The sequence below is a fragment of the Mesorhizobium kowhaii genome (assembly GCF_042431665.1).
Lineage (GTDB): Bacteria > Pseudomonadota > Alphaproteobacteria > Rhizobiales > Rhizobiaceae > Mesorhizobium > Mesorhizobium kowhaii.
Window position 1 is genome coordinate 453,376 of sequence record NZ_JBHLYT010000053.1, and the last position, 115,343, is coordinate 568,718.

Genomic DNA, 115,343 nt, shown 5'->3' on the forward strand with positions numbered 1-115,343 from the left:
GTCTGGAAGAAGCTCATTACGATCGAGGTCGCCAGCGGCAGCACGGCAAAGACCAGATAGACGGCCAGAGCCGGCAGCACGAACAGCAACAGGTTTCTGTGGGCGGCAGCTGGAGATATCAACTCAAGACCTCATGTTCACGCCGGCATGGATGTGCCGGCGTGCCCGAAGGCTTCGCGCATGCCTCCCCGGTTGGCAAGGCATGCACAATGCGTTCCCGGATTACTTCTTCTGCGGCCCGTACCAGGAGGCGAGCCCGGTCTGAAGCTCGGTGGCAACCTGCTGCGGCGTGACGTCCGACTTGGTGAACATCACCTGCAGCAGGCGCCAGGTCTCGTCGTCGAGCGGCGGCGTGCCGGCGCTCAAACGATCCAGCGCCAGCCGCGGTGTCAGCTCAGCACCTTTCTTCAGATCGGCGAAATCCTGCGCCAGCTTGTTCTTGTAGGTGACCGGCTTGCTGCTCATGGCAAAGAAGCCAGGCGCGGCATTGACGTAGAGTTCCTGGAATTCAGGCCCGGCAACCCAGTCGAGGAAGGTCTTGGCGGCTTCCTTGTGCGCGCTCTTGGCGTTGATGCCGATGCCCATGTCCGGCATCTCCTGCAGGAAGCGCTGGTCGCCGGCCTTCGGCACCGGAGGACCGAACACGCCGACATTGAGGCCGGTCGAGGTCGCCTGGTTGATGTCCCATGAACCGTCGGGGAGGATCGCCGCCTTGCCGAGCGTGAACAGCTGCGTCATGTCGGCATAGTTCAGGCTCTCCTGTCCGGAGGGCAGGAACGGCTTCCAGGCTTCGAACGCGGCGATGGCATCGACGAATTCGGGGTCGGTCAGCTTCTTCTTGCCGTCGATCAGGCCGAGCCGGCCCTCCTCGCCTTTCCAATAGGCGGGGCCGATGCTGTAGAGACCATTATAGGCGAGTTGCCAGGATTCGGCCGAGCCGTAAGCCAGCGGCGTGTAGCGGCCGTCCTTCTTGATCGCCTGCAGGACATCGATGAACTCGGCGCTGGTGGTCGGCACCTTCAACCCCAGTTCCTTGAAGATGTCGGCGTTGTAGTAGAAGCCGGCGAGCACGGCGGCGACAGGCAGACAGTAGGCCTTGTCATCGGCGCCCGACCACGCCGCGCGGGACGTCTTATCGAAGTTTTCCAGGCCCGGCAGCCCTTCCAGGGGCTCGAAATAGCCGCGCTTGATCCATTCGCGGTTCACGTCGAAGGGGCGGCAGGTGATCAGGTCGCCGCCAGCGCCGCCTTCGATCTGCGACTGGACGGCGGCGTTGTATTCATTGGTGTTGATCGGCGCGAACTCGACCTTGATGTCGGGATGCTTGGCCTCGAAGGCGGGCAGGATGGTGTCCTGCCAGACCGCGATGTCCTCGGTGCGCCAGCTGTTCAAGGTGATGGTGACGGGGTCTGCAAACGCGGCGCCTACGCCGCCTGAAAACATCACGCCAAGCGTCGCCGCCAGCGGGATCGATACACGTATGGAACGCATTTTCCTGCTCTCCCTCAAGATGGTGCCTCGTGTGGATTCACGATTTTGCACTGTTGCTTGGGACCATACCTACTGATACATGTTGTGACAAGTGGTATTGTGTTGTCTTTTCCTGTTGAATGGCCTCGTGTCCCGACCGGGCATGGCAAACAGACAGGCACAAGGTCTGGATTTGGGAGGACTTGATGATTGGAGTTGGAATTCTGGGCGCGGGCTTCATTGCCGAGACCTATGCGGACTCGCTGCTCGACGTACGCAACGCCGAACTCGTGGCCTGCTCCTCGCGCAGCTTCGAGCGCGCGGAAGCCTTCGCCAAGAAGTGGGGCCCAAAGGTCACTGCCCACAGGGATATCGATGCCCTATGCGCCGATCCGGCTGTCGAGCTGGTGGTGATCGCGCTGCCCAACGAGATCCATCTCGAAGCTGTCAGGATCGCAGCCAGGCACGGCAAGGCCGTCATCTGCACCAAGCCGCTGGCGCGCACTGGCAAGGAAGCGCAGGAAATCCTCGATATCGTCCAGCGTGCCGGCATATGGCACGGCTATGCCGAATGCGCCGTGTTTTCCCCCAACATTGCCAAGGCCCACCAGATGATACGGGCGGGTGGCATCGGCAATCTTCTCACCATGCGCGCCCGGGAAGCGCATTCGGGGCCGCATGCGCCGCATTTCTGGAACGCCGAGCTCGCCGGCGGCGGCGCCTTGCTCGACATGGGCTGCCACACCGTCGAAAGCGCCCGCCATTTCTTCGGCAAGGACAATCTGATCACCGAGGTGATGGCGTGGGGCGCAACGCTGGTCCATGGCGACAAGACGACCGGAGAAGACACGGCGATCGCGTTGCTGAAATTCACCGGCGGCCAGCTCGCGACGATCGAATCGTCGTGGATCGAGAAAGGCGGCATGCAGCTTCGCCACGAACTGGTCGGCTCCGCCGGCCGCATCGTCACCGACACGTCCGTCGGTCCTGTCTGGGGCTTTATCGAAAAACCCGTGGGCTACCTCGTCGAAAAGGCGGATTCCGAGACCGGCTGGGTCTATCCGGTGCCCGAGGAGACCCGGGCCTACGGTTTTTCACAACAGATGCGGCATTTTGTGGAACACTTCGCGGCGGGGACAACGCCACTGGAAACCTTCGAGGACGGCGTCATCGTCAACCAGGTAATTGACGCCTGTTACCGTTCGATGCGAACGGGCGTCTGGGAAAAGATCAGGGCGGATGGATAACTGAGATGGAGGGCTCGCCACTGCAGTCGGACGGACCCGAACCGCTCTGGCGGCAAGCGGCCGATGCGATCCTGCAGGAGATCGCCGCCGGCAAGCTTGCCTCGGGCGCGCGGCTGCCGGCCGAGCGCGATCTGTTCACGCGCATGTCGATCAGCAGGGTGACCTTGCGGAGGGCCTTGCAGAGCCTTGTCGAGGAGGGTGTGCTGACGCCTTCGCATGGGCGCGGCTGGTATGTTTCGGCCAAGGTACCGAAGGAGTTTCCCAACACGCTGGAATCCTTCAGCGAGACCGCCAGGCGTCTCGGCCTGACACCCTCCTCCGACGTGTTGCGCGCCGAGGAAGCGCCTGCCTCGCTGGACGAGGCCGAGGAGCTTTCGATCGCGCCCGGCGCGACGCTGTTTCACCTGGAGAGGATCCGGCGCCTCGACCAGGTTCCGGTCGCAGTCGACACCTCGTTTTTTGCCCTCGCCCTCGTCCCCGATCTCAGCCGTGTCGACTTCCGCACCGCGTCGCTGTTCGGCCTGCTGATCGATGCCGGCGTTGATCTTGCGCGCGCCGAAACCACGATCGAGGCGCGCGGCGCCGACCCTATACTGGCGCGCCACCTCGACATCGACGTCGGCAAATCCACCCTTGTGATGCGTCAGCTCATCGTCGATGCGGCCGGCCGGCCGCTGCTCTCCTCAACGATCCGATATGCCGGCGACCGCTATCGCCTTCGCACGTCGTTTTCGCGGACAGGCAGGTCCGCAGGCCGCAGTCCCGGCTAGCCCAAGACTTTTCCGAGACCATAATCGTCGATGCCGGCGCAGTTCACGCCAGCCACTCTTTCACCGCCGGGCGAGCAAGAACCGCGCGCATCCGGTCGTCGGCGTCAGCAACAGCCAGCGCCATCGGGGCGCGGGTCGGGCCGCAGTCGACACCGATGACGCGGAACGCCGCCTTCATGCCCGGCAGCACGCCGGTTTCCAGCAGCACCTCGACGAAGTCCTGCGACACCATCTGCAGCGCCTTCGCCCGCTCCAGGTCGCCGGCGCGGATCGCCTGGTCCACCGCCACGTACAATCTGCCGAGCAGATTGTACGTGGTGCCGATACCGCCATCGGTGCCGAGCATGCCGGCGGCTGCATAGATCTCGTCGAAGCCGTAATAGAACAGCTTTTGCGGCTGCCGCTTGCGCAGCATTGAGTACTTGAACAGGTCGGTGGAGGTGTATTTGATGCCGACGACATTGCCGAGATCGAGCAGCCGGACCAGCAAGCCGAGCGGCAATGGCCGGCCGGTGCGCAAGGGGATCTCGTAGACAATCAGCGGCAATTCCGTGGCTGCGGCAAGCGCCTGGTAGTAGCCAAAAACCTCCTCGTCGGAGAACGGATAGGAATGCGGCGGCAGCGCCGACAGCGCGTGATAGCCGAGCTTTTGCGCCTGCCGCGCCAGGCGGATGGAATCGCGCAGGTTCGGCATGCCGACATGGGCGATCAGCCTGGTGCCGGTGCTTGCCGCGCCGGCGAAGACCACCTCTTGCTGAGCCAGCAACTCGTCCACCGTCAGCAGGCCGGATTCGCCGCTGCTACCGCCGACATAAAGCCCGGCCAGACCCTGGCGCAGGACATAGTCGTTGATGTTGCGCTGGCGCTGCGGATCGAATTCGCCCGCGTCGCTCAGTCCGGTCATCAGGGCGGCATACATGCCCGCCAATTCCTTGGTCATTTAGGGATCCTCAGTTCAGAGATTCATGATGTGGCTTCGCCGGCGTGATGACATGCGACGAGATGCTGCCCGGAGACGGGCGAGCCGAAATCGCGCACCTGCGGCTCCACCTTGGTGCAGATCTCGCTCGCCTTCGGGCAGCGCGGATGAAAATGGCAGCCGGGCGGCGGCTTCGACGGATCGGGCACCGCGCCACCCAGCACGATGCGCCGGCGTGTTCCGCCAGCCTTGGGATCGGGCACCGGGATCGCCGACAGCAGCGCGCGCGTATAGGGATGCAGCGGGCTGCCGAACACCGCCGCGGTGGTGCCTATCTCGACAATCCGGCCCAGATACATCACCGCGACGCGGTCGCTGAGATAGCGGATCATCGACAGATCGTGGCCGATGAACAGATAGGTCAGCCCGAGGCGCGCCTTGAGGTCGTCGAGCAGGTTGACGATCTGCGCCTGGATGGAGACGTCGAGCGCCGAGATCGGCTCGTCTGCAATGATGAATTTCGGATTGGCTGCCAGCGCGCGGGCGATGCCGACGCGCTGGCGCTGGCCGCCGGAGAGCTCGAACGGGTAGCGGTTGCGCAGCGCTTCCCGCAAGCCGACCAGCGCCAGCAATTCGCTGACGCGGGCGTCACGCGTCGCGCGCGTGCCGATCTTCTGGGCGCGCAGCCCCTCGCCGATGATGCGGCCGACGGTCATGCGCGGGTTGAGCGAGCCGAACGGGTTCTGGAACACCATCTGCATGTCGCGCTGGCGCTGCTTGAGCTGTTCGCCTGTTGCCCCGGCATAGTCCCTGCCCTCGAACAGGATGCTGCCGGCGCTCGGACGCTCGAGGCCGAGCACGGCGCGGCCGGTCGTCGACTTGCCGCAACCGCTTTCACCGACCAGCGCCAGCGTCTCGCCGCGCAGCACCTCGAAGCTCACCCCGTCAACGGCGTGCACCGCGCCGACCTGCCGCCTGAGCACACCGCGCCGGATCGGGAAATGCACCTTGAGATCGGAAACGACGAGCAGCGGTTCTTGCTTTGGCGCGGCAGCCCGCGTGATGCCTGGTGGTGCCGCCGGAGGCCGCGGCAAATGCTCCACCTGCCGCCAGCGCCAGCACGCGGTGGTGTGGCCGGCGCCGACCGTTTCCAGCGGCGGCTTTGCCTCGCGACAGCGCGCCTCGGCATAGCCGCAGCGTGGCGCGAAGGCGCAGAAGGTCGGCGCCAGGGTGACATTGGGCGGCGCCCCCTTGATCGGCACCAGCCTGGTGTTTGCCGCGGTCAGCGACGGAATCGAGTTCAACAGGCCAATCGTATAGGGGTGCGTCGTCGCCGAAAACAGCTCATCGACCGGCGCGCATTCGGCGATCGATCCGGCATACATCACCGCGACGCGATCGACGAAGCCGGCAACCAGGCTGAGGTCATGGCTGATCCAGATGATCGCCATGCCAAGCTGTTTTTGCAGGCGTGCGACCAGCTCGACGATCTGCGCCTGGATGGTGACGTCGAGCGCCGTCGTCGGCTCATCGGCGATCAGGATCGACGGCTTGCAGACCAGCGCCATGGCGATGCCGATGCGCTGCAATTGCCCGCCGGAGAACTGGTGCGGAAAGGCGCGCATGCGCTGCGGCGCGTTGGCGATGCCGACGAGGTCGAGCATGTCGAGCGCCTGGCGTTCGGCTTGCGGCTGGCTCAGGCCTTGATGTTCGCACAGCGCCTCGGTCAGTTGCAGGCCGACAGTCAGCACCGGGTTCAGCGACGACATCGGATCCTGGAAGATCATCGCAATGTCGCGGCCGCGGATATGGCGCAATTCGCTGTCGGGCACGGCCAGAAGATCGCGGCCGCGATAGAGCGCACGGCCGGCGGTGACGCGGCCGGGCGGCTTGCGGATCAGCCCCATCAGCGTCTGCACGGTGACCGACTTGCCGGAGCCGCTTTCGCCGACAATGGCCAGCGACTCGCCTTCGGCAAGCTGGAAGGAGACATCGTTGACGGCATAGACGGAGCGGCCTTTTGGGCCGAACTCGACGCTCAACCCTTGCACGTCGAGTACGGGTCCCTGCCCCGGCGCTGCTGTTGGCTTGCGACCGGCGAGCACATCGAGACCGGTCATTTCGCACCCCCGCCCATGATGTGCTGCGGGTCGAGCGCGTCGCGCAGGCCGTCGCCGACGAAATTGATGCTGAGCACGGCCATCGCGATCATGGCGCCGGGCGGGATCCACATCCAGGGCTGGCTCTCCAGGATCGACAGCGTGCGCGCATCGCGCAGCATGTTGCCCCAGCTGGCCGCCGGCGCCTGCGCGCCGAGGCCGAGGAAGGAAAGCGACGCCTCGAGCAGGATCACGGTCGCGACGTCGAGCGTGATCGCCACCAGGATGGGGCTCAGCACATTGGGCAGGATATGCTCGAGGATGATGACCGAGGGCGAGGTGCCGAGCGAGCGCGCGGCAAGCACGAATTCCTGGTTGCGCAGCGCCAGGATCTCGCCGCGCGTCAGCCGGGCGATCGACGGCCAGCTGAGCAGGCCGATGACCACCATGGTGTTGAAGATGCTGGGTCCGACCACGGCGACGAAAGCGATGATGATCACCAGGCGCGGAAAGGTCAGCACCATGTCGATCAGACCCATCAGCAGCAGGTCGACCTTGCCGCCGAAATAGCCCGCTACACAGCCAACGAAGATGCCTATTGCCGCCGAGATCGCCACGGCGACGAAGCCCACAGTTAGCGAGATGCGGCCGCCATAGAGGATGCGGGCAAAGATGTCGCGGCCGGTGCCGTCGGTTCCCAGCCAATGGACGCCGCCTGGCGGCTGGTTGCGGCCGCGCAGGTCGATGTCGTTGGGGCCGTAATGCGCGATCAATGGTGCCAGCACGCAGGCGAGCACGATGATGGTGAGCATGACCAGCCCGAGCGTCGCCAGACGGTGGTTGAGGAAACGGCGTGCCGCCTCGCCCCACAGGCCGCGCGAGGCGCCGGCGGCAATCGTCACATCGGCGGCGGTGATGTCAGTCATAGTTCACCCGCGGGTCGAGCACGCTGTAGGCAAGGTCGGTCGCAAGGTTCGCCAGCATGACGATGATGGCGGTGATCAGCACATAGCCCATGATGACGGGGCTATCCCGGTTCACCACCGCGTCGATGAACATCAGGCCGATGCCCGGCCACTGGAAAATCGTCTCGATCACCACCGAGCCGCCGAACAACGTCGGCAGAGCCAGGCCGAAGACGGTGACCAGCGGGATCAGCGCGTTGCGCAGGCCGTGGCGCAGCGTGATCGTGCTGGGACGCAGGCCTTTGGCCTTGGCGGTGCGCATATAGTCCTGGTTCAGCACGTCGAGCATGCCGGCGCGGGCATAGCGCATGAAGATCGCGGCGCGGAACAGAGCGAGTGCGGCGGCAGGCAGGATCAGATGCCTGAGATTGTCGAGGAGCGAGAAACTGTCGCCGGCCGTCGAAATGCCAGACGACGGCAGCCAGCGCAGCTCCAGCGCAAAGACGTAGACGAGCAGCAGCCCCATGAAAAAATCCGGAATCGACACGCCGACAAAGCCGCCAAGCGTCAGCGAATAGTCGGTCAGCCGGTATTGCCTGAGCGCCGAGATCACGCCGAGCGTGGTGCCGATGATGAAGGCGACGAGCAGCGCCACACCCATCAGCTCCAGGGTCATCGGCAGGCGCTCGCCGATGATGTCGCCGACGCTGCGGCCATTGACGAAGGAGCGGCCGAGATTGCCGTGCAGGATCTGGCCGATCCAGTTGAGGTACTGGATGTAGAGCGGCTGGTCGAGGCCGAGCTCGCCGCGCCGCATCGCGATCAGTGCTTCGCTCGACGGCGCCTCCGCCGTGATCATCGCCAGCACGGCATCGCCAGGCATAGCGTGAGCGATGGCGAAGACGATCACGGTGACGCCAAACAACACCGGAATGCTGAGCAGCAGTTTTCGCAGGAGATAGCTTAGCATCGGCTTCTCCTATGGCTGAAGAAGGCTCTTGAGGCGGTGGATCATGAGGCTCCGGCGGAGCCCCATGATCGGTGAATGAGGTTTTTTCGAACGGCTATTTGGCCACTTCCCACTTCTCGACTTCGTTGTAGACCGGGTGGTTGAAGATCACGAGCGGCTGCTCCTTGAAGTGCTGCGCGAGGCCGACGATGCGGTTGTTGAAAGCCAGCGGCCGCACCTCGTTCCACAGCCAGGCCTTGGGCAACTCCTTGTTGAGGATGCGCGAGGCCTCCTGATAGCTCTCGGCGCGCACGGCGCGGTCGGCCGATTCCAGCCCCTTGTTGAAGAGTTCGTCGACCTTGGGATTGCAATAACCCATGCTGAGAGGCTTTGCGCCGCAAACGACGACCGGCGAGCCGAGCGATGGATCGAGCCCCATGCCATTGGCGAAAAAGCCCATCTGGAAGCTGCCGTCGGCATAGGTCTGGTTGATTGCCGCCGGATCGAGCAGGCGCGGCTGGATGTTGACGCCGACAGCGGCCAGATAGCTCTGGATGGCAGTGACGGTGTCGACGTTCATCTGGTCGGAATAATAGTAGATGAAATCGACCGGCTGGCTGCCATCCCAGCCCGCTTCGGAAAGCAATTGCTTGGCCTTGTCGGGATTGTAGTCGTAGGGCTCGAGGTCGTTGGCGCGCGCCCAATCCTGCGGGAACAGCGTGTTCGACAATTCGCCGGCACCTTGCTTGATCGTCTCGATGATGGCTTTGCGATCGATGGCATAGAGCATCGCCTGGCGCACCCGCACGTCGGCGAAGCGCTTGTTCTCCAGGTTGAACTGCAGGTAGGTCGGCAGGCCGGCGGAGAATTTCGGCAGTACCGTCAGATAGTCGAGTTTCTGCAGGCGGGCGAGCTCTGAGATCGGCACGCCGCCGCCCTCATAGGACATGGCGTCGACCTCCTGCGTTTCGAGTGCCGCGATGATCGGCGGCACGTCCTTGTAGATCTGGTAGATGATGCGGTCGAGTTTCGGCGCGCCGAGGAAATAGTCGGGATTGCGGTCGACCTCGACATACTGGTCGCTCTCGTATTTCTTCCAGATGAACGGGCCGGTGCCGACGCGGTTGACCCAGAAGGCATTGCCCTTGATATCGCCGGGCGCGACCTTGCCCAGAATGTGTTCGGGAAAGATGCTGATGGCGATAAGCTGCAACTGCACCCAGAGCGGTTTGGCGCTGTCGAGCTCGACCTGAACGGTCATGTCGTCAAGCGCCTTGACCCCGGCAAGCGAGGCGGCCGAGCCATCCTGGAACGCCTTGTATCCGGCCACCGCCGAGAGCTTCTGCGACCACGGCGAGTTGACCTTCGGATTGGCGTAGAGGTTGAGGCTGAACACCACGTCCTTGGCGGTGAACGGGGTGCCGTCATGCCATTTGACGCCATGGCGCAGGCTGAAGACATAGGTCTTGCCGCCGTCCGGCGTCTTCCAACTTTCGGCCAGCATCGGCTGCACGCCGTCGCCAGTCCACTTGATATGAACCAGTCCCTGCAGCACGGTCTCGTCGAGCCTATGGCCACACGTAGTGTGCAGCGTGCCCATCTCGATGCAGCCGGTGCGCAAGGCCGAGCGGAACGTGCCGCCATCCGCGGCCTTGGCGAGGCCTGCGGCAAACATCAGCGCCAGAACAGGCACAAGGCTCATCAACAGTCTTCTCATGGAATTCTCCTCCCGTTGCTTTCCGCCGGCCGAAATCGGGACAATGCCCCTGCTCCAGGCCGATTTCCGCGCCAGGCCCTCGCCTGTCGCGCCGACCGCCGCGCCGTCAGTCGGCGGCGGCCTCATCCAACCCTTCGGTCTCGCAAGTCCTCGCTTGCGGCGACTGGTCTAATAGCTTAAAAGGTAGACCATGCACAATATGCCGGTTCGAAAAAAATTGTCCGACGAAGTCCGCCTCCGCCTGGAGGAGATGATCCGGGACGAGGTTTATCCGGTCGGCGCCTCGCTGCCGTCCGAACGCGACCTGATGTCGATGTTCGATGTCGGCCGCCCTTCAGTGCGCGAAGCGCTGTTTGCGCTGGAGAAGATGGGCCTGGTGCGCATCAACAGCGGCGAGCGGCCGAAGGTGACGCGGCCAACGCCGCGCAACATGCTGGAGCAGCTGACGGGCACGGCACATCTGCTGATGGACCAACCCGACGGCATCGGCCATTTCGAGCAGTTGCGGCTGTTTCTCGAAGTCTCGATCGCGCGCCATGCCGCCGAGGTGGCGACGCGCGCGCAGGTTGACGCGCTTGCCGCGGCGCTGGCGGAGAACGAACGCGCCATTCCCCGCGCCCGCGCCTTCGCCGTCACCGACGTCGCGTTTCACCGCGTGCTGACCGCAATCCCCGGCAACCCGATCTTCCTCGCCGCGCACGAAGCGCTGGTGGAGTGGCTGATCAACCAGCGCATCCACATGGCCAACACCGAGGTCGAAAACCGCAGGAGTTTTGCTGGCCACCAAAGCGTGTTCGAAGCCATCGAGCGGCACGATCCGGAAGCGGCCGGGCGAGCGATGCGCGAGCATCTCGAAAACGCCCGCCGCAAGTTCAATTCGGGCCTGGCAAAACCGGACTAACCGCGTCCGCCCAGGCATGCTTGTCAACAACGGCGGCGCGAGAACACCGCAACGCGTGAAATACTCGCAGCCGGGTGGAAATCCCGATAACACCCGGTACTATCTTTAAAAAATATCGAAATCGGGAGGCTGCCGGTGCAGACCAAGAAGATCATCAATGACGGCAACCGTGCCGTCGACGAGATGCTGGAAGGCATCCTGGCCGCGCATCCCCGCTATCTCAAAAGCCTGGACGGCAGTCCACGCTCGATCATCGCCCGCGACGGACCGCGCCAAGGCAAGGTCGGCCTCGTCATTGGCGGCGGCTCGGGCCACGAGCCGAGCTTTCTTGGCTTCGTCGGCAAGGGGCTGGCCGATGCGGCGGCCATCGGCAACGTCTTCGCCTCGCCGCCGCCCGATCCGATCCTCGAATGCGCCAAGGCGGTCAGCGGCGGCGCCGGCGTTCTGTTCATGTATGGCAACTATGCCGGCGACGTGATGAATTTCGACATGGCCGCCGAGATGGCGGCGATGGACGAAATCGAGGTGCGCGCGGTGCTGAGCACCGACGACGTCGCCTCGGCACCGCGTGACCAGCGGCACAAGCGGCGCGGCGTCGCCGGCAATTTCTTCATCTTCAAGGCGGCCGGTGCCGCCTGCGACCGGATGCTGTCCTTCGACGAATGCGAGCGTATCGCTGGCAAGGCCAACGACCACACCTTCACCATGGGCGTGGCGCTGTCGCCCTGTTCGCTGCCGCAGACCCGCCGGCCGAATTTCGAGATCGGGCCGGACGAGATGGAGATCGGCATGGGCATCCACGGCGAACCCGGCACCGTGCGCGGAAAGCTGAAAACAGCCGACGAAATCACCGACGAGATGCTGGACAAGATCCTCGACGAGATGGCGCCGGCGCGCGGCGACAAGGTCGCCGTGCTCGTCAATTCGCTGGGCTCGACGCCGCTGATGGAACTCTACATCATGAACCGGCGAGTGAAGCAGAGGCTTGATGACATCGGCGTATCCATTCACGCGACCTGGGTCGGCAATTATTGCACCTCGCTCGAAATGGCCGGGGCCTCGATCACTTTGCATCGGCTGGACGGGGAGTTGCAGACTATGCTGGACCACCCCTGCAACTGCGCCATGTTTCGCGCCGGGTAGACCTTCAGCGGCAAGGGACAAAGACATGACGACAATCGACACTGCCCGCCTTGCCAGCATGTTCGCGGCCATCGCAGGCGCCATGTCCGCCGACAGGGACCGGCTGTGCGCGCTTGACGGTATCATCGGCGACGCCGACCACGGCATTGCGATGGAGCGGGGATTTTCCGCGGCACGCGATGCGGTGGCGGCGCTGGACACCGGGGCCACCAATCCGACCACCTTGCTGAACACGGCGGCAAAATCGTTCCTGAATGCCGTCGGCGCCTCCTCGGGTCCGCTCTATGCCACCGCGTTCATGCGCGGCGCGGCAGCCGTCAAGGGCAAGGCAACGCTCGACGACGCCGACGCAGTCGCAATGTTCCAGGCCATAGCCAAGGGCATTCAGGATCGCGGCAAGGCCGAGCCTGGCGAAAAGACAATGATGGATGCATGGGCGCCGGCAGCGCAGGCGGCGGGCGAGGCGCTGGCCTCCGGCAAGGGTCTGGCGGGCAGTCTCGAGGCAGCAGTGCAGGCGGCAAAGGCAGGCGCGGAAGCGACCAAGGCGATGATCGCCACCAAGGGCCGGGCCTCCCGCCTCGGCGAACGCTCGCTTGGCCATATGGATCCAGGCGCCGCGTCCGCCGTAACCATGATCGAGGCGATGCGGGTCGCCTTGACCGACTAGGTCAACTGCGATCCCCTCGTGTCTTCAGCGCTTGCTGTCGAGCTTGTCGATGGCCTGGACGTTTGCGGCGGAGGGGCCGTTCGGATCGAACTCCGAGGCCAGCCACGCGTCGGCGATCGATTTCGCCAGTTCGGGACCGATGACGCGGGCGCCCATGGTGATGATCTGGGCGTTGTTGGACTTGGCGGCCCGCTCGGCGGAATAGGTATCGTGGGTCAATGCGGCGCGAATGCCCGGGACTTTGTTGGCGGATATGCTGACGCCAATGCCGGTGCCGCAGAACAGGATGGCCCGGTCGTAGCTGCCGTCCAGAATTTCGTGGCCGACCTTGGCGGCGATATCGGCGTAGTATCCGGCCTGGCTAAGATCAACGACCTGCAGCTCCGGCTTCGTGGCGAGATGCTTGGCGATGACGTCGAGCAGCGGCTTGCCGGCGCTGTCAGCTCCGAGTGCGATTTTCATGCAATGAACTCCTTTGCTTCGTGTCTTAGAGCTTGTTTTGACGCAATTCCCTAGTGAAAGCGCTACGCGCTTTTCCCTGGAAAACCGTTTCACACTTTTCCTGGAATTGCTCTGACGGTCAGCGCCCGATGGCGGCCGACGCCTTTTTCAGGATGTCGATATAGCCTCCCGCTTGCCACGCCGAGCGGCCGATGAATAGGCCGTCGACATGCGGCTGGCCGATCAGCTCGGCCGCGTTGCCGGGATTGACACTGCCGCCGTAAAGCACAGGCGGCGCGTTCGGCAACCGGCTTGCAGCCACCTGCTTGATCAGCGCCTGCTGCGTGTCGGCATAGTCGGCGCTGGCCGGAATGCCCTTCTCGCCGATCGCCCATACAGGTTCGTAGGCAAAGAGGATTTCTGCCGACAGCTCGGCGTCCTTCAGACCTTGCAGCGCACCGAGAACCTGGGCGGTCAACACCGCATCGGCGCGTCCGTCTTCACGCTCGGCCAGCGTCTCTCCAACGCAGATCAGCGGCACGAAACCGTGCCTGACCGCTGCGGCCGTCTTCAATCCAACAGTCACATCCGTTTCGCCGAAATGCTCGCGGCGCTCGCTATGGCCGAGTTCGATCAGGTCGAGCCCGCAATCCCTGAGCATCACCGGCGAAACCTCCCCCGTCCAGGCACCGGCGTCCGCCCAATGCATGTTCTGGGCGCCGACTTTCACGCGGGTCGCAGCCAGCGCCGCCTTGACCTCGCGCACGGCGGTGAACGGCGGAATGACGAAAGGTTGTATCGCCTGATCGAAACCAGGCACGAATGCCGCCAGTGCATCGGCAAACTCCAGCGCCTCCGCCAGCGTCTTGTTCATCTTCCAGCTCGTGCCGACCCAATATGGGGTCATTCTTTTTCTCCTTCGATACTTTTCCGGCCGACGTCGGCGCCGGCTTTTAGGCGACGTATTCGTTCACGCCCGAGGCTTGAGACTATCGCGGCCGCTGTCGATGTAAGGCGCCCAGAAATCCACCGACTCGCGGATCATCTCGATAACCTGATGATCGACCGGTTCCCTCTCCCTGAAGGAAAGTTCAAGGCAAATTTCGTTGTCGGTTCCGCCGCCCTGCCGCACCGTGTCGAGCAACTTCTGCGGAATTATGCGGCCGTCCTTGTTGTAGGCAGCCGTGAACGGCCAGTGCCCGCCCTTGTTCATCGAAGACTGCTTGATGTGGATGATCGGCGATTGCAATGGAAACGCTTTCGCCCAGGCATAAGGATCGGTATCGGCAGGATTTGGCGAAGTGACGTCGCCATGGTCGATATCCACCATCATCTTCATCGGGATCGGCAGCTTCGCCGCATCGATGGCGCCCTGCAGCGTGACGCAGCTTTCGATCGTGTGGCCAAATTCCCGGCCCACCGACATCGGCTCCCAGAACAGATATGTCAGGCCCGCCGCCTTGGCGTGTTCGGCGACCTCGCGCCAGCATTCAAGCGCGATGTCGAGAAGCACTGCCCGCCGCTGCGGATCGTCATAATCCTTGTAGGTAAATATGGCGAACTGCGTGCCCATGCTTGGTGCACCGAGTTCGGCGGAAATGTCGGCGAAGGTCTTGAACCAGTCGACATAGTAGCGCCGGACATCCGGGTCCGGATGGCCGAAATGATTGAGCCGGCCATAGGGTCCGGTCATCCCGGAGGTGATCCTGACACCGGTCCGCGAAAGCGCGCTGTTGAACTGACGCAGGAATTTGGCGATCGTCGCCGCCGGCCAGCCCGGATTGACGAATTCGTGCGTCAGCTGCACGTCGCGGATGCCGATGCCATAGGCAATCGCGTCGATCAGGTCGTCGGGATCGGCGAAGCGATTGACCAGCGGATTGGTGTTGAGGGAAAGCGTGAAGGCCATCAGTCTGCCACCGCCATGATGTTGCCGAACCAGTCCTCGAATGTTTTCCGCTCGGCCGCATTGATATGCAGGCCATGTTTGGTACGACGTTCCAGGATATCGGCTGATGTGCCGGCCCATTCGGTCTCGACCAGGAACTTTGCCTCCCGTTCATAAAAATCGGGGCCGAAGCGGCGGCCGAGATCCGCCTCGCTTTGTGTGCCGGCGAGCAATTGTCTGGCACGGCTTCCATAGCTTCGAGCGTAGTGTTTCACCAGCGACGGGCTGAGCCACGGAAACTCGGTATGCAAGTCGCTCAGGAACTGTTCGAAATCTGCGTTCGGCAGGTCGCCCCCCGGCAAGGGAATCTTGGCCGTCCAGGCCTTCCCCATTGTCGGAAAGAACGGCTGGATTTTTTCCAGCGCATGTTCGGACAGCTTGCGGAAGGTGGTGATCTTGCCGCCGAATACCGAAAGCAGCGGTGCGCCGCCGCTCGGGGCGTCGAGTTCGAAAATATAGTCGCGCGTCACCGCGCTTGGATTGTCGGCATTGTCGTCATAGAGCGGGCGCACGCCGGAGAAGCTGTAGACCACGTCCTGCGGCGTCAGCTGTCGCTTGAAATAGCGATTGACCACCTTGATCAGATAGTCGACTTCGCTTGGCTCAGCAGCCACTTCCTCAGGCCTGCCTTCATAGGGAATGTCGGTCGTGCCGATCAGCGCCAGATCGTTCTCGTAGGGGTTGACGAAGATCACCCGCTTGTCGCTGTTCTGGATGAGATAGGCCTGCCGTCCCTCCCAGAATTTGGGCACGACGATATGGCTGCCCTTTACAAGCCGAACATTGCGGGTGGAATTCTGACCGGCGACGCGGCTTACGATGTCATTGACCCACGGCCCTGCCGCATTGACCAGCGCCCGCGCGCGGACTTTCGTCACCGCGCCTGAGCGGCCATCCTGCATGTCGATCGACCACAGGCCGTCTTCGCGGCGCGCCGCGACACAAGCGGTGCGCGTGAGCACCCTGGCGCCGCGCTGCCTGGCGTCCAGGGCGTTGAGCAGCACCAGGCGCGCATCGTCGACCCAGCAGTCGGAATATTCGAAACCGCGCTTGAATTCGTCCTTGATCGGCGCCCCTTCCGGCGCTGTTCTCAGATCAAGCGTCCTCGTTCCCGGCAGCCGTTTGCGGCCGCCAAGGTGATCGTAGAGAAACAGCCCGAGCCGGACCAGCCATGCAGGCCTGTCTTCGGGACTGTGCGGAAGAACGAAGCGCATCGGCCAGATAATATGCGGCGCCGCCTCGAGCAGAACCTCGCGCTCGATCAGCGCTTCGCGAACCAGCCGAAACTCGTAGTATTCCAGATAGCGCAGACCGCCATGCACCAGCTTGCCGGAGCGCGAGCTGGTGCCCTGCGCGAGATCATCCTTTTCGCACAGGATGACGGACAGCCCGCGACCTGCCGCGTCACGCGCTATGCCGGCCCCATTGACGCCGCCGCCAATCACGAAGAGATCGACGACATCTGTTCTATTGCTCAAGATTTTGCTCCTGTGCGGTGCGCCATGCCCTTCCACACCGGCCGAAGTGCCTGGTGCGCCGCAACGAAGGAAGGGAAGAGCGCATCGTAGGTTTGCGATAGCGCTTCGTCATAGGCATCGCAGTCGCCGAGAAGCGGCGTCACCCATTCGGCAGCGCAGTCGTCCATGGAGCGATAGACGCCGAGGCCGACCGCGGCCATCATCGCAGCACCGGCAGCACCTGCTTCCTGGCGGCTGCTCGTTCGCACTTGCGCCCGGGTCGCCGCTGCGATGATGCGGCGCAGAGACGGGCTGCGCGCAGCCCCCCCCGACAGCCGGATCTCGCTCGGCACCGTGCCCATCGCCTGGTAGCAATCGCGGGCTGCGAAGGCCAATCCCTCAAGAACGGCGCGTGCCAGATCGCCAAACCCGTGCTTGACGGAAAGGCCGATGAAGCCTGCGCGCGCATCAGGATCGACGAACGGTCCGCGTTCGCCGGCGAGTGATATATAGGGCTGGTAAACCAGCGATCCCGGCTCCGACCCCTCCACCCAGACGTCGAGCGCTTTCAGCAATTCGTCACGCGAGAGTTCGGCGCCGCCGGCGCTGAGCACATCGCGCGCAAGGCCAAGCAGCCAGTCTATGTTGAGCGTCGCCGCCATATTGGATTGCAATTGTGCAAAGGCACCCGGAATAGGCATGGCGATCGTGTAGCCGGACCCATCGTCGTTGAGCACGACATCGCCGGGCGTGCGGGCGAAGCGCGTGTGTATGCCGGTCGAGCCGATGACCGTGCAGCCGACATTGCCTGAGGGATCATAGAGGCCGGCTCCGAGAGCTGTCATGACCATATCCACGTAGCCCAGGACCACCGGCGTACCGTCGAGCAGGCCGGTCTCTCCTGCCGCCGATCGCGATAGCGGATGATGGTCGGTGGTGCCTTCAAGCATCGGAGGCAACAGGCGGCGATGCTTCGTCAGATCCAGGATGTCGAAGACTTCGTCGGAATAGCTGCGCGAGCGAAAATCGCCGAAGGTGAAGGTTCCTTCTGACGGATCGGTGGCGCGTTCGCCCGTCATCTTGAAGTAGAGCCAATCCTTGCAATGCAGCGCGGTCGCCGCCTGCTTCAGCATGTCCGGATTGTTCTTTTTCATAAAGGCAAGCTGGGCGCCCTGCTGGCAGGAATTGAGCCCCGTGCCGGTCAGTTCAAACCGCGTGCGATCGCGGGGATCGGCGCGCATCTCGTCCACCAGATGTCCGGCGCGGGCGTCGAGCCACAGCCAGGCGCGCGAGACAGGCAAGCCGTCGCCATCGATCAACCAGGTTCCGTCGCCCTGCCCGGTGATGGCAACCGCCGCGGTTCGTTGCGCGAGGTTGGGAATTTTGGTCGCCAGGTCGCGAACCGTCAGTGCCATGTCGCGCCAGGTCTGATCGAGGTCCTGCTCGGCGCCGCCACCTTCCAGCGTGACGAAGCTGTTGGTCACCGACGTCATGGCGAGCTGCCGACCGGACAGATCGAAAGCGACCGATTTGATCACCGACGTTCCCGCGTCGATCCCGATCAGCAGATCTTTCATGCCGCAAATTCCGGTTGGTTACGAAGGCAGTTCACAAGGACAGTCTTGCTGTCTCAGCCGTAGAAGAGGCAGGGAGTGTCCGCAAGGACACCCCCTGTGCAGGTTTCATTCCGACAGCACGAAGGGTGCGGTGTACTTGTCGACATTGTCCTTGGTGATGAGAAGGCAATCAAACAGCTGCTTCTCGGTCGCAGCACCTGTGGCGCCCGACTTGATGAACGAGTCCGCCTGCTGCACGGCCTTGGCCGAGAAGATGGCCACTGGCTGAAGCACGGTGTACTGCAGTTCACCGGACTTGATCGCCGCAACCGCGTCCGGAGAGCCGTCGAAGCCGCCGACCTTGATGCCGGCAAGCTTGCCGGCTTCCTTCAGCGCCGCAACCGCGCCGAGCGCCATTTCGTCATTGCCGCTGATCACGGCGATGATGTCGGGATTGGCCTGCAGCATGCTCTGCATCTTGTCGTGGCCCTGGGTACGATCCCAGTTGGCGACCTGCGAGGCAGCCTTTTCGAGATCCGGATATTGGCTGAGCACAGTCGCGTAACCGTTCGAGCGCGTGGCGGCATTGTTGTCAGACGGGGCGCCGAGCAGTTCGACATATTTGCCCTTTTCACCGACTGCCTGCACCCATTGCTGGGCACCCAGAGCGGCACCCTGGGCATTGTTGGAAACGAGCTGTCCCTTGGCGAGGCCTTCCTGGTTGATCTCGGCGTTGACGAGGAAAACCGGGATGTTGGCGGCAATCGCCTTCTTCACCGCGCCGACGGAGCCGTCGGCGTTGGCCGGATCAAGGATGATCGCCACGGACTTGTTGGTGATGGCGGTGTCGATCAGGTTGCTTTCCGTGTTGGTGTCGCCCTTGTGGGCGGCGACGTTGGCCGTATAGCCGAGCTTCTCGGCTTCGGCCTTGGCAACGTTGCCCTCGGTCAGCCAGTAGGGGTTGGCCGGATCGTTGACGATGATCGAGATCAGGCCTGCGGCCGACGCGGCGGCCGTAAACCCGACGACCATCGCGGCGGCAAGCAGACTTTTCAGCATTGTTTTCATGTACATTCCTCCAATGATTTACGCGGTATTGCTGCCAGTCACCTGGCAGTCTTCCCTTGGGCAGGATTGGCCGGCTCGGCCTTCCCCCGTTGCTGAGAAGTCGGTTGGCCACCTGTCGAGCTTGGGAGCTTGCTGCGGCGGCGATACTGAACGGCATTGAGAAGCACGGCGAGCACGATGACCGCGCCGGTGAACACAGTCTGCCAGTAGGATGAGATGCCTATGATCACCAGACCGTCGGAAAGGAAGCCGATGACGAAGGCGCCGAGCAGGGTTCCGCGGATGTTGCCGCGCCCGCCGGTCAGTGCCGCGCCGCCAATGACGACAGCCGCGATGGCCGTCAATTCGTAGGTGGTGCCGGCGGTCGGCCCCGCCGAGGTCAGTTGCGAGGACAGGATCAGGCCGGCAATGGCGGCACAGATGCCTGACAGCACATAGACGGAAACCTGCACCGTCTTGACCGGAACGCCGGACAGTTCGGCCGCGCGCTCGTTGCCGCCTGATGCGTAAAGCCAACGCCCGAAAGCGGTGCGGTTCAAGACGATGCTGCCGATGAGCGCGATAACCGCCAGAACCACCACGCCGGTCGGCACGCCGAACAGGCGGTTGAAGCCAAGCGCATCGAATCCGGTGTTTCCCAGCTCCGGTTTGCCGCCGAGATTGTTGTAGGTCAGGCCGTTGGTCATCAGCAGCGCCAGGCCGCGCGCCATGTACATGACGCCCAGCGTGGCCACGAAGGCCGGAACCTTGAAGCGCGCGATGAGCACGCCGTTGATCAGCCCGACGCCGGCGCCCAGCATGCAGGCAATCACCGCGACCACCCAGACCGGCGGGTAGAGAACGACGCCCAGCCAGGTCAGCGTCACGCCTTGCATCAGGAACCCGGCAACGACGCCGGCAAGCCCGAGCGTCGACCCCACAGACAGATCGATGCCGCCATTGAGGATGACGAGCAGCATGCCGACCGCGAGAATTCCGAAGATGGCGACATGCGAGGCCATGGTCAGGAAATTCGCCACCGAGAGGTAGTAGGGCGACAGGATCGAGAAGACGACGATGATGACGATAAGGGCAAAGAAAGCCCGACCCTCGAGCAGCAGCTTGGCGAGATCGAAGCCTTCGCCGCGCGCGCTTGGACTGGACTGTTTTCTGGCCTGGCTGACGTCGGTCATGATCGGGGCTCCGAAATTCCTGGTGATCAGGCGACCACGGCTTCGCCGGAGGCGGCCATGATCTGCTCTTTGGTGGCGTTGGCGCCGAATTCTGCTGAAATCCTGCCCCGGCGCATCACGACGATCCGGTGCGCGATGCTGAGGCACTCGTTGACCTCCGAGGTCGAGAAGATGACCGCCAGACCCTGCGCGGCGCGTTCACTCAGCAAGCGGAAGACCTCGGCCTTGGCGCCGACATCGATGCCGCGGCTCGGCTCGTCGAGGAGGATGACTTTGGGGTTGGTCGTCAGCATCTTGCCGATGACGACCTTCTGCTGATTGCCGCCCGACAGCGATCCGATCATGGCATTGCCGCCCGCGGTCTTGACGGTCACCTTGCGGATCGAGTCTTCGACCAGCTCTCGCTCCCTGGAGCGGGACAGAAACAGCCCTTTTGCAAACGCCTCGATGCTGGCAAGCGAAAGATTGCGGCCGACGGTCATCGTCTGCACCAGCCCGTCGCGCTGGCGGTCCTCGGGGACGAGCACAAGGCCTTTGGCGATGCGCTGGGCAATGCTCAGTCTCGAGACGTCCTCGCCCTCCAGAAGCGCCCGGCCGCCCGCCATCGGCATCCGTCCGGCGACGGCTTCCAGCAATTCCGTGCGCCCGGCGCCCATCAGCCCATAGATGCAGACGATCTCGCCCGCCCTGACATCCAGCGACAGGTGATCGACGACGGAATAGCCTGAACCCGAAGCGTCTATGACGCTGACATCCTCGATCGACAGGGCCACCTCGCCGAACTCATGGCCGGTCGGCGGCGAGCCGAGATCGAAGTTTTCGCCCACCATGTTGCGGACGATCCACTCGAGATCGATGTCCCTGGCTTCGGCCGTTGCCGTTATCGCGCCGTCGCGCAGGACAACGGCGTAGTCGGTGATCTGCAGCGCCTCTTCGAGGTGATGCGAAATGTAGACGATGGAGACGCCGCGGCTGGTCAGGTCGCGGATAACCTTGAACAGCACCTCCACTTCCGTTGCGCTGAGCGCCGAGGTCGGTTCGTCCATGATGAGGATGCGCGAGTCGACCGACAGCGCCCGCGCGATCTCGACGATCTGCTGCTGCCCGAGGCGCAAATCCTCGACCAGCGTCATCGGGTCGATGTCTTCTTCGAGATCGGCCATCAGCGCGCGCGCCTGGCGCGACTCCTCGGCGAAGTCGAGGCCAGTCCTGGTGCGCAGCTCACGGCCCATGAAGATGTTGTCGCGAACGCTGAGATTCGGCGCCAGGCTGAGTTCCTGGTGAATGATCGAGATGCCGCGATCGCGCGCGTCCGAGGACGAGGAAAAACTGACAAAATTGCCGTCGAGCACGATGTCGCCGGATGTCGGCGTGACGACACCGGACAGGATCTTCATCAGCGTCGACTTGCCGGCGCCATTCTCGCCAAAAAGCGTAGTAACCTTGCCGCGATGGACGTCGAAATTGACGCCCTTGAGCGCATGAACGCCACCATACGACATGACGATGTTGCGCGCCGAAAGCACGGCGTCGCCAGTCGCGGGCGCGGTCTCGGCAGCCGGTTTCATTGCACCTCCAGCCTCACCGGAGTGACGAGCCAGCTCTTCGGATTGACCAGCTTGAACGCGCCCACCACCGATATGGTCTTGCCGGTCAGGGCGCTGGTATCGACCTTTGCCAGGACTTCCTTCTTCATCTCGTTGTTCAGCGCCGAGCCGGCGTCCTGGTATTCGATCTGATTGGTGAACTGGCCAAATGTGATCTTGCCGGTGGCGTCGCGCAGCTCCGTGCCGTTGATCGCCGGCCCCGTCTGCACGCGAACCTGCAACGTATCCGGCACGCCCTCGACGGCAATCTTATAGATGCCCGATTTTCCCTCGCCGACGACGCCATTGAACTTGACCGAGATGACCGGTCCGACGCCCGCAGGCATGCCGTATTCCTTCTCGGCAGTTGTCCTGTCCTTGGCGATCGCCGTCGCCACTGTCACCGCGTCGGCGGCGCGTGCTTCGACATCGGCCTGCACCTTGGGAAACTCCGACTTGCCATAGTCGGCCGCGGAAAAGACGGCACTGCGAACGTCGCCCGCGGATCCGATCTTGATGACCTTGGTGTCGAGCGCCATGGCGCCGAGCAGAACCAGGGCCGCGGCGGCAGCGATGGTCCGCCGCAGGCCAGGCGAGGCCTGACGGGTTGGCGCCGTGGTGGCCTTCGCGCTCATGACGCAATCGCCAGCAAAGCGGATTTGCCGTTGTCACGCATTCGACGATCCTCCGTTCACATGGTGCTTCGCCACGCCGGGCGCTCCATTGGATTGGCTCTGTTCGACAAGGGCACGGGCGGTGCATTCATCGGTGATCAGGCCGCTCAGGTAACGGCTTTCGAGCACCGCTTTGATCGCCCGCACTTTCACCTTGCCGCCGGCGACGGCGACGATCCTGCGGCCTTTCAATTGGTCGCGCGGGAGCGCCAGGATTCGTTCCGACAGCGCTGTTTCCACCGGATGCCCGTTGTCGTCGAAGAAGTGGGCGAGTAGCTCGCCGACGCCGCCATCGCGTTTGACCTCGTCGATTTCGGAATGCTCGATCATGCCGGTTGCAACCAGCGAGGCTTCCCGCTCGGCGGTACCAATGCCGACGAACATCAGGTCGGACCGGCTTGCAAGAGCGAAGACGTCACTGATGCCGCGCTGGCCAAGCAGCACCTCGCGGTCCTCCGTCGTGTTGGCGACGAAAGGCACCGGCATCACATAGGCCTGCGCGCCGGTCCGCTCGGCCAGCCGATGCATGACGTCGTGCGGGTTGGCCGCAAACTTTCGCGTCACGCCACCGAGCAGCGAGACGAAACGGATATGGGGGGCTGCGGTGCGCGTCAGATATTCGACGCTTGCGGCCAGGGTGCGGCCATGGCCGACGCCGATCAGCATGTCTTCGCCACGATCGATCTCGCGCTTCAGAAACTGCGCGCCGGCGATGCCCAGCCCCCTCAGCGGCAGGTCCTCCTGATCCAGATCCGGAACCACCTCGCAATAGTCGAGCCCGTATGCGGCGGTCAGGCGCTGCTCCAACTCCACACACTCGGCGACGTCGCCGTCGATGAAGACCCTGACCAGACCTTCCTGGTTGGCCTTGGTGATGAGCCGGTGCGCCTTGAGGCTGGTCAGGCCAAGCCGCTTGGCCACCTGGGCCTGCGTGAGACCGCCGGCATAGTGAAGCCAGGCCGCGCGCGTGGCGAGACTCGACTCGTGGTCGCGGTTAGCGGTTCCGCCGGATTTCAAGCCATCTCCTCCCTGAGATGATATTATTATCTTTGTGTGCAAAAATTTTCACATCCCTGCATCGCTGTCAATCCCTCCGCGGATTGGCCTCAAGCCGCGACGGGGGAATTCACAGGCCTCGCCCTCCCCGATCCCCGCCAGCCGGCGTATCGGCAGTCAGCCTCAGCCTATTAGGAGGTCAGCATGTTAGTTGATCATATGGTGATGTTAATTTAACGTCAATCGATGTTATTTAGTGCCACCGCCGGCGGCAACACAAAGGTCATCGCCGCCGAATTATCCATTAAGCATCTGTTTTTAATCACATATATCCGATGGGATAAAAATCCCAATCCGGCTGTGAGTTGGAACGTTTTTGCGGATGCGACGCAGCCATGGGCAAACCGATCGGATTGCCTCAAGAAAGGGCAGTGGCCCTGTCGATGGCGCGATCAGTCCAGCCGCATCAGGTTCCTGCCTTCAAGCTCCACAACAGCGGCTTCGACTTCCTGCGCAATACGCTTGGCGCTCCAGCCCAGTGCCCGCCCGGCGATCGCGGCAATCTCCTGCAGGTCCCGGCATGTCAGGGTACCGCCTATGGCCAGGGTGCTGCGACGCATGACGATGTCGGCCAGGTGTTCGACGAATTCGTTGCGGACGATGTAGTCGATCTCCGATTTGCTGTAGCCGTCGGAGTCCGGCAGATGGCCCACGCCATCCAGCCCGTGCCTGGCTATCTCCAGGGCTTTGGTCCCGTAGCGCGACAGCAATTGGTCGAGGCGTCGTTCCTCGATGCCTGTTTGCGACCGCGCCCGAGCCAGCCAGTCCGTGCGCGCCGCCGCATTGGCTGGGAAGTCCTTGCCGCCGCCGATCGGCATGGATTGCGTCGTTACCTTGCGGCTGCGTTGCAGACGGCCGAGTATCGCGTCAGCGACTTCCTCGGCAAAGCCGCGGAATGTCGTCCATTTGCCGCCGACCAGCGAAATGACCGCGAAGGGCCTGTCACGGTCCGGCTCGGCGACCGGGGCAGAATGATCGCGACTGATCAGGCCCGGCAGCGATGCATCCGACGCCGGCAGCGGCCTGATGCCGCTATAGGCATAGACGATCTGGTCGCGTTCGAACGCCATGCCCGGCAGCAGCGTCCGCACACTCTCGAGCAGATACTCGACTTCGTCGGGTTCGCAGCGGACCTCGTCGGGGTTGTCGGCCTTGATGTCGGTGGAGCCGACCAGCGCCAGGCCGAGATAGTCGTAGACAAGGCAGATGCGGCCGTCATCGGCCTCGAAATAAAGCATCCGCCCGGCCAGGCTTTTTACCAGTTCGTCATGCTGCAGTAGGATGTGCGAGCCCTTGGTGCCGCCGATCATCTTCGACGGTGCACCCAGCAAGGCGTTGACATCGTCGATCCAGGGGCCGGCGGCATTGACCACCAGTTTTGGCCGCACCGAAAATGCGCCGCCGTTTTCCGGCTGGAAGGTCAGGACGCCATCGGCTGAAGTCACCAGCGTCGTGTAGTTCGCGCTGGCGGAGGCTGCATTTGCCTGCAACCCATCGAGGATCAACTCGAGCACCAGCCTTTCAGGATGGCTTACTTTGGCATCGTAATAGGTGCCGGTGGCGACGATCGAAGGGTTGAGCGCCGGCATCTCGCCCAGCGCCTGCCGCCGTCCGACCATGCGGTGGCGCGGCATGACCTGGTTTCGCGAGCCATAGAAATCGTAGATCATCAGGCCGATCTTGATCAGGATGGCGCCGCGGCTGCGCGGCGCGCTGGTCGAGCCGAACAGCGTTCGCAGCGCCGCCAGCATGCCCTTGCTCCAGGAAAAGATCGGGATGACGGTTGGCAGCGGGCTGACATAGTGCGGCGCGTTTTTCAAAAGCAGGTTGCGTTCGAGTGTCGACTGCGCCACCAGCCCGAACTCGCCGGTTTCGAGATATTTCAGGCCGCCATGGATGAGCCGCGACGGCGCGGCACTGGTGCCCGAGCCGAAATCCGCCTTGTCGACGATCAGGCAGCTGACGCCTTGCGCGCACAGGTCGCGAAACAGGCCCGCTCCGTTAATGCCGGCGCCAAGAATAACGACGTCGACCTCGCCGGTCCCGGCCATGGCGGCGAGACGCCCGGTGGGGTTTTTCGCGCCTGCTGCGTTGTGTGGACTCATTGTGCCGTCGTCTCGACGACGCGCAGCTTCACGCCAGCCCGTTCGAGGCTCTGTGCCTGTGCATCGCCCAGGCCCTCGGTCGTCAGCACGGCATCGAAACTGGTCAGATCGTCGAAGACATGCAGTGCGATCCGGTCGAACTTGGCATGGTCGACCAGCAGGATGCGTTTCACCGATGCGGCCATCATCGCCTGCTTGACCCGCACGACGTTGGGATCCTGGATGAAGGCCGTGGTCCCGGTGATGGCTGAAGCCGAACAGATCAGAACATTGGCGCGAAGCTGCGCCACAGCGTTCTCGCAGACGATGCCGATATAGGCATTGTAGGTGCCGTGGTACTTGCCACCAAGACAGATGAAGTCGATGTCGTCGACATTGGTCAGCAGCGAAGCCGTCGCCACGCTGTTGGTGATGACGGTCAGCGGCTTGACGTCGAGCAGCAGCGTGGCGACGGCGTTTGCCGTCGATGAATCGTCCAGCATGACTACCTGTCCGGCTTCGACATAATCCAGTGCCGCCCGCGCCAGGGTATCTTTCTCGGCTCTGTTGACCGTCATCCGGTAACGAAAGGCACTTTCGTAGAGGCCGGAAGGCTGAACCGTCACCGCACCGTGCAGCTTGCGCAGCACGCCCTGCTGCGCCAGCCGGTCGATGTGCCGGTGGATGGTCATGCGCGATACGCCGAAATGCTCGACCAGATCGTCGATGCGCACCTGGCCGAGCTTGATCACATACTCGGCGATCTCTTCGCGTCGTTCGTCGGCCTTGATCATGCAGTCCCCCTGGTGTCTGGCCGTGCCAGTCTTTCGATCTCCGGCCATTGCGGCTTCAGCTGCTCGGCGATGCGGCAGTAGAGGGAAAACCGCTCGCTGAACACCGCACTGGAGGCAGGCACGGGTTGATACTGGCGCGCCGTCATGCCGACCTGCCCGGCACCCTGTTGCGGCGTCGCGAAGATGCCGACCGCGGCACCGGCGCAAAGGGCAGCACCCAAGGCGGCGGCCTCATCGGTCGAGGTGATGGTAACCGGAGCGTTCAGCACGTCGGCGAACATCTGGACAAAAGCCGGATTGCGCGAACCACCACCGGTCAGGCGTATCTCGCGGACGGCGAAGCCCTCACGCAAGGCTTCGACATGGGTGCGATGATTGAAAACAATGCCTTCCAGAACCGCCTTCAGCATGTCGCCGCGATTGTGCCAGCCGTGAAGACCAACAAAACTGCCGCTGGCAACGTCGCCATAGGGAGAGCCGAACAGATAGGGATGAAACAGGATGGTCGAAGGCCTCTTCAGCGCCGCGTCGATCTCTGCTGCCAGCAGTTCGTGGATGGAGCCGCCATCCGCGTTCGTCCTGTCCTGCTCCGAGCGGCAGAAATTGTCGAGAAACCAGTCGTAGTTTGCGGTCGAGGCCGGCGATATCGACATGTTGTTCCAGCGGCCTGCATCGATGGCGTTGCGACAGAACCAACGCTGGTCGACGCGCGGTTGCGAAGAGACGACTTCATTGATGGAATAGGTGCCGGCGACGATGCTGAGCACGCCCTCCTCATGGCCGCCCATGCCAAGCGCCGAGGCGGTCACGTCGTGCAGGCCGCACGCGACCGGCGTTCCCTTGCGAAGGCCAGTCATTTCGGCTGCATCGGCGGTGACGTGACCGACGATGTCGGCCGAATGCGCCACCGGCGGCAGCGCGTCGAAAAGGTCGCCCAATCCGAAGAGGCGCATCGCTTCCGGCGCGTAGGCCTGCGTGCGGAAATCCGTGAACGACGTGCTCGCCTCCGTGCGGTCGGTGCCGATCGTGCCGGTCAGGCAAAAGCGAAGCCAGTCCTTGCAGGCCAGCACGTGGCCGATGCGACCATAGCGATCCGGATCGTTCTGCTTTAGCCAGGCAAGCAGCGCCGACGGCGCCGAGACATGCGGCGCCTGGCCCGTGCACGCGAGCGCTTCGTCGAAGACCAGATCCGCCGACCATCTTTCGACGATCTCACCGGCGCGGCTGTCGAGCGACAGGATCCCGGGCCCTAGCGGACGACGATCCTTGTCGAGCAGATAGAGACCGTCGCCATGCGCGGTGGCCGCCACCGCCCTGATGTCGTCCGCCGGCCGGCCACAGAGCGCGATCGCTTCCTTGATTGCATCGGCGGTCGATTGCCAGAGGCCTGCCATGTCGCGCTCCACCCAGCGCGCATGGGGCATCGACTGCGGCACCCGCCGACGCGCCACCGACAACTGCGTGCCATCGGCATCGAAGATCACCGCCTTGGTAACCGTGAGACCGTTATCGATTCCGAGCAAACTGGGCATGATCACCGCCTCTCTCAGCAACTGGCGATGCGCACTGCACGACAAACCTGCAGGCTGGGGCAAGGGCGACAGATATAACGACAATCAAGGGGCAACGGCGATACAAAGCGGCGGGTACCTTGCGGACTGAACGAACCATATCTCGATGTTAATTTAACGTCAATATGTGAGACAACACTACGAACGTCGTTTAAATCTGACATTATTGAAGATGCAAAATTTCCAAAATATTTGATTTAGTTGAATTTTTTCGTCCCCAAAATATCCCATCAGAATCGTTCATTCAGTCGGCTCGCCGGACAGCTGAACCCATAAACGCCACGGCCCGGGACTGGGCGGCCTCGAAATCTCCGCGAACGCCGCTAAATCAAACCGACGGGTTCAAGACTTCATGAATTGCTTCGACAATGAAGTCCTGCGTGGCTTCGTCCAGGTAGGGGTGCATCGGAAGGCTGAAGACTTCATGTGCCAGCCTTTCGCTAACAGGAAGCCCAGCCTCCGCTACTCGAAGGAATAGGTGAAGCCCTCCTTGGAGGCGCCGACGGTCACCTTCGTCATCTTTTCGCCCCCGAGCGACCGGTTCAGCACGCCGCGGCTCAATTCCGGCAGAAGCGTGTTGGTCAGGATGGCATCGATCATCCGGCCGCCGGATTCGATCTCGGTGCAGCGGGCCTTGACCAGATCCATGACACCGTCGCCGATCACCAATTCCGCGTCGTTGGTTGCACGCAGCCGGCGAGCGATCTTGGCAAACTGGTGGCGGGTGATCGCTTCGATCATCGAATCCGAGAGCGGATAGTAAGGAATGGTCACTACCCGGCCGAGAAAGGCCGCAGGGAAGACCTTCAGCAACGGGCTGCGCAGCGCGGTGTCCAGATCGTCGAGCCCGGCCCGTAGCGTGCCGTTCCTGGTCCGGTCCATGATCACCTCCGAACCGACATTCGAGGTGAGCAGGATCAGCGTGTTCTTGAAATCGATACGCCGGCCTTCGCTGTCGTCCATCATGCCCTTGTCGAAAACCTGGAAAAAGATTTCGTGCACGTCCGGATGGGCCTTCTCGACCTCGTCGAGCAGGATCACCGAATAGGGTTTGCGGCGGACCGCCTCGGTCAGGATTCCGCCCTTGCCATAGCCGACATATCCGGGCGGAGCGCCCTTCAAGGTCGAGACCGTATGCGCCTCCTGGAACTCGGACATGTTGATCGAGATGAGGTTCTGCTCGCCGCCATAGAGCGTTTCGGCCAACGCCAATGCGGTTTCGGTCTTGCCGACGCCCGAGGGGCCGCAGAGCAGGAACACGCCCACCGGTTTTTCCGGCGCGCCGAGCCCGGCGCGGCTGGTCTGCACACGCTTGGCGATCATCTCCATGGCGTGATCCTGGCCGACCACGCGCTCGGACAGGGTCGCGGCGAGCCGCAGCGCCTTTTCGGTCTGGCTCGACAGCATCCGCCCGGTCGGGATTCCCGTCCAGTCCTGAACGACCGCCGCCACCGCATTGCGGTCGACCGACGGCAGGATCAGCGGCGTTTCGCCTTGCGCCTCGGCCAGTTCGGCCATCAGTTCGCGCAGCCGGGCGAGGTCGGCGGCCGGATCGGGTTGAGGGACATTGGCCGCCGCCGGTGCCACCACGTCGGTCTTGGCCGTTTTGGTCTTGGCCGTTTTGGTTTTGGGCGTCTCGGTTTTTGTCGTTTCGGTCTTGGGCGGCTCGGTCTCGGCTGCGTCCGCGCCTGCTGTCTCGGTATCGGTCTGCGGCGTCTCCACCGCATCGAGCGGCACACCTTCGCCGCGCAGACGGGCACGCAATTCGAGTATCTCGGCAACCAGGGCTTTTTCCCGATCCCAACGTTGTTGCGCCGCGGCCAGCGTAACCTCGGTTTCGGCAAGTCCGGTGTCGACCCGTGCCTGCCGCTCGGTCACCTCGATGCCGATCGCAGCCTCGCGGCTGATGATACCGCGCTCGACCTCCAACGCCTGGCGGCGGCGCACGATGTCTTCGACCTCGGCCGGCGTGGCGTGCTGCGATATGGCGACACGGGCGCAAGCGGTGTCGAGAAGGCTTACCGCCTTGTCGGGCAGTTGCCGCGCCGGGATGTAGCGATGCGACAGGCCGACCGCCGCCTCGATCGCCTCGTCCAGTATCTGCACCTTGTGGTGCTGCTCCAGAACGCCGGCCACGCCGCGCAACATGAGAAGGGCCACGGCCTCCGACGGCTCGTCGATTTTTATCACCTGGAAACGGCGGGTCAGCGCCGGGTCTTTCTCGATGTGCTGCTTGTATTCGGCCCAGGTCGTTGCCGCGATGGTGCGAAGTTCGCCACGCGCCAGCGCCGGTTTCAGGAGATTGGCGGCATCGCCCGTCCCTGCCGCGCCGCCGGCGCCGATCAAGGTGTGGGCTTCGTCGATGAACAGGATGACCGGCGTTTCGGACGATTGAACCTCGTCGATAACGGCCTTCAGCCGTTTTTCGAACTCGCCCTTCACGCTTGCACCCGCCTGCATCAATCCGACATCGAGCATGCGCACGCTTACCCCTTGCAGTGTAGGCGGCACATCGTCCTGAGCGATACGCAAGGCAAAGCCCTCGACGACCGCCGTCTTGCCGACCCCGGCCTCACCGGTCAGGATCGGGTTGTTTTGCCGGCGTCGCATCAGGATATCGACGATCTGCCTGATCTCCGGATCGCGGCCGACGACCGGATCGATCTTGCCGTCGCGGGCGCGCTGGGTCAGGTCGGTGGCGTATTTCGCCAGCGCCGAATCCCCGCCTAGGGCCCGCTTCGGCGTTTCGGCTGCGGGAATCGCGGTGGCGGCGCCGGCTTCGAGCGAACCTTCCATGACATCGGCGAACCGCGCGATGACCGCATCGGCGTCGATCTTGTCAAACTCGCCGCTGATCTTCGACAGCAGGCCTTCCAGCACCGGCGTCTTCAGGCAGGCAAGGAGAATATGTGCGCTGCGGACTTCCTCGACGCTGAACTCAAGCGTTGCCAGGTTCCAGGCTTCCTGGATGGCATGGAAGATATGGTCGGAAAATTCCTCGATCGACGTTGCGCCATAAGGCAGCTTGTCGACGGCGCGGGTCATGTCGGCGGTGAGCCGGCTCGCATCCACTCCCGCATCGGCGATTGTCATTTGCACATCCGAGCGGTCGGAAAGCACCAGTTGCTCGATGAAATGGACGAGTTCGACGTAAGGATTGCCGCGCAGTTTGGCGGTGTCGGCCGCAGCCTTGAAGGCGCGCACACCGACAGGATTGAGCTTGCCGACCAGTTCCTTGCGTTTGAAGGTCTGCGATGACCGGCGCGGTTCCATCGAACGTGCTCCTGCAATCTGCCAGCCGATAACCTGCCACATAAGCCGTCACTTGACAAAGCGCGTGATGGCGGGGGCTCGATGCACGGGTCAGCCGGCACTCAGGGTGGTCGCGTTTAGCTTCTGTTAATTTTTGAGCAGTCGTTGAATTGTGGTAAAGTACAACGGTGTGATAACGTTGCGTCACGTACGGTTTGAGGGCCGGTCGCTGGGGGTTGGTGTGATTGATCTCGCACTCTGGCTTACTCCGCTCGACGGTGAAAATCCGTCAGGGGAGGATTTGCGCAACGACCCGGCTTTTCATGAGCTGGAGCGCCTGACCGAAGCCCAGGTCAAGGTCGTCCACGACGGCAACAACAAGGCCACCTCGCAAAGCACCATTCCGGTCGACTGGTCTGCGGTGCTCGCAAAGGCGGAGGAGTTGCGCGCGCATGGCCGGGACCTGCGCCTGCTCGTCATCGTCACCCGCGCGCTGGCCAATGAAGAAGGTCTGGCCGGGCTCGTGCAGGGTCTGACCCTCATTGCGCAGACCTTCGATCAGCATTGGGAAACCATGCATCCGGCACTGCGGCCCAACGCTTCGCCACGCGATGCCGCCTTGCGTCGTATCAATGCGCTGCTCGACCTGCAGAATGGTCAGGACGGGTTGTTGGCGAACCTGCGGCAAATGACGTTCTTCGCGCCGCGCGCAATCGGCCCGATTCAGGGCATAGACCTGGAAAAGGGTGCGCTCGACGACCGTGTCATGCTCCAGGAAGCCGCCTCGGGGTTGAATGCGGCAGAAAAGGCCGCATTGGCCAGTGCGCACGGACAACTCCTGAACCGGGTGCGTGCCGGATGTGCGGCACAGATCGATCAAGCCAACGCAGAGATGGTCTTGCTTATCGCCGACGCCCGGGCAGCGATCGCGGCCCTCGATGCGGTCGAGACCGCTCTCAACGCTCGTCTCGAGGGCGGCGGCGCTCCTGTCCCGGAATTAAAGCGGTTTCTGCAGCGTTTGCTGACGACCCTCGAACGGAATTCGGCAGCCGGCGCCGTGGCGAATGGCGCGGCCAAGCCACCCCCGCCGGCAGAACCGGCAACGCCTGCTCGAAACGGTCATGGAGCCGATACGATGGCAAGTATGGCAAGCTACGCGGACTCGAGCACGGGGCTTCCCGACCGGATTTCCTCGCGCGACGACGTGGTGAAATGCCTCGACCTCGTCGTCGCCTTCTATGATCGCACCGAGCCGTCGAGCCCGATTCCGCACCTGGCGCGACGTGTGCGCCGGATGGTGCACATGGATTTCGTTGAACTGATGGAAGATCTCGCCCCGTCGGGGCTGAAGGAATTCCGGCTCCTTGCCGGGGTTCCCGATGTCAAGAAGACGGCTCAGAAGGATGAAAGGTAACAACACATGCCAGCCGAAAGCAAAGCGAAGGTCATCGAACGAAATCGCGCGCCGCGGGTGCAGATCGCCTACGACGTGGAAACCTACGGCAGCCCGACGACCATCGAACTGCCGTTTGTCATGGGCGTGATGGCCGACCTTTCCGGTGCTTCGCAAACCAAGGAAGCGTCAAAGTCGGTGCTGGACCGCTCCTTTGTCGAGACCGACGCCAACCGCTTCCCCAAGTTCATGGAGGCGCTCGGGCCCCGCGTCAAAGCCCGGGTGAAGAACACGCTGCCGCAGGCCGAAGGCCAGGAGCGCGACGAGGAACTGGCGCTCGATCTGACCTTCACCAAAATGGGTGATTTCGCCCCTGACAAGATCGCCGCGCAAGTTCCGCAACTGGCCGAGATCCTCAAGATGCGTCGTCAGCTCGAGGAATTGCTGGGCTTCATGGATGGCCGCGTCGATGCCGAAAAGCGCATTGCGCAGCTTCTGAACAACGAACCGCTGCTTGGAAAGATCGCCGGCCAGGCGCTGGCCGACGACGACAAGGTTGGGGAGTAAATCATGGCCGAACAGCAAAAGACCGCCGCCGTCGCCGCCGAGGCCGAAGCCATAGACCTTGGAGAATTCAGCGGGCTCCTCGAGAAGGATTTCAAGGTCAAGAAGGACGACAGCGAGAAGCTGCAGCAACTCGTGCGCAATCTCGCGCTCGCGGCGCAGTCCCGTTCCGACACCACGACCATCTCGTCCAATGCGATCAAGTCGATCAAGTCGCTGATCGCCGGCATCGACAAGATGCTGACGACACAGGTCAACGAGATCCTGCACGCGCCGGAAGTGCGCGAAATGGAAGGCACGTGGCGGGGTCTCTGGTATCTCATCAACAACACCGAGACGGATCAGAAGCTGAAGATCCGGGTGATGAACATCTCCAAGGAGCAACTGGCCGACACGCTCGAAGACTATGAAGGCCAGATGTGGGATCAGAGCCCGATCTTCAAGAAAGTCTATACCGACGAGTATTCGATGCTTGGCGGCGAGCCGATCGGCTGTGTGATTGGCGCCTACGAATTCTCCAACCACCCGCGCGACGTCGGTCTGCTGCGCAACATCTCCGGCATCTGCGCCTCGGCGCATACGCCGTTTATCGCGGCTGCCTCGCCGCGCCTGTTCCGCATGGACAGCTGGCAGGAATTGCCGAACCCGCAAGACCTGCAGCAGATCGTGTCCAACGCGGCCTATGCCTCGTGGCAGTCGCTGCGCGAGAGTGAGGACGCTCGCTACATCGGTCTGACCATGCCCCGCGTTCTGGCCCGGCTGCCATATGGCACCGACACCGTTCCGGTGAAGGGCTTCACCTTCGAGGAAGAGGTGCAGGGCGACCACAACAAATATGTCTGGATGAATGCTGCCTTCCCGATGGGCGTCAACATCAACCGCAGCCACAAGCTGTTCGGCTGGGGCACGCAGATCCGCGGCGTCGAGAACGGCGGCACGGTGCTAAACCTGCCGGTGCACAGCTTCCCGACCGATGATGGGTCGATAGCAATGAAATGCCCGACCGAAGTCGCCATCGACGACCGGCGCGAAGCGGAATTGGCCAAGCTCGGCCTGATGCCCATCCTGCATCGAAAGAACACCGATCTCGCGGCCTTCATCGGGGCACACTCACTGCAGGATGACGAGACGCGGGCGGGACGGCTGGTCGACCCAGACGCACAGTCGAACGAGCGGCTGAGCGCCAACCTGCCCTATCTCTTCCCGGTCTCGCGCTTTGCGCACTACCTCAAGGCCATTGCGCGCGACAAGGTCGGCTCGTTCAAGGAGCGCGCCGACATGCAGATCTGGTTGACCGAGTGGATCAACCGGTACGTGCTGGCCAACCCGGCCTTCGCCGACGACAAGGCGCGCGCCAAGCGCCCGCTTGCCGCCGCCGAGGTTCAGGTGGACAGCGTGGAGGGGCGGCCCGGCTATTACGCTGCCCGCTTCTATCTGCGCCCGCATTACCAGCTGGAGGGCATCAATGCCTCGCTCCGACTGGTGTCGGAACTACCGTCCGTGAAGACTTGATTTGCAGCAACCAGACTTTGTTTTGTTTGAAAGCGGTGGAGAAAGACAATGCCAGTGAAGATTGATGGTTTTCTGAAGGTTCCTGATATCAAAGGCCCCAGCACCCGCGACGGCCACGATGACGAGATCGAAATCCATGGCGTCGACTACAAGATGGTCGCACCTTATGATCCGAATTCGATCTCACGCCGTGGCCGCGTGTCCATGGGCATGATCAAGTTCACCAAACACTACGACAAATCCTCGCCCTACCTGAAAAAGGCGTTGTTCGATAACAAGGCCCTTGATGAGGTGGTGTTTTCGGCACGCCGGACCATCGATGGCGAAAGCAAGGATTATCTGGTCGTTACCCTGACCGACGCCTTCGTTATGGAATACGACATGTCGCAGGCGCAGGATGAGGAAGACCTGATTCAGGAAGAGGTCAGCTTCGCCTACAAGAAGATCAAGTTCGTCTATGACGGCAACGATGAAGCCGAAATGGATGTCTATGTCGGCAAGTGAGGTTCGGCGACCCGGCGCGGGCAAGCAACAGACTACCGGCAGCTTGCGGGCAAAAAGCGAGGCCGTCCAGCCGTCACTTTGGGATCGCCTCGTCAATGACCTGCCGGGCCTGACCTCGGAGATAGATGGGCTGCGCCAAGTCCTGCACGACGAGCTTGGCGCGGACCGTCTCGACACCCTCGTCGCCGGCAGTGCGCGAACCATCGACGCCGATGCGGAGCTGACACCCGACCAAAAACGGCGTCTGCATCGATTGGCCTTTCAGACCCAGCACCGCGTCGAGATCGAAAGCCGCGGCGTGGTGGTATCGGCCCGCGTGCTCAGGGAGGCGGTACGGCGTGACATCGAGGCGCTCTTCAACACCGAGCGCTTCGAGGCCACACCGCTTCTTTCCGATCTGGAAAACGAACAGGTGTCGGACAACCCGCCGTCGCTCGCCGATTTTCCGGAGGTGCGTCGAAGCGTGGTCAATTACGGTGTGCCTTCCTTCTCGGGCCGGTCGTCCCGCGACTTTGATCGCGACGTGCTGGCGCGTGAGATCCGCGCGGTGCTCGCCACCTTCGAGCCTCGCCTGAGGGAAAGCGCAACAAAGGTTACGGTCACTCTTGGCGACAAGACCGTTGGCCTGAAGATCGAGATAGACGCTGTGCTGATCATGACGCCGACGCCGGAACGCATGCGCCTGCGCACCACGATCAATCTCGATAACGGCTTGGCGCGGACCGAAATTAGGGACGCCTGAGATGGATCGGGTCTTCGTCGAATATTACGAGGAAGAACTGACCCATATCCGCGGCCTCGCGGCGGAATTTGCCGACATGCATCCAGCGGTGGCGCGCAACCTGTCGCTCGACACGGTCCCGTGTCCGGACCCGTATGTCGAGCGGCTGCTGGACGGCGTCGCCTTCCTCGCCGCGCGCACCCGGCTGAAGGTCGACGCCGAGCGCTCGCGATTTTCACGCAGCGTGCTCGAGGTTCTCTATCCCGACCTGGTCACGCCGGCGCCGGCAACGGCGATGGCGGTGCTGAAACCCGGCCAGCAGGTCCAGACCATGCTCGGCGGCCACGTCGTCAAGCGCAACACGCGGCTGGTTTCCAGCCTGCAGCCCGGCCTATCGACGCGCTGCACTTTCTCCACCGCGCAAGAAATGACCCTATGGCCGATAGCGATCACTTCGGTCAGCTATTTTCAGGATCGCAGTGCGCTGGCGATGGCCGGCATAGGGCCGATCGGCGGCGTCGGCGGCGAGGCGGCGCTCCGCATCACGCTGGCCCGGACCGGAAAAGGCAGGCTCGACGAATTGGCGCTCGACCGGCTCGACCTCTATTTTGCCGGGCGCACCAAGGCGCCGCTTCTGTTCGACGCGATTTTCGGTGCTTGCTCGGCTGCAGGCGCACGACCGGAAGGCAAGGCCAACCCGCTGTCGCCCTTGCCGGCACCCGAAATGGTGGGCATCAGCGACGACGAAGCCTTGATGCCGCGTACTCGCCCGACATTCGAAGGATACCGCCTGCTGCGCGAATACTTCATGATGCCCGAGCGCTTCCACTATGCGCGGGTTTCAGGGTTGCAGCCCGTCGTGCGCCGATGCGGGGCCGGGCTCGAGATCATCTTCTTGTTCAGACGCTCGGTGGCCGAACTGGCCGACCTGACGCCGGCGGACTTCGAACTTTTCGCGACGCCGATCATCAATCTGTTCGAACGTGAGTGCAACGTCATCGAGGTCGATGCGCGCAAGACGCGGCAGGTGTTGCATGCAGACCGAACGCGGGCGCGCGACTTCGAGATCTATCGGGTCATCCGCGTCGAGGACGCCGACACAGAAGGCAACGACGCCGAAATTCCCGAACTCTTCAGCCTGGGTCAGAATCGCGGCAGTGGCTGGGTCTATTCGACGGAACGGCGCCCTCGCCGAGCGACGGAGGAGGAACGGCGCGACGGCCTGACCCGCACGTCATACACCGGGGACGACGTTTTCCTGGCCATATCCCGGCCGCTCGCAAGCCCGGCGAACCGGCCGCTGAAACGTCTCGACGTCATGGCGCTTTGCACCAATCGTGATCTGCCGATCCTCGATGACAATCCGACCTTGACGCTGGAGGCCGGCGACCCGGTCGAAACGGTCAGGCTTCTTGGCGCGCTGCGTCCGCCGCAGCCGGCTATCCCCGCGGCACTGCCGACTGGGGCGGACGGTGAATCGCGGGCCGACGATCTCGCCTGGCGGCTGGTGGCGCAGCTCGCGCTCAACTTTCTCAGCCTTGCCAAGGAAGGCCGCGGCGTCGACCCTCTGCATGCGCTGCTCGACCTCTATGCCGACCGCGGCGATCCGAGCCTTGCCCGCAATGTGCATTCGATCGTGCGTATCGACTCGCAGCCGGTCATCGAGCGGCTGCAGATCGATGGGCCGATGTGCTTCGGACGCGGCACCGAAGTGACGTTGCACGTCGATCAATCGGTCCTGGCCGGCCAAAGCGCCTTGCTGCTTTCGGCCTTGCTGGCGCGGCTATTTGCCCGTCATGCCGGAATAAACGGCTTCGTGCGAACCCGCACGCGGCTGCTGCAGAAGCAGGAGGATGTGCCATGGCCGATGACGCCCGGCAATCGCTACCTGATCTAGACAAGCCCAGCCCGAACCGGGCCGAAGATCTGTCCGAGGCGTTCGACTTCTTCGAACTGCTGCGCCGTCTCGAACAGCGGAGCGGTCTGTTCGGCCATTCCGGCCGCCCCGACCGTGAGCCGGCACGGCTCGGCCAGCATGTGCGCCTCGCCTTTTGCGCGCGGGACCTGGTTCAATTCCGCGAAGCCAGTGACGAGGCGCCGGCCCGGGTCACGGTTGCAAATCTCGGCCTGTTGGGACCCGAGGGGCCTATGCCGCTGCATTTGACGCGCTGGGTGCTCGACCGCCTGTCGCAGCGCTGGTTCGCCGGCGCCGATGCACAGCTGACCAGCGACACGACATTCGTGGACTTCGTCAACATTCTGCAGCACCGCATGATCGCCCTCTACTACCGGGCCTGGGCGGATGCGCATCCCGCGGTACAGGTCGAGCGCGAGGTCGGTGGGCGCGTTCGCGCCATGCTCGAAGCCATGGCCGGGATCGGACTTCCCGGCACCCAGAACACCGATCTCGATACGGTGAAACTTCGCCAGGCGGCTTCGCTCGCGAGCCAGGTCGACGGTCCGGAACGGCTGACGCTGTTCCTGGCGGAAGCGTTCAAGGTGCCGGTCCAGATCAAGGAGTTCATCGCCGCCTGGATGACCGTGCCAACCAGCCTCCAGACCCGCCTTGCAAAGGCCTATGCAGGGCTCGGCCGGGGGGCGACGATCGGCCCGCGCGTTTTCAACCGCCAAAGCAGGATCGAACTGCGTGTCGGCCCGCTGGGGTATGAGGACTTCAAGGCGTTCCTGCCTGGCGGCCGGCGGCACAAACTGTTCAAGCAGGCCGTTCGCGACATGGTCGGGGAATCGCTCGACGTCGACCTGCGCATCGTGCTTGCGCGTGAAGCAGTGCCGCCGCCCCGTATCGGAGCGGTACAGCTCGGCCGAACCGCCTGGCTTGCGCGACCCGCGGAAAGGGGCGATGCTGACGACATGCGGCTGCGGACAATCGTCGGATGGCGGCCGGAAATGGCGGGGGTCGCGGCATGAGTCTGCTGCTGACGCTGGAGCAAGGGCCACGCACCCAGGCGGTACGGCAGACCCGGCTGGACGAGGGTGAGCTGGTGATCGGCCGCAGCGCGGACGCGGGCTGGCAGATCGACGATCCCGACATGTTCGTTTCGCGCGCTCATTGCAAGATCTCTGGCGGGCGAGATGGATATTTCGTCACCGACACGTCGAGCAGCGGACTGTTCATAAACGATTCCGACAGCCCGCTCGGTGCCGGCAAGTCGACGCGACTCCAAAGCGGCATGCGGCTGAGGCTGGGCGACTATACCGTCTATGTCGACCTGCAAACGCCAGCCGCTCAAGCACCCGCAGTCGGCCAGCCGGTTCCGGAACGCCTGCCGCCGGCATCTCGAGCGCCGGTGAGCATCGGCCGCGATGACTTCTTTTCCGCCACGGTCGAAGAAGAGCCGCGACGGCCACGTCCGGCCGATCTGCCGAACCCGTTCGAGCAGCCGGTTCCGGGCGCGTTCGAGCGTGCCACCTCCAGCCAGCGCAGCTCGCCTGCTTTCGATGACCCGTTCAGCCTCGATCCAGTTTCAACGCCTGTGTCGAAAAATGCCGCTCCTTATCCCGAGCCGGGCAGTGCGGCGAACCGGGCGGACCCATTTAGCCTCGACCCGGTGCCGTCCCCCAGCCGTGGAGCCGAGCCCGCTGCTGGGAAGCCGTCCGATTTCAATGATGATTTTGGTTTCGGACCAGCCGCGGCGCCCGCTTCGGCAAACGGCGCCGCCTCGACCGGACAGCGCGAGCGCATCGCCCAGCGACCACAATCCGCCAATCCCTGGGATTTGCCCGTGCAAGCGGCGGATACCCCTCCCCCACCACGTACGGGCGCTGCTCCCAAACCCGCCCGCCCGCCGGCAGCGGCGCAGCCCGGGGAGATGGCGCTTCGCTCCGCATTCCTGCACGGCATGGGCGTCGAGGAAGCCGATTTCCCCGGACGCGACAGCATCGCGGAAATGGAGAAGTTCGGTCGCGAATATCGGCTGATGATGGAAGGCCTGATGCAGCTTCTGCGCAAGCGGGCCGAGGAAAAGGGAAACGCTCGCGTCGCCCAGACCATGGTCGGGGCCTCCGAAGTCAATCCGCTCAAGTTTCTGCCGACGGTCGACGATGCCATCGTGACGCTTATCGCCGAGCGCAGCCCCGGATTTCTCGCCGGCGAAGCGGCGATCGCCGACGCGGTTCGCGATCTCGCGCAACATCACGTGCGCGCCTGGCGCGGCATACAGGCCGCTTTGCGGCGGATGATCGACCGTTTTGATCCGGCCGCGATCGAGGAAGAGCTGAAGTCGAATTCGGCGATCGGCACCCTGCTTTCGGGCGGGCGCGGCGCCAAGCTGTGGGAGCTTTATCAGAAACGCCATCGTGAAATCGCCGAGAGCGCGGAAAAAAGCTTCCTTGGCGAAATCGGCGCTGATTTTCGAAATGCATATGAGGAGGAGTGAGACATGATCGATCGGCGTGAATTTGTCGTTGCCCTGGGCGCGACGGGGCTGCTTGCGGCCTGCCAGAGTGGTCCGCCAAAACCATCGGTGATCACCGTCAACGTGACCGGCGGGGCCGGCATGAACCCGGGGCCAGGTGGCGGCGACCGCCCGGTGACGGTTCTCGTGATGCGGCTGAAAAGCACCGGCAAATTCAATTCCGCCGACTACTTTGCGCTGCAGGGGGATGCCGGCACGGCGCTGGCAGGTGATCTTATCGGATCCGACCAGATCGCTGTCGGGCCGGGAAAATCCGCATCCAAAACCATCACCGTCGAGCCGGACGCGACGGCGCTGGGCTTCGTTGCACTGATCCGCGAGCCTGGCGGCAGGAACTGGCGGACAACCAAGTCGGTGTCGCCGGGATCAAAATTCACGATCAATGTCACGCTTGGCAGCGGCGGTATTTCCGCCTAGCGGCCAGGGCAAGGGGAGCTCAATGCAGAGAGTAGCGGCATGAGCGATGCAAACAGGGTGCTATGGTCCGAAGGCCTTTTCCTGCGGACCCAGCATTTCCAGCAGCAGGATCGCTTCTTCGAGGCGACGGTGCGCGGCGCGTTGCAGGCCGGGCAACTGCATACGTTCGGCTTTCAACAGCTGACGCTGGACCAGGCATTGCTGGACGCCGGCCAGATCTCGATCCTGTCCGCACGGGGCATCTTCCCGGACGGGACACCTTTTTCCATTCCAGACATGATGGACGCGCCGCGACCTCTGCCGGTGACCCCGGACACGAGCGCCGGACCGGTGCTGGTCGCCTTGCCGCTGGAGCCTGCCGGTGGTGTCGGCTTCGATCCGGCACACGCCGCCGCCTCGGGAGCGCGATATCATGGGCGGATCGTTTCGGTGCGTGACGCCGTCCAGGGCGGTTCGGATCCTGAAGAAATCGAAATCGCCCGTCCGCAGGCGCTGCTGCTTGCACCCGGCAAGTCGGTCGGTGGTTACACAGCCTTGCCGATAGCCGACCTCAAGGGGGTTCGAGCCGATGGCGGCGTTTCGCTGGACGAGACTTTCCTGCCACCGACACTGATTACCGGCGCGGTGGCCTGGTATCGGCAATTGCTTCTGGAAGTTGTCACGGGCCTCGACCAGATCGCCGAGGCGCATGGCAAGATGGTCATGGGCGGGCCTGGGCGCAGCGTCGAAGATTTGCTGATGCTCAATCTCGCCAATGCGGCGCGTCCGCGGCTGGCCCACATGCTGGCTCAGGACGTCTTCCATCCGGCCGAGCTTTACCTGGAACTTGCCGGGCTTGCCGGTTCGATGGCTACCTACGGATCGAGCGCGCGGCGGCTGGGCGAGTTGCCCGCCTACGATCATATGGCGCCCGGCCCTGCCTATTCGGCGCTGGCGGATGCGCTGCGCTCGCTCATCCTCAGCCTGCGTTACATCGAGCCGAAATCGCGTGCGCTGCCTGTCATGCGGCATTCGACCAATGTCTGGAAAATCCGCATCGACAACCCGAAGCTGCTGGTGGCCAGCCGGATCGTCATCCGGGTCGGTTCGGAGCTGTCGGAAGACGCGCTGCGCAAGATATTCGTCAACCAGGCGACTGTCGGCTCGGCCGACCAGTTCGAGGGCCTGTGGAAATCGCGTTTGCCCGGCATTCCGCTGAAACCGCTTCATTCCCAGCCGCGCGAGATCCCTTACGATGGTGATCGCCTATGCCTCGAGCTGGACCAGAAAAGCGAGTACTGGGCGTCGCTGCTCGATGCCCCCGGCTTCGTCATCGGTGTTTCGGGCGTGTTGCCAAGCGAGCCGCAGGTGGACTGCTATTCGGTGAACAGGTGAGATCATGAGCCGCGATGATCCTTTCGGACTGTCGGAGGATCGCGAACGCACTCGCATACGATTGACCGGCGCGCCGATGCCGCGGCCGATGGCACCACTCTTGCCGGGCGCGGTGGTAAAGCGATCCCGCACCCACCCGAACGCGCTTGTCAACGCATTCGCGCCCTTGCTCGAGTTCGCTCCCGAGCTTGAAAGCGCGCTGGCGCCGGACAATCCGGAAGTATTGCGTACCCGGTTGCTCGAAGAACTGGTTCGGGCCCGCGACACGGCAATGGCGGCGGGATCCTCAATGGAGCGGGCCGACCAGGCGGCCTGGGTGGTGGCGGCGTTGCTCGACGACCTGGCTTTGAACACGCCATGGGGCGGGGCCAGCGCCTGGCCGCGGCAGCCGCTCGTGGTCATGCTGCGCGGCGATGTCGATGCCGGCACGCAGTTCTTCACACGTCTCGACGAGCTTGAGCGCCATCCGAACCGGGATCGCGAATTGCTGGAACTGCAGTATGACTGCATGGCGCTCGGCTTCCGCGGCAAATATCGTGTACCAGGCCGGTCGGGCGACCGCTCGCTCAATGCCGTGCGCGTGGCGGCGGCACGCTTCCTGCGCGATGCCGACGCCGAAGGCGCGCCACTGTCGCCAAACTGGAAAGGCGTGATCGCATCCGACGAGCCGCAGCGCTTCATCGTTCCGATCTGGGTCATGGCGCTCGGCGCGGCGGTTGTTGCCACGGCAATCCATGTCGGGCTCTCCATGGGACTGAGCAGCCAGGCGGTCGAGCTTTCCGCACTCGTTCGCGCGTTGCCGCCGCCTGCACGCGGCGACATCAGCCGTATCTCGCCCAAGGTCGATGCCCCGCCACCGGAGAAAGTGGATTTTGCGCTGCTGCCGGAATTTCAGGCCGGGGTGCCGGCCGACCTCAAATCTGCTCTCAGCGGCACCGAGAGCGTTTCGCTGGCCAAGCTGATCATCCAGGCCTCCAACCCCGAACTGTTCCAGTCGTCACGGCCACAACTGACCGAAGGTTTCGAGCCCCTGATCGGGTCGATCGCCAAGGTGATCCTTGCCAATCAGGAGCTGATCGGCAAAATCACGGTGATCGGTCATACCGACAGCGTTCCGCTGCAAAAGACCAATCCGCTGTCGACCAACCAGCGGCTGTCCGAGGCTCGCGCCCAGACGATTGCCGACATGCTGGTCCAGAACGGAGTGCCGCAGGATCGCGTCCATTCCGAGGGCCGCGCAGCCACCGATCCAGTAGCCAGCGACAGCACGCGCGAGGGGCGAGCCTTGAACCGCCGCGTCGAGGTGCTCGTCGAAAAGAGGCTGTGAGATGTTCATCCTGCGCTTCCTCTGGGCGGTTTTGACATCGCGCTGGCTTTGGACGCTGATCGGCATCACGCTGCTTTCGCTGGTCATCTGGGTGTTCGGTCCGATCGTCAGGGTCGGTCCCTACGAACCGTTCGCCTCTGAAAATGTGCGCATCGTCATCATTGCGCTGCTGGTCATCTTCTGGCTGATCTGGCTGATCGTCGCCCAGCGCCGGGCGATCCGCGCCAACCGCATGTTCGTCGCGGAGATTGCCGCGCCAGCGGTGGAAAAGCCGCTCAGTCCCGGCGAAGAGAACGTGGCGGCCGTGGGTGCCAAGTTCGCCGAGGTGATGGCCGAACTGAAGCGCCGCAAGCTGGGCGGGCGCAAGTTTTTGCGCGAGATGCCATGGTATGTGATCGTCGGACCGCCGGCCACCGGCAAGACCACCGCCTTGCGGCAGTCCGGGCTGAATTTTCCAATCGACCTCACCGACGACCTGCAAGGGGTCGGTGGCACGCGCAACTGCGACTGGTTCTTTTCCGAAAACGCGGTTCTGATCGACACCGCCGGCCGCTATGTCCAGCAGGAGAGCCAGCCCGATGTCGACGCGACGGAATGGCTGGGCTTCCTCGACCTGTTGAAGAAGCACCGGGGTCGCCGCGCGCTCAACGGCGTCATCGTAGCGCTTTCGATCGACGTGCTTTCGGAAGGCGACGAAGCCATCAAGGCGCACGGCCGCAAGATCCGCCGCCGGCTGGCCGAGCTCAACGATCGGCTCGAAATCCGCCTTCCGGTCTATCTGATGCTGACCAAGGCCGATCTGATCAAGGGTTTCGAGGCTTTCTTCGGCGGCCTGTCCACCGCCTCGCGCGAGCAGGTATGGGGAACGACCTTCGCGCTGGATGCGCGTGTGGATGCCAAGACCATCGAAAGGGAAATTTCGACGCTGGCGACAGAACTCGAGCGGCGGCTGGTGCCGCGCCTGGAGGATGAGGACAAACTCGCCGCCCGTGCCGAGATCTTCAGGTTTCCCGCCCAACTCGCAAGCCTGTCCGAACCGATCCAGGTGCTGGTCGAGGCGATGTTCGGCGAAAGCCGGTATGAAGAGGTCGCCTGGCTGCGCGGGCTCTATCTGACATCGGCGACGCAGGAAGGGGCGCCCATCGATCGGCTGACGGCGGCGCTGTCTTCTTCCTTCGGCCTTCCGCCACGGCGGGCCCTGCCCGCGCCAAGGGTCGAGAAACGCAGCTTCTTCCTGAAGAACCTGCTCACCGAAGTCATCTTCAAGGAAGCGGGCCTCGGTACGTTCGACCCGCTGGCGCAACGCCGCCGCGCCTGGATCTGGCGGGGTGCGGCGGCTGCATGTGCCGCGGCAGCTTTGTTGGCCAGTGCGGTGTTCACCTGGTCCTACTACGACAACCGCAATGCGATCTCGGCCCAGGCAGGCCAGTTCGAAGCGCTGCAAACGCCGCTGACCTCCGTTGCCGCAACCCCGGCATCAGTGGAGCAGCCTGCCATGGACGGCGCGCTCGATGCGATGGACGCGGTCGCAACTGCCCGGACAGCACCGCCGGGCGCCGCCCAGGACCTGCTGGGGCCATCGGCCTCGGCGGAACTGGTGCGGGCACAGACCGACACCTACGACCACGCCCTGCGCAATATCCTGGAGCCACGGATGGTCGCATTGCTCGAGGCGACCATGTGGCGGCAGATCCGCGATCCGGATTTCATGCTCGGCGCACTGAAAACCTATCGCATGATGACGGGTCTGTCGCAGATGGATGCCGATTACGCCCAGAACTGGTGGGTGAACAGCTTGCCCGAATTCGCGGTGGCGGCACCATTTCCGACCGCCGATGCCGAAGAGCATCAGCTTGCCGCCATCCGGCGGATGACGGTCGACGAGAGCTATATCGCGCCCGACCAGGCCCTGGTTGCCGAAGCGCTGAAAACGGTGTGCACGATTTCGTTGCCGGCGCGTGCCTACAGGCAGTTGCTGGCCGATCCGGCAGTGGCCGAGCTCAAGGAGTGGATCCCGGCCAATTTCGCCGGCCCTAACGGGGGCAAGGTGTTTGCGCGGCGTTCCGACAAGACACTTCGCGTCGGCATTTCCGGGGCCTTCACCTATACCGGCTTCCACGACGTCATTCTCGACCGCATCGACGATGTCGCCGCCCAAGCGGCGCTCGATCGTGCCGTTTTCGCCGGCGGCTGCTCGGAAAACTCCGAGACCTCGGTCTCGGCGCTGTCCGAGGATATTCTGAAGCTCTACTATGACGACTATATCGCGCAATGGGACAGCTTCCTGCGAGACATGAGGCTGGCACCACTGACCGATCTCAATGTCGCCAGCGAAAATCTGAAGGACCTATCGAGCGCCGACTCGGCGCTGAAGCGGCTGCTTACGGCTGTCGTTCAGGAGACCGAGTTGACGCGCTCCGACGAGGCGCCCGCCGACGACAAGTCGGCAGCCAAGGGCGCTTCGAAGCTGCTCGGCAAGCTTGGCAAGCTCGGCAAGCTGGCGACAAGCGGTGCGAAACTGCTTCCCCGCGCCGGGTCGGCCAGCGAGGTGGACCTGACCGGCAATCTGGTGGCCGAACATTTCAAACCGCTCAAGAGCACCATCGCCGAGGTCGACGGCCAGCCGCCGGCGCTGGATGCCGCCGTTGTCGCGCTGACCGCGCTTTCGAACGTGCTGCAGACGGTCACCGCGAACCCCAATCCGCAGGATGCCATCAAGAAGCAGGGCGGCCTGGCCGAACTGACGGGTGCGGTCGCCAGGCAGGCACAGATCCTGCCCGACCCCATCAACAGCTGGCTGGGCGGGATTGCCGGCGACACCAGCAATTTGACTCAGAAAGCGGTCACTTCGGAGCTCAACGCCATCTGGCGGGCCGACATACTGCCCTTCTGCCAGGCCGCGCTGAACGACCGCTATCCCTTCAGCGCCGACAGCGCGGTGGACGTCAATGTGCGTGATTTCGCCCGCTTGTTCGGACCGGCGGGGCTGATCGACGGTTTCATCAACGACCACCTGATCAACTATGTCGACACGACCAGCCAGCCATGGAAATGGCGCGCCGATTTCGGCCTCGATCCCGCGGCGCTGGCGGCGTTCGAACAGGCCAGGCATATCCGCGACGATCTCTTTCCCGGTGGGACCGGACCGGTGATGAGCTTCACGCTCGAACCGAAGGACCTGTCTCCCAACGTCACGCGTGTCACGCTCAATCTCGATGGCCAGAGCCTCGTCTACTACAACAACGCGACGCGGCCGCAACCGATGACGTGGCCCGGCAAGGACGGCACCGGGGTCATCTCGCTCGCCTTCCAGCCGATCGACGGATCGCCCGAAATCCTGCTCAACGAGACCGGCAGCTGGGCCTGGCTGAGGATGCTGCGCAGCGGCCGTTTCGCCGGCACGTCGCTGACCGATGTCTACAGCCTGCGCCTGGGCACGAAAGGCATGTATGCCGATTTCGAGCTCAAGGCCGCCAGTGTCGAAAACCCCTACAACTTGGAAATGTTCAAGAAGTTCACATGTCCGCCGCAGATATGATCACCGGATTCTTCGGCAAGATCCCGGCGACCGGAGATTTCGTCGCCGCTAACCTGCCGCGGACTTTCATCGACCGCTGGGACCGCTGGATGTCGATGGAATTGCTAGCTCGGCCGGACGAAGGCGAGTTGGACTCGCGTGTCTGGCGCTTCACCGTGCCGGCGGCGATCTTCTGTGAACAGCCTTGCGCCGGCGTCTGGCGCATGAGCGAGGATCGCGTCGGTCGCCGCTATCCGTTCGCGATCGTGCGGCTGGGCCCGCCGCCCGAGCCGGGCGATCCGTGGTTCGAGGAGGTCACCGAGCTGGCGCGGGTCGCAGTTGACCAGAGCCTTTCGACGGCAACAATAAGCCGCCGTCTCGCGGGGCTCGAAACGCAAATGTCGAGCCAGCCCACCGCGACAATCGCATTCTGGAGCGACGACTGGGAGGTCAAGGAGTTCGGCTTCGCGGATATCCACGATCTGGCCCAAAACGGCCTGCCTGCCATGCGTGCCGCGCCGATGGAAGTCAGGGAGGCGTAGCGATGGCCATCACGGTCTTCGCCGAAGGCATGGGCTTCTTCCACAAGGGAAGCAACGGCAAGGGCGTCGCCCCCGGCGACGTGTGCCTGTCGCCACCGCCACCGCCGGCGGGGCCGGTGCCGGTTCCCTATGTAAACATGCTTTCCGCCAGCGACCTGATCAAAGGCAGCACTTCCGTGAAGATCGACGGCAATCCGACGGCGCTCGAGAGCTCGTCCGAAGTTGCAATGAGTACGGGTAATGAGCCGGCCACGCCCGGGCTTGGGGCCGGCGTCATCACTCACCGCATCAAGGGCAAGGGCGCCTTCATGCTGTGGTCCTTTACAGTCAAGGTGGAGGGCAAGGGTGTATGCCGGCACGGCGACCCTATGGGCCAGAACGAAGGCAGTAACCCGTGCAACGGCTTGGACGGCTCTGCTTTGGTGGCCTTTTACAAGGCTGTCGCTCCGCATGCGGCGGGTAAGAAGAAGTGCCCGAAATACAGCCGCAAGAAGCATGCGCCAGATATCAATGCGGCCCAGGACAAGAAGGTTCGCGGGAAGCCGTGCTGGGAATGCGGCAAGCCTTGGCTTCCCCCGAACCAGTATTCAACGGTTTCAAAGAAAAGGTACAAGGACCGTGACAAGAAGGCAATGACTCCAGACCATGAGCCGCCGATGAAGGTCGCGTGGGAAAATGGCGGCTGCCATATGCCGAAGCCCTACCAGGGGTTCAAGGACCATTTCGCCAAGCCGAAGGCGGTCAAGCCCCATTGTCGCAAGTGCTCGAACAGTCAGGGGGCGAACATGAAGACGATCCGGCAGCAAGCAAAACTCAAGATAGCCAGGATCAGGATGTGATGGACGAGCGTCTCCAGAAAATCCAGGACGACTACATTGCGGAACTTCGCGCGGCGATACCGAACGTCAAAAAGTGGTGGAAGGCTCAGCTCAAGAAGAATGAACAGAAATCCTATCCGGGCGGCCTCACCGTCAATTTCGAAACGCGCTGGCCGACCGAGCTTGGCGCGCACCCGCGCCTGATCGCTATCTTTCGCAAATACTTCCTTCTGGCCGAGGAGCTCAATCTCGAACTGGACGAGCAAGGCAGAAAATACCATGAGGATGACCCCGGCGAATTGTGGGGCCGAGACGTGCCGCCGCCGACGCGCGAGCAAGTGCTGCCGATAGACCTTCTCGTCCACGACCTCGAGGACGACAACGATGACCTCTACGAGGTGATGGAGACAATGTTCTTCATCCCGATCGGCGTCAGCAAAGACGGGGATCCCTGCTAATGCCGCTCGAAACAGTTCACATCGTCGCCAAGGGAATTTCGCGCCTGTGCTGTGCGCCGAGTGACCTCGCTGTCGCAAGTTCGCAAGGTAACCCGAAGTCCCTGGCGCAAGCTACAGACGCGCATCGGCAGATTTTTCAGGAGTATCTGGCGTCTCTGCAGCCGACCTACGACACAGCCTCGGAATGGTGGAGCAGTCTGATCGATTCCCAGATGGAGGACGGCGGGTCTAGAGAGGATGCGATCGATGCATCCTTCGATCGCCGGCTCGCCGGCCCGGCATCGGCACCTGAAGTCGTAACACTGGTGCGTGATATCTGGCTGAGGTGCACTGCATTGAACGCAACACTCGACGAAGCGGACCGCGTGCCTCCCGAGGTCCTGCTTCTCGGCTGGCTGGTGGAGGGAAAGCATGATGATTTCGTTACGCTGATAACCTGCATGCCATATTGGCCGCTTGGCCTTGACGAAAACGGGAACTGGTGTTGACCAATGGCGTTCGCGGTCTGGATCGAGAACCGAACGCCCTTCGCCGCGGCAACGCATGTTCAGCTCGACGTCGACGGCCAGGAGGTGCTGGTCGTCATGTTTTCGGCGAGCTTCGACGCGCTCGACGGCGCGCCGGAACTGCGTGTCTCGGAAGACCAGATGCCGGTCGCGCTATGGGATATCCCGTTTGGCGACCCGGCAAATTCGTCCAACCGCTACGAGGCCGACATCGCGCCGGTGAAGCCTTGCGCCGAAGTTCTGGTAAACGGCTCGGCCCATGCGCCGAACGGCCGGCCGGTGGCAGAGATGCAGGTCGGGGTCCGCGTCGGCGCCGTGCAAAAGGTGCTCAATGTCGTCGGCGATCGCATCCACGATGCTGCCGGCTACAGTGCCCCGCATCCATTCCGTATCATGCCGATCGTATACGAACGCGCCTATGGCGGCATGCTCGCCGATGGCCGGCTCGACAGGCGCAACCCGGTCGGCGTCGGCTATCATCAGGCGCTCTCGGCCGACCCGGCCGTACGCACGCAGGCGCCGAACATCACCTATCCGGGGGAGCCCTGCTTAAGTCCGTCCGACCGCCCGAAACCGGCCGGCTTCGGGCCGCTAGGGCGAGGCTGGCTGCCGCGGCTGCCGCTTGCTGGTACCTACGACCAAGCCTGGATCGACACGCAATGGCCTCTGCCGCCCAAGGATTTCGACCCGCTCTACAATCTGAGCGCTCCGGCCGACCAGCATCTGCAGCAGATCCGCGGCGGCGAGCAGATCACCATCATCGGCATGACCCCGAACGGCCGCTGGGATTTTCGCTTGCCGCGCGTGGTCGCGCCGATCCAGCTGATCTATGACGACCGGGTCGAGCAGCGCAGCTTCAAGACCGACACCGTTATCATCGAACCCGATCTCTGGCGCGTCACGCTCAAGGCGCGTCTAGCGCTCGTCACCCGGCGCAATGCGCCGTCGCTGCTGCAGATCGCATTTGGCCATGTCACGCCCGGTTTCGTGCTCGCCGCCCGCAAGCGCAAACAGTATATCGATCCACGCGGCATCGGCGGTCTCGCCAATCATCCGGTCTGGCTGGCATGAAGAAGCCGCTCTACGTCGCGGGTTTCGGCGCTGTCACCGCGGCCGGCTTGAACGCGCCGCAGACACTCGCGGCGATCCGCGCCAGCCTATCCGCTTTCGAGGATGTGGGCTTTCCTGAGGCTGGCCTGTCGCAAGTCGTCGCCCGCATTCCGGCACATTGGCGCCTGCGCCGCACCCAGGGCGAATGGCTGGTCAGCATGGCCGCCCGCGCCATCAAGGAAGCGCTTGGCGCGGACGATCCGGGCGTCGCCGCCGCAACCGCGCTGCTCATCACTCCACCGGAGAGCTTTCGCCACCACCCGGCCTTTGTCGATATTTCGCCACACGACTTCCTGGCCGCGGTGATCGGCGCGACAGGTCTCAGGTTCCATTCGGCCTCGCGCGCCATCGATGGCGGCGCGGCGGCCAGCGTCGGTTTGATCGAGAGGGCGCTGGCGCTGATGGAAGAAGCGGGCGCCGCGCAGGTCCTGCTTGGCGGGGTCGACAGTCTCGTCAATGACACCGACCTCAGCCGACTTGGTCAGGCCGGGCGCCTGAAGGGGGACGAAAACCCTCAAGGCCTGGTGCCGGGCGAGGCTGCCGCCTTCGTGCGGCTGACCCGCGAGCCGTCGCGCGATGCGGCGGTCGTGGCCGCGATCCACGGCGTCGGGATTGCACAGGAAACGGACAGCGTGCTGTCGGACCGCTACAGCCAAGGTCGCGCCATGCTCGGCGCACTACGCGACGCAATGTCTGGCTCCGGCCCTTCGGAACCCGATATCGACTTCGTGGTCAGCAACGGCAATGGCGAGCGGTATGACGGCTGGGAAATGATGATCGCCCGCCCGCGCTTCTATCGCACCCGACGTGAAATCCTGCCCACCGCTTTCCCCGCCATGACGATCGGCGACATAGGAGCTGCCGGTGGGGCACTCGCGCTGATGCTGGCTGCCGACAGTTTTTTCAAGGGCTATGCACCTGGTCCAACCGTCGTCTGCGAACTGGCCTCGGAGAACGGCTTGCGTGCCGCAGCGGTGATGGCCCGTGTGACGCGGCGCTAAAATCACATCCAGGCCGGGAAGCGGCGAGTGACGCGCCAATCGGCAAGCGGCGTGTCGGGTGTGGTCAATGCCGCGCGCAGCGCGTTGAGCCGCAATAGGCGCATCGACCGGAAAGGCCGATGATCACGTCCGCCCCGCCCCCCGTTCCACCATGCCTCGACCCTGTCCGCGACCGGCAGCGAACTGTCTTCCAGATGAGCGAAATCCTTGCCGAGTACAGCCGGGTCGACGACAAACAGATCAGTATCGGCGAAATCGACCTCGAACAGGTCGCGAAGTGCCGCACCGGCAGCAACGACAAGTTCCGGCTCGCGCATTTTCTCGATTAGCCAGGGCATTACAGCGCGATCGCCAAACAGGCCAACCGAAGCTGTCGCCACACTGCGAAGCGCGGCCTGCTCCAGATGCTTCTGCAGCCAAGCCTTGCCGGCCTTGGTCGCCGTCGTCAGCAGGCGCATCTCGATCGCGGCCTCCGCCAGTCCCTCCTCCGTCAATACGATCTTGTCGATGACGGGCTGAGCGGACCGCGTCTCGCCAAGCAGGCAAGCGGCCAGGGCTGCCGTCAAACGTTCCCTGGGCGTCTCGCCTTCAAGGCCAGTCAGCACAGATGGAAGGAGGTCGCGGCGCTTGATGGCGCCGACGAGCCTGACAGCGCGGCTGCGCACCCTCGCGTCGGAATGGTTCGCCAGGTCAGGAAGGCGCGGCCCCGGATCCACACGATGGTGCCAAAGCGCCGAGAGTCCGAGGCAGCGCTGCAGCGCATCCCGGGTGTCCAGCCATTGCGCCACGAGTGGCCGCAGGCTTTCGCGCGGCGTGCACGCGATCGCGGCGGAGAGGCTCGACAAGCCGGCATCACCAAGGCTCGCCGCGCCGTCGATCGCCACCGCCACCAGATCGGCATCGCCCCAACGCAGGGCCAGCGCGCCAAGCACGAAAAGTTCGCCTGGTTCGGCATAGTCCGTGAACTTGGCCTGGGCAGCTTCCCAGCCAGCCTCGCCGGCAGCCATGAGCCCTTCGAGATTGGCCTCGAGACGCTGGTCGATGCGGCCGATGTCCGTCTCATCGAGAATTGGACCGTCGATCTCCCGGCGACGGCGATGCCAGAGGAAAGCCGCATCTCCGGCGTGCTGATCCACAATGGCAGCGATCGTCGCGACGCGATGCATCGGCAATGCCTCAGTTGAGATGCACGGCCCCGCCGCGAATACGGTTGGTCCCACTGGCCTGGCTGGTCAACTGGGTGCCGCGAATGGTCACGCGACCATCCTTCTCCAGAATGATCGACGCCTTACCGCAGCGCAGTTCTATGCGTTCTTCCCCGCTGATGACGACACGGTCGCCTTCGCGGACAATTGATAGTTTCCTTTCCTTGTGAGCCGGATCGACGATGCGTCCGACGACCAGCGGCCGCGTCGGGTCGCCATCCTCGAAAAGAAGGGCCAGTTCCGAACCAATCGCCGAAACGTCCAGTTCGGTCAGGCTGCGCGCCGAAATCGCCGTCTCGCGTGGATTGCCGACGAAAACCACCAGCGGCGCCCCCTCTTCGAAACCGATGAGCAGGCCGATCACGACGCCGTCGATACGATCCAGCACTTCCATGATGACGCCCTCAATTGTTGTTGATAGTGCTTCCCTTGACGATAACGTCGCCGCTGGCCTTGACGGTGATCTTGCCGCTGCCCTTGAGTGTAATGTCCTTGCCGTCGGCGACAATGGTGCCGTCCTTCTTCATCGTGATCGAAGCATCGCCGCATTTGAGCGTGATGGAGTCGCCGGCTTCGATCACCAGATTCTTGCCAACATTGATCAAGCTGTCTTCGGCAATCTCGATGCCGCTGCCCTTGCCGACCTTGAGAGCATGCGCACCACCGACGTCGGTGGAGTCATCAGCGCCGACCTTGCCGCTGCGGGCCGCGCCGATTTCGAAGTTTTGGGCGGCGCCGACCTTGATGTTCTGATCCGCCCCTATCTGAATATTTTGGGCGGCACCGATCTCCCAACTATCGGACGTCCCGACGCTATGGCTCTGGCTCAAACCGACACTCACGCTGCGCGTTGCGCCGATCGTATTTGCCTGCAGACCGCCAACGGTGCGGGTCTCGGCGGCACCGACGGAATCAACGCGAGCGGCGCCTACCGTGACGGTCTGGACAATCCCCACCGTCTGAGAATGATTGGCGTCGATGTTCTCCGTCGAGTTCGACACAACATGGATGGTCTCGTTGGCGCCCACCGTCAGCGAACGGTTGGCGCCCACCGTCTCGGTGTCGTTCGAGCCGATATTCGTCGTCTGGTCGACACCGACCTTGACCGTCTTGTTGTTGCCGACGTCCTCATCGAGGTTGTGGCCGACGGAGTGCTTGGCGTCGTGGTCGATGCGGTCCGACTGATCGTGTTGCACCAGCTTGGTGCGGTCGTGCTTGATCAGAAGGTTGTGATCCTTCTGCGCCTGGAAATTCACCAGTTCCGAGCCGGCCTTGTCCTCGAACATCAGCTCATTGTAGCCGCCGCCGCCCTTGGAGGAGTCCGACTTCCAGCCGGATTGCGTGGCGCTACCGGGCAGGCCGTAAGGCGGCATCTGAGAGGCGTTGTAGACCCTGCCGGTGATGATCGGCAGGTCCGGGTCACCCTCGATGAAGTCGACGATCACCTCCTGGCCGATGCGCGGGATCTGGATGAACCCCCAGCCGCTGCCGGCCCAGGTCTGCGACACGCGCACGAAGCAGGAGCTGTTCTGGTCCTTCTTGCCCAGACGGTCCCAATGAAACTGAACCTTCACCCGCGCATATTTGTCGGTGAATATTTCCTCGCCGGATGGGCCAACCACCGTCGCCGTCTGCGGCCCGCGCATGATCGGCCGTGGCGTGATCCGCGGCGGGCGATAGGGCAAGGCGGTCGGCGCCACGCCGAGGATCACCTTGAAATTCTCGCTGTCGACGTCGGCATGGGCACTGTAGCCCGGATCGAACAGCCTGTATTCGGCGCTCACCACCAGATATTCCTGGTTCTGGTCCTCACGCGGAAAGCTATCCAGCTTGAAGGTGCAGCCCGAAAACAGGCCGCGCACGGTGCCGACGGCAGCGATACGCTGGTGTACGGCCTGGATTTCCTCGCGTCGGACCGCAGCCAGGCTGTCGCCCCGGCCCACTTCGAGATGCGCGCCGGGCTGGCGGTAGTTCTCGCCCGCGGCCAGCTTGTGACTGAACGGCTGGGCCGACTTGGCCATGAGGTCGGCGCCCGGCTTCTTGAAATCATAATCGGTGTGGGCATAGGCGCCCGGGCGCACCGAACTGCCCGGTATCCATTCGGTGATGTACTCGACATCGCGCCGGGAACCCTGACCTTCAAAGTTATAGAGCACTTTCTCGTAGCCCGGCGCAGGCTTCAGCTTGCTCATCGCGTCAGCCAGAACAAGCGTATGCTTGCCGTCATCGTGCTCGAAGAAATACAGGATGCCTTCATGCTCGAGCAGCCGCTGTACGAAATCCAGATCGGTCTCGTCATACTGCACGCAGTATTCGCGCGGGGGATAGGACCCCTGCAGGCGCAGATCGAATTCCGCCGTGCTGTATTTCTTGAAGATGTCCTTGACGATGTCGACGACGCTCTTGTTCTGGAAAATACGGCAATCGGTGGTGTTGCCGAGAAACCAGAGCCACGGCCTGATGACCGCCTCGTAGTAGGCCAGCCGATCCTCGATGCCGGTGAGCCGAAACTCGGACACGATGCCACTGAACCAGCGCTTCGGATCGGATTCACCTTCGATCGAGACCGGCCCGCCCAGCATCTTCAGCGGATCGATATTGGCGTCCGTGCTTACGAACCCGGCCGTATAGGCGAAACAACGGCTGATCTCATCGCGCCCGACAAGATGCGTGAAGGTCAACAGCTCGGCGCCAACCGGTGTCTGCACAACCGTGGCACGTTCGTTCGGCATGGGTCGTGCCCCTCCTGGACGCGGCCGCCAGCGCGGTGGATTGAAGTTCCCGTTATCTCAGGAACTTTTTCGACCCGCCGCACAAGGCCATGTTGAGCCTACCACATGTGCCCCGCTGACCAAAGAGGGCGGGTGGCGCGACTGAACTCACCCTGCCAGTTCATCGGCTCGAAACGCGGCTGTCCTGTTTTACGCGCAAACTGCTAGAATGGTGGCGTATCGATCAACGATCGACGGCGACCCTGGATGTACATCAGTCTGCAAATCAACAATGCCGACTCCTTGCCCGCTGGCATCTCGGCCAGCTATGCAGCGCGTGATCGCGGCTTCGAAATCGGACGCGATGCCTGCGACTGGACCTTGCCCGACCCCGACAAGTTCATCTCCGGCCGGCACTGCGAGGTTCGCTACGAGGCCGGCGCGTTCTGGCTGCGCGACATCTCGCGCAACGGGACCTTCATCAATGGATCGAGCCAGCGCATGACCGGCCCGCATCGGCTGGGCCATGGCGACCGGATGCTGATCGGCCGTTATGTCATCCTCGTATCGATCGACGAGGAGCGCGCCACGGCGGGCTATCCTCAAACCAGCCACGGTTCGCAGCGAGAAACGCCGCTCGCGACAGGCCGGTCGCTGGAATTCGGAGATGGGCCTTTCTTCGATCCGGCGCAACAGCGGTCCGGGCAGCGCGCTCCAGCGCCGACATTCTCGTCGCCCCCCCTGCCCTCTACCAAGGACGAGGTGCTGCGGGAGATCGCGATCGGAGCCGGCATTTCGCCGGAATTGCTTCAATTGCGCGACCCGCATGAGGTTGCTGCCGAAATCGGCGCGGTCCTGCGGGCGGTGGTCGAGGAACTGACCTTGCTGCTGAAGGCACGCGCGGCCGCGAAAATGTTGGCCAAGAGCACACAACGAACGATGATCAGCGCCGCGGACAACAATCCGCTGAAGTTCGTTCCAGGAACCGACGACATCCTCGAAATCATGTTCGCCCGTCGCAGGGCCGGCTATCTTGATGCCAGGCGCAGCATCGAAGATGCATTCCGCGATCTCAAGACGCACGAATTTGCCACCTATGCAGCCATGCAAGCGGCGCTCTCCCGGCTGCTTGACGACCTGTCGCCCGAAGCGATCGGCAGGAAACTCCCGCCTACGTCGTTTACGTCGAAGAAGAGCCAGGCCTGGGACGCCTATGTCGCGACATGGCGGACCATGGAGGAAGCACACGAAAACGGCATGCTGGACATATTCCTGGCCTATTTCAGCGAGGCCTACGCCAAAGCCGACAAGCAAAAATAGGCGATCCAACAAACGCATGGCCAGGAAACACATGGCCAGGAAACGCATCGCACACCAATCGGCGAAGAAAGTCTCTTCGACGCCCGGCATCCGGTTCCAATCGGCAGTTTCTGAGATTACGATTGCATACGACAATTCGCCAAGCGGGTAAGACTCATTGAGCTGGGGGTCTGCGGCAAATGTCATGTTACGGCGGGATAGCGTTTTCTAGCCAATCTTCCTCCGGAGACTGCCACGGCAGGCAGCGGCTGCCTTTTCTTTACCTGACCAGAAACCGGCCTATCTCGCCCAATCGCGGGCACACCGCCTGCACGGACGATCGGCGATGAACTCGAAGGACGACCCCTTCGGCCCGGCGGGCAAGACCGTCATTCGCGCAAGTCCACGGCGCGAGAAAAAATCGCCGCCAGTTCCCGAGCTACCTGCCACTGACGGAGGCCAACCCTCTCCGGTCAAGGATTCAACGGTATTCGATCCTGGTGTCGGGCGGCATACACCGCCGGGCTGGGCATCCGGAACCGTGATTTATCAAGGTGCGGCTTTGGCTGCCGCGGCAGGCGCCGGCTCTTCCGCCGCCGCGCCGCCACCGGTCGTAGAGCAGGCGACCCTGCTCAGCGCCGCGGACATGGTCAAATACTCCGCGGCAAACCCTATTCTCGCCGCGGCAGCACCCTTGCTGATGCTGTTCGGGCAGCTCAGGCTTATGCCCGTCGAAAGACAAGCGGAGCCACTGGCGCAACATGTCGCCGACGCGATTGAAAAATTCGACCGCGCAATGGAGAAATCCGACGTTCCCGAAGAGGATGCGCGGATTGCGAAATTTGCTCTGTGCGAAACCGCCGACGATCTCATCGGCAACCTGCCTTGGCCCAAGAGTGACGACTGGGCGCAACACAGCATGCTGCGACAGTTCTTTCACACCGAGACTGCCGGCACAGGCTTCTACGAAGCCCTGAACACGATACTGGCCAATCCCGAGACGCACTACGATCTGCTCGAACTGATGCATGCCTGCCTGTCGCTGGGTTTCGAGGGCCAGTACCGAGGCGTGAGGCGCGAAGACAACAATCTCGAACGCGTTCGACGCGACGTCTACGAGACGCTTCGCTACTTCAGGGCGCGTGCCGGTGAAGACATCTCGCCGCGCTGGCAGGGCCTGGCGGCGACGATGGCGCAACCGTCGGCCCGCCTGCCGCTTTGGGTCGTTGCAGCGGCGGCGGCGGCGCTGCTGACAGCGGCGTTCTTCGCATTGCGGGTCTTCATCACCAATGAAGGCGACGCCGCCGCCGGTGAATTGCTGGCACTCAACCCATCGACACCGGTCGCCATCGAGCGCGCCAGCGTGGCGCCGCTGGCCGAGCCGGTGAAAGTCACCCCACCCGCAGCCACCGCGCAGATCGATCGCATTCGTTCGGCACTGGCCAAGGAAGTCGAAGGCGGTGGGCTGACCATCGGCACGAAGGGCGACTTCATCGTGGTGGAAATCAACAATCTCCTGCTGTTCCAGTCCGGAAGGGCCGAGGCGAAGCCGGAATTCCAGCCCATTGCCGCGGACATCGCCGCGGCCCTGGAGCCCGAGCCTGGACCAATCCGGATCGTCGGCCACACAGACAATGTGAAACCGCGAAAGTCGAGCCCGTTCAAATCCAACTTCGACCTTTCCGTCGCCCGGGCGAAGGCTGTCGAAACGATGATGGCATCGAAATTCAGCGATCCCTCGCGACTGACGGTCGATGGCAAGGGCGAGGACGAACCGATCGCCGACAATACGACGCCGGAAGGCCGCGCCAAGAACCGCCGTGTCGATGTGATGATCCCCAGGGAGGAGACATTGTGAGCACGGCCTGTTGGAAGCGCCCATGACGCGTTGGCTGCTGCGGATGTTCAGCGTGATCGCGCTGGCCGGCTTCGCGGCGGCAGTGTGGTTTGCCGGGCCCTTGATCCGCTTCGCCGATACCCGCCCGCTGGGACCTGCCTGGCTGCGCGCGACCATCATTGGTGTGATCGTGGCGACGCTGGCGCTTTTCTACGGGCTGCGTTTCTGGCAAGCGAGAAAGGCGCAAAAAGCGCTCGAAACTGTCGTTGCACACAATGACGACCGCGATGACGACTCGCGGGTGCTCGAAGCCCACATGAATGAGGCCGTGGCGGCGCTCAAACGGTCGAGCGGCAAGCGCAACTTTCTCTACGAAATCCCGTGGTACGTCGTCATAGGCCCGCCGGGTGCCGGCAAGACAACGGCACTGGTCAATTCGGGTCTGAGTTTTCCGCTTGCCGGTTCGGGGGACGCCCAACCGGTGGCTGGCGTTGGCGGAACACGCTCCTGCGACTGGTGGTTTACCGACCAGGCCGTGCTGATCGACACCGCCGGACGCTACACGACGCAGGACTCCAATGCTGAGAGCGACAAGAAGAGCTGGCTCGCCTTCTTGTCGCTGCTCAAGAGGTACCGCACCAGACAACCGATAAACGGCGTTATCCTGGCCATCAACCTTGCCGATCTGATGAGCTTCGACGAGCAGCAGCTTGATGCCCACATCGTCGAGATACGCAGCCGCCTGAGGGAAATCCACGAGACGCTGAAAATCCAGTTTCCAGTGTATCTGCTTTTCACCAAGGCTGATCTTGTTTCCGGGTTCATGGATTACTTCGGCGATTTCGACGAGCCGCGCAGGCGAAAAGTGTGGGGCGCGACATTCCAGACCGCGGAGCGCGACAGGAACATGGCCGCCGAGGCCCCTGCCGAATTCGATGCGCTGGCCAAACGGCTGGCAGACGAGATGGCCGACCGCCTGCAGGAAGAAACCGATCCGGTCACGCGCATCTCCATCTTTGGCTTTCCGGCACAGTTCGGCGCGCTGAAGGGCCGAATTGCGAATTTAGTCGCCGGCCTGTTTGATCCGGGGCGCAGCCAGGTGAATGTCAGCCTGCGTGGACTGTATTTTTCGTCAGGCACGCAAGAGGGGACGCCGATCGATCAGGTGCTGGGCGCGATTGGCCGCAATTTCGGCAGCAATTCCCGCCCTCACCTTTCCGGAACCGGCAAAAGCTTCTTTTTGCATGATCTGCTGACGGACGTCATTTTTGCCGAATCCGGATGGGTCTCTTACGACAAATCGGCTGCAAGGCGCGCGGCGATCGCCAGATTTGGCGGCCTCGGCGCAATAGCTTTGGTCGCTGCCGCTGCACTGGGTCCGCTCGCCCTGAGCTTCGCGGCCAACCGGTCGCTGATCGCCTCCACAAGTCTGGCCATGGGCCAGTATCGCCAAGCGGCGGCCCCGCTGCTCGAAAGCACGACGGTTACCGATGTCGACCTTGAAAACGTCATCGGCCCGCTCGACCAACTGCGCGATCTGCCGGCCGGGTTCGAAACCGGTGACTTACCGACACCGATCGACGAGACGTTCGGCCTCAGTCAGCGGGAGAGACTTCTTTCGGCATCCAAAACGGCTTATCGGCAAGGGCTGGAACGAATGTTCCGATCGCGCCTGCTGATCCAGGCCGAGCGGACGATCCAGGCCAAGATGGCCGATCCCATCGCGCTCTACGAACCGTTGAAAATCTATCTGATGCTTGGCGGCAAGGCGCCGAAGGTCGATGACGCGTTGATCGTTTCCTGGATGAAGCAGGATTGGGAGCAGAACCGATATCCAGGCGAAAACAACCGTGAAGGACGCGAGCAACTCGAAAAGCACCTGCGCGCCATGCTCGCATTGGACGACGCCTATGATCCCGTCTTCGAACTTAACCAGCCGCTTGTTGAAGCCGCTCAACGCTCTCTCGGGCGTATGAGCCTTGCCGATCGAGCTTCCGCATTGATCAGGTCGGCGATATACGCGGCAGCGCTGGACGATTTTTCTGTGTCCCAGAAGGGTGGCCCGGAAGCGCAGCTGCTGTTCGAGCGCATCGACGGCAGCGATCTGTCAGGCCTTCGTGTTCCCGGTATCTACACCTATGCCGGCTTCAACACCTTCTATCTCGGACAACTTTCGCGCATTGCGCAGATGCTTGTCGACGAGCAATGGGTTCTCGGCGGCGGCGGCGAGCAAGGCGACATCGATCAGCAATTGCTCAAGCTCGGTCCCGAACTTCTCGATCGCTACGGGAAGGAGTTCGCAGCCGCGTGGAACAGCGTTCTCGACCGGTTGAAATTCAAAGCGATGCTGACGGACAAGCCACACTACATCGCGCTTTCTGCCGCTGCCTCGCCAACCTCACCGATAAACCAGCTCTTTGCGGCGATCGCCAACGAAACAGCGCTGACGCGAGACCCTGGTGACGGCAACAGTCCTGGCGCCGAGATCGAAGCAGGCACGGCTCAAAACCAGCCGCGGAACGCCGCAGATCTGGGCAGGGGCCTGGCCCGCATCGGTATACAAATCGCCACCGGCAAATCGCAAAGCCGCGCCGGCACAAGACCCGCCGACATGCAGAACCTGAATCCAGGTGCGAACATTGAAGCGCAGTTCAGACCATTCCAGGCCCTGGTGAACGGCCCTGCTGGACACCGCCCAATCGATGCCCTGACCCAGAACTTCAGCGATATCTATCAGAGCCTGCAACTGGCGGCCGAAGTTCCTTCGCAGACGGAGCGCGTCAATACGAACCTACAGCTGCAGATAGCCACCCTTCGCGCCAATGTCTCGCGTCTGCCCAAGCAACTCGGCCGGATGGTCAACGCGACGGCGGATGAGTTTGAAGGCAACGTCGCCGAAACCTCGGCGGCAAACTTGAACCAGATGCTCGACCAGACGGTCACGGCCCCCTGTGAGGCGGCGATCAACGGCCGTTATCCCTTCGCCGGCGACGGCACCGAGGACGTTGCCATGGCGGATTTCGCGAAACTTTTCGCGCCGGGCGGGTTGATGGACCGGTTCTTCGCACAAAACCTCGCATCGCTGATCGATATGACCGGCCAGGACTGGAGCTGGAAACAGGATGCGCGCTTTGGACGCGACCTGTCGAAATCGACCCTGAAAGACTTCCAGCTGGCTGCGGAAATCCGTAACGCCTTCTTTCCATCGGGCGGTTCGGTGCCCTCGGTCAGCGTCACCTTCACACCATTCTCGCTGCATGGCGATGCCGATACGGCGATACTCGATGCCGACGGTCAGATCGTCCAGAGCAACCAGACGGGCAACGCGCCAAGCACGGTGACGTGGCCAAGCGGTACGGCTTCCGCGTCCGCCAGTCTAAGCCTGACGCCGGAAATGCCAGGCCGCGAATCCGCCATCAAGTTCGAAGGGCCGTGGGCATTGAAGCGGCTTCTGGACAAGGCTGCCATCACCGGCAGCGACAGCAACGTGCAAGCACGCTTCGTGATCGGCGGACGCGACGTTACCTATACGATCCAGGCAGGCTCCGGCTCCAACCCCTTCTTCCTCCCCGCGCTTTCCGGGTTCAGCTGTCCTAAGGCGTTTTGAGATGAAGTTGATCTAGTCGGCACGGCGCCGATCCGCAGACCACACATGCCCAGACCTTAGTTTTCGATACTTTAATGTTCGAGCCTGTGGCAAAGTGACACGAGCGAGCGCCCGAAAGTGCGCCGCAGAGGACGCTTGAGAAGCGCTTGGTGGCAAATTGAACAATGTCGCCCTTCCCTTTGAGAGCTTCGGCGTGAGCCACAAAGGCTGTGTCCGTGAGCTCAATGAAGACAACTATCTGGTCGAGCCACAAACTGGCCTCTGGGTGGTAGCCGACGGAATGGGTGGACATGACGCGGGAGAGGTCGCTTCAGCCAGTATCGTCGATCACCTGGCAACGATCGGCATTGCCAGCTCAGCACCTGATCTTCGGGCGCGCTTCGAGGACAGGCTGAGCAGGGCCAATGCCGAGATCCGCGGCATATCCGAATCTCGCGGCATAACCATCGGCTCCACTGTTGCCGCCCTGCTGGCGATGGATGGGCGGTTTGCCTGCCTGTGGGCGGGTGACAGCCGCGTCTATCTGATCCGCAACGCCTCGATCTCGCAGATCTCGAAGGACCACACCGAAGTTCAGGAGCTCGTCGACAGGGGCATGATCAGCGCAGCCGAAGCGCTCACCTGGCCGCGCCGCAACGTCATCACGCATGCGGTCGGCGTCAGCGACGAGATCGTCATCGATTTCCAGCAAGGCGAAATCATGCCGGGGGACATTTTTGTGTTGAGCACCGATGGGCTGACGGCGCATGTCAGCGACGCCGAGATCGAGGCGGCGACCGTGTCCGCAACACCCCAGGCGGCCTGCGAAAACCTGCTGGAAACGGTGCTGGCGCGTGGCGGAACAGACAATGTGACTATCGTGCTTGTGAAGATCGGCGACGGGGGCGATGGGCAATCGCCCCGTCCGGATCTCTACAAAGCGGAGGGTTGAGGCCGATGAGCGCCGACGACAAGACGCGAATATCGGGGGGCATGGCCAACACCGCCGTAGGCACGCAACTCAGCGGCATCTACGAGCTTGACGAGCGGATCGCATTCGGTGGCATGGGGGAGGTCTACCGTGGTCATAACATCCAGACCGGCGACCACGTCGCGATCAAGATCGTCCTGCCCGAGTTCGCCCGTGACCAGACGATCCTGTCCCTGTTCCGCAAGGAGGCATTGATCCTCAATCGCCTGTCGCATGATGCGGTCGTGCGGTATCACGTCTTCACGATCGATCCCGGGATCGGCCGTCCCTACCTTGCCATGGAATTCGTCGACGGCGAGTCGCTGTTCGACATCATGCGACGTGGCGCGATGCCGACGGAAGAGGTGCGCAAGCTCTGCCATCGCCTCGCGTCCGGCCTGAGCGCGGTGCATCAGGCGGGCGCGATACATCGCGACCTCTCCCCGGACAACATCATCCTGCCGGGGGGCCGGGTCGACCGCGCAAAGATCATCGATTTCGGTATCGCCCGGTCGGCGACCGTGGGCGGTGAGACCTTGATCGGCGGAAAGTTCGCGGGAAAATACAACTACGTTTCCCCCGAACAGCTTGGGCTCTACAGCGGCGACGTCAGCGAGCAGTCCGACATCTACAGCCTGGGGCTGGTGCTGGTTGCCGCTTTGCGCGGCAAGCCGATCGATATGAGCGGGTCGCAGTTCGAGGTCATAGAAAAGCGCCGGACCGTGCCTGATCTCTCCGACATCGATGACGATTTTCGTGACATTGTCGAAGCCATGCTGCAACCGGATCCGCAAGACCGGCCCGTCAGCATGGCGGAAATCGCCAGGATGACGCGTGACGACAACGAAGGGACAACGCCACCGACGTCCATCACACCCCGCGATCGGACGGGTTTGCCGCGAGCCGGGCAAACCCTTGTGCCTGATACCAAGACCCAGGCCCGGCCATCCAATGTCGAGAGGCACGATGCCGCAACCGCAGCGGGTTCGGCTGGGCAGCCCTTCGTCCCCCATGTGCGGCCCGCGCATTTGTCCGAACCGCGGCCTCCGGCGTTCGCCAATCCTCCACGCGCGGTCACGGCTGATGTGCCTGGAAAATCCACAAAGACCCGAACCATCGCGATCGCTGCCCTGGCGACGCTGGCTGTCGCCTCCGGCGCGGGCCTGTATCTGAGCGGCTTCATGACGCCTGCGATGCCGACGGCCGGCAAGACGTCGCTTTCCGCGCCAGAGCCATTAAAGCCTGCACCAGAATCTTCGAAGCCGGCTCCTGCGGACAATGCCGCGAACGCCCCTGAGCCGGCCAAGGCCGTTCCGCCCGCGCAGCCGGAGGCCAGCGCACCGCCGGCTGAAAATCAGCAAGATGCCGCGGCGGCTCAAAAGCCGCAGCCGGCCAAGCCCGCCGAAGTCCCCTTGCAGAGCGCGGAACCCCCGAAACCATCCGCAACGGACGCGCAGCTGCCGCCCGAAAAGGCATCGCCGGCAATCCAGCCGGATAAGATGGCCAGCGACAGTCAAACGTCGGCTCGGCCGCCTGACACGACCGCTCCAGCCCCGCCAGCAACCGAGAAGGTCTCAACGCCACTGCCGGCTGAGCCAAAGGTTGTCGAGAGTCAAAAGCCCGAGCCACAGACCATCCAGCCGGAAGCGACCGCGCCGGCGCCCAAACCCACTGCAAGCCAGACGGATGTCGCGAACGCCGAGAGCCAAAAGGCTGTGTCACCGGCAGCCAAAGAGCCGGACCAGCCTGTCGTCACGTTGAACGTGCCCAAACCGGAGGTTCCGCCGGCCGTCGACGACATCGCGCAACGAGTCTCCTGGGTTCGCGACTTCGGTGGCGGCGACTGCTTCTATGCCACCATGACGTCGGCAACCGACAAGGCCGCCGCGATCGAAGGATTTGGAACAGCGGTTCAGCCATTCGAGCGGATGCTGGGCGATTTTCAGGCAAAATTCCATGTCGAGCCGGACATCAGCGTCCGCCTCATTGAACCAAGCCAATGCGAAGTCACCAACTTTCTGCGCTTTCTGGGGCAGACTGCGGCCGACAAGCCGCAACTTGTTCTCGATCGGACATCGGTGCCGAACGGTATGCCGATCAGCGGCACGCTGGTGACACGTGGCGGGCTCATTTCCACCGTGCTGTTGATCGATCACAAAGGCATGGTGTTCAATCTCGACGACCGCGTCGTCGCAAAATCGGACACGGCTACCTTCAGAATCCCGATTGGTCTCGGCACCGCCGACAAGGCCGCCGGAAAGGCAGTGCCGCAGATCATAATGGTGATCACCGGCCCCAAGGATATTCAGGCGGCTGCGTTCTCCACGCCAACGCCAGCCTCGGTGGTGCTCCCCAAAATTCTCGAGGAAATCGAGACCGACGGATCTCAGTTCTCAGCCACCGCCAAGTATTTCCGGCTCGGCGGATAGCATGGGCGCCCGATGGAACGCCGCTCGTGTTTGCCCCACTCGTCTGCCGACCTGCCGATAAAGCAGCGTGATCCGGTTCGAGCCCTGTTTGCCCTGACTGGCCGCATGAGGCTTGCGGTCATTTCGGGCGCCGCACTGCTGGCCGTGCTGTCATCCAGCGAAGCGCGCGCCGAATTCACGGTCTGCAACCAGACGCTCGACGTCGTCAATCTCGCTGTTGGCCAGAAGGTCGACAATACGGACCAGACCGACGGCTGGTGGACCATCGGCGCAAATCAATGCGTGAACGTCATCCGTGAGGAACTGACGAACCGCTACATCTACATCTATGCGACGGACGTCTTCGGCCATGCGATTCTCACCGGATCGACCGAAATGTGCATCGAGCGACGACGTTTCTCGATACGCGGCATCGACGAATGCTGGCAGCGCGGCCACATCGCGGCGCAATTTCTCGAAGTCGATACACTCGAGCAGGTACGGTGGACCTTCTTCCTGACCGGAAGCAATCCGTGACGCACAATATCGACACGAGCTTCAGGCAGAAAAAGCAGGCGCGCGCTGCCCTTCGCAGGCGCACGCTTTGGCGCCGGCTCTTTGCCGGTCTCGCAGTGATTGTCCTGTTTTCGATCGCTGCCGGTTTCTACCTCACCGCGGACTATTGGTCGTTCGGCGACGAAGACGAGGAGTTGCACGCGGTCGAAGGCGTGGACGATGTGCCGGCCGATGCGTCGGTCTATGTACCTGCCATTATCGACCTGGCCGGGGACCCGATGTGGATCACGCTTGCGCCCGATGCCGGCGCCGCAACGAAAGGCCGCGTGATGCCGCGCCCGGCGGAACTCGATCAGGCCGGCGTTTCGCCCCAGATCGAAATCCTGTCCGACGTCATGCTTAGCGCCAGCGAAAAATTCATGACGACGATACCCTCGACGCAGGAGGATTTCGCCTTCTTCCAGGCACAACGAAAGACCGCTGCCGCACCATCCGGCGATCTACAGAACGATCTTGAGCCATCGCCCGCCGCGGGGGAACCTGCGGCAGCTTCGGACCAGAAGGCGGACGCCGACGATCCCGAAGCCGGCTGGGGCGAAACGATCGATGCGGGCGATGCGGCGCTGCCCGCATTCCAGAAGACCCAGATCGAAAACAACACCAGCGTCGCGGTCGTCACGAATGAGTATCAGCGGTTCGAAGCGACCGAAGACACGTTCGTGAAGATCCTCAACGACCGCAGCCTGGATAGCGTTGCGCTCGATGCGCATTTCTCCGCCGACGATGCCAAGCTGGCAGGCGAGGCCCTGAAGGCGCTTTTCAACCGGGACGGTCTGGAACCGGGCTATGTCGTTGCCATGCGCGGTTTCAGGCCGACGCGCGAGACGACCACGATGTCCCTCATGCAGGTTTCGATCTATGCCAAGAACGTGTTCGTCGGGACGCTGACGCGCAACGCCGCGGGCGCGTTCGTGTCGGGTGTTGATCCCTGGGTCCGCGAAGATCTGTTCAACTATTCGGGTGCACAGGCGGAAGGCACGCACAAAAGGCAGTACCGTCTGCTCGACGCGATCTACTCGACGGCGGCCCGCAACAGTGTTCCGACCGGGGTGATCGGCGAAGCGATCATGTATCTCTCGAGAGGACAGGATCTGGACGCCTTCGCAAGCGAGGACCAGCGTCTTGTGCTGATCTATTCGCAGACGCCGCGCGGCAAGGACGAGGGTGCCGGGCGGGTGCTGTATGTGGGCGTCCAGGGCACCGAGAAAAGCCTCGACTGTTTCGTCTTCCAGCAGAGCGACGGCCAGTTTGCATGCGTTACGGGGGACGACCTGGTTCGTTCGCTGACAGTCACCAACGGCATGGTCACGCCGGTCAACGGGGTCATGACCTCCACCTTCGGGCCGCGCAAGCATCCAATCCTCGGGACCGTTCGCATCCATAAGGGCGTCGACTGGGCGGCGCCCGTCGGCACGCCGATCGCAGCGGCCTTCGATGGCGAGATCACCTTCCAGGGCGACGGCGGCAGCTATGGCAATCTGGTGAAGATCTCGCACGGAAACGGGCGCGAGACGCGCTATGCGCATATGCAGAAATTCGCTATCGTGGCCGGTGTCGGCACCAAGGTGAAAGCCGGCGACATCATCGGCTACATCGGCACCACCGGCCTCTCGACCGGGCCTCACCTGCATTTCGAACTTTATCAGAATGGCGAGGCCATCGACCCGCTGGGCACGGTTACCGGGATCGCTTCGGACGATTCCGCTGTCGAAACGCTCACCGACCGTATCGTTCATGTCGAAAGTGGTGGCAGCGCTCGCGCCAAGAATCCAAATTCCTCAGCGACCGGCGCCGGCCAGTTCATAACCAAGACCTGGATCAGGATGATGAATACCTACCGTCCGGAACTTGCGCGCACGCTGTCGACCGCCGACCTGCTCGCTCTGCGCTACGACGCCACGATCTCGCGTGAGATGGTGCGCAATCTGGCGCGCGAAGGCGAGGCCTATCTTCGGGCGCGCGGTCACCAGATCACGGCCGGCCGGCTGTATCTCTGCCATTTCCTGGGAATGGAAGGCGCGCATCAGGTGCTGTCGGCGACAGGTTCGGCGCAACTGAGCGCCGTGCTGGGGTCGGCCGTCATCCAGGCCAACCCGTTTCTCACCGGCAAGACAGCCAGCTATGTGGTGGACTGGGCCGAAAGAAAAATGGGCCAAAAGCTGAGCCGTGTGGCCACCGACGCCGGCCCACAGACAACGACCACCGAGATCCGCCAGACATCGCCGGAGTTCGAAAAATACAAGCAGGCCATCACGGCCCTCATAAGCTCGGCACAGAATACGCTTTGAACCTGTCCGCTCGGCACGAGCCTCTCAGATATTCCTGCTGCCAAGTGATACTATGGACATTTTTTTCGGGCGCTTTGTGAACCAGAACTGTGGTCAGGATCACATACGCCCAGGAGCCATTTTTGGCACAGGCGACTCTGTCGCTGACGAAACCTAGCATGTGCAGACATCAACAGCGCGCCCCGGTGGGCGGAGGGCTGATCCATGAAAGCGTTCGCCGTCTCTCTAAGCGGGATTGTCCTGCTTTTCCTTGCCGCATTCGGCGCCCAGGCTGCCGCCGGCGCCGAGGCTGCCGCGCCCAACGCCAAGCGCGTCGCGCTGGTGATCGGCAACAGCAAATATGTCCATGCGGTTAGCTTGCCCAACCCCGCCAACGATGCCCATCTCATCGCATCGACGCTGCGCAATGCCGGGTTCGAGGTGATCGAAGGGGTCGACCAGGACAATGCAGGCATGCACAGCCTGATCAGCCGGTTTACCGAACAATCCTATGACGCGGACCTCGCGGTCATTTTCTATGCTGGTCACGGCATGCAGGTCGACGGCAAGAACTACCTGATACCTGTCGACGCCGAATTGACGTCGCCGGCCTATCTCAAGACCCGTACCATTCAGATCGACGACTTCATGGCTGCGTTGCCGCCCGACCCGGCGGTCGGCGTCATCATCCTCGATGCATGCCGCGACAATCCGCTGGCAAGAACGCTGGCCGCCTCGATGCCGAAGAGCCGCTCCACTTCATTGGGTACCGGTCTGGCGCCGGTCGAAGCAAAATCGGACGGTATCGGAACCGGCGGCCTCCTGATTGCCTACGCAACGGATCCCGGCGCCATCGCTTTCGACGGCAACGGTGTCGACAGTCCTTACTCAACGGCGCTCGCCAGGCATCTGACCGAACCCGGTGTCGAAATACAGGGCGCGTTGACGCGCGTGCGCGGCGAAGTGACCGAAACCACGCAAGGTCGCCAGAGGCCCTGGCACAACGCATCGCTGGGGCGCGAGGTTTTCCTGGGAAAACCGGTCGCGCCAGCGGCGCCTGCTGCAAATCCCGTGGCCGGCGCATCGAACGCCGCGGCGACATCCGCTCCTGTCCCTGCTGTCAGTGATCCTCCTTCGTGGGAAGTCGAGCAACGCCTTTGGGACGAGGCTTCGAAGCGCAGTTCCGTCCCGTTCTACGAGGCCTATCTCGACCAGTTTCCGAACGGTCGCTTCGCCACCGTGGCGCGGCTGAACATCGACGAATTGAGCGACCCGACGGCCCAAAACCGGCAGGTCGCGGCACTCGATACGGACAATGCGAACGCCAGTTCCGGCTCTACCGTGCGCACCTCGGTCGGTGTTCCGGACGAGATGGAGCAGACACAGGGCACCGAGTTGACGGAAAGTGCGATCGGCCTCGATCGCCAGGGGCGCATCGACCTGCAATTGCGCATCGAAGCGTTGGGCAATGAGCTTGGGCGCATCGACGGAGACATGGGCCCACAGACCCGTCAGGCGATCGGCATCTGGCAAGCGAAGAACGGTCTCCCACAGACCAGCTATCTGACGCGCGAGCAACTTGCGTTCCTCGTGATCCAGACAGATCCGATAATGGAAGGCGTGCGCGACAGATACGCCGCCGATCAAGCCCGCGCGGCGCTGCCGAAAAAGCAGATGGTGCAGAAGGTTCGCACGTCGAGGCCGGTGGCACAGAAACCTCGCAAACAACAGAAGGTTGTTCACAAGCGGCGCAACCGTGAGACTGTAGCGCGGGAGGATTATCTTCCGCCGCGCCAGGACAATAACGACTTCCTCACCAAGGCGCTGATTTTCGGCACCGGTGTGGTCGTGGGCGGCGTGCTCAAGAACTGACAGCCGCCATCCCAAGACCGCCGTGCGGTTTTGGGCGGCTATTGCGTCTTTATCCGCATTTCCACGCGGCGGTTCACAGGATCGTACGGGTTGGAGCTGCGCGGATTCTTTTCGCCCATGCCGATCGGGTTGATGCGTGCCGTCTCGATGCCGCTAGCCGTCAGGAAGGCTGCCACCGATTGCGCTCGTCGTTGCGACAGGCCCTCATTGTAGTGCACCGTGCCGGTGGCGTCGGTGTAGCCTTCGACGACGAAGTTGAACTTGCTCAGCCGGTTGTCCTTCAGGGCCTTGGCGAACTCGCCGAGTTCAGCGCGCGCAGTCGTGTCGAGTTCGGCCGAATCCAGCCCGAAATTGATCATCATGTCGAGGCCGGTTTTTTCTCCCGGCGCGTCACCTGCCTTGCTCTTGCTTTTGCACTCCTCCTCGGAACCGACACAAATTCCTCGCGACTTGCCGAGATCGGCCGCACCAGCAAAAAACTTCACAATGTCTTCTGACTTCTGAACGGGGTCGGCGGAAGCGTGGGTCGAGAAAAACACGACCGCCAACACAAAGGCTGAACTGCTCCACTGCATAGCGGCTCCTCCTGTTTGAGCACCAGATTTTCGGGCGGTTGCGATCATACCAAATTCCCAGGCAATTGTCTGTCTACAAACGCTGGGGCACGACAGTGCCGACCGCCAGTTGTTGCCGCGTCACGGGTTGAGACTTGACCCGCGCCGCGCCTAGGGCTTGAGTGGCCAAAGCTCCTCGATGAAAGCGTGGCGGTCATGGCCAATGGGCTCCGATTCAAAACGGCACGGGATCTTTTCATGGCTTGTCCCGCTATTGCCCGGGACATGAGAACCCTTCCAACCGAACAGCACTCGATCGCGTTTTGCCGCGAGCTCCTCACCGGACGCGTTCCCGAGGAAGCGATTACATTCTGTGCCTACCTGCTTCCCGAGCGGGCCGCGGTCTGGTGGGCCCATGAATGCCTGAGCCACCTGACCGACCTGTTCGATGAGAACGATCACGAACTGCTCGCGCTTGTTCGCGACTGGGTGGGTGAACCGGACAGTCCCCGCCATCGGGCAGCCGTCAGCGCAGCCGCGGCGACACCGCCAACAACGCCGGTCGGCTGGATTGCCCTGGCCGCGGGATGGCGTGACAATGGTTCGGCCGCGACGATGGCATCGGCCTCGCAACCATTTCCTGCTGCCCATGCAGTCAATGCCGGGATTCTGGCCGGACTGGCACGTGTCGCACTCGCGGACCGGTTTTCCGTTCTTTCGGCATTTGTCGAAATGGGCATCCAGATGGCCGAGATCGAGGCGCTGCGCCAATCAGCGGATGTCTATTAGAGCGTCCGTCACCCTGTCTTACTTGCAGCCACCTTGAGCCCATTTGGCCAGCGCCACCTTGAAGCGCGTTCCAAGCGGATGCTGCAGGCGCAAGACGGAGACATCGTTGGCGGCGAAATTTTTCGCCTGTTCGCACAGCCGGGCCTCGTTCCATTGATGGCAGCCGTCGCAGTGCTTGCCTTCCCATACCGACTTGTCCAATCCCTCCACCGGACTGAAACGCGGCTTGCTCTTGATGAGCTCGGCAATGCTCTTGCCGTCGATTTCCGGATCGCCGAAATCGATAGGGTGGTCGAAAAAGATGGGGTCGTCCGAGGCAAGCTTTGGGATTTTCTGACGAAGCACATTGAGTGCCAGTTGGGCGTCGTCAGCGGAGCCCGGCGGATTTGCCGTGGCGTTGCGCACGTCCGAGCCGCCTTCCGGTTGCGGAGCGGTCGCCTCGCCGACGATCAGCGGCGCGTTGAGATCGATCTTGTGCAGGACGACCTCGGTGGTCAGCGAGACATTGATCCAGGGGCGCTGTTTGCCGGCGGTTGCCTTGAAGACATCGGCGGTAACGCGGTTCATCGCTTCGGTGATGGAAACATTTGTTTCGCCCATATGCGCGAGCAGCGCCGAAGCGAACGGCGAATGTTCGCCCGATCCGTCATAGGCAACCTGGTTAGGGCTGGTGGCGAACGCGACAAGCGTGCCGGCGCCACCGTTCTCGATCGGGATTTCGGCAAGGCCGCTTTTTGCTCCCGTGACGCCGGCGGTCTTTGCCAACACCTCGGCAAGCGGATTGTCACGACAGGCATCGAGGAAAATCAGCCTTATGCTGGTCTCGCGCGACATCTGCCGCAGAACGAAATCCACAGGCACTGCTTCGAAGTCGAGCGAGGTCTCGTCCTCAAGTGCCGCATCGACCGGAAGCAGGTAATTGCTGCCTGAAACCTGCAATCCGTGGCCGGCATAGAAGAAAAGGGCGATGTCGGCGCCGCGCACCTGCTTTGCGAACTGCGCAATCGTCGTCTGGGTCTGCAATTTGGTAAGATCGAAGCCGGAAACGACGTCAAAGTCCAGGTCCTTCAGGCGTTCGGCCATGGCCTGGGCGTCGCGTACCGGATTGGTCAGCGCCGGCGCATGCTGATACTGGGAATTGCCAAGGACCAGCGCAACGCGGCGTTCGGCACTGGCGGCCGACAAAGTCAAAAGCAGTGCCAGCGCGACAAGCCCGATGCCGCGCATAAGGCCACCGCAACGGGCAATCACATCGAAACTCACCGGGACAACAAACCCTTCCTCAGTTGACGAGCTTGGTGGCGGAAAACTCGATCCGCCGATTGAGCGCCTTGTTCTTCGGCGTGTCGTTGGCAGCAACCGGGCGATCCTCGCCGTAGCCGGTCGCCGTGATCTGCGTGCGAGGAATGCCCGCGGCGACAATGGCGTCGGCAACCGCCTGGGCCCTGCGCTCCGACAAATGCTTGTTCTCGACAGGCGACCCATCGGAATCGGTGTGTCCGGAAACCTCGACCTTCAGGCCCGGGCACTTGCCAACGACACCGACGACCTCCGCAAGCAGCGGGCGGCTTTGGGTATCGAGCCGCGCACTCGCCGTTCGAAAGTAGATAGCCCCGGTACGCGACAGCACCGCGAACCGGTTGAGGCACTCCTCGTCGCTGAAGTTGGTCTTCGCAGCATCGGTGGCGACGGGTCCGACATCGGTCGCGCTCGCCGCGACGGTTTGGACAGCAGCCGACTTGCTGCCATCGGCGGTGAACACGAAATCGAACGACACCGAAGCCGTCGGAACAATATTGGTCACATTGGCCGCCTGCTGGAGTTTGTCGACGTTCGGCAGCAGCCCGAAGTCTTCCACGTGCACCGCGACAGGAGCCTCCGAAGCGACCGATACCATGTTGTCGCTGATCATGGTCACCACGATGTTGGCCTGAAGATCCTTGTCGACCCCATGCAGGTTGAGACGGAATGGAAGAACCGCCTTCACGCGTCGCTTGGTCGCCAGGTCGGCAAATGCCGCCGGATCCACCTTCGCGGTCAGTTCGGCGGACGGAAACTTGAATGTCTCGAAGAAGAGGAACCGCATACGGACATTGCGAAGGTCGACCCCCGTATCGACCGAATTGAGGTCGAAGGTGACTTTGGCATCACCCGCCGAAGTGAGGCTGCCGGAAATATTCCTGATCTTGTTGGTCTCGACGATCGTGTTCTTCTTGACCGACTGATAGGTGAGCACCGAAGCGGTCGGATCGAGCGTCCAGTTCGGCTGTGCGTTCGCGGTTCCCAGTCCGGGCAAAAGCAACACGGACAGCGCAACGATCAAGCCAAGCGTCTTTATGGCGAGCCAGCTTCTTCGTGTTTTCCACCAGAATCCGACGACTTCGAACATGGAACCCCCCTGCCTATGACAACAGACTTCCGTATCGACATCACGACCATGCGGTGCCGATCGAGAGCATAGAACACTTGCTCTCGCTTGGCGAGCATCTCCGCTGATCGCGCGGTGCGCCACTCAAGGTGACAGGAATTTCGGATTCGCCGCACTGGCTAGAAGGCGATCTTCACCCCGAGCTTGGCGCCGATGGTGGAACTGTCGGACGACGCCTTGCCGCGGACTTCGCCGCTGACGGTGGTCAACTCCGACACCTTCAGGTTGAAGCCGGTCGACAGCGCGGCGGAAAAATCCGCATCGTCGAAGGCGATCTCCCCCGAAACGCTGCTGCAATTCGCCCCACGCATAGGGCTGAGCACCATGCCGTTGCTTAGCGTGTAATCGCCATAGATGCCGGGCTCGAACTTTATCGCGCCAAATGAAAGCTGGCTCTTGCCGAACTCGTTGCCGATCATGGTTTGGAGAGGATCGCACAGACGTTTTGTTGGCTGGCGCACACAAAACACGCAAGACTGCGGAAACGTCGCCCTGCATGTGTCCGGTTTTCAAAGGGCCGGTATTGGGCTAAATTGCTGCGCAAGCTGATACCGTTCAGGCCCGGGAGTATTATTATGCCTTGGGATAGAAATAAGGCTATTTCCTTTGCACAAAGCCATGCTCAGCCCTTTAGCACTCGCTACTGTGCAAAATCTGTAAGAGAGGCAATAGAAAGTGGTGGAGTAACATTATTACCAACTAATTACGCTAAAGATTACGGAAGAAACCTAACAAACGCCGGATTTGTTGAGACAAATACAATCATGCCAATGCCTGGCGACGTTGTAGTTATACAGCCAATAGATGGACATCCTGCCGGGCACATGGCTATCTATGACGGCAGAACGTGGATCTCCGATTTCAAGCAAAATCATGGCTTTTACCCAAATTCGGCTTATCGCCGAATAAGGCCTAAATATAAAATTTACCGTCACCCCTGAGAGTAACAATGAAAAGGTTACTCATCTTCCAAGCTCAAAGCGCATCTGCGAGCAAAGGCTATCCGAACCATCGACGCCCTGCGGCAGGCCAAAGGCGGTATCGGCAATCTCTTCTCTCTCCAAGAGAATGCAGAAACTACATCACAGCCGCAAGATATGGATTCACATGAAAAGCCGCCGCTCTAGATGTGAGGTTTCAATAGGTTGTTCATTCGGTCCTGAGCGAGGAAGCTGAAGTCGCTGAAGCTTTAGCGATTCTCGGAGGACCGAATGAACGTCCATAAGAATTCCGGAGGGAAAACCGTTCGCACTTTCCCTGGAATTGCTTTTAGCTAGAAGGCGATCTTCACTCCGAGCTTGGCGCCGATGGTGGAACTGTCGGACGACGCCTTGCCGCGGACTTCGCCGCTGACGGTGGTCAACTCCGACATTTTCAGGTTGAAGCCGGTCGACAGCGCGGCGGAAAAATCCGCATCGTCGAAGTCGATCTCCCTGGTGTCGATTTCGGTCGTGTTCTTGTAGCCGAAACGCTGCTGCAATTCGAATCGCGCATAGGGGCTGAGCACCATGCCGTTGCTTAGCGTGTAATCGCCATAGATGCCGGGCTCGAACTTGATCGCGCCAAAAGAAAGCTTGCTCTTGCCGAACTCGTTGCCGCCGCTGTCGGTGTAGGGATCGCCGCGGAACGAAACGCCAAGCAGGCCGCCACGCAGATCGAAACGGGTACGCTCGCCCAGCTTGAAGATGTGGCCGACCGATGCCGTCACCGCATAGCCCTCGGTGTCATAGCTGCCGGTGGTGCCGAGCACGCCGTTGGTCACATCGCTTCCGCCGATGAAGCCGGAGGCGGAGACCAGCGCGTAGTCGTAGTTCTTGCGGAACAGCGCGTAGCCGCCGAACATGCCGGCCTTGTTGGTGCCTTCGCCGATGGCATCAAATCCCCGGAACGCGCCGAGGTTGACATCGGTCGAGGCATAGCCGGCGAAAATACCGATGTTCAGGCCATACTCATTGTCGAACTGGAAGTGTTTGGCGGCATTGAAATCCAGGCTGATGGCGGCCGAAAAATCATTGGCATCGAAGCTCGGGCCGGGGCCATTCAAACCACCGCCGCTGATGTCGTAGCCGTCATGCTCGGTATGAGCGAACTGGCCGGAGGCGAAGACGCCGAAGCTGGACGAAACCGGCACCATTGCACCCCCGGTTGCGGGCGACAGGTTGAGGTCAGCATCGAGCGCATCACGGTTTATGCCGTAGAGAGCGTCGATTGCGACCGTGACCGCGCCGGCGTTGGTGGCGCTGGTGGGCGCCGCGGCAATACCGAAATTGGCCGGCGTGGCACGCAGGAACAAGCCCCCATTCGGGCCAGTTACGATTTCATAGGTGAAAAGCGAACCCGGCGTGCCGGGAATGCCTTGGACGTCGAAGGTCCCGGTAACCGGCCCGCTGGTCGAGACGATGAGCGGGATATCGGTCGCCTGGGCGAATTGCGGCGTGCCCAGCAGATTGACGATGATGATGTTGGCGCCGGTGGCCGAAAACGCGCTGGCAATGAGTTGATCCGACTGCACCGTCTGCTGGTTGATGTCGAGAAGTAGCTTAGCATTGTTGAGCGCAAGACCGCCAAGCGTGAAGGTGTCGTCGGCAACGCCATCGAGCATGGTGATGGTCGACCCAATCACGTTGGCCGTACCGCTCAGACCGGCGTTGCCATTGATAATGAGCGTGGAGCCATCCACCAAATTCAGCAAGTTGATTGAATTCGAGCCCGTGCCGAATTTGATCGTCGACGGGTCGACCGTGACACTGTCGAAGCCTTCAAACAACTGGGTCTTGGTTCCGCCGGCAGAGAGATCCGTGTTCTTGATAATGGCTACGGCATTGGTCCCGCTGAAGACCACGCCATTGCGGAAAACGGGGTCTGTCACCGTGCCGTCGATGAATAGGGTGTTACCAGATATGCCAGAGATGTTGCCTTTGATTTCACCGCCAGTCAGCGTGACGGACTCGGCGTCTATGCCGCCTTTGATTGTGCCTCCGGAGACCGCGACGTGATCGATGCCGGAACCGCCGGCTACGCTGCCATCGATGGTGCCGCCGCTGACGGTCACGTTATCGTTGCCCGCCCCGCCGACAACATTGCCGGTGATGGTGCCCCCCTGCTGGTTGATTGTGCTGGCACCCGCGCCGGTGAGATCGATTGCGGTGCCGCCAGTGCCGGTGATTGAACCGGCGTTCGTGATCGTGACCGAGCCCGCCGTGTTCGCGAGAATACCCGTTGCACCTGCGATTGAACCGGCATTATCCACGCCCGCTGCGCGGCCCGTGCCGGACACAAGCTCGACGCCGACCGTGGAGCCGCTTACCGTCGCGCTATCTTGCACCGTAACCGTAGTAGCCGAACCAGTAGCGGCGGAGTCGTTGCGTGCGTAAATGCCCGAGCCGCCATTGCCCTTCACGGTACCGGTGGCGGTAATCTTAAGCGCGCCGATGCCTCCGTGGAGGGCACGGATGCCATAGGTTCCGCCACTCACATCCGCCACTTCAATTGATAGTCCGGTGGCGTTGTCGAATGTCTGGGCGAAGATGCCGCCATCGATTGTCCCGATGACTGCACCCGTGGCGGTGATCGAGAGCGCGCCGCCATTACCGTGGAGTATGGCCAAAATGCCGTAGGCCCCACCGCTTACGCCTGCCGCTTGAATGGCCAACCCGGTCGCGTTGTCATACGCCAGCGCAAAGATCCCCCCAGCGTCACCCTCCCCCGTCACCGGACCGCTAGCGGTGATGGAGAGCGCGCCACTGCCGTGGTGTTCGGCGAAGATGCCGATGACGCCGCTCACATCAGCAACATTGATCGTGAGGCCGGTAGAGTTGACCCCCGTAAGGGCAAAAATGCCACTCGCATACGTCCCCCTCACCGTGCTGGCGGCGGTAATCGAAAGCACGCCAGTGCCCTCCTGGTCGGCGCCGATGCCCAGACCGCCGCTCACGCCCGCCGCGACGATCGTGAGATCGCTGCCATAGTTTCGGGCGTAGATGCCTCCAGTCAATGCGCCGGTGCCCCCTGTCACGGTACCGGTGGCGGTAATGGAGAGGGCGCCGGTGCCGTGGTGTTCGGCGGAGATACCATAGGTCCCGCCGCTTACAGTGGCCGCATCAATAGTCAGATTGGTGCTGGAAATAACATCGGACAAAGTACGGGCATAAATCCCGTCTCCCTCCGTTCCCGTTACTGTACCGGTTGCGGTGATCGACAGTGCGCCTGTGCCGTAGTGTTCTGCGTGTATGCCGGATGTCCCGCCGGACACATTTACCGCCTCAATCGTCAGATCGGTGCCACCGGAGTTGTTGGCATAGATGCCGCTGGCACTCGTCCCCGTAACTGCACCGGTGGCGGTGATCGACAGTGCACCGCTCCCGAAATTGCGGGCAAGGACGCCGGTGGTCCCACCGCTCACGTTCGCCGCGTTGATCGTTAGATCGGTGCCAGAATTGTTGCGGGCGTAAATGCCGCTATTGGTCGTCCCCGTCACCGCGCCGGTAGCGGTAATCGATAGTGCTCCGCTCCCGTCGTTGCGGGAGTAGATGCCGGACGTTCCAGTCACTGTACCTGCGGCCGTGATTGTTAGATTTGTGCCAGCGTGATTGCGAGCGAAAATGGCGGGAAAGGTCGAGGCTGCCGCCGTCCCCGTGACGGCGATCGACAGTTCGCCGCTTCCGTAATTATGGGCATTGATCTGACCTGTCGCATTCGCCGCCACGATCGATAGATCAGTGCCAAAGTTCGTGGCGGCGATGCTGGGATAGTTCGTGCTCGTACTCGTCACCGTCCCCGTCACGGTAATCGACAATTCGCCGCTTCCGTAATTATGGGCATTGATCTGACCTGTCGCATTCGCCGCCACGATCGACAGATCAGTGCCAAAGTTCGCGGCGCCGATGCTGCTGGAGTCGCTCGTACTCGCCACCGTCCCGCTGGCGGTAATCGATAGCGCTCCCGTTCCCTGGTTAATGGCGTTGATGCCATTTCCCGCACCGCTTGCGTCCGCCGCCCGGATCGTCAGGTCGGTGGTTCCGACGTAGTTGTGGGCGTAGATGCCTATTCCGCCAAATCCGGGACTCGACAGGTTGTTTCCTGTGACGGTCCCTGTAGTGGTGATCGACAGCGCACCGCTACTGTAGTTGCGCGCTACGATACCGCTAACAAAGCCAGTGATGGTGGAGAAATTGGGGTCCCCAGAAGCGTAGTCGCTGAATGTGAGTCCGCCCGTTCCCGTGAGGGTAAGGGCGTTGCCCGCGGCGGTGGTGATGCTGAAGGTGTTGTCGGTTGTCACGTTGAGTACGGTGACGGGCGACCCGAGCGGAGGCAACGTCTGGGTCGTGGTCGTGTCGCCGCTGCAGGTGTAGGTGCCGGCGGGACCACCTTCATTGGCGAGGCATGCCGCATAGGCGCGGCGCGTATAGCCGCCGAGGAAGGCACTCGCCGCGAGCGCGGTGCCGAGCACCATGCGGTTGCGCAGACCGAGCGCCGGCTCGTCCGTATTTCCCAGTTTCGTCCCCTGCCTCATGATCGCCCCCGCTGCGTGGCAGCCTTGGTCATTGGGTTGCCGGGGCTGGCACGACAGCCTCGGCAAAAGAATCGTTCGATGGCAATTGTGGCCGCCCGCCGCCGGGCGCATGGCTGACGAAGCCGGCCGCCTCGGGCGAGCGTGGACTCACCGCCATCGGGCAGGCGAAGCCGGCAATGACGGCGAGGTCGTAGAGCTCGGCCACTTGGCCATCGATGCGGAACCAGTCGACGCAGCTTCCCTTTTCCAGGTCGATGACCTGAATGCCGCACCACGGCTCCGAATCGGCGGCGGCGAGGCGGGCGTCGAGCGCGAGCCCCTCGAAGCGCTTGTAGCGCGGCTTGGAAAGACCGACGAAAGCGTAGCGGCCGCAAAACGCCAGCCCGCGCCCGAAACCCGGGCAGAACGCGACCGGCTCGAAGTGGCCCATGCCGCCGTCCTTCGGCAGTTCCACGATGCCGAGCTCGCCTGTGCCGGAGTTGAGCAGCCACAGCGCTCCTCGATGGAGACGCGGCGAATGCGGCATGGAGAGCCCCTCGCACACGACCGTGCCGGTCCTGACATCGATCACAACGCCGCCGTCGGCGCGCCGGTCGCGCCAGCCGTCGATCGTGTCGGAGCGGCTGACAGCCGTGGCATAGGCCGCCTCACCGTCGCGCATCGCCAGACCGTTCAGGTGGCAGCGGTCCTCGTCCACCAGCGCCGAGATGAAGGGCGGCCGCCACACTTCCTCGAAGCTGTAGCGGTCCGACACGGTCGCGAGGCAGTTGAAACGTGTGTTGACGAATATGGGCCGGCCGGCCGCGCCGATGCCGACGTCATGCGCGTCGAGTTCCCCGGTAACGTGCACGGTGCGCGGTACATAGCAGGCGTCAAAGATCTCATTGGCCCGCTGGTGTGGTTCCAGCGCGTTGACGAAGCGCACGAGATGGAAGCCTGCCACAAGCATGAGCGTCCCGTCGGAGGCGTAGGCGAGTCCCATCGGCCGTAGAATCGGCGTCTGGTGAACGTTGAGCCCGCCGGTCATCGGGTTGCGGCCGATGAGATAGAACAGGCCGGACTGGTAGGAGGTAACCGCGAGCGCAACGTCCAGCGCCTTCAGCCGCGCCACCAGCCCGGCCGACATCGAATAAGTGAGATCAGGCGAGGCCTCGGCCGGTTCGCTCTCTTCCGGAAGGGGCTCGCCCGCAGCTTCGCCGCTTCCGCGCGCAGCCATGGTGCCGATCTCCACAAATCAACTAATTAGGAATGTATGATCTCAGCTAACTAGGAATTTAGGAATGTATGGTCTCCAGCTAATGTATGATCTCAGCTTGACCCACAGGCAATCCTTAAATGGACTTACAGAGATCATGATGCGAGGAACCTTGGCCTCTGTTGCTGTTCGGCAACGCCAATAGTGCTCGAGCAGCGACGTGATCCTGGAGCCGCATCTCGAAACGCGGCAGCACGTAGCTGCGAACGCTGTTCATCCAGGCGGCGAAGGGACTTCAGCTTTGACCGGCTCAATCACATGTATCTGCCGCCTTGAGCGCTTCGGCGCGGTGAGCCTTGTCTAACGCTCCGATCTGTCGAACCGACGCGAAGAACCGTGGATAGTCGCCCGAACACAAGTCGAACAAGCGGAGAAACATCGCCACCTGATCACCGTAAACGGAAGTCGCGGCGAGTTTCGCGTTGTTAATCGGAGCATCGAACCAGACATCATATCCCCGGTATCCACCCCAGCGCCTGTCGCGCATCGCTCGGTAGCGCATCCGCAGCCGTTCGATCGCGGCTGTCTTTGCGGCCCGCTTTTGGTCCATGGTACCCGGGTCGTCATAGACATGCGTTAGCTCGTCCCGGGTGTGCGACACCAGCGCAAGAAACTGGGTCTTGCGCTTTCGGTCGGCTTCGTAGCGGCGCAATCCGGCGGTATCACCAGCCGCGCGCAGCCATTTCCTCACGCCGGTTGTTTCGACGGCGACAGCGAACGCCTCGTTGAATGCGGAATCGTCGCTTACATAGACGCGCTGGTGAGCCAGCTCATGGAAAACTAGCCCTGCAAGATACGTTTCATCGTGGCTGAGCATCGTGCTTAGCAGCGGGTCACTTGACCAGCCAAGCGTGGAATATGCAGTGATGCCCGTCACATAGACGTCCAGGCCCTGTCTTTGAAGTTCGACAGCGGTTTCAATCGCAGACCTTTTGGAGAAGTATCCTCGGTAGGGAACGCATCCGAACACTGGAAAGCACCATGTTCGTGGCGTCAGCGAGAATTCCGGCGCGGCGAAGATGGCCCATGTCACCGAGTCCCGACCAACGTCAACATAGCTGCGGTAGCTATTGTTGTCCGGCAGCGCTAGTTCATCTGTCGCAAACTGTCGTATGGCGCTCGCCGATGCCATTCGAGCGCGTAGTGCCTCAGGGGTCGAAGGATCCTCGATCAGCTCTCCGACATCCTGGCGCGCCGTCATGATCTCCACATGACCCTTCAAGGATTGCGCGTAGTAGGAAATGTTGGTGCAACCTGTCACGCCGGACACCACGATCATCGCCGCAACCGATCGAAAAAATGCACCCATCACGGTTTGCCCACAGCACTGCTCACGCGTCCCGATAGGGCATGGAACGCAGGCAAGAAGGTGGGCGCCAAGCGTGTCTGCATGTGAGCGGCCGGTGCGGCCTTCAGGACCACGTGGCCTCGTCCAAAACCCACTTATGGAACGCGGCGATACGAGGGTCGGTCCAGCAATCTCTTCTGCCACACAAATGATAGGCCTCCCTGTCGTCAGAGATCTGCATATCCTTGAACGGCTGGACCAGTTCTCCCCTAGTGATCTCCTCGTGGAGCACAAAGAGGTCTCCGACCGCGACGCCCTGGCCCATAGCCGCGGCACGATAGGCCATATCGCCACTGGGAAAGACCTCACCCGAGTTCACGTCAAAAGGTTCGGCGCTTTTGTAGGCTGCTCCATAAACCGGCAGCGCAAGGTTGATCTTGATCGGCATCGTGTCCTCCACAGTCCAGTGACTGAGCATACAAATCCCTTTTCCCTATCTTTGACATGATTCTTGGTATAAATTTTTGCTGGCCTTCAGCGACACGGGGTCCATACGCTCGGGCATGATTGTGTCGCGTCGTGGTGCGCTTCGAAGGTTGCAAGACCAGGATTGACGCAGACCGGAACGGGCATGTTGATATGACCCATTGCCACAGACTCCTGTTTCGCATCCCGCTGCTTCTGCTTCTCGTGCTTCTTGGCTCGGTTGGCGCTCGCGCCGCGGTCGAGCAGAACCCGTCGCCGCAGCCGCGCAACCGGCTGGCGATCGTCATCGGCAATTCGAACTATCAAAGCACCCGGCTCGAGCATCTCCCCAATGCGGCAAACGACGCCACAAGGCTTTCAGAGAGTCTGAAGCGGCTGAATTTCGAAGTCCTGACGGGAACCGATCTTTCGACCGAGGGTTTCGCCAAACTGCTTCGAGACGCCGATGCAGAACTGCCGACCGCCAGTGCAGTTTTGATTTTCTATGCCGGTCATGGCGTGCAGCTGCATGGCGAAAACTACCTGCTCCCGGTCGACACGCCCGATCCCGAAAGCCTGGAAAAACTGACGGCCAGCGCCATCAAGCTGAATGATGTGATCGCCAGGTTCGCGCGCCGGGACCGCCAGACATTCATATTCCTGGATGCCTGCCGCAACAATCCGCTCGGTCCCGGCGCCGGCGCCGGCGATGGTCTGGCGCAAGTTGACGTCGGTGAAAACACGTTCATTGCCTTTGCCACTCAGCCCGGCAATGTCACGGCCGATGGCGGCGGCGAAAACAGCCCGTTTACCGTTGCGTTGCTGAAGAATCTCGAGATCCCCGGGCTCAGCGTCTCGGACATGATGATCCGCGTCCGCAACGAAACCGAAGCGTTGACGGTTGGCCGTCAAGTGCCGTGGGATCAATCGAACCTGCGCGAGCAGTTCTATTTCACGGAGCAGCAGGCACTCGATCCAGCACAGTTGAGCGCGAGCCTTTCGCGAATTCTGGCGGACCCCATCGCAAAGAAGAGATTGCAGGTCGAGCTCGCCTCCAACGACCTGCAAACTGCCGTGCTTGTCGTCGGGCAGACCTTGCGGTCGGTCGAGATTCCGGCACCGTCAGCCGATTTACCGGCGCCGGTTGGCACCCAAGTCGCCAATCTGTCTCCAACTGAAAGCGTTGAAGACGCTCGCCAAAGCGTCGTCTCCGGCCTCGAAACCCTCATTGTCGGCGCATCGGCGGGCGAAGCGGAAAAGGGCAAGGCGGGCGATCTTGCACGCAGCATCCAGACGGAACTTCGTCGCCTGGGTTGCTACCGGATGCAGGTTGATGGCGATTGGGGCACGGGCTCCATCCGCGCCCTCACCGACTATTACAAAAATACCAAACAGGTCGCATCGACGACCGAGCCGACCGTCGGACTGCTCGGCGATCTCTTTCTGCGCTCCGGCAGAATCTGCAAGCAGCCGGTCATCGTAAAGGCCAAGCCGGCTAAAGTTGCGTCGGAAGCCGGCCCCTCGCAAACCAGCTCCGGCCGCAAGACTGCGAAACGCTCACAGGCCGCCCCGCAACGCCCCGCAGCCCCGCCACCGGACATTGGTGCGGGCATAGGCATTGGTGGTGTGTTTTAGGTCCGGGCTGACGACACCAGCCGCAGCACGAACATGTCCGTACCGACCCATCATCAGGTGTCGCGCCTAGAGCGGCTCAGCGTTTTACGGAAACGCTGAACCGCTCTATCTCTTTGCTCTGACGCAATTCCCTAAGGGAAAGCGCTACGCGCTTTTCCCGGGAAAACCGTTTCACACTTTTCCTGGAATTGCTCTAGATAACCCAATCGTGCAACGAGTAGGCATGGATGTAGTCGATCTGCATTTCCGCCGGCGTTGCGAGCCCATCGGCGGGCGCTCCCGCGATGCCACCAACCGCGAGATCGACCAACATGTACATCGGCTCGTGCATGTCGGTAGGCGTTGCGGCATGCGCAACTTCGACGTTGTCGAAATACCAGACGAGTTCGTCTGCCGTCCACAGCACCCCGTATGTGTGGAACCCTTCGGTATCCGCGACATAGGGCGTCGAGGACACTGTTGTGTGAGTTCCCGTCTCGTTCGTGTGGCTTGTCATAAGGAGCTTGTTTGGATCCTGACCGGTCATCTCTATGGCGTCCAGTTCCGGTGGCCAGGAGCCGTCCTCCGGCAGAAGCCAGAAGGCCGGCCATGCGCCTTGTTTTTCGGGCATGTCGGCCCGAATTTCGAAATAGCCATAGGTCTGTGCGAAGGATTCGTGGGTCGTCAGCAAACCTGACGTGTATTGGTAATTGTTTATGTAGGGCTTGATAGCCTCAGGGGTTCGGGCGGCGGTAATCGTGAGAACACCGTCCTCGACGCTGAACGGGTGGACGGAACTCGTCGGGGCGTAGCTGGTGTCGATATACCATTGAAGCTCACCGTTGCTCGTGAGCGTGCTACCGTTCGCGCCTCCCCACCAGAAGTTCGAGTCCCAGGTGCCGCTCGAGCCATTCCACAGGTTCAGCGTGTTGAACTCGTCCGAGAAGGTGAGTTGCAGATGCGACCTGTCCAGGGCCAGGTCGAACTGGCTTGCGGTGAACTGGTCGATCGTCTTGTTGGCGAAGACGAGAAACTCGGTGCCGGATAGATCAAGTCGGACGTTCGCTCCCGACTGGACCATATTGGCGTGCACCTGCTCGAAGGAGGTGAAGCCGTAGCTCCCGACGCGCACCGTATCGTCCACGCTAAAGTCCAGGATCAGGTCACTGCCGTTGCCGGGGGCCACGACGAAAATGTCCGCCCCGGAGCCGCCCTTGAGAACGTCGTCGCCCTTCAAGCCGTCGAGCGTTTGTTGGCCGGAGCCGCCGGTAATGATGTTGTTTAGCTCGTTTCCGAAAGCATAGTGTTTGTCGCCCGTGACCGTCAGGTTCTCGAAATGCGCCGGGAGCCTGTAGCTCATCCAGGTCGAGATGGTGTCGACACCCTCGTTGGCCAGCTCGACCGCCTTGTTCTTCGTGGAATACAGATAGTAAATGTCATCGCCCTTGCCGCCATACATCGTGACGCTGACGCTGCCGTCGCCGTAGAGCGAGTCGTTGTAGATGCTGCCATAAAGTGCCGGGCCGGAATTCGTCGCCGAGTACCACTTTACCGAGGACCCGCTGTAGGGGAGTGGAACGCCCTTGGCGTTCAGGACGGTGGTCATTGGTCTTGCTCCTCGGCTCGATGCCAGCCCTAGCATCTATGGAGGGCACCAGAAGCCAAAGTCTTTTTTGGTCTTCGACTTGGGAGGGTTACCAAAAGCTTAACGCCAGGCCAGCTGCCGTTTCGGAAGCGCCCGATCACCATCGCACGCGCATCCGAGGACCCGAGCCCGTGTAGCAGCCACCTGCTACCAGCGACCCGAACTCTGGTGCTATGGGAATGGGATGGCGAACCTCACCGAGGCGGTGTAGGGTCCACCTCAAAAGAAGACGTGTAGGGTTCACCTCAAAAGAAGAAATGAGCCGTACCATCGGCCAAGCTGAGCGAATCTGGGAGGATTCATGGTTGAGATCATCTCCAAGCGGGATGGCCCGCGGCGCGAGGACGTCCAGGTCAAAAGACTGATCGAGCAGAACCGCTCGACCATCGTTCGCCTTGCCGACCAGATCAGCGGCGGCGGCTACTCGGCTTCCAGGCAGCCGCGCCAGCAACCCAAGGCGGAAGGCCTGATCATCCATGTTGGCGGCAGCGCGGCAACCGCCTCCGAAGCGAGCCCGTCCATCCGTGTCACCATGAACGGCCGTGTGATCTCCAAGGATCAGAACACCGGCCGCCAGCTTCATCATATCGGCGATGTCCGCAACCGGAATGGCGACCAGATTTTCGTGCTGGCGACGAAGCAGAATGGCTTCTTTTCGCCGGTCGACGAAACCATCGCGCAGGCGCTTGTCGAGATGGATGGATCCCGGCTGACCGCGACCTATACCGAAGAACAGCTTGCCGCCGACATCGGTGCGAAACTCGGCATCGACTGACGACCGGTATTCGGGCGTCGCTATGCGCGCCCAATCCGCGAGAGCATACAGAAATGGCATACCTCAAAAGGTACTGTGATGGCTGAATGAGACACGCGAGCGGCCCCAATTCGATGAAAAGCAATGCGCTTCCGACGCGTGCGTCGATGGCCACCGGACAGCTGGTTCTAGACAACATCGACTATGACGAGCGCGCCACCATGCGCGCCTGGGAAAGCTTTCTTTCCGACGAGCCGACAAGCGCCCGCGATCCGGTCCACGTCCGCTCGCTGATCCACGATTCCTGGTATCGCAGCGCCACCGGCGGCATCAATGCGCAGGGCATCGAAGCGCCGCTGAATAGTGACCGTGACGAGATCGAATATCTGACCCGCGCCAATGCCGAGCTGCTTTCGGCGGCGCGGCGATCGTTTGCCTCCCTTGGCCAGTTGCTGGAAGGGACGGGAGCGATGCTGGTGCTCGCCGACAGCGACGGCGTGCTGATCGATGCCATCGGCGACAAGAAGACATTGCATGACGGCATGGACATTCATCTGGGCATCGGCGGCAAATGGAACGAGGACGCCGTCGGAACCAACGGCATCGGCACGGCACTGTGGACCGGCGAACCGATTTTCGTCCACGCGGCCGAACATTTCTGCGCCGGCATCAAATCCTGGACCTGCGCCGGCGCGCCGATCCGCGATCCCCTGGACGGCAAGATCATCGGCGTCGTCGACCTGTCAGGCTATTCGCCGATCTTCCGGCCGCACAACACGGCGCTCGTCGCCGCCACCGCCAGGCAAATCGAAAAGGCGCTCGCCGAACAGCAGCAGGAGCAGCGCACGCGCTTGCTCGAAGCCTTCATTTCCTCGGCCCCCAGCTACCGCCGGAAAGACGGGCTGGTGATCGTCGATCATCGAGGCCGCGCGATCTTCTGCAACAACGTGCCCAACGGCGACACGACGGAGATGATGGACGGCCCGATGGAGCCCGGCCGCGGTCGTTGGCTCATGAACCTGCCGGCCTCCGGCTCGGAGACCGATCTCGCCAACGCGTTGCCGGCGCATTTGCGATCCTGCCATGTCACGCCGCTGAAGCTCGATGGCGACCTTCGTGGCGCGGCTCTGGTGTTTCCCTCGGTGCCGGCCGTCTCCAGCATGACGGTGATACGTCGGGAGGGGGACAAACATTTGCGGGCAGCCGCGGCAATGATCGTCGGCGAAAGCGAAAAACTGTTGGCCGCCGTCGATGTCGCCTCCCGGGTGGCCGGGTCGAACGGTGTCACCTCGTTGCTGATAGAAGGCGAAACTGGCGTCGGAAAGGAGCTGTTTGCACGGCTTGTCCATGCCGGCAGCCGGCGCACCGAAAACGACCCGTTCATCGCCATGAACTGTGGCGCGATCACCAAGGAGCTGTTCGGCAGCGAATTGTTCGGCCATGTCGCCGGCGCCTTTACCGGAGCTTCGCGTGACGGCAAGCCGGGCATCTTCGAACTCGCCAATGGCGGTGTGCTCAGCCTTGACGAGATCGGCGAGTTGCCGCTCGAAATCCAGCCCTTCCTGTTGCGTGTCCTGGAGGAGCGCGTGGTCCACCGCATCGGCGACTCAAGGGGCCGGCCGGTGGACGTACGACTGGTCGCCTCGACCAATCGCGATCTCAAGCAGGAAGTCGCGGCCGGACGCTTCCGCAGCGATCTCTATTACCGCATCGGCGCGGTCTCGATTCATGTCCCGGCCCTGCGCGAGCGCGGCGACGACGTGCTGTTGCTGATCGAGCACTTCAATCATCAGATCGCAAAACTGGCAGGCAATGATCCGCTGGAGTTTTCAAACGAAGCCCTCGACGCGCTGCTGGCCTATCGCTGGCCGGGAAATGTGCGCGAATTGAAGAACCTGGTCGAGCGCCTGCATATACTGGCGCGCGGCGGCACGATCGAACTCCAGGATCTTCCCGGGGAAATCAGTGTGGGCGATCGCAACACCATCGCCTTGCACAGCGACCATCCGGCAACGATGCTCGAAGCACCCGTATGTACGTTCGAGGATGGAGAACGTCAGGCGATCAAGAATGCGCTTGTCGCGGAGGGCGGCAATCTCAGCAAGGTTGCGCTGAGGCTCGGCATTTCGCGGCCGACGCTCTATCGCAAGCTCGGCCAATACGGCATCCGGCGCGGCTTCCTCTAAGCGCGTCGCGTCTGAATGGATTCAGACGACGCGCTTTAGGTCTTTGTTTTTATGCATGTCGTTCTCCCAAAACCGGGGCCACTTTTGGGCGACATGCATTAGTCCTCATAGCGATCTGCAATGCCGCCAGAGGTTTTGCGCCGCCTTTGCGAACAGCTGTGCACGGTCAGACCTCCTGCCTGCCGGTACCAAAGCGTAAACCAGTCCCGAACACGACCGGCATCGGCATTGAATGAACTACTTGGGTACGGTGTAGAACTCGTGGGTGTTCATCTGAGCATTGATCCCCGGCATGCCGTCGGACTGGAAGGAGCCACCGGCGACATGGAACTCGCTGCCAATGAAACCGGCAACGAAGCCGTGGCGGGCAATCTGCATGTGCGGTAGGGTCTGCCACGTGTCGGTTGCGGGATCGTAGGCCTCAAGGGCCCAGAATGTGCGCTTGCCCGCCGGGTCCTGGTACTCGCCACCCGTCACATAGATCTTCCCGCCATAGGCACTGCCCGACACCCCGCCCCGCGGTGTGGGGGAACGGCCCTTGTAGGTCCAGGAATCGGATTTGGGATCGTATTCCTCGACCAGATCGGTGACGTCGCTCTTGGTCACGAAGGGCAGACCAACTCGACCGTCGATCGCATAAATCTTCCCACCGACAGCAGCGGCGAGAAAGTGATTGCGGCCGGTCTGCATGGGAGCCCGGCTTGTCCAGGTGTTGGACGCGGGGTCGTAGGCCTCGACAGTCCTGCCGACTATGTTGGGAACGTCGGCCCAAAGGGGCTCCTTCATGTCGCGGCCATCCTCAAGGGCATGCGCCCCGCCGACGACGTAGATTTTTCCGTCGAGCACCACAGCCGCAGCCGCTCCGCGGGCAGTTGGCATGGGTGGAAGCTTGGACCAGCTGTCGGTCTTCGGATCGTATACAAAAGCATCAGCGGTCGGTTGCCATTCCTTGGTGCCCGGCTCTCCGACGAAACCACCGAACACGTACACCTTGCCGTCGCAAGCCACAGTTGCAGTATGATGGGCCGGCTCAGGCATTGCCGCCCTCTTCGACCAGGTCTTGGTATTTTCGTCATACATCACAACCGTGCCAACGGGCATGACCTCGGGCACGTCGATGCCGCCAATGACGAACCACTGATTGCCCACCACAGCGCTGGAGTTCTCGCTCTGAGGCTCTGGCATCGGCGTTCCCATCTGCCACGTGCCCTCCTGGGCGAACGCTGGCGCAAGATTAAGTGCCAGACCGATCATCGCAGCGGAAACCAGCAATTTCGTCTTCATCGGAAGTTCCTTGGTTGCGGTCAGGCGCCGACCTGGAGTTGCCCGAGCGCCTTCGTCTCGCAACAGGAGGTAGCTGAACGTATGAACCGTTAGAATTATCGATTGCGGAATGGGCCCTTTGGGCCCACCAAACAATGTCGTGCTTAACCTTGCCATTCCGAAGCGCCCTGAGCAGAAGGCTCGGCCTGCGACGCTGCACCGGGCAGCCCCAGCGAGGAGGACAAATGCACAAGCCGGAATTGCGGGAGCTCATCGCCTTCGCGGAGGCTGCTCGGCAGTTGAACTTTACCAGGGCCGCCGCCGCACTGGGGGTGTCGCTACCCAGCTTCAGCCAGACGCTGAGGGGTCTGGAAGAGAAGCTCGGCGTGAGACTGCTCACACGAACCACCCGCAGCGTGTCGTTAACCGCTGCGGGCGAAGAGCTTCTTACCAACATAGGCCCGATATTGAGCGGACTGGACAGTGTCCTCGACGGATTGAACAAGTTCCGTAGCGCTACGGGCGGAAGGCTTAGAATTCTAGGTTCACGGACGGCAACAACCGTCCTGATAGCCCCTCTTATCGGCCGCTTCCTGACAAAGCACCCCGAAATTGAGCTCGAAATCCTTGTCGATGATCTTCACCTTGATCTGGTGGAACACCGCATCGACGCGGGCATTCAGGTCAGAGAACGCATCGAGAAGGATATGATCGCCGTTCGGATCGCCGATCCCTTCAACGAAGTTCTTTTTGCCACGAAAGACTACCTGCTGGCTCATGGCGAGCCCAGCGAGCCCAGCGCGCTCGTGGATCACTGGTGCGTTCGCCTTCGATCCCCGTGGGACGGCACAGTCCGACCCTGGACCCTGCACAAGGGGGCTGAGAAGGCCGAACCCGTCGCCGGCACGCAAGTTGTGGCCAACGATCTTCGTGCGGTTGCCAGTGCGATTGCCGGAGGCGCCGGAATCGGCTTGGTGCCAGCCGTTCTTCTGCAGGATGAGCTGCGATCGGGGCGCGTCGTGACTGTCCTCGATGGGTGGGGTTCCCAGATCTCTGGGATCTACTTGTACTATCCCAGCCGCCGACAGCTTCCTGCAGCCCTTGCTGCCTTCATAACGTTCATGAAGCAGAACAGGCCTGCCCCAACACTGCCTGAAATGCGACGGCCGCAGGCGCAGTGGAACCTTGGAGGGCAGCGGCACCCTTTTTGGGTGGCCCCCGCCCTTCAAGGAAAGCGGTGCTCAGGGCTGCGGAACAAAGATGTCGCGGGAATAGACAGGCAACGATACGACCGCGACAAGGCTCTCGCTGCCGTCGAACATCGCGGTCAACTTTCCACCTTCGGCCTTCAAGGACAGGCTGCGGAGATGGTTTGCGTCGCCGGACTTCACAACGCCAGTAGCCTCATTGTAGCGATAGATGCGCCAGAATTCCGGCTTGAGTTGCGAGTAGACGTGGCTGTCGCCCTTCTCCAGGGTCACCGGGCCACGTTCGAATTCCGTTTGCAGTGAAACCTTCTCACCGCCACCTTCGAAGTTCCAGGCCTCGCTCACCGCCGTCGGGCTCGAGCTGTAATGAACCCCACGATTGACGTCGTCGGCAGCGGTTTCGGCAATGCCGTAAGGACCGGCTCCGCCTCGCGAAAGACCATCGAACAACATCAGCACGTTCTCACTGCTTCCCGTCTTGTGAACCGGGATGCCGAAAAGCACGTAGCGGTACGGAGCCCCGACGGTACCCTTTGGATCCACCGCATAAAGCTGGTCCACAAATTCAACCTGGAGGTTGGCGCCGGCGGAAGGTGCTGTTGTAAACGGGCTGAGCTCCCAGCCCGCAGGCAGGAATTTGGAGAGCGCAGCCGTCGAAGCCTTGTAGTAGAGAACCGTGCGGACATCGGAATTGCTTCCGCTGTAAAGCTCGGCGGCGTTTGCGAGGGAAGGCAATGCAAGCGCAACGGAGAGCGCGGCGGCCGCGGCAAGACGGCTGCCCAGCGATTTGAGATTCATCATTTCAACAGTTCCTTTGGAGTACGGCAGCTCCGTCCGGAGCCGTCGCTAAAAAGAGGATCAAAAGCCGGCAAGGCCGGCCTTGGCGCACTGCTCGTCCTGCGCGCCCGTGCCGCCACTAGCCGAGATCGCACCGATGATCTTGCCGTCCTTCATGACCGGAATACCGCCAGGCGCTGCGATGACGTGGTCCATGTTCAGCATGAATGGACCCATCTTGGCCGTGACGTCGAAGAAGTCGCGTGTCGGACGCTTGTAGACGGCTGCCGAAGTTGCTTTGTCCAAGGCGATCTGGGCGCTCGCCACCTCGGTGTTATCAGCCTTTTCGTAGTAGACTAGGGCGCCGTGCGTATCGACGACGGCGACGGCCATGAGCCACTTGTTGGCTGCGCATTCCTTGACAGCGCCGGCGGCAACCTGCTTGGCCTGCGACAGAGTGATATCGGGACCATAGACATCAGCGTCGCCGGCAAATGCGGAGCTGGTAACCGAGAGAAAGCCAATGGCCGCGGCGGTGGCGGCCCATTTTGACATAGACATTTTTGAAACCTTTCGTTGGTCATGCGACCTTGTTTCGTTGAAACGAAGCGAAGCTCGCTGCCGCCTCACGAGAAAGACCAGAACGGGCGCTCATCAATCCCTGATGGATTTGAGAGTGAATGCCGTTGGTCACTGGGCATGGATATGTCTGCCCGTTCCGCGAATGAATGACGAATTCCGAAATGGAGTATTTGGGGATGTGAAAGAATGGGCTCGAACGGACAATAGCCAAGTCCGTTGGCGCTCAGCGGAAATCCCGCGTCTCCGCGACTCCGCGAACCAGGCCCAGCTCCTTCGCAACAAAAAACCCGCGACATTCGCGCCGCGGGGTTGGGGAAATTCGTCGACCGAGATTGCCTTCAGGCAGCGGTCGCGGACATGATCAGGCCTTTACCACCGCACCGGTCACTTTCTCCGAGACGTAGCCGAGGATATTGCCGATGATCAGCGAGATCACCACGGCGGCAGCGACCTTGATGATGCCGCCGGCACCTTCGCCATAGGCAGCGGCAGCAAGCAGAAAAAGCGCTGCGGTCGTTGCGTAGCCATAGACCGCTGACGGAATGGCGCTCAGCAATGGCAGCTTGGCGGCGAGGATCAGGACTATGATTGAAATGCCGACGCAAATGCCGGCCATGATCGCGGTAACGCCAATGGACGTCAGCGCGATCAAGGCGCCGGCCGCGCAGATCGCGCCCCACAGGTTTGCAACCGCTGAGTTCTTGAACCCGGCTTCCTTGCCGCCACAGTGATAGAAACTTCCCCAGCCGACAAACACCGCCCAGATCAGCAGATAAGGATTGCCGATCGTGATCGCCGCCCATGTGGCAATGCCACCCATAATGCCGATGACGACGGCCAGTCCTGTAACAAGATCCATGTTGTCCTCCCGTTTTCACGAAGCAAGGAAACTCGTGCGGGGATCGCGCTTCGCCGACGTCCCGACACGGAAATGCCATGGCATCAGCCACGGAGCTCAAGAAGGAAGGCTTACCGGTCCGGCAAGCAGCCCGATCGAACCGCACGCGACACCCGTTCCATGCCGCGCGCGGTCCAAGGGCTTTCAGGGCACGATGACGCCACGGCCGGTGAACCGGCGGTTCTTGAAATCGTCGAGCGCGGTGTTGATGCTGGCGAGGTTGTATTCGGTGTAGTGCATCTTCACCTTGCCGTCGGCGTTGAGCTCCATCAATTCGACAAGCTCGGTGAAATTGCCGACCAGGCTGCCGCCGATGTTGATCTCCTCGATGACCAGATGCGCGGTCGGTACGTTGATGTTGCCGCCATAGCCGACGACGAACAGTTGCCCGCCCTTGCGCACCATCTTCCAACAGATGTTCTCGACACCGAGTTCGCCGACGAAATCGATCACCACATGGGCGCCGCCGCCGGTGATCTGGCTGACCTCCTCGACGACGTTTGGCCCGCCATCAAGGATGAAGTCAGCGCCCAGATCCTTCGCCAGCACCCGCGCCGCCGGCTCGCGATCGACGGCGATGATGCGGCAGCCCGAAATCGCGTGCAACGATTGCAGCGCGATATGACCGAGCCCGCCTATGCCGAGCAGCACGCAGTAACTCCCCGGCCGCAGGAGCTTTGCGGCGCGCTTGGCGGCGCGGTAGGCGGTGATGCCGGCATCGGCCAGCGGTGCCACCTCGATCGGCGTGATGTTGGCATTCAGCTTGATCAGCGAGCGTTCGCTGGTGATGAAATACTCGGCGAAGCCGCCATTCATGCCAAGGCCGGGGAACTGGCCGTTGTCACAATACATGTCCTCGCCATGGCGGCAGTTGAGGCAGATGCCGCATGAGCGGAAGGGATGGCAGATCACCGCGTCGCCACGCTTGACCGACCTGACGCCGCTGCCGACCTCCTCGACCCAGCCCGCATTCTCGTGGCCCATGATGTAAGGCAAAAGCGTGCCTTCGGGATCCATCGTCGGCTTCCACACACCCTCGATGATGTGCAGGTCGGTGCGGCAGAGGCCGGCGGCACCGACCCGCACGATCACCTCGTCAGGCGCGGTGATCGTCGGTGCCTTGACCTCCTCGATCCTGAGCTGGACGTTCATCTTCGGGTCGTATTCGTAGAGTCTGGCAGCTTTCATCGTCGTATCCTTTCAACGTCGAAATCGTTCGGTTGGAATGTGGCTTCAGGCGCGGCCGAGTTTTTCGGAGCCGCCGCCACGCGCCGGTCCGGCCGTCGGATCCTCATCCTCGGCGAGATCGCCAATCAGCGTTTCGGTGGTCAGGATCAGCGTCGCCACGGAAGCCGCGTTGGCGAGCGCGGTGTAGGTGACGCGCACGGGATCGATGATCCCTGCCTCGAACATGTTCTGATACGCGCCGGTCGAGGCATTGTAGCCGTAGCCGCCGTTGATGCGGGTGACCTCGACCACCACGGCTTCGGGATCGGCGCCGGCATTGGCGGCGATGCGCCACAGCGGTCGCGACAGCACCGAGCGCACCAGGCGCACGCCCTCGGCGACATCGCCATCGACGCCAGCTGCCACCTTGTCGAGCAGCGGCGCGATCTGGGCGAGTGCCGAGCCGCCGCCGGCGACCACGCCCTCTTCGGATGCGGCGCGCACCGCATTCAAGGAATCCTCGATCAGCTGGATGGTCCGCTTCTGCTCGACCGGCGTGACGCCGCCGGCATAGAGGATCGCAGTGCCGCCGGAGAGCTTGGCCAGGCGTTCGCGCAGCTTGTCCTGGTCGATGTTGGGCGGCGAGGCTTCATACTGGCGCTGCACCTGGGCGCGGCGCGAGGCGATTGCCGCATGGTCGCCGCCACCGCGAATGATCGAGGTGTAGGACGAACTGGTCTTCACCCGGTCGGCCGTGCCGAGATCCTCGGCGGTGACGTCCTCCAGCCGGCCGCCGAGATCGCGGGCGATCACCTTGCCGCCGGTGATGATGGCCAGATCTTCCATCATCGCCTTGCGCCAGTGGCCATATTCCGGGGGATGGACGACGAGGTACCGTCCCGGTCCCTGCTTGCCGAGCAGCGTCACCACCACCTCCGGCGACATTTCCTCGGACACGATCAGCAGCGGCCGGCCGGCCTCGTCGGCAATGCGGCGAACCGCATCGAGCTGCCCGGGCTCCTTGATCTTGAGGTCGGTCATCAGGATGTAGGGCCGTTCGAGAACCGCCTCCATCTTCTCCTGGTCGGTCACCATGTGGTGCGAGAGGTAGCCGCGTTCGAAGGACATGCCCTCGACGACATCGAGCGTGGTCTCGGTGGTGACACTGAAATCAGTGGTGATGACGCCTTCGGCGCCCACCCGCCGATGGGCTTCCGCCACCAGCGCGCCAAGCGTGGTGTTGGTCGCCGCGATGTTGGCGACCGAGGCCAGGATGCCGTTGCCCTTGGCGGGCTTGGCGGATGCCTTGAGCGCGGCCACCACCGCCGCCACGGCAAGGTCGATGCCCTTGCAGAGATCAACGGATTTCACCCCGCGCTCATTCGCCTCGACGCCGCCCTGGATGAGCGCGTTGGCGAGCACGATGGCCGTCGTGGTGCCGTCGCCGGCGATCTCGTTGGTCTGCATCGACACTTCGCGGACGACCTGCGCGCCCATGTTCTCGAAACGGTCGTGCAGCTCGATCTCGGAGGCGATGCTGACACCGTCGCGGGTCACCATCGGCGTGCCGATCGGCCGGTCGATCATGGCGTTCATGCCTTTGGGGCCGAGCGTCGGCTCGACGGCGGCGGCGAGCCGGAAGACGCCACGGGCGAGAGCACGGCGGGCCTCGGAATTGTGAAGCATTATCTTGGGCATGATTCCTCCTTCCGCCTTACGGGCGGGTTGTTGGTGGGGGCCTCGTGCGAGGGAGGCCGTTGCTGTCAGTTCTGCTTCAGGCGGTCGGGGCGGTCGCGGCCGGCACGCGATCCAGAATGAAATCGACCAGCGTCGGTTCGCCGTCGATCACATCCAGTTCCTTGTATCTGGTCTGCTTGAGCCCCCGGCACAGCGCGCCGTTGAACTCCATGTTGATGCGCACACCGCGCAGTTCGGCGAGATGGGCGCTGAGCGCGCCAGGCGGTATGCGCTGCCCTTCCCAAGTCACGAAGACGGGCTCGTCCGCCCGGCGATCGGGAAACCGCTCGAGCAGAGCCGCCCTGTATCTCGGCTTCTGCTTGGCCGCCTCGCCCGGTTCGAACCGAGCGACGTCATATGCCGGCAGGTCCATGCCGAGGATTTCGCGATCGGTCAGACCGTGCTGCCGCAGGCCGCGCAGAACCGCCTCCTGGCGCCGCTTGAACGCCTTCATCCTGAAGGTCTCACGCAAGCCGCCGAGATCCTGATCCTCGGCAAGCACGGCGAAGATGTCGCCGAAGGTCTTGCCGGCCTCCATGCCGCGATTGACCTCGTCGGCGAACATGTGGTCGTGCAGCTTGACGCGATAGGCCGGCGACCAGGAGAGCTGGTCGAGCGCCTTGCGGACGCCGTCCAGCATCAGGAACGCGAAGTTGGGCGAGCACCAGTAGGTCGGCAGGCGGAAGTCAATCTCCACGCTGCCATCGCCCGTCACTTGCGCCCGCTCGATGAAGCCCATCTCGGTGATGGGTTCGTCGAGTTCCGGGTCGTTGACCTCACCAAGGCGCCGCCAGAGTTCCTTCTCGCGGCCGCCGGAAACGCTGGCGGTTGCCATGGCTCCTACTCCGCAGCGATGCTGAAGGGCGTGCTGGCCAACGCCTTCTTCTTGGCTTCGACATCGATGTTATAGAGACGCGCGGCGTTGAGGCCGAGGATCTTCTCCTTGATCTCGTCGGTCAGCTGCACACTCCGTTCGGCGGCGATGTCCTCTGGGATCTGGTAGGCCCAGAATTTCTCGACCAGCCAGCGCGGCGTCCAGATCGCGTAGTCGGAACCGAACAGGATCTTCTCCGGCCCGAGCCAGAACAGCAGTTCGGCGATGACCTCGCCGAAATAGCGCGGGCGCGCGTGGATGAACGGCAGCGCCACCGCCAGCCCGCCATAGACATTGGTCTCCTGCGTCGCGATCCAGCAGAAATCGTCGAGGCGCGGCAGGCCGCAATGCTCGATGATCCAGTTGAGGCCCTGGAAATCCGTCGCCGCATGATCGACGTCATGGACGTCGAACGCATCCTTGGAGAGCGGCAGGATCGTCGGGCCCTTGTGGACGTGAATGTTCCTGATGCCGAGTTTGTCGCAGAGTTCGAAGCATTTATAGGCGTCGGGATCGGTGAGCTTCCAGCCCTTGGAAGCGCCGTTCCATTCGGCCGTGTACATCTTCACGCCCTTGACGTTGTAGGTCTCCTTGAGGAAGTGGATGTATTCCAGCGCCTTCTCGCCGTCGCGCGGATCGAAGGCGCCGTTGACGATGAAACGCTCGGGATAGCGCTTGGCCACCTCGGCGTTGCGCTCGATCGTGTTGAAGCCGTTCTTGTAGAAGTCCTTGAGATAGGTCGACTGCACGATCGCCACATCGTCGGGACCGTCGATGAACAGATCGCGATAGAGATCATCGGCGCTGTATTTCTCGAACTTGCTCTTCTCCCACAGCTGGTCCTTCGGGCTCAAGCCCGTGTGATAGGCATAGAAGCATTCGATGAACTGCTTGCCGTGGATATTCTTCTGGTTTTCCGGGCTGCCGTCCCAGAAATGGGTGTGGCCGTCGACCACGAAAATGTCCTTGCCTTCCGGTGTCCTGTACATTCTTGCCTCCACAATGATCGCGTTGACGGGTTCGGCGCGCCGCATGCAACGGCGCGCCAGATTTTTGGCGGCTATTCGATGTATTCGAACATCTCGTCCATGTTGCCGAACAGGATCACGGTGTCGTCGTCGACGCGAACCATGCGGCCGTAGTGGGTGGAGGTGTTGACCTCGAAGGTCTCGGCTGAGATCTCGCGGCCCAGATATTCACCGATCGCATCCATCTTGAAGATCAGCTTGCCATCACCGTCGATGCGGATCAGCGCCGGCTGGTAGGTGATCGTCACCCCCGGCTTCTGGCCCATGAATTCGGCGATGGCGCGCGCCTCGACCGAGTCGTTCATGGTGACGCCGCACTGATGCGAAATCGTCTGCTCGAAGGTGATGTCCTTCATCGCCTTGAAGATGTTGGAATGCGTTGCGTCGCGTGCTGCTAGTGACATGACAAAATTCTCCTGTTTCAGCGCTTGAGGCCAAGTTCGCCGAGGATCTGGCCAATCCGTTCCTCGGATTTGGCGCGGACATCGACGAACGCGACGGGCTTGGAATGCGGCATCGACCAGATCGGCTGCAGGCCGATGGCTGCCTTGTCGGCGAGCGCGCCGTGTTTCTTGACCCAACCCTGGAAGAGCTTGCGATTGGCGGCGCCATGCGTCTCGTCATTGGCGAGCATGTGGATGAGGTCGATCGTGTTGGCGAGGTTGCGCTCGTAGTCGGCCTCGGCAGCCGAAATCACCGCCGGCGTGATGAAGTCATGGTTGGCGGCGGCGATCTGCATCAGGAAGCCGGAGCGGAACACTTCGCCCACCAGCGGCTCGAAGACGATGTTGATGGCGAAATACTGTTCGAGGTAATCGGTCGCGCCCATGATGGTTTCGACCGCTTCGCGCGTGCCTTGCCAGTTCTTGTCCTCGAGCCACGCCTTCTTGCCGAGTTCGTCGTCCCAGTCGGGAAGGTCCATGCCGATCTCGGCAAGGTAGAGCGTGATGTCCTGGGCAAGCCTGAGCTTGTAGGACGAGTTGGTCAGCGTCGCGTTGTTGATCATCTGGGTGTAGCCGTAGCGCTGCGCCTGCATCAGCGAGGTGCCGAGCCCGAATTCGGCATGCTTCCAGGCGCCGAGCTGCGTCTGCAGGATCTTGACCCAGGCCTTGTCGAAGGTCTTCGGCGCGCCCGACTTGCGGGCATTATTGATGACGCTCTGCACCATCGTCTCGATCTTCGACTGGCGCTGGTAGTGCGTGCGCTCCCACTCCTGGTCGGGGGCGCGAAAGGCATGCCAGTTGGAACTCTGCGCGGCGGTGTTCTGCTTGACATAGGCGCCCTTGCCGTCGGCGAAGGAGATGATCCAGTCCTGGATCAGGTAGCGTTCCGGGTCGGGCTGAACGTCGACCGTCATGTCCTCATAGTGGGTGGCGCGCTGGCCTTTCGGGTCGAAATACCGGTATTTCCGGCTATCGGAATCGGCGAAGATCGCCGCGCCGGCGGCTCCGGATCCGACTGAACTCGAGGTTGCAGGCATAGTCTCTCTCCCTTGTTGCAGTTGTGGTTGGCTTGGCACGGCCGCCCTCAATGGGCCGGCGTTGCACCTGCCGATGTGGTGAACTTGTCGAAGAAGATCCGCTCCGTTTCGAAGCCGTTCATGAACAGGACCGGCTGCAGCGCATCGATCATCGGCGGCGGGCCACAGGCATGGACATCGCCCTGCCCGTCGACCGCCAGTTGCTTGAGCTTGGCGTCGACGCTCTGGTGCACGAAGCCGCGTTCGCCTTGCCATTCGGCGTCGTCATTGGCGTGCGACAGCACGGGAATGAAGGTGACGTCGGAATGATTGCCGACCAGCTCGGCGATCCTGTCGAGATAGAACAGGTCGTTGCGGGTGCGGGCGCCGTAGAAGAAATAGACCGGACGTTTCTCGCCGCTCTTCAGGTGGTCGTTGAGGATCGACCAGATCGGCGACATGCCCGATCCGGCCCCGACCAGGATCAGGGGTCCTTGCCGTTCGTCGCGGCGGAAACAGGTTCCGTAGGGTCCGACGACGGTGACTTCGGCTCCGGCCCTGATGCCTCCGGAATCGAGTTCTCCCGAGAACTTTCCCTCAGGGTATTTTTTGATGATGAAGGAGAGTTTTTGGGTTTGGTCCGGCGTATTTGCCATGGAGAACGAGCGCGTAATCGTCTCCCCTTTTTGCGTGGTAACCGTGATGTCGACATATTGCCCCGCCCAAAACTTCATCGGGGAGCCGAGTTCGATTTCGATGCCGCGAATGTCGTGGGTCAGTTGCTCGATCCGAGCAATCCGGCCCTTGTACGTTTTCACGGCGATCGCTTTCGCCAGAATCTCCTCGTCGTAGTTGAGAAGCTCGACTTCCAGGTCGGAGTAGGCGATGCAACGGCACAACAGGACGTGCCCGCTTTCCTTCTCCATGTCGTTCAGTGCGAAGGTCGAGTATTTCAGCATGTCGACTTCGCCTTCGAGCAACACGCTCTTGCAGGCCGAGCACTGCCCTTCCTTGCAACCGTGAGGCAGCGCGATGCCCTGGCGGAACGCGGCGTTGAGCACCGTTTCGCCATTCTCGACCTCGAATTCGACGCCGACTGGGCTCAGCCTGACCGTGTGGGTTTCCGACATACGGACCTCCAGTGAAAGGTAGGGGCGGGACGAACCCGCCCCCCCTTTGGCCTGATCAGTTGCAGGGATTGACCGTGAAGCCGGCCCGGTATTCCGCCAGGTGCTTCTCACGGTCCGCGGGCGACATGGCACGCAGCGCGTTGAGCGGCGATCCGAGCGTGTTGCCGCGCACATCGTCGAGCGTCCACATCTCCTTGTCGTCGAAGCGCAGATGCGGCTGCGGAACCAGCGTCTTGCCGTCGGAGCGGACGAAGTTCAGGTCCTTGATGGCATCGGCCAAATCCCAGCCGTCATAGAGCGTCTCCCACTCGCGCTTGCCGCTGAAGCGGCCCATCGCAGGCGTCGGACGGCCCTCATACTCGTCAGCGAAGGCGACCGTGGCAGTCCAGCGGTCGAGCTCATGGGCGAAGGTGTAGAGTTCGCCATTGATCTCGCCGACGACCATGTCCTCGCGGATCAGGCAGGGAACGAGGCAGGACCAGCAGCGGTGCGGATAGACGTAGCCGACGTCGCTGTTGAACAGCAGCACCTTCTCGCCCTTGTGGCTGAGCTTGGCGTACCATTTCCAGAAGTCGCCGAATTCGGCGTACCAGCCCGGATATTTGTGCTCGAACCACTCGAAGTCCTTGTCGGTCTGGGCTTCGATGCGCCAGAAATTGACCGGCCAGCCGACCGCGAAGAACTGCCCGACCTTGTGGACGTAGTTCTTCTTCGTGATGCGTTCCCAGGCCGCCTGGACGTCGTCGTGATGGACCTTGATGCCGTATTTCTCGAGCGGCAGCATGTAGGTGCGGTAGTAGTCCTCATAGATCCAGCGGTGCCACATTTCCGCGTAGGACTCCTTGTTCTTGTCGCGGTTGGTGGTGCCGTATTCGATGAAGGTGCCGATGGCGGCGTCGACGATCGCGTGGTTCTGCCAGAAGGCGTAGCGCAGGTCGCGCTCGAGCAGCAGGTGATTTTCCGGCTCCTTGAGCGCCGCCATCAGCAGCGAGTGGCCGTTGCCGATATGCCGGCTCTCGTCCGATTGCACCGACAGGAAGACGGTCGGAAGCGCGTAGTCACCGTTGCGGGCGGCCTCCGAAGGCATGGCGACGAACAGCGTGTTGGTGAAGGCGGTTTCGGCGACCACGGTCAGGTACATGCAGGCGGCGGTCATCGTGTCGCCGGTGATGAAGCCCTCGGCGAACTGTCGGCCGATGGTGGTGGCGTAGCACTTTCCGAAGGCTTCTTCGGTGATGTCGAAGCCGGCCGGATCGATGTAGTTCTCCATGTACCATTTCTTCAGGTTCATCTGGATCGTCGAGTGACGGAACTCGTCGATCATCTGCATGGTGAAGCCGGTTCTGAGTTCCTCGCCAGGTGCGATGCGGGCGACCATCGCCATCGAGCGGGCGGCGGAGATTTCCGGGAAGGGAATGATGGCCAGGAAGAGCTTCATCCACTCGACCCAGCGCGGTTCGACGTTGCGGAACATGTCGCCGCGCAAGGCCGCATCGAGCGCGCCATAGACGCGGTTGTCCTTCTCTTCCTGCATCGGGAAATAGGACCGCAAAACCTGCTTCATCGGATCGCGCGGCGTCTTGTTGATCTTGTAGTCGGTCGGAAATGTCATCGCTTCCTGCACGTAGGAAGGATTCCAGCCGAGATCGGCAATCTTCTTGGTCGCCTCGCCGACGGAAATTCCGCGTTGCGAGGTAATCTTGTTGAGCGTCAGAGACGTCATGGTCATAAGCCTCCACCAGGTTTGAGCCGTGGGTCCCTTGACCCCGGCATGAAGCGGCACAAAGCACCGCCAGTGAGAGTGCGAGCGGCATGACAAAGGGTTGCGCATCAAGGCGCGACTCATGGTCCGGCCATTCAAGTGGATCGCGGCAAAGGTTTTCGAGGCGTTTTGGCAGAGACTCCGCGGCGCCAACCGCAATTGCGATGGGCGTATCGAAGCGGAATTTGTCCCTGCTTCCTCCGTTCCTTCGTTCTTTTGGCACCGCGCCAAGCGCGATGGGCTTCTTGTGAAAATGAACAATGCAAGCGTCGTGCCAGTTTGAAAACGAAGTCCGCGGCTAACGCTTAAAACAAGATCGCCATCTTTTCGGCGCATGAGTGGACAACAAACTGTAACGTTATTTTACAGATGTAACTTACGACTGTAATACTATCTATCTGTTCGCAGCTGCAACATATCTAGTTAGCAGTCGCAACAAATACCAAATTTCTCAAGCCATCTATTTAATTATTCGTCTTTCTCTACTATTTGAAGCACGGTCCATGGGCGGGCCTGGCGCTGGAGAAAGACCATGCCGAACGATAAGGATAGGAGCGGGCCACCCCGGCCAATGTCCAGCCATGCCGACGGCGTCACCGGCGATCTTGTCAAGCTGATGCCCCGCGATCTGGTCTTTGTCATGCGCTTCATGGGCGAAAGCCAGCACCGCCTGCAGAGCCATTTCCAGGACTTCATCCGGGCCGAGCTTGCCGCCGGCGGCGTCACCACGGAGACGCATCCGATGATCCATCTGTTCATCGAAAACCATGCGATCCTGCTGCGCGACTTCGTGTTTTCCGGCGTTTCGCTGACACGCCAGTTCCGCGTCGACGAGATCGAGCGCCTGACCGGCGACACGACATCGATGATCCGCGTCGACATCTGGGATCAGCTCAAGAGCCACATCGAGAAGGCCGAAAAACAGTTCCATTCGCAGGCAGGCACGTTGCCCAAATTGCTGTCGGCTTTCGAAAAACCGCAGGGATTTTTGGGGAGCGAAAAATGACCGGCGGATCCGATATTGCCAGGCGTGACGCGCTGCTTGCTCGCCGGCTCGATCTTGTCGCCAGCGTCTCCGCCCTCACCGCCGAAGCGCTGCGGCTCAATCAGAAACGCGCCGGCATCGACATGGACGTGCTGCGCCTGGAGCTGGAAATCGGCAGAAGCGGCGCCAATGCACAACTGGTGCAGGATTTGCATGAAGCAGAGCGAAGTGCTGCTGCGATCATGCAGGCATGCATGGCTTGCGAGGATCGCATCGTCGCGGCGGAAGGCGACATCGAGGACGTTGATCGCCGGCTTGCCGCAACGGCGAACGAGGACTGATGGGAGAGACAGCATGAACCAGCAGACGATGCAGAACCTGACCTTGTTCGATCTTTTGGCCCGCAACTGGCAGCGACCATCTGCGATCGCCGATCTGCGCTTCAGCGCCGACGGTTCGGCTGTCGCCTTTACCTCCGTCGACGGAACCGTCGCCATCGCCGCGGTCGCGGATCACGAGCCGCCGGAGTCGCGGATCAGGGTGAGCAATGATCTCGGCCAGACGACGATCCGCCCCCGGGAAAAGCCACCAGTGCCATTGATCGCAACAGTGGCATTCGGAGATGGCGACGTCCCGCTCTGCGCCCATGCGCATTCCGGCTTTCTGGTCGGCGCGGCCAGCGGCGAAGCGTTGCATCTGACCGCCGGCGGTGAAGTCGCGGCCCCCCTGGTCAGGGTCGACGGGCCGATCTTGGCCATCGACTGCAGCGCCCGGGCGACGCTGACAGCCGTCAGCAACGGAAAGGATGTCTTCCTATCGAGTGGCCAGGGCGATGCGGTGAAGCTGAAACATGCCACGACATCGTCCATGGACGCCCTTGCGTTCTCACCTGACGGGAGACGCCTCGCCTGCGGCCTTGATGAGGGGCTGTCGATCTGGTCGGTCGAAGGCGACGCTGCCTTGATACGAGACATTTCTCTTTCATCGCGCCCGGTGTCGATCCGCTGGAGCGGCGACGGGAGTTGGTTGGCCTGCGGGCTGGAGACCGGCGGCTTTGCGCTGATCAGCCTGGCCGATGGCCGAGCCGATATCGTCGCGGGATTTCCATCGCCGGTTCGGACAGTGTGCTGGAGCCCGTCGACAAATGCGCTGTTTGCCTCGGGCGCGTTCCGGATCGCCGGCTGGTCGATGACCGCCCCGCCATTTGGCGGCGAAACCTCGGGCGCACTGGAGACGGGTCGCGCCGGGCTGGTCCTGGTCGAAACGGTGGCGGCGCACCCCGAGAAGAAGCTGATTGCCGCGGGTTACGCCAACGGCCGTATCATCGTCGCCCAGATCGGGTCACGCGACGAACTTCTCGTCAGGCCCTTGGGCAGCGCTGTCACCGCTCTCGCCTGGTCCGGCGACGGGCGGCATCTGGCGATAGGATCTGTCGACGGCACCGCCGCGATCGCCACCTTTCCCGCACAGATGTTCAAATAGCGGACACAGTCCGTATGAAACAGGAGGATGAGATGCAGACCGAACTTACGGCCGAAGACGAGAGCAAGGACGAATTTTTCGAACGGCTGGCCAAACTGTCGGAAGAGATGGTGGCCAGGCATGGCAAGGATTTCAGCATGGGCGCGCTGGTGCTCGCCGCCCGCTGGATCGCCGAAAAACGCGTTGGCAAGCTGAAGACCAATTAATGCATGTCGCCCAAAAGTGGCCCCGGTATTGGGACAACGACATGCATAAAAGCAAAGACCTAAAACGTGTCGCATGAATCCGTTTCGACGCGACGCGCTTTAGACCAACGAGACTGTCCGTTCCTGCGCTGCTCGCGAATTCCGCGCTTTCACAGGCTATCGATAGGACCGGTCGGGCCACAATTCGAGCGGTTGGATTTGGATGCTTCTTTGATTATTGCCTGATAAACACGCCCGTATAGGTCTGGCCGGCGAGCATATAGGTTGCGGCCAGGGTTCCGTCGGGCAGCATCATGAGACTGACGTCCGCACCATTCGGAAGGCGCCCAAGCTTCAACGTGGTCCCGACAATTTTTCCTGCTCCGGCGGCCTCTCCCGGATTGTTATCGCCCACAATTCCCCACGCAAAGGTGACCGTCACTTTGCCGTTCGGAGAAATCGTCTGCACAGCGACTTTGGCTTCAGACGTCCCCTCCAATCGTCCAGCCCACATGCCCGAAAATGCGGCGTACTTTGCTGGAACGCCCTTCGCAGGGGGAGTGATTGTCACGGATTGATCCATGATTGCCGAGCCAGGAGAAACTGCGGCGGGATCCAAGGCAGGAGGAACAGCAACAGGATTTGACGCAGGTTCGAGAGCGGCCGATTGCGGCGCTTCAGGAGCCGATTGGCACGCGGCCAGGGCAAGTGCCGCGAAGCCCAGCATCGTGTTCCGCATCATATTCTCCCCCTCGTCCGCAAGCTATCGGTGGCCAGCAGACCGCCCAATTGCAGGTCATTCTATGCCACCGCCCTATGCATTGCGTATAGCACTTTACATCAGCACCTGACCGCGTTTCAGATCGGTCAATCTGTTTAGGAAGGAGTCCGAAGCCGGCAGCCCACCGAGGTATGGGTGGGACGGAGGCCCGCCGAGTGTTGTTGTTGCCCGCAGGCCCCCTACTCCCTTGTTTCAATCCATGATAACCGACTGATTTTGAAAGGCAATTTATTTTCACTCGACACGGATACCGTCGAACCGCCTTTCAGGTCGTCTGCTGCGCTCCAGGAACGGGCGCGCCGGGTTCGATAAGCCCCTCTCGCTTGAGATCGGCCCACAGAGCCGGCGGAATATCCTCGCTGAGGTAGGCCAGGTTCTGTTTCAGCTCCTCGACCGATCGCGCGCCCGGAATGACGCTCGACACGATGGGGTGCCCGAGGGGAAATTGAAGGGCAGCAGCCGGCAGCGACACGTGATGGCGGGCGCAGATCGCCTCGATGCGGCGGACGCGCTCGAGCACCGGCGCCAGTGCCGGCCTGGTGTTGAAGGTCGCGCCCTTGACGGCGCCGGTGGCCAGGATGCCGGAATTGTAGGGTCCGCCGATGATGATCCTGGTGCCACGCTGTTCGCACAGCGGCAGCAAGGTCGCCAGCGGCTCCTGCTCGAGCAAGGTGTAGCGGCCAGCCAGCAGGAAGTAGTCGAACGCACCCGCCACGACGAAGTCGGACAGCATCTGCCATTGGTTGATGCCGACGCCGATCGCCTTGATGACGCCTTGCGAGCGCAAGTCGTCGAGGGCCGGATAGGCGCCGTCCATGGCTTCCCGGAAGCGGCTTCTGGCATAGGGATCCTCGCCGGGACCGAAATGAATGGCTTCGTCCGGGTCATGGATCGAGACCATGTCGACATAGTCGGTGTCGAGGCGCTTCAGCGTTCCCTCGAGCGAGCGCATCACGGCATCGCGCGAATAGTCGAACTCGGCACGGAAGGAACCGGGCTGGTCCCACAGCGCCGGCTGAAGGTCCTCGGGCGGGATCGGAACGAGGTCGTAACCGATCTTCGACGAGATGACGATGTCGGCGCGCGGCAGCGACTTGATCGCCAGCCCAAGCCGGGTCTCGCTCACGCCGAAGCCATAGACCGGCGCAGTGTCGAAATAGCGGATGCCGTTGTCATAGGCCGCGTGCACCGTCTTGACCGCGGCGTCGGTGTCGACGGCGCGGTACATGTTGCCCAGCCCGGTGCCGCCGAGCCCGATCGTCGTCACCTTCAGGCCGTTCTTCGCGACAGCCCTGAATTCGATTTCAGCCATTTTCTCTTCCTGTGATCCCTGCTGTTTTTCGTGCCGGCCAAGCGGCAGCCTTCCCGCACCGCGCTCGAGCCGCGAAAGGCCCGACGTGAACCCGGTGTCGAAAAAGCATTGACACAAAAGTTGTCATATAACAATGTAACCAGACGACAAATGGCAAGCCCGCAAAACGAAGAGGGAGGAACCAAGTGGACGACGAAACGAAAAATCATATGGAGATGGTGAATGCCGCCATCAGCCGGCGCAGTGCTTTCGCACTGGCCGGAAAACTCGGTCTCGGTGCCGCCGGCCTTGCCAGCGGACTGGCAGGTGCAGGTCTTGCCGGCGGTATCGGTGCAGCGAAAGCAGCGGATTCATCGACCGGCCTGCCGAAGAAGCCCTACAAGTTCCACTTCGTGTGCCATGTGACGCTCGACCAGTTCTTCACCCCGACCGTGTATGGCATCCAGGACGCCTGCGCCGCTTTCGGATGCAGCTACCAGTGGACGGGTTCGCAGAAGAACGTCGTCTCCGAGATGGTCAGCGCCATGCAGACCGCGATCGCGCAGAAATCGGACGGCATTGCCGTCTGCCTGGTCGATCCGACCGCCTTCGACGCCGCCACCGACATGGCCGCCCAGGCCGGCATTCCGGTCGTCGCCTTCAACGCCGACGTGCCGGTCGGCAGCCCCAACAAGCGGCTGTCCTATGTCGGCCAGCCGCTCTATCAGTCGGGCTACAACTCGGCGCTGAAGTGGCTGAAGCTGATCCCCAAGGGCGGCCACGTCATGCTGTCGATCGGCGTGCCCGGCTCGCTCAACACGCAGCCGCGCCTCGATGGCTACATCCAGGCGATCAAGGACAGCGGCAGCGGCGTCACTTACGATGTCGTCAACACCGGCCCGGATCCGGCAACGGAAATCTCGCGCGTCGAGAGCTACTATCTCAGCCACAAGGACGTGAAGGGCATGTTCGGCACCGGCGGTTCCGACACCTATGCCTGCGGCTTCATCTCCAACAAATACGGCCTGGTGAAAGCCGGCGGCGCGGTGGCCGGCTTCGATCTGTTCCCGCAGACGCTGGACTTCATCAAATCCGGCGACGTCAACTTCACCACAGACCAGCAGGCCTATCTGCAGGGCTTTCTGCCGGTGCAGCAGATGTATCTCTACAAGCTCTCCGGCGGTCTTGTCGGTCCGGCCAACAGCGACACCAGCCAGGCCTATGTGACCAAGGACAATGTCGACGCCTATGTCGGCAAGTCCCGCTTCGAAGGCCGCAGCGACGTCGAGCCGACCTGACACTGTTCAGCCAAGCGAAACGCCTGCCCTCGCCACATCATTTTCCGATGACGTGGCGGGGCACCGCCGGCTGCACGCCAATGCAGCCGGCGGTGCCCGGCGCCGATCCGTCTCTTCGCCCAGAATTCGAAATCAGGAAGACAAGAGTGCCGTCAATCGAACCCTTAAAGGCCGGGAAGAACGCCGTTGGCGTCAAGGCGCCGCACACGATTACGGAAAGGCTGCTCATCCTGCTTTCCCGTTATCGCGAGGCCAGCATCGCCGTCGTCGCCATCGTCCTGGTGATCTATTTCCAGGTCGGCAGCGACGGCGGTTTCCTGTCGCCGCAATTCATGAGCGTCGTGCTGCGCGACACCGGCCGGCTCGGATTGATCGCCGCCGCCGAAGTCATGCTGATGATCACCGGCGAGATCGACCTTTCACTGAGCGCCATCTTTTCGATCGCGCCCTATGTCATGGCGCTGATGTCGGTCACATGGGGCGTACCGCTGGCCGTCGGTGCCGTGATCGGCGTGTTGATCGGCGTGCTGGTCGGCGCCATCAACGGCATCATCACGGTGCGCTTCCGCGTACCGTCGCTGATCACCACGGTCGGCATGCTGTTCTTCCTGCAAGGCATCGTCGTCTCGATCTACAACAGCCAGCCGATCGTGGCGCCGGTCGAACAGCCCTTCAACGCGATCTTCGGGCAGAGCCTCTACCAGCCGTCGGATGCTCTGTTGTCCTGGCATGGCGTGACGGCCTTCACGCCGTTCCTGTGGACGGTGCTGATCGTGCTGGCGCTGGCCCTGGCGCTGAACCGCACAACCTTCGGCCTGCACACGATCGCCACCGGCAGCAACATCATCGGCGCGCGCGAAATCGGGGTGCGCACCGATCGCATGAAGATCTACAATTTCATGATCGCCGGCGGCTGCGCGGCCTTTGCCGGCATCATCAACACCGCCCAGTTCACCTCCGCCGACCCGCAGGCCGGCAGCCCGTTCCTCACCTTGCAGGCGATCGCTGCCGCGGTCATCGGCGGCACCTCGCTTCTGGGTGGCTCCGGCACCGTCATCGGCGCGCTGATCGGCGCGTTCGTGGTCGCCTCGCTCAACAACGGCCTGGTGATGATCGGCGCCCAGGCCACCGTTTCCGACATCTATCTGGGCGCCGCCATCATCGCGGCGATGATCCTGAGCATCCAGGTCGACCGGCTGCGCACAAGGAGGCGCCTATGAACACGCAGACCATTCCACCGCTCGCACCCGACGCGCCCGTGGTGCTGGAAATGTCCAACATTTCCAAGAGTTTCGGCGCCGTCACAGCACTTGTCGACGTCTCGATCAAGCTGCGCCAGGGCGAGGTTCTGGCCCTGGTCGGCGACAATGGCGCGGGCAAGTCGACGCTGATCAAGATCCTGTCCGGCTTTCACCAGCCCGACACCGGCACGATCGTCTCGCAAGGCAAGGAGGTGCGTTTCGCCTCGCCGCGCGACGCGCGCGCCCAGGGCATCGAGACCGTCTACCAGGACCTGGCGCTGATCGGCGACCTCAGCGTCTTCCACAACATGTTCCTCGGCCGCGAATACCATAAGCGCATCCTTGGACTGAACCTGCTCGACAACAGGAAGATGCGCGAACAGGCGCAAATCTACCTCGATACGCTGGGCATCTCGATCCCCAGCGTCAACAGCACGGTCGACCTTCTCTCGGGCGGCCAGCGCCAGTGCATCGCCGTTGCCCGCTCGATCTATTCGTCGCCCAAGATCCTGGTGCTCGACGAGCCGCTGGCGGCACTCGGCGTGCGCGAAAGCGCGCATGTTCTGGGCCTGATCCAGAATCTGCGCCAGCAGCGCCAGGTCTCGGTGATCCTGATCGTGCACAACTACAATCAGATCTTCGAAGTCTGCGACCGCATCAACTTCCTGCATTCGGGGGAGGTCGCGCTGGACGCCTCCACGGCCGACACGAGCGAGGAGGAATTGATCCGTATCGTCAAGTCGGGCCTCGGTCGCAAGGCGATCGACGCCGCCGCGGCCGAAGTCCGGCCGGGCATCATATGAGCCCACCCAACGCCACGGCGGCAAAAACCTTTGCCCGCCCGACCATCCATTTGCCGGCCCCATTCACGGAGTACTCGCTTTGACGTTCTCACCCACCGAGCTGACCAAATCCCTTGGCCGCGGGCTGCTGTCCTTTCCGCTGACCTTTTTCGACGATGCCGGCGCCTTCAACGAAGCAGGCTATCGCGCCCATGTCGCGCAACAGGGCGCTGCCGGAGCAAGCGGGCTTTTCGCCGCCGGCGGTACGGGCGAGTTCTTTTCGCTGACGCTCGAGGAATACAAGCGCGTCGTGCGGGCAGCATCGGATGAAGTTCCCGATCACCTGCCGCTGCTGGCCGGCGTCGGCTACGGCACGCATATGGCGGTCGAGTTCGCCAAGGCCGCCGAGGCCAATGGCGCCGACGGCCTGCTGGTGCTGCCGCCCTATTTGGTCAAGTCCGAGCAGGAAGGCCTGCGCCGGCATCTGACGGCCATCTGCCGCTCGGTCGGCATCGGCGTGATCGCCTACAACAGGGACAATGCGGTGCTGACGCCCGAGACCCTCGACCGGTTGGCGCAGGACTGCCCGAACCTGATCGGCCTCAAGGACGGCGTCGGCGACATCGAGCTTCTCACCGCCTTGCGCTACCGCATGGACGACCGCCTGATCTTCATCGGCGGCATGCCGACGGCCGAAGTCCATGCCAGTGCCGCCGCGGCAATAGGCATGACGACCTATTCGTCGGCGATCTACAATTTCGCGCCCGAGATGGCGCTGCGCTTCTTCAATGCACTGCGCGCCGGGCGCACGGCGGAAGTCGGCGACATCATCCGCACCTTCTTCCTGCCCTATCTCGCCATCCGCAACCGGCGCGCCGGCTATGCCGTCTCGATCGTCAAGGCCGGCGCCCGCATCGCCGGGATCGACTGTGGACCGGTCCGGTCACCGCTTCTCGACCTCACAGTGGATGAGGAACGGCAGCTCGCGGCTCTCATGCAGTCCTGCCGCATGCCGGTTGGAGAGCTGGCGTGAGATCGGATGGGCTGCGGGGACGGATCGAAGGTCAGGTTTGACGCCGTGCTACGGTCTGGCCGAACCGTCGACCATGCGGCGATAGCGCTCGCGGCCCGCCTCGAGATGCTCGCGCAAGGTGAAGCGGGCGGCTTCGACATTCTGCCGCTCGATGGCCTGATAGATGCGGCGGTGCTCCATCTGGACCTGCTCCAGGTAGAGCCGCCGCTGCTCCGGCGTCTCAGTCCGCGGGCGGATCGACTGACGCGGAATGATGACCGGTCCGAGAAAATGCATGAAGCGCTCGAAATAGGGATTGCCTGTTGCCGAGGCGATCGCCCGGTGAAAGGCAAAATCCGGTTCGATGGCGCTGTCGCCGGCCGCGATCGACGCATCGATGGCATCGAGGCAATCGCGCATGCGGGCAAGGTCGTCGTCGCTGCGCTTCTCGGCAGCGATGCCGGCGGCTTCGAGTTCCACCGCGAGCCGCAGCTGCAGCACGTTCTGGACTTCCGTCAGCGAGTGAAGCTCGTCGGAGACGATGCGAAACGTCGTGTTGGCCTCGTGGTCGGCAACGAACACACCCGAACCCTGACGGCTGACGACCAGCCCTTCCGAGCGCAGCGAGGCCATGGCCTCGCGTATCACCGTGCGGCTGACCCCGAATTGCGCGATCAGTTCCTGCTCGGTCGGCAGTTTCTCGCCACTGGTCAGATGGCCGGCGCGTATTTCGCGCGCAAACCAGTCGGCCACCTGCGCCGTGCGGCTGATCTGAGGGGGAAGGCCAAAGGAACGTTTCATCGCCACCAAGCAATAAACGAACCGCTGTTCTTGGCAACCCATTATTTATATGGTGATATGATGACATTGGCGGGGCGCTTGAAGCGCGCAAACTCCGTTCGCCTTGCCGGGCCGGCGCGAACATGTCTCCCGATTTCCTTATCATGAAAGGACAGGGATTGGCTCTCTCCGACAGGCCGGTGCTGTTGACCGGGGCATCCGGTACGATTGGACGCCTGCTCTCAGTCAGGCTGGCAGCGCTCGGCTGGACCTTGCGGCTCACCGATGTCGTGCCCCTGCCGATCGAACTGCCGCAAAACGCAAGCTTCGACATTGTCGATCTCGAGAACCAGCAGGCGGTGAACGATCTCGCGCGGGGATGCGGCCTGATCCTGCATTTCGGCGGCATATCCACCGAGCAGTCCTTCGAGACGGTGCTCGGCCCCAATCTGCGGGGCAGCTACCACATCTACGAGGCGGCGCGCAGCCAGAAGGCACGCGTGGTTTTTCCTTCCTCGGTGCACGCAGTCGGCCTCTACGAGCGGACAGAGATCCTCGACCAGGACTGCCTGCTGCGCCCGGACGGTTACTACGGCCTGTCGAAGGCCTATGGCGAAATGCTGGCGCGGCTGTATTGGGACAAGCATGCGGTCGAAAGCGTGCTGATCCGCATCGGCTCGGTGCTGCCGGAGGTTCCGGACGAAAGGATCCTGTCGACCTGGATATCCCACAGCGATTTTATCAGCCTGATCGAGCGCTGCGCCGAGGCCGAGCACGTCGGCTGCTCGGTGATCTGGGGGCAGTCCAACAACAGCCGCGGTTTCTGGCGGCACGATGCCAGGCACAAGATCGGCTGGACGCCGCAGGACAGTTCCGACAGCCAGGCCGAGCGCGTCCGTGGCAAGGTGACGGACAATCCGGTCGTGGAGCGATACCAGGGCGGCAAGTTCATCGTCGTCGACTACAGCCGCGCCGACTTCCCGCCGCGCTCGATGTTCCCGGACGATTAAGCTCTATCTCTTTGTTTTGACGCAATTCCGGACGGAAAACCGTTTCACACTTTTCCTGGAATTGCTCTACGCCGGCAACGGACTCCGCCCCACGATCATGTCGGCTGCCTTTTCGGCGATCATGATGACGGCGGCATTGGTGTTTGACGACACGATGCTTGGCATGACCGAACTGTCGCAGACACGCAGCCCCTGAAGCCCGCGCAGGCGAAGCTCGGGATCGACGACGCTTTGCGCGTCGCCGCCCATCCGGCAGGAGCCGACCGGGTGGTAGGCGCTGCGGCCATGCTCGCGGGCGAAGGCTTCGAGCGCCGCGCGTCCCTTCATTGCCGCACCCGGAAGGTGTTCCCGGCTGATGTATTTGGCGAAGGCGGGCTGAGACAGGATCTCGCGGCTGATCTCGATGCCGTCGACGGCGCGCTCCAGGTCGTAGCGTTCGGCAAACGGGTTGGGATCGATGATTGGCGGATCGCGCAGATCGGCTGATCTGAGCGTGACGCTGCCGCGCGAACGGGGGCGGACATGGTAGGAATTCAGCGTGCAGCCATTGCCGCCGGGAACCGAGCCGATGCCTTCCTCGACGCCGGCGCCGGGCAGGAAATGAAACTGGATGTCCGGCGTCTTCTCCGCGCGGTCGCCCCACCAGAAGCCGCCGGCTTCGACGATGTTGGAGGCCACCGGTCCCTTGCCGAACAGCGCGTATTCGAGGCCGGCGACGGCCTGCCAGCGCTTCTTCTTGTAGCGGTCGATGCCGTGCGGCCCGTTGAGTTCGGCGACGACGTCGACATCCATGTGGTCATGCAGGTTCTGGCCGACGCCGGCGAGATCGTGGATCACCCTGATGCCGTGCGTGCCGAGATGGGCGGCCGGGCCGATGCCGGACAGCATCAAGAGTTTGGGCGAACCGATGGCGCCGGCGGTGACGATCACCTCGCGCTCGGCGCGCAGCAACTCGGCATGGCCATTGACGATGATTTCGACGCCGATGGCGCGGCCATTTTCGACAACGATGCGGCTCACCGTGGCGCCGGTGCGCAGCGTCAGGTTCTTGCGGCCACGCGCCGGCCTGAGATACGCGACCGCCGTGCTGCTGCGTTTCCCCTGACGCGTCGTCGTCTGGTAGAATCCGGTGCCTTCCTGCTGGCCGGCGTTGAAGTCGGCCCTGAAGGGAAGACCCGCCTGCTGCGCCGCCTTGACGAAGACCCGGGTCAGCGGATGCGGCGCGCCGCTGGAAACGCCGAGCGGGCCATCGGTGCCGTGCTGTGGGCCGGCGAAGGTGTCGTTGCCCTCGGAGCGCCGGAAATAGGGCAGCACCTCGGCGTAGCTCCAGCCGGCGCAGCCATCGTCAACAGCCCATCCGTCGTAATCCTGCGGGCAGCCGCGGGTGAACACCTGGGCGTTGATGGAGGAGCCGCCGCCGAGCACGCGCGCCTGCGGGTAGACCATGGTGCGGCCGTCGATCGCCTTGCCCGGCGCCGTGTCATAGCCCCAGATCAGCGGCCCTGCCGTCATCTTGAAGAAGCCGACGGGCAGATGGATGTAACGATCGGTGTCGGGCGGGCCGGCCTCGAGCAGGACGACGGACAGGTCCGGATCCTCGCTCAGCCGGGCGGCCAGAATGCAACCGGCCGAGCCGCCGCCGACAATGATGTAATCCGACATTCTCGCTCCCATGCATGGGCAAAATCAGCGCCCTGCCCTCCCGCGTGCGACGATCTCAAGTCGCTTGTGCCGCGTCAAGAGA

Annotated in this window: 95 protein-coding genes and 1 pseudogene (1 of these 96 running past the window's edge); 47 read left to right on the forward strand and 49 right to left on the reverse strand. The window is 62.3% G+C overall.

Going from position 1 to position 115,343, the window contains the following annotated elements; translation table 11 throughout:
* Window positions 1–122, reverse strand: partial view of a carbohydrate ABC transporter permease gene (locus ACFFNA_RS29575; protein ID WP_378923405.1) — the 5' portion only. It extends 766 nt beyond the left edge of the window; the window shows 122 of its 888 coding nt (coding positions 1–122); it begins with the start codon at window positions 120–122; its stop codon lies beyond the left edge, outside the window.
* 100 nt (window positions 123–222) lie between these two features.
* The gene (locus ACFFNA_RS29580) at window positions 223–1,491 is read right to left on the reverse strand and encodes an ABC transporter substrate-binding protein (RefSeq protein WP_111547075.1); all 1,269 of its coding nucleotides are present in this window, start codon (window positions 1,489–1,491) and stop codon (window positions 223–225) included.
* 185 nt (window positions 1,492–1,676) lie between these two features.
* On the opposite strand from ACFFNA_RS29580, the gene ACFFNA_RS29585 reads away from it, so the two are divergent.
* Together ACFFNA_RS29585 and ACFFNA_RS29590 are read left to right on the forward strand one after the other, a co-directional pair.
* Window positions 1,677–2,717, forward strand: a complete 1,041-nt coding sequence (locus ACFFNA_RS29585; RefSeq protein WP_378923406.1) for a Gfo/Idh/MocA family protein — start codon at window positions 1,677–1,679, stop codon at window positions 2,715–2,717.
* Between the two features lie 5 nt (window positions 2,718–2,722).
* A complete protein-coding gene (locus ACFFNA_RS29590; protein WP_378923407.1) occupies window positions 2,723–3,487 on the forward strand; it encodes a GntR family transcriptional regulator in 765 nt (254 codons plus the stop codon).
* A gap of 43 nt (window positions 3,488–3,530) precedes the next feature.
* Here ACFFNA_RS29590 and ACFFNA_RS29595 read toward each other — a convergent pair whose 3' ends face one another.
* The 5 genes from ACFFNA_RS29595 to ACFFNA_RS29615 form a co-directional block, all read right to left on the reverse strand.
* Window positions 3,531–4,427 (reverse strand): dihydrodipicolinate synthase family protein, encoded by an 897-nt coding sequence (locus tag ACFFNA_RS29595; RefSeq protein ID WP_378923408.1) that lies wholly within the window; start codon window positions 4,425–4,427, stop codon window positions 3,531–3,533.
* Between the two features lie 23 nt (window positions 4,428–4,450).
* Window positions 4,451–6,526, reverse strand: coding sequence for a dipeptide ABC transporter ATP-binding protein (locus tag ACFFNA_RS29600; protein WP_378923409.1), 2,076 nt, complete (start codon window positions 6,524–6,526; stop codon window positions 4,451–4,453).
* The gene (gene opp4C, locus ACFFNA_RS29605) at window positions 6,523–7,431 is read right to left on the reverse strand and encodes an oligopeptide ABC transporter permease (protein ID WP_378923410.1); all 909 of its coding nucleotides are present in this window, start codon (window positions 7,429–7,431) and stop codon (window positions 6,523–6,525) included. The genes ACFFNA_RS29600 and opp4C overlap by 4 nt, the downstream gene beginning before the upstream one ends.
* Window positions 7,424–8,380: an ABC transporter permease gene (locus tag ACFFNA_RS29610; protein ID WP_378923411.1), complete on the reverse strand. Its 957-nt coding sequence runs from the start codon at window positions 8,378–8,380 to the stop codon at window positions 7,424–7,426. Before ACFFNA_RS29610 ends, opp4C begins: the two co-directional genes overlap by 8 nt.
* A gap of 94 nt (window positions 8,381–8,474) precedes the next feature.
* On the reverse strand, window positions 8,475–10,076 hold the full coding sequence (locus ACFFNA_RS29615; protein ID WP_378923412.1) for an ABC transporter substrate-binding protein: 1,602 nt from the start codon (window positions 10,074–10,076) through the stop codon (window positions 8,475–8,477).
* 199 nt (window positions 10,077–10,275) lie between these two features.
* On the opposite strand from ACFFNA_RS29615, the gene nanR reads away from it, so the two are divergent.
* The 3 genes from nanR to dhaL all read left to right on the forward strand — a co-directional run bounded on the left by nanR (window position 10,276) and on the right by dhaL (window position 12,787).
* Window positions 10,276–10,977 (forward strand): transcriptional regulator NanR, encoded by a 702-nt coding sequence (nanR, locus tag ACFFNA_RS29620; RefSeq protein WP_342633882.1) that lies wholly within the window; start codon window positions 10,276–10,278, stop codon window positions 10,975–10,977.
* Between the two features lie 135 nt (window positions 10,978–11,112).
* Complete coding sequence (locus ACFFNA_RS29625; protein ID WP_378923413.1) at window positions 11,113–12,120, forward strand: dihydroxyacetone kinase subunit DhaK; 1,008 nt, start codon at window positions 11,113–11,115, stop codon at window positions 12,118–12,120.
* Between the two features lie 25 nt (window positions 12,121–12,145).
* Window positions 12,146–12,787, forward strand: a complete 642-nt coding sequence (gene dhaL / locus ACFFNA_RS29630) for a dihydroxyacetone kinase subunit DhaL (protein ID WP_378923414.1) — start codon at window positions 12,146–12,148, stop codon at window positions 12,785–12,787.
* A gap of 24 nt (window positions 12,788–12,811) precedes the next feature.
* Here dhaL and derI read toward each other — a convergent pair whose 3' ends face one another.
* From derI to tssH, 14 genes are all read right to left on the reverse strand, one after another.
* A complete protein-coding gene (derI, locus tag ACFFNA_RS29635) occupies window positions 12,812–13,249 on the reverse strand; it encodes a D-erythrulose-4-phosphate isomerase (protein WP_111547084.1) in 438 nt (145 codons plus the stop codon).
* 118 nt (window positions 13,250–13,367) lie between these two features.
* Window positions 13,368–14,135, reverse strand: coding sequence for a triose-phosphate isomerase (locus tag ACFFNA_RS29640; RefSeq protein WP_378923415.1), 768 nt, complete (start codon window positions 14,133–14,135; stop codon window positions 13,368–13,370).
* A 63-nt stretch (window positions 14,136–14,198) separates the two neighbouring features.
* On the reverse strand, window positions 14,199–15,137 hold the full coding sequence (locus tag ACFFNA_RS29645) for a sugar phosphate isomerase/epimerase family protein (RefSeq protein WP_378923416.1): 939 nt from the start codon (window positions 15,135–15,137) through the stop codon (window positions 14,199–14,201).
* Window positions 15,137–16,654: a glycerol-3-phosphate dehydrogenase gene (locus ACFFNA_RS29650; protein WP_378923417.1), complete on the reverse strand. Its 1,518-nt coding sequence runs from the start codon at window positions 16,652–16,654 to the stop codon at window positions 15,137–15,139. The genes ACFFNA_RS29645 and ACFFNA_RS29650 overlap by 1 nt, the downstream gene beginning before the upstream one ends.
* Window positions 16,651–18,210, reverse strand: coding sequence for an FGGY-family carbohydrate kinase (locus tag ACFFNA_RS29655; RefSeq protein WP_378923418.1), 1,560 nt, complete (start codon window positions 18,208–18,210; stop codon window positions 16,651–16,653). Before ACFFNA_RS29655 ends, ACFFNA_RS29650 begins: the two co-directional genes overlap by 4 nt.
* Window positions 18,211–18,315: 105 nt before the next feature.
* A complete protein-coding gene (locus tag ACFFNA_RS29660) occupies window positions 18,316–19,257 on the reverse strand; it encodes a D-ribose ABC transporter substrate-binding protein (RefSeq protein WP_378923419.1) in 942 nt (313 codons plus the stop codon).
* A 38-nt stretch (window positions 19,258–19,295) separates the two neighbouring features.
* Window positions 19,296–20,429, reverse strand: coding sequence for an ABC transporter permease (locus ACFFNA_RS29665; RefSeq protein WP_378923420.1), 1,134 nt, complete (start codon window positions 20,427–20,429; stop codon window positions 19,296–19,298).
* Window positions 20,430–20,455: 26 nt separating this feature from the next.
* Window positions 20,456–21,997, reverse strand: a complete 1,542-nt coding sequence (locus ACFFNA_RS29670) for a sugar ABC transporter ATP-binding protein (protein WP_378923421.1) — start codon at window positions 21,995–21,997, stop codon at window positions 20,456–20,458.
* On the reverse strand, window positions 21,994–22,650 hold the full coding sequence (locus tag ACFFNA_RS29675; RefSeq protein ID WP_111547091.1) for a DUF2291 family protein: 657 nt from the start codon (window positions 22,648–22,650) through the stop codon (window positions 21,994–21,996). The genes ACFFNA_RS29670 and ACFFNA_RS29675 overlap by 4 nt, the downstream gene beginning before the upstream one ends.
* 33 nt (window positions 22,651–22,683) lie before the next feature.
* On the reverse strand, window positions 22,684–23,706 hold the full coding sequence (locus ACFFNA_RS29680; protein ID WP_378923422.1) for a sugar-binding transcriptional regulator: 1,023 nt from the start codon (window positions 23,704–23,706) through the stop codon (window positions 22,684–22,686).
* Window positions 23,707–24,137: 431 nt separating this feature from the next.
* Entirely contained in the window at window positions 24,138–25,850 is a 1,713-nt protein-coding gene (locus ACFFNA_RS29685) for a glycerol-3-phosphate dehydrogenase/oxidase (RefSeq protein ID WP_378923423.1), read from the reverse strand.
* On the reverse strand, window positions 25,847–26,623 hold the full coding sequence (locus tag ACFFNA_RS29690; RefSeq protein WP_378923424.1) for a DeoR/GlpR family DNA-binding transcription regulator: 777 nt from the start codon (window positions 26,621–26,623) through the stop codon (window positions 25,847–25,849). The genes ACFFNA_RS29685 and ACFFNA_RS29690 overlap by 4 nt, the downstream gene beginning before the upstream one ends.
* Window positions 26,620–28,155, reverse strand: a complete 1,536-nt coding sequence (locus tag ACFFNA_RS29695; RefSeq protein WP_378923425.1) for an FGGY-family carbohydrate kinase — start codon at window positions 28,153–28,155, stop codon at window positions 26,620–26,622. Before ACFFNA_RS29695 ends, ACFFNA_RS29690 begins: the two co-directional genes overlap by 4 nt.
* A 501-nt stretch (window positions 28,156–28,656) precedes the next feature.
* The gene (gene tssH / locus ACFFNA_RS29700) at window positions 28,657–31,467 is read right to left on the reverse strand and encodes a type VI secretion system ATPase TssH (RefSeq protein ID WP_378923426.1); all 2,811 of its coding nucleotides are present in this window, start codon (window positions 31,465–31,467) and stop codon (window positions 28,657–28,659) included.
* 220 nt (window positions 31,468–31,687) lie between these two features.
* Here tssH and tssA point away from each other — a divergent pair, with 220 nt between their 5' ends.
* Genes tssA through ACFFNA_RS29790 form a run of 18 tightly spaced genes read left to right on the forward strand, consistent with a single transcriptional unit; the run spans window position 31,688 to window position 51,646 of the window.
* Window positions 31,688–32,860 carry a type VI secretion system protein TssA gene (tssA, locus tag ACFFNA_RS29705; protein ID WP_378923427.1) on the forward strand — a complete coding sequence of 391 codons (1,173 nt, stop codon included), beginning with the start codon at window positions 31,688–31,690 and terminating at the stop codon, window positions 32,858–32,860.
* Window positions 32,861–32,866: 6 nt separating this feature from the next.
* Complete coding sequence (gene tssB / locus ACFFNA_RS29710) at window positions 32,867–33,406, forward strand: type VI secretion system contractile sheath small subunit (RefSeq protein WP_111547096.1); 540 nt, start codon at window positions 32,867–32,869, stop codon at window positions 33,404–33,406.
* A gap of 3 nt (window positions 33,407–33,409) precedes the next feature.
* Window positions 33,410–34,915, forward strand: coding sequence for a type VI secretion system contractile sheath large subunit (gene tssC / locus ACFFNA_RS29715; RefSeq protein ID WP_111547097.1), 1,506 nt, complete (start codon window positions 33,410–33,412; stop codon window positions 34,913–34,915).
* A gap of 48 nt (window positions 34,916–34,963) precedes the next feature.
* Window positions 34,964–35,419, forward strand: a complete 456-nt coding sequence (locus tag ACFFNA_RS29720; protein WP_111547098.1) for an Hcp family type VI secretion system effector — start codon at window positions 34,964–34,966, stop codon at window positions 35,417–35,419.
* Complete coding sequence (tssE, locus tag ACFFNA_RS29725; RefSeq protein ID WP_111547099.1) at window positions 35,406–36,161, forward strand: type VI secretion system baseplate subunit TssE; 756 nt, start codon at window positions 35,406–35,408, stop codon at window positions 36,159–36,161. The genes ACFFNA_RS29720 and tssE overlap by 14 nt, the downstream gene beginning before the upstream one ends.
* Window position 36,162: 1 nt before the next feature.
* The gene (gene tssF, locus ACFFNA_RS29730) at window positions 36,163–38,037 is read left to right on the forward strand and encodes a type VI secretion system baseplate subunit TssF (RefSeq protein ID WP_378923428.1); all 1,875 of its coding nucleotides are present in this window, start codon (window positions 36,163–36,165) and stop codon (window positions 38,035–38,037) included.
* Window positions 38,001–39,068: a type VI secretion system baseplate subunit TssG gene (tssG, locus tag ACFFNA_RS29735; protein ID WP_378923429.1), complete on the forward strand. Its 1,068-nt coding sequence runs from the start codon at window positions 38,001–38,003 to the stop codon at window positions 39,066–39,068. Before tssF ends, tssG begins: the two co-directional genes overlap by 37 nt.
* Entirely contained in the window at window positions 39,065–40,537 is a 1,473-nt protein-coding gene (tagH, locus tag ACFFNA_RS29740; RefSeq protein ID WP_378923430.1) for a type VI secretion system-associated FHA domain protein TagH, read from the forward strand. Before tssG ends, tagH (ACFFNA_RS29740) begins: the two co-directional genes overlap by 4 nt.
* A 3-nt stretch (window positions 40,538–40,540) precedes the next feature.
* On the forward strand, window positions 40,541–40,993 hold the full coding sequence (gene tssJ, locus ACFFNA_RS29745) for a type VI secretion system lipoprotein TssJ (RefSeq protein WP_378923431.1): 453 nt from the start codon (window positions 40,541–40,543) through the stop codon (window positions 40,991–40,993).
* Window positions 40,994–41,032: 39 nt separating this feature from the next.
* On the forward strand, window positions 41,033–42,367 hold the full coding sequence (tssK, locus tag ACFFNA_RS29750; RefSeq protein WP_378923432.1) for a type VI secretion system baseplate subunit TssK: 1,335 nt from the start codon (window positions 41,033–41,035) through the stop codon (window positions 42,365–42,367).
* Window positions 42,368–42,371: 4 nt separating this feature from the next.
* Entirely contained in the window at window positions 42,372–43,694 is a 1,323-nt protein-coding gene (gene icmH / locus ACFFNA_RS29755; protein ID WP_378923433.1) for a type IVB secretion system protein IcmH/DotU, read from the forward strand.
* Between the two features lies 1 nt (window position 43,695).
* Entirely contained in the window at window positions 43,696–47,232 is a 3,537-nt protein-coding gene (gene tssM / locus ACFFNA_RS29760) for a type VI secretion system membrane subunit TssM (protein WP_378923434.1), read from the forward strand.
* Window positions 47,229–47,753 carry a type VI secretion system-associated protein TagF gene (tagF, locus tag ACFFNA_RS29765; protein ID WP_378923435.1) on the forward strand — a complete coding sequence of 175 codons (525 nt, stop codon included), beginning with the start codon at window positions 47,229–47,231 and terminating at the stop codon, window positions 47,751–47,753. Before tssM (ACFFNA_RS29760) ends, tagF begins: the two co-directional genes overlap by 4 nt.
* 2 nt (window positions 47,754–47,755) lie before the next feature.
* Window positions 47,756–48,592 carry a DUF4150 domain-containing protein gene (locus ACFFNA_RS29770; protein WP_378923436.1) on the forward strand — a complete coding sequence of 279 codons (837 nt, stop codon included), beginning with the start codon at window positions 47,756–47,758 and terminating at the stop codon, window positions 48,590–48,592.
* Window positions 48,592–49,029, forward strand: coding sequence for a hypothetical protein (locus tag ACFFNA_RS29775; protein ID WP_378923437.1), 438 nt, complete (start codon window positions 48,592–48,594; stop codon window positions 49,027–49,029). Before ACFFNA_RS29770 ends, ACFFNA_RS29775 begins: the two co-directional genes overlap by 1 nt.
* On the forward strand, window positions 49,029–49,517 hold the full coding sequence (locus tag ACFFNA_RS29780; RefSeq protein WP_378923438.1) for a hypothetical protein: 489 nt from the start codon (window positions 49,029–49,031) through the stop codon (window positions 49,515–49,517). The genes ACFFNA_RS29775 and ACFFNA_RS29780 overlap by 1 nt, the downstream gene beginning before the upstream one ends.
* A 3-nt stretch (window positions 49,518–49,520) precedes the next feature.
* Window positions 49,521–50,606, forward strand: coding sequence for a DUF2169 family type VI secretion system accessory protein (locus ACFFNA_RS29785; protein WP_378923439.1), 1,086 nt, complete (start codon window positions 49,521–49,523; stop codon window positions 50,604–50,606).
* Window positions 50,603–51,646, forward strand: coding sequence for a hypothetical protein (locus ACFFNA_RS29790; protein ID WP_378923440.1), 1,044 nt, complete (start codon window positions 50,603–50,605; stop codon window positions 51,644–51,646). The genes ACFFNA_RS29785 and ACFFNA_RS29790 overlap by 4 nt, the downstream gene beginning before the upstream one ends.
* A 2-nt stretch (window positions 51,647–51,648) precedes the next feature.
* Here the strand turns inward: ACFFNA_RS29790 and ACFFNA_RS29795 are convergent, their stop codons facing one another.
* From ACFFNA_RS29795 to ACFFNA_RS29805, 3 genes are read right to left on the reverse strand one after another with little or no spacing between them, the layout of a single operon-like run.
* Window positions 51,649–52,812 carry a hypothetical protein gene (locus tag ACFFNA_RS29795; protein ID WP_378923441.1) on the reverse strand — a complete coding sequence of 388 codons (1,164 nt, stop codon included), beginning with the start codon at window positions 52,810–52,812 and terminating at the stop codon, window positions 51,649–51,651.
* A 10-nt stretch (window positions 52,813–52,822) separates the two neighbouring features.
* A complete protein-coding gene (locus ACFFNA_RS29800; protein WP_378923834.1) occupies window positions 52,823–53,248 on the reverse strand; it encodes a DUF6484 domain-containing protein in 426 nt (141 codons plus the stop codon).
* A 7-nt stretch (window positions 53,249–53,255) separates the two neighbouring features.
* The gene (locus ACFFNA_RS29805) at window positions 53,256–55,583 is read right to left on the reverse strand and encodes a type VI secretion system Vgr family protein (RefSeq protein ID WP_378923442.1); all 2,328 of its coding nucleotides are present in this window, start codon (window positions 55,581–55,583) and stop codon (window positions 53,256–53,258) included.
* A gap of 246 nt (window positions 55,584–55,829) precedes the next feature.
* Here ACFFNA_RS29805 and tagH (ACFFNA_RS29810) point away from each other — a divergent pair, with 246 nt between their 5' ends.
* The 8 genes from tagH (ACFFNA_RS29810) (at window position 55,830) to ACFFNA_RS29845 (ending at window position 70,377) form a co-directional block, all read left to right on the forward strand.
* On the forward strand, window positions 55,830–56,882 hold the full coding sequence (tagH, locus tag ACFFNA_RS29810) for a type VI secretion system-associated FHA domain protein TagH (protein ID WP_378923443.1): 1,053 nt from the start codon (window positions 55,830–55,832) through the stop codon (window positions 56,880–56,882).
* Window positions 56,883–57,207: 325 nt separating this feature from the next.
* Complete coding sequence (gene tssL / locus ACFFNA_RS29815; protein WP_378923444.1) at window positions 57,208–58,719, forward strand: type VI secretion system protein TssL, long form; 1,512 nt, start codon at window positions 57,208–57,210, stop codon at window positions 58,717–58,719.
* Between the two features lie 22 nt (window positions 58,720–58,741).
* Window positions 58,742–62,305 (forward strand): type VI secretion system membrane subunit TssM, encoded by a 3,564-nt coding sequence (gene tssM, locus ACFFNA_RS29820; protein WP_378923445.1) that lies wholly within the window; start codon window positions 58,742–58,744, stop codon window positions 62,303–62,305.
* 157 nt (window positions 62,306–62,462) lie between these two features.
* Window positions 62,463–63,236, forward strand: a complete 774-nt coding sequence (locus tag ACFFNA_RS29825; protein ID WP_378923446.1) for a PP2C family protein-serine/threonine phosphatase — start codon at window positions 62,463–62,465, stop codon at window positions 63,234–63,236.
* A gap of 5 nt (window positions 63,237–63,241) precedes the next feature.
* Window positions 63,242–65,683, forward strand: a complete 2,442-nt coding sequence (locus ACFFNA_RS29830) for a serine/threonine-protein kinase (RefSeq protein ID WP_378923447.1) — start codon at window positions 63,242–63,244, stop codon at window positions 65,681–65,683.
* A gap of 105 nt (window positions 65,684–65,788) precedes the next feature.
* Window positions 65,789–66,199 (forward strand): DUF1036 domain-containing protein, encoded by a 411-nt coding sequence (locus ACFFNA_RS29835; RefSeq protein ID WP_167458677.1) that lies wholly within the window; start codon window positions 65,789–65,791, stop codon window positions 66,197–66,199.
* The gene (locus tag ACFFNA_RS29840) at window positions 66,196–68,526 is read left to right on the forward strand and encodes a M23 family metallopeptidase (protein ID WP_378923448.1); all 2,331 of its coding nucleotides are present in this window, start codon (window positions 66,196–66,198) and stop codon (window positions 68,524–68,526) included. The genes ACFFNA_RS29835 and ACFFNA_RS29840 overlap by 4 nt, the downstream gene beginning before the upstream one ends.
* Before the next feature lie 204 nt (window positions 68,527–68,730).
* On the forward strand, window positions 68,731–70,377 hold the full coding sequence (locus tag ACFFNA_RS29845; protein ID WP_378923449.1) for a caspase family protein: 1,647 nt from the start codon (window positions 68,731–68,733) through the stop codon (window positions 70,375–70,377).
* 38 nt (window positions 70,378–70,415) lie between these two features.
* Here the strand turns inward: ACFFNA_RS29845 and ACFFNA_RS29850 are convergent, their stop codons facing one another.
* Window positions 70,416–70,952: an OmpA family protein gene (locus ACFFNA_RS29850; protein WP_378923835.1), complete on the reverse strand. Its 537-nt coding sequence runs from the start codon at window positions 70,950–70,952 to the stop codon at window positions 70,416–70,418.
* Window positions 70,953–71,147: 195 nt separating this feature from the next.
* On the opposite strand from ACFFNA_RS29850, the gene ACFFNA_RS29855 reads away from it, so the two are divergent.
* Window positions 71,148–71,720, forward strand: coding sequence for a DUF6931 family protein (locus ACFFNA_RS29855; protein WP_378923836.1), 573 nt, complete (start codon window positions 71,148–71,150; stop codon window positions 71,718–71,720).
* Between the two features lie 18 nt (window positions 71,721–71,738).
* Here the strand turns inward: ACFFNA_RS29855 and ACFFNA_RS29860 are convergent, their stop codons facing one another.
* The 3 genes from ACFFNA_RS29860 to ACFFNA_RS29870 form a co-directional block, all read right to left on the reverse strand.
* Complete coding sequence (locus ACFFNA_RS29860; RefSeq protein ID WP_378923450.1) at window positions 71,739–72,983, reverse strand: caspase family protein; 1,245 nt, start codon at window positions 72,981–72,983, stop codon at window positions 71,739–71,741.
* A gap of 19 nt (window positions 72,984–73,002) precedes the next feature.
* Window positions 73,003–74,109, reverse strand: a complete 1,107-nt coding sequence (locus ACFFNA_RS29865; RefSeq protein ID WP_111547124.1) for an OmpA family protein — start codon at window positions 74,107–74,109, stop codon at window positions 73,003–73,005.
* A 158-nt stretch (window positions 74,110–74,267) separates the two neighbouring features.
* Window positions 74,268–74,567, reverse strand: coding sequence for a hypothetical protein (locus ACFFNA_RS29870; protein ID WP_378923451.1), 300 nt, complete (start codon window positions 74,565–74,567; stop codon window positions 74,268–74,270).
* Window positions 74,568–74,723: 156 nt separating this feature from the next.
* Here ACFFNA_RS29870 and ACFFNA_RS29875 point away from each other — a divergent pair, with 156 nt between their 5' ends.
* A complete protein-coding gene (locus ACFFNA_RS29875; RefSeq protein WP_378923452.1) occupies window positions 74,724–75,089 on the forward strand; it encodes a hypothetical protein in 366 nt (121 codons plus the stop codon).
* Window positions 75,090–75,421: 332 nt separating this feature from the next.
* Here the strand turns inward: ACFFNA_RS29875 and ACFFNA_RS29880 are convergent, their stop codons facing one another.
* The 4 genes from ACFFNA_RS29880 to ACFFNA_RS29895 form a co-directional block, all read right to left on the reverse strand.
* Entirely contained in the window at window positions 75,422–79,660 is a 4,239-nt protein-coding gene (locus tag ACFFNA_RS29880; protein WP_378923453.1) for a hypothetical protein, read from the reverse strand.
* A 28-nt stretch (window positions 79,661–79,688) separates the two neighbouring features.
* On the reverse strand, window positions 79,689–80,891 hold the full coding sequence (locus ACFFNA_RS29885; RefSeq protein WP_378923454.1) for a TIGR03032 family protein: 1,203 nt from the start codon (window positions 80,889–80,891) through the stop codon (window positions 79,689–79,691).
* Between the two features lie 274 nt (window positions 80,892–81,165).
* A complete protein-coding gene (locus ACFFNA_RS29890) occupies window positions 81,166–82,224 on the reverse strand; it encodes an aminopeptidase (protein WP_378923455.1) in 1,059 nt (352 codons plus the stop codon).
* A gap of 103 nt (window positions 82,225–82,327) precedes the next feature.
* Window positions 82,328–82,651, reverse strand: a complete 324-nt coding sequence (locus ACFFNA_RS29895) for a LysR substrate-binding domain-containing protein (protein WP_378923456.1) — start codon at window positions 82,649–82,651, stop codon at window positions 82,328–82,330.
* Window positions 82,652–82,842: 191 nt separating this feature from the next.
* Between ACFFNA_RS29895 and ACFFNA_RS29900 the strand changes: the two genes are divergently transcribed.
* Window positions 82,843–84,303 (forward strand): caspase family protein, encoded by a 1,461-nt coding sequence (locus ACFFNA_RS29900; protein WP_378923457.1) that lies wholly within the window; start codon window positions 82,843–82,845, stop codon window positions 84,301–84,303.
* 193 nt (window positions 84,304–84,496) lie between these two features.
* Here ACFFNA_RS29900 and eglC read toward each other — a convergent pair whose 3' ends face one another.
* On the reverse strand, window positions 84,497–85,888 hold the full coding sequence (eglC, locus tag ACFFNA_RS29905) for an endo-1,3-1,4-beta-glycanase EglC (RefSeq protein ID WP_378923458.1): 1,392 nt from the start codon (window positions 85,886–85,888) through the stop codon (window positions 84,497–84,499).
* 340 nt (window positions 85,889–86,228) lie between these two features.
* Here eglC and ACFFNA_RS29910 point away from each other — a divergent pair, with 340 nt between their 5' ends.
* Together ACFFNA_RS29910 and ACFFNA_RS29915 are read left to right on the forward strand one after the other, a co-directional pair.
* Entirely contained in the window at window positions 86,229–86,702 is a 474-nt protein-coding gene (locus tag ACFFNA_RS29910) for a hypothetical protein (RefSeq protein WP_378923459.1), read from the forward strand.
* A 146-nt stretch (window positions 86,703–86,848) separates the two neighbouring features.
* Window positions 86,849–88,867 (forward strand): sigma-54-dependent Fis family transcriptional regulator, encoded by a 2,019-nt coding sequence (locus ACFFNA_RS29915; RefSeq protein ID WP_378923460.1) that lies wholly within the window; start codon window positions 86,849–86,851, stop codon window positions 88,865–88,867.
* 237 nt (window positions 88,868–89,104) lie between these two features.
* Here the strand turns inward: ACFFNA_RS29915 and ACFFNA_RS29920 are convergent, their stop codons facing one another.
* A complete protein-coding gene (locus ACFFNA_RS29920) occupies window positions 89,105–90,151 on the reverse strand; it encodes a Kelch repeat-containing protein (RefSeq protein WP_378923461.1) in 1,047 nt (348 codons plus the stop codon).
* A 224-nt stretch (window positions 90,152–90,375) separates the two neighbouring features.
* Between ACFFNA_RS29920 and ACFFNA_RS29925 the strand changes: the two are divergent.
* A pseudogene (locus ACFFNA_RS29925) lies at window positions 90,376–91,203 on the forward strand (LysR substrate-binding domain-containing protein); the annotation flags it as partial.
* A gap of 168 nt (window positions 91,204–91,371) precedes the next feature.
* Here the strand turns inward: ACFFNA_RS29925 and ACFFNA_RS29930 are convergent.
* The 11 genes from ACFFNA_RS29930 to ACFFNA_RS29980 form a co-directional block, all read right to left on the reverse strand.
* Window positions 91,372–92,139, reverse strand: coding sequence for a hypothetical protein (locus tag ACFFNA_RS29930; RefSeq protein ID WP_378923462.1), 768 nt, complete (start codon window positions 92,137–92,139; stop codon window positions 91,372–91,374).
* Window positions 92,140–92,196: 57 nt separating this feature from the next.
* A complete protein-coding gene (locus ACFFNA_RS29935; protein WP_378923463.1) occupies window positions 92,197–92,676 on the reverse strand; it encodes a GlcG/HbpS family heme-binding protein in 480 nt (159 codons plus the stop codon).
* 382 nt (window positions 92,677–93,058) lie between these two features.
* Window positions 93,059–93,556 (reverse strand): DUF1097 domain-containing protein, encoded by a 498-nt coding sequence (locus ACFFNA_RS29940; RefSeq protein ID WP_167458681.1) that lies wholly within the window; start codon window positions 93,554–93,556, stop codon window positions 93,059–93,061.
* 183 nt (window positions 93,557–93,739) lie between these two features.
* Window positions 93,740–94,783, reverse strand: coding sequence for an NAD(P)-dependent alcohol dehydrogenase (locus ACFFNA_RS29945; RefSeq protein WP_111547135.1), 1,044 nt, complete (start codon window positions 94,781–94,783; stop codon window positions 93,740–93,742).
* A 45-nt stretch (window positions 94,784–94,828) separates the two neighbouring features.
* Complete coding sequence (locus ACFFNA_RS29950; protein ID WP_378923464.1) at window positions 94,829–96,460, reverse strand: molecular chaperone GroEL; 1,632 nt, start codon at window positions 96,458–96,460, stop codon at window positions 94,829–94,831.
* 76 nt (window positions 96,461–96,536) lie between these two features.
* Window positions 96,537–97,334 (reverse strand): iron-sulfur cluster assembly protein, encoded by a 798-nt coding sequence (locus ACFFNA_RS29955; protein WP_378923465.1) that lies wholly within the window; start codon window positions 97,332–97,334, stop codon window positions 96,537–96,539.
* Window positions 97,335–97,339: 5 nt separating this feature from the next.
* Window positions 97,340–98,362, reverse strand: a complete 1,023-nt coding sequence (locus ACFFNA_RS29960; RefSeq protein WP_378923466.1) for an amidohydrolase family protein — start codon at window positions 98,360–98,362, stop codon at window positions 97,340–97,342.
* A gap of 71 nt (window positions 98,363–98,433) precedes the next feature.
* The gene (locus ACFFNA_RS29965) at window positions 98,434–98,805 is read right to left on the reverse strand and encodes an MmoB/DmpM family protein (RefSeq protein ID WP_378923467.1); all 372 of its coding nucleotides are present in this window, start codon (window positions 98,803–98,805) and stop codon (window positions 98,434–98,436) included.
* A gap of 17 nt (window positions 98,806–98,822) precedes the next feature.
* Window positions 98,823–99,881, reverse strand: a complete 1,059-nt coding sequence (locus ACFFNA_RS29970; protein ID WP_111547139.1) for an aromatic/alkene monooxygenase hydroxylase subunit beta — start codon at window positions 99,879–99,881, stop codon at window positions 98,823–98,825.
* Between the two features lie 47 nt (window positions 99,882–99,928).
* On the reverse strand, window positions 99,929–100,990 hold the full coding sequence (locus ACFFNA_RS29975; RefSeq protein WP_111547140.1) for an NADH:ubiquinone reductase (Na(+)-transporting) subunit F: 1,062 nt from the start codon (window positions 100,988–100,990) through the stop codon (window positions 99,929–99,931).
* Window positions 100,991–101,045: 55 nt separating this feature from the next.
* Window positions 101,046–102,719 carry an aromatic/alkene/methane monooxygenase hydroxylase/oxygenase subunit alpha gene (locus ACFFNA_RS29980; RefSeq protein ID WP_378923468.1) on the reverse strand — a complete coding sequence of 558 codons (1,674 nt, stop codon included), beginning with the start codon at window positions 102,717–102,719 and terminating at the stop codon, window positions 101,046–101,048.
* 94 nt (window positions 102,720–102,813) lie between these two features.
* Here ACFFNA_RS29980 and ACFFNA_RS29985 point away from each other — a divergent pair, with 94 nt between their 5' ends.
* The 5 genes from ACFFNA_RS29985 to ACFFNA_RS30005 all read left to right on the forward strand — a co-directional run bounded on the left by ACFFNA_RS29985 (window position 102,814) and on the right by ACFFNA_RS30005 (window position 105,425).
* Window positions 102,814–103,035 (forward strand): hypothetical protein, encoded by a 222-nt coding sequence (locus ACFFNA_RS29985; protein ID WP_378923469.1) that lies wholly within the window; start codon window positions 102,814–102,816, stop codon window positions 103,033–103,035.
* A gap of 249 nt (window positions 103,036–103,284) precedes the next feature.
* Window positions 103,285–103,758, forward strand: coding sequence for a hypothetical protein (locus tag ACFFNA_RS29990; RefSeq protein ID WP_378923470.1), 474 nt, complete (start codon window positions 103,285–103,287; stop codon window positions 103,756–103,758).
* Entirely contained in the window at window positions 103,755–104,078 is a 324-nt protein-coding gene (locus ACFFNA_RS29995) for a hypothetical protein (protein ID WP_378923471.1), read from the forward strand. Before ACFFNA_RS29990 ends, ACFFNA_RS29995 begins: the two co-directional genes overlap by 4 nt.
* 13 nt (window positions 104,079–104,091) lie before the next feature.
* Window positions 104,092–105,219, forward strand: a complete 1,128-nt coding sequence (locus ACFFNA_RS30000) for a WD40 repeat domain-containing protein (RefSeq protein ID WP_378923472.1) — start codon at window positions 104,092–104,094, stop codon at window positions 105,217–105,219.
* Window positions 105,220–105,251: 32 nt separating this feature from the next.
* Window positions 105,252–105,425, forward strand: coding sequence for a hypothetical protein (locus ACFFNA_RS30005; protein WP_378923473.1), 174 nt, complete (start codon window positions 105,252–105,254; stop codon window positions 105,423–105,425).
* Between the two features lie 214 nt (window positions 105,426–105,639).
* On the opposite strand, the gene ACFFNA_RS30010 is transcribed toward ACFFNA_RS30005, so the two are convergent.
* Window positions 105,640–106,143 (reverse strand): hypothetical protein, encoded by a 504-nt coding sequence (locus ACFFNA_RS30010; protein WP_378923474.1) that lies wholly within the window; start codon window positions 106,141–106,143, stop codon window positions 105,640–105,642.
* Between the two features lie 307 nt (window positions 106,144–106,450).
* Entirely contained in the window at window positions 106,451–107,497 is a 1,047-nt protein-coding gene (locus ACFFNA_RS30015; protein WP_378923475.1) for an aldo/keto reductase, read from the reverse strand.
* A gap of 185 nt (window positions 107,498–107,682) precedes the next feature.
* Between ACFFNA_RS30015 and ACFFNA_RS30020 the strand changes: the two genes are divergently transcribed.
* From ACFFNA_RS30020 to kdgD, 4 genes are all read left to right on the forward strand, one after another.
* The gene (locus tag ACFFNA_RS30020) at window positions 107,683–108,774 is read left to right on the forward strand and encodes a sugar ABC transporter substrate-binding protein (RefSeq protein ID WP_378923476.1); all 1,092 of its coding nucleotides are present in this window, start codon (window positions 107,683–107,685) and stop codon (window positions 108,772–108,774) included.
* A 146-nt stretch (window positions 108,775–108,920) separates the two neighbouring features.
* Window positions 108,921–109,994 carry an ABC transporter permease gene (locus tag ACFFNA_RS30025; protein WP_378923477.1) on the forward strand — a complete coding sequence of 358 codons (1,074 nt, stop codon included), beginning with the start codon at window positions 108,921–108,923 and terminating at the stop codon, window positions 109,992–109,994.
* Window positions 109,991–110,818: an ATP-binding cassette domain-containing protein gene (locus ACFFNA_RS30030; RefSeq protein WP_378923478.1), complete on the forward strand. Its 828-nt coding sequence runs from the start codon at window positions 109,991–109,993 to the stop codon at window positions 110,816–110,818. The genes ACFFNA_RS30025 and ACFFNA_RS30030 overlap by 4 nt, the downstream gene beginning before the upstream one ends.
* A 79-nt stretch (window positions 110,819–110,897) precedes the next feature.
* Window positions 110,898–111,830, forward strand: a complete 933-nt coding sequence (kdgD, locus tag ACFFNA_RS30035) for a 5-dehydro-4-deoxyglucarate dehydratase (protein WP_378923479.1) — start codon at window positions 110,898–110,900, stop codon at window positions 111,828–111,830.
* A 48-nt stretch (window positions 111,831–111,878) separates the two neighbouring features.
* Here the strand turns inward: kdgD and ACFFNA_RS30040 are convergent, their stop codons facing one another.
* The gene (locus ACFFNA_RS30040) at window positions 111,879–112,610 is read right to left on the reverse strand and encodes a FadR/GntR family transcriptional regulator (RefSeq protein WP_111547149.1); all 732 of its coding nucleotides are present in this window, start codon (window positions 112,608–112,610) and stop codon (window positions 111,879–111,881) included.
* A gap of 158 nt (window positions 112,611–112,768) precedes the next feature.
* Between ACFFNA_RS30040 and ACFFNA_RS30045 the strand changes: the two genes are divergently transcribed.
* On the forward strand, window positions 112,769–113,599 hold the full coding sequence (locus ACFFNA_RS30045; RefSeq protein ID WP_378923480.1) for an NAD-dependent epimerase/dehydratase family protein: 831 nt from the start codon (window positions 112,769–112,771) through the stop codon (window positions 113,597–113,599).
* 66 nt (window positions 113,600–113,665) lie between these two features.
* Here ACFFNA_RS30045 and ACFFNA_RS30050 read toward each other — a convergent pair whose 3' ends face one another.
* Window positions 113,666–115,261, reverse strand: a complete 1,596-nt coding sequence (locus ACFFNA_RS30050) for a GMC family oxidoreductase (RefSeq protein ID WP_378923481.1) — start codon at window positions 115,259–115,261, stop codon at window positions 113,666–113,668.
* Window positions 115,262–115,343 lie beyond the last annotated feature (82 nt).

What these genes read in the sequence shown, in the direction of transcription:
- ACFFNA_RS29580 (WP_111547075.1), bottom strand. Translation starts at nt 1,491, where the DNA reads ATGCGTTCCATACGTGTATCGATCCCGCTGGCGGCGACGCTTGGCGTG.
- ACFFNA_RS29585 (WP_378923406.1), top strand. Translation starts at nt 1,677, where the DNA reads ATGATTGGAGTTGGAATTCTGGGCGCGGGCTTCATTGCCGAGACCTAT.
- ACFFNA_RS29590 (WP_378923407.1), top strand. Translation starts at nt 2,723, where the DNA reads ATGGAGGGCTCGCCACTGCAGTCGGACGGACCCGAACCGCTCTGGCGG.
- ACFFNA_RS29595 (WP_378923408.1), bottom strand. Translation starts at nt 4,427, where the DNA reads ATGACCAAGGAATTGGCGGGCATGTATGCCGCCCTGATGACCGGACTG.
- ACFFNA_RS29600 (WP_378923409.1), bottom strand. Translation starts at nt 6,526, where the DNA reads ATGACCGGTCTCGATGTGCTCGCCGGTCGCAAGCCAACAGCAGCGCCG.
- opp4C (WP_378923410.1), bottom strand. Translation starts at nt 7,431, where the DNA reads ATGACTGACATCACCGCCGCCGATGTGACGATTGCCGCCGGCGCCTCG.
- ACFFNA_RS29610 (WP_378923411.1), bottom strand. Translation starts at nt 8,380, where the DNA reads ATGCTAAGCTATCTCCTGCGAAAACTGCTGCTCAGCATTCCGGTGTTG.
- ACFFNA_RS29615 (WP_378923412.1), bottom strand. Translation starts at nt 10,076, where the DNA reads ATGAGAAGACTGTTGATGAGCCTTGTGCCTGTTCTGGCGCTGATGTTT.
- nanR (WP_342633882.1), top strand. Translation starts at nt 10,276, where the DNA reads ATGCCGGTTCGAAAAAAATTGTCCGACGAAGTCCGCCTCCGCCTGGAG.
- dhaL (WP_378923414.1), top strand. Translation starts at nt 12,146, where the DNA reads ATGACGACAATCGACACTGCCCGCCTTGCCAGCATGTTCGCGGCCATC.
- derI (WP_111547084.1), bottom strand. Translation starts at nt 13,249, where the DNA reads ATGAAAATCGCACTCGGAGCTGACAGCGCCGGCAAGCCGCTGCTCGAC.
- ACFFNA_RS29640 (WP_378923415.1), bottom strand. Translation starts at nt 14,135, where the DNA reads ATGACCCCATATTGGGTCGGCACGAGCTGGAAGATGAACAAGACGCTG.
- ACFFNA_RS29645 (WP_378923416.1), bottom strand. Translation starts at nt 15,137, where the DNA reads ATGGCCTTCACGCTTTCCCTCAACACCAATCCGCTGGTCAATCGCTTC.
- ACFFNA_RS29655 (WP_378923418.1), bottom strand. Translation starts at nt 18,210, where the DNA reads ATGAAAGATCTGCTGATCGGGATCGACGCGGGAACGTCGGTGATCAAA.
- ACFFNA_RS29660 (WP_378923419.1), bottom strand. Translation starts at nt 19,257, where the DNA reads ATGAAAACAATGCTGAAAAGTCTGCTTGCCGCCGCGATGGTCGTCGGG.
- ACFFNA_RS29665 (WP_378923420.1), bottom strand. Translation starts at nt 20,429, where the DNA reads ATGACCGACGTCAGCCAGGCCAGAAAACAGTCCAGTCCAAGCGCGCGC.
- ACFFNA_RS29670 (WP_378923421.1), bottom strand. Translation starts at nt 21,997, where the DNA reads ATGAAACCGGCTGCCGAGACCGCGCCCGCGACTGGCGACGCCGTGCTT.
- ACFFNA_RS29675 (WP_111547091.1), bottom strand. Translation starts at nt 22,650, where the DNA reads ATGAGCGCGAAGGCCACCACGGCGCCAACCCGTCAGGCCTCGCCTGGC.
- ACFFNA_RS29685 (WP_378923423.1), bottom strand. Translation starts at nt 25,850, where the DNA reads ATGAGTCCACACAACGCAGCAGGCGCGAAAAACCCCACCGGGCGTCTC.
- ACFFNA_RS29690 (WP_378923424.1), bottom strand. Translation starts at nt 26,623, where the DNA reads ATGATCAAGGCCGACGAACGACGCGAAGAGATCGCCGAGTATGTGATC.
- ACFFNA_RS29695 (WP_378923425.1), bottom strand. Translation starts at nt 28,155, where the DNA reads ATGCCCAGTTTGCTCGGAATCGATAACGGTCTCACGGTTACCAAGGCG.
- tssH (WP_378923426.1), bottom strand. Translation starts at nt 31,467, where the DNA reads ATGGAACCGCGCCGGTCATCGCAGACCTTCAAACGCAAGGAACTGGTC.
- tssB (WP_111547096.1), top strand. Translation starts at nt 32,867, where the DNA reads ATGCCAGCCGAAAGCAAAGCGAAGGTCATCGAACGAAATCGCGCGCCG.
- tssC (WP_111547097.1), top strand. Translation starts at nt 33,410, where the DNA reads ATGGCCGAACAGCAAAAGACCGCCGCCGTCGCCGCCGAGGCCGAAGCC.
- ACFFNA_RS29720 (WP_111547098.1), top strand. Translation starts at nt 34,964, where the DNA reads ATGCCAGTGAAGATTGATGGTTTTCTGAAGGTTCCTGATATCAAAGGC.
- tssE (WP_111547099.1), top strand. Translation starts at nt 35,406, where the DNA reads ATGTCGGCAAGTGAGGTTCGGCGACCCGGCGCGGGCAAGCAACAGACT.
- tssF (WP_378923428.1), top strand. Translation starts at nt 36,163, where the DNA reads ATGGATCGGGTCTTCGTCGAATATTACGAGGAAGAACTGACCCATATC.
- tssG (WP_378923429.1), top strand. Translation starts at nt 38,001, where the DNA reads ATGGCCGATGACGCCCGGCAATCGCTACCTGATCTAGACAAGCCCAGC.
- tagH (WP_378923430.1), top strand. Translation starts at nt 39,065, where the DNA reads ATGAGTCTGCTGCTGACGCTGGAGCAAGGGCCACGCACCCAGGCGGTA.
- tssJ (WP_378923431.1), top strand. Translation starts at nt 40,541, where the DNA reads ATGATCGATCGGCGTGAATTTGTCGTTGCCCTGGGCGCGACGGGGCTG.
- tssK (WP_378923432.1), top strand. Translation starts at nt 41,033, where the DNA reads ATGAGCGATGCAAACAGGGTGCTATGGTCCGAAGGCCTTTTCCTGCGG.
- icmH (WP_378923433.1), top strand. Translation starts at nt 42,372, where the DNA reads ATGAGCCGCGATGATCCTTTCGGACTGTCGGAGGATCGCGAACGCACT.
- tssM (WP_378923434.1), top strand. Translation starts at nt 43,696, where the DNA reads ATGTTCATCCTGCGCTTCCTCTGGGCGGTTTTGACATCGCGCTGGCTT.
- tagF (WP_378923435.1), top strand. Translation starts at nt 47,229, where the DNA reads ATGATCACCGGATTCTTCGGCAAGATCCCGGCGACCGGAGATTTCGTC.
- ACFFNA_RS29770 (WP_378923436.1), top strand. Translation starts at nt 47,756, where the DNA reads ATGGCCATCACGGTCTTCGCCGAAGGCATGGGCTTCTTCCACAAGGGA.
- ACFFNA_RS29775 (WP_378923437.1), top strand. Translation starts at nt 48,592, where the DNA reads ATGGACGAGCGTCTCCAGAAAATCCAGGACGACTACATTGCGGAACTT.
- ACFFNA_RS29780 (WP_378923438.1), top strand. Translation starts at nt 49,029, where the DNA reads ATGCCGCTCGAAACAGTTCACATCGTCGCCAAGGGAATTTCGCGCCTG.
- ACFFNA_RS29785 (WP_378923439.1), top strand. Translation starts at nt 49,521, where the DNA reads ATGGCGTTCGCGGTCTGGATCGAGAACCGAACGCCCTTCGCCGCGGCA.
- ACFFNA_RS29790 (WP_378923440.1), top strand. Translation starts at nt 50,603, where the DNA reads ATGAAGAAGCCGCTCTACGTCGCGGGTTTCGGCGCTGTCACCGCGGCC.
- ACFFNA_RS29795 (WP_378923441.1), bottom strand. Translation starts at nt 52,812, where the DNA reads ATGCATCGCGTCGCGACGATCGCTGCCATTGTGGATCAGCACGCCGGA.
- ACFFNA_RS29805 (WP_378923442.1), bottom strand. Translation starts at nt 55,583, where the DNA reads ATGCCGAACGAACGTGCCACGGTTGTGCAGACACCGGTTGGCGCCGAG.
- tagH (WP_378923443.1), top strand. Translation starts at nt 55,830, where the DNA reads ATGTACATCAGTCTGCAAATCAACAATGCCGACTCCTTGCCCGCTGGC.
- tssL (WP_378923444.1), top strand. Translation starts at nt 57,208, where the DNA reads ATGAACTCGAAGGACGACCCCTTCGGCCCGGCGGGCAAGACCGTCATT.
- tssM (WP_378923445.1), top strand. Translation starts at nt 58,742, where the DNA reads ATGACGCGTTGGCTGCTGCGGATGTTCAGCGTGATCGCGCTGGCCGGC.
- ACFFNA_RS29830 (WP_378923447.1), top strand. Translation starts at nt 63,242, where the DNA reads ATGAGCGCCGACGACAAGACGCGAATATCGGGGGGCATGGCCAACACC.
- ACFFNA_RS29835 (WP_167458677.1), top strand. Translation starts at nt 65,789, where the DNA reads ATGAGGCTTGCGGTCATTTCGGGCGCCGCACTGCTGGCCGTGCTGTCA.
- ACFFNA_RS29845 (WP_378923449.1), top strand. Translation starts at nt 68,731, where the DNA reads ATGAAAGCGTTCGCCGTCTCTCTAAGCGGGATTGTCCTGCTTTTCCTT.
- ACFFNA_RS29850 (WP_378923835.1), bottom strand. Translation starts at nt 70,952, where the DNA reads ATGCAGTGGAGCAGTTCAGCCTTTGTGTTGGCGGTCGTGTTTTTCTCG.
- ACFFNA_RS29855 (WP_378923836.1), top strand. Translation starts at nt 71,148, where the DNA reads ATGGCCAATGGGCTCCGATTCAAAACGGCACGGGATCTTTTCATGGCT.
- ACFFNA_RS29865 (WP_111547124.1), bottom strand. Translation starts at nt 74,109, where the DNA reads ATGTTCGAAGTCGTCGGATTCTGGTGGAAAACACGAAGAAGCTGGCTC.
- ACFFNA_RS29870 (WP_378923451.1), bottom strand. Translation starts at nt 74,567, where the DNA reads ATGATCGGCAACGAGTTCGGCAAGAGCCAGCTTTCATTTGGCGCGATA.
- ACFFNA_RS29875 (WP_378923452.1), top strand. Translation starts at nt 74,724, where the DNA reads ATGCCTTGGGATAGAAATAAGGCTATTTCCTTTGCACAAAGCCATGCT.
- ACFFNA_RS29880 (WP_378923453.1), bottom strand. Translation starts at nt 79,660, where the DNA reads ATGAGGCAGGGGACGAAACTGGGAAATACGGACGAGCCGGCGCTCGGT.
- ACFFNA_RS29890 (WP_378923455.1), bottom strand. Translation starts at nt 82,224, where the DNA reads ATGGGTGCATTTTTTCGATCGGTTGCGGCGATGATCGTGGTGTCCGGC.
- ACFFNA_RS29895 (WP_378923456.1), bottom strand. Translation starts at nt 82,651, where the DNA reads ATGCCGATCAAGATCAACCTTGCGCTGCCGGTTTATGGAGCAGCCTAC.
- ACFFNA_RS29900 (WP_378923457.1), top strand. Translation starts at nt 82,843, where the DNA reads ATGACCCATTGCCACAGACTCCTGTTTCGCATCCCGCTGCTTCTGCTT.
- eglC (WP_378923458.1), bottom strand. Translation starts at nt 85,888, where the DNA reads ATGACCACCGTCCTGAACGCCAAGGGCGTTCCACTCCCCTACAGCGGG.
- ACFFNA_RS29910 (WP_378923459.1), top strand. Translation starts at nt 86,229, where the DNA reads ATGGTTGAGATCATCTCCAAGCGGGATGGCCCGCGGCGCGAGGACGTC.
- ACFFNA_RS29915 (WP_378923460.1), top strand. Translation starts at nt 86,849, where the DNA reads ATGGCCACCGGACAGCTGGTTCTAGACAACATCGACTATGACGAGCGC.
- ACFFNA_RS29920 (WP_378923461.1), bottom strand. Translation starts at nt 90,151, where the DNA reads ATGAAGACGAAATTGCTGGTTTCCGCTGCGATGATCGGTCTGGCACTT.
- ACFFNA_RS29930 (WP_378923462.1), bottom strand. Translation starts at nt 92,139, where the DNA reads ATGATGAATCTCAAATCGCTGGGCAGCCGTCTTGCCGCGGCCGCCGCG.
- ACFFNA_RS29935 (WP_378923463.1), bottom strand. Translation starts at nt 92,676, where the DNA reads ATGTCTATGTCAAAATGGGCCGCCACCGCCGCGGCCATTGGCTTTCTC.
- ACFFNA_RS29940 (WP_167458681.1), bottom strand. Translation starts at nt 93,556, where the DNA reads ATGGATCTTGTTACAGGACTGGCCGTCGTCATCGGCATTATGGGTGGC.
- ACFFNA_RS29945 (WP_111547135.1), bottom strand. Translation starts at nt 94,783, where the DNA reads ATGAAAGCTGCCAGACTCTACGAATACGACCCGAAGATGAACGTCCAG.
- ACFFNA_RS29950 (WP_378923464.1), bottom strand. Translation starts at nt 96,460, where the DNA reads ATGCCCAAGATAATGCTTCACAATTCCGAGGCCCGCCGTGCTCTCGCC.
- ACFFNA_RS29955 (WP_378923465.1), bottom strand. Translation starts at nt 97,334, where the DNA reads ATGGCAACCGCCAGCGTTTCCGGCGGCCGCGAGAAGGAACTCTGGCGG.
- ACFFNA_RS29960 (WP_378923466.1), bottom strand. Translation starts at nt 98,362, where the DNA reads ATGTACAGGACACCGGAAGGCAAGGACATTTTCGTGGTCGACGGCCAC.
- ACFFNA_RS29965 (WP_378923467.1), bottom strand. Translation starts at nt 98,805, where the DNA reads ATGTCACTAGCAGCACGCGACGCAACGCATTCCAACATCTTCAAGGCG.
- ACFFNA_RS29970 (WP_111547139.1), bottom strand. Translation starts at nt 99,881, where the DNA reads ATGCCTGCAACCTCGAGTTCAGTCGGATCCGGAGCCGCCGGCGCGGCG.
- ACFFNA_RS29975 (WP_111547140.1), bottom strand. Translation starts at nt 100,990, where the DNA reads ATGTCGGAAACCCACACGGTCAGGCTGAGCCCAGTCGGCGTCGAATTC.
- ACFFNA_RS29980 (WP_378923468.1), bottom strand. Translation starts at nt 102,719, where the DNA reads ATGACCATGACGTCTCTGACGCTCAACAAGATTACCTCGCAACGCGGA.
- ACFFNA_RS29990 (WP_378923470.1), top strand. Translation starts at nt 103,285, where the DNA reads ATGCCGAACGATAAGGATAGGAGCGGGCCACCCCGGCCAATGTCCAGC.
- ACFFNA_RS29995 (WP_378923471.1), top strand. Translation starts at nt 103,755, where the DNA reads ATGACCGGCGGATCCGATATTGCCAGGCGTGACGCGCTGCTTGCTCGC.
- ACFFNA_RS30000 (WP_378923472.1), top strand. Translation starts at nt 104,092, where the DNA reads ATGAACCAGCAGACGATGCAGAACCTGACCTTGTTCGATCTTTTGGCC.
- ACFFNA_RS30005 (WP_378923473.1), top strand. Translation starts at nt 105,252, where the DNA reads ATGCAGACCGAACTTACGGCCGAAGACGAGAGCAAGGACGAATTTTTC.
- ACFFNA_RS30010 (WP_378923474.1), bottom strand. Translation starts at nt 106,143, where the DNA reads ATGCGGAACACGATGCTGGGCTTCGCGGCACTTGCCCTGGCCGCGTGC.
- ACFFNA_RS30015 (WP_378923475.1), bottom strand. Translation starts at nt 107,497, where the DNA reads ATGGCTGAAATCGAATTCAGGGCTGTCGCGAAGAACGGCCTGAAGGTG.
- ACFFNA_RS30030 (WP_378923478.1), top strand. Translation starts at nt 109,991, where the DNA reads ATGAACACGCAGACCATTCCACCGCTCGCACCCGACGCGCCCGTGGTG.
- ACFFNA_RS30040 (WP_111547149.1), bottom strand. Translation starts at nt 112,610, where the DNA reads ATGAAACGTTCCTTTGGCCTTCCCCCTCAGATCAGCCGCACGGCGCAG.
- ACFFNA_RS30050 (WP_378923481.1), bottom strand. Translation starts at nt 115,261, where the DNA reads ATGTCGGATTACATCATTGTCGGCGGCGGCTCGGCCGGTTGCATTCTG.